Origin of the sequence: Streptomyces sp. SDr-06, assembly GCF_003324565.1 — a bacterium.
Lineage (GTDB): Bacteria > Actinomycetota > Actinomycetes > Streptomycetales > Streptomycetaceae > Streptomyces.
On sequence record NZ_QOLA01000007.1, the window covers coordinates 113,805 to 225,990 of the forward strand.

At 71.8% G+C, this 112,186-nt stretch carries 108 protein-coding genes and 4 pseudogenes (1 of these 112 running past the window's edge); 53 read left to right on the forward strand and 59 right to left on the reverse strand.

Annotated elements, in window-relative coordinates; genetic code table 11:
- Together DT019_RS17185 and DT019_RS17190 are read left to right on the forward strand one after the other, a co-directional pair.
- Window positions 1–929, forward strand: the end of a protein-coding gene (locus DT019_RS17185) for an RICIN domain-containing protein (RefSeq protein WP_317617769.1). 1,273 nt of this gene lie to the left of the window's left edge; 929 of the gene's 2,202 nt are visible here — the last part of the coding sequence; the start codon falls outside the window, past its left edge; it ends in the stop codon at window positions 927–929.
- Between the two features lie 140 nt (window positions 930–1,069).
- Complete coding sequence (locus DT019_RS17190) at window positions 1,070–2,515, forward strand: glyceraldehyde-3-phosphate dehydrogenase (protein ID WP_114037704.1); 1,446 nt, start codon at window positions 1,070–1,072, stop codon at window positions 2,513–2,515.
- Window positions 2,516–2,775: 260 nt separating this feature from the next.
- On the opposite strand, the gene DT019_RS39595 is transcribed toward DT019_RS17190, so the two are convergent.
- Both DT019_RS39595 and DT019_RS17195 read right to left on the reverse strand, forming a co-directional pair.
- Entirely contained in the window at window positions 2,776–2,931 is a 156-nt protein-coding gene (locus tag DT019_RS39595; RefSeq protein WP_189389669.1) for a DUF6131 family protein, read from the reverse strand.
- A 92-nt stretch (window positions 2,932–3,023) separates the two neighbouring features.
- Entirely contained in the window at window positions 3,024–3,419 is a 396-nt protein-coding gene (locus DT019_RS17195; protein ID WP_223279616.1) for a hypothetical protein, read from the reverse strand.
- 262 nt (window positions 3,420–3,681) lie between these two features.
- Here DT019_RS17195 and DT019_RS17200 point away from each other — a divergent pair, with 262 nt between their 5' ends.
- Complete coding sequence (locus tag DT019_RS17200) at window positions 3,682–3,888, forward strand: hypothetical protein (RefSeq protein WP_114037705.1); 207 nt, start codon at window positions 3,682–3,684, stop codon at window positions 3,886–3,888.
- Window positions 3,889–3,989: 101 nt separating this feature from the next.
- Complete coding sequence (locus DT019_RS17205) at window positions 3,990–4,658, forward strand: HAD family hydrolase (RefSeq protein ID WP_114037706.1); 669 nt, start codon at window positions 3,990–3,992, stop codon at window positions 4,656–4,658.
- A gap of 94 nt (window positions 4,659–4,752) precedes the next feature.
- On the opposite strand, the gene DT019_RS17210 is transcribed toward DT019_RS17205, so the two are convergent.
- Together DT019_RS17210 and DT019_RS17215 are read right to left on the reverse strand one after the other, a co-directional pair.
- The gene (locus DT019_RS17210; RefSeq protein WP_114037707.1) at window positions 4,753–4,953 is read right to left on the reverse strand and encodes a hypothetical protein; all 201 of its coding nucleotides are present in this window, start codon (window positions 4,951–4,953) and stop codon (window positions 4,753–4,755) included.
- A 39-nt stretch (window positions 4,954–4,992) separates the two neighbouring features.
- Complete coding sequence (locus tag DT019_RS17215; protein WP_114037708.1) at window positions 4,993–5,946, reverse strand: LLM class F420-dependent oxidoreductase; 954 nt, start codon at window positions 5,944–5,946, stop codon at window positions 4,993–4,995.
- A 282-nt stretch (window positions 5,947–6,228) separates the two neighbouring features.
- Here DT019_RS17215 and DT019_RS17220 point away from each other — a divergent pair.
- From DT019_RS17220 to DT019_RS17235, 4 genes and pseudogenes are all read left to right on the forward strand, one after another.
- A pseudogene (locus DT019_RS17220) lies at window positions 6,229–9,326 on the forward strand (FAD-binding and (Fe-S)-binding domain-containing protein).
- A gap of 57 nt (window positions 9,327–9,383) precedes the next feature.
- A complete protein-coding gene (locus DT019_RS17225) occupies window positions 9,384–11,204 on the forward strand; it encodes a thiamine pyrophosphate-requiring protein (protein WP_114037709.1) in 1,821 nt (606 codons plus the stop codon).
- A complete protein-coding gene (locus DT019_RS17230) occupies window positions 11,201–12,340 on the forward strand; it encodes an enolase C-terminal domain-like protein (protein ID WP_114037710.1) in 1,140 nt (379 codons plus the stop codon). Before DT019_RS17225 ends, DT019_RS17230 begins: the two co-directional genes overlap by 4 nt.
- A 60-nt stretch (window positions 12,341–12,400) precedes the next feature.
- A complete protein-coding gene (locus DT019_RS17235; protein ID WP_114037711.1) occupies window positions 12,401–13,411 on the forward strand; it encodes an SDR family oxidoreductase in 1,011 nt (336 codons plus the stop codon).
- A 178-nt stretch (window positions 13,412–13,589) separates the two neighbouring features.
- On the opposite strand, the gene DT019_RS17240 is transcribed toward DT019_RS17235, so the two are convergent.
- Window positions 13,590–14,168 carry an ATP-binding protein gene (locus tag DT019_RS17240; protein ID WP_223279617.1) on the reverse strand — a complete coding sequence of 193 codons (579 nt, stop codon included), beginning with the start codon at window positions 14,166–14,168 and terminating at the stop codon, window positions 13,590–13,592.
- A 310-nt stretch (window positions 14,169–14,478) separates the two neighbouring features.
- Between DT019_RS17240 and DT019_RS17245 the strand changes: the two genes are divergently transcribed.
- Both DT019_RS17245 and DT019_RS17250 read left to right on the forward strand, forming a co-directional pair.
- Complete coding sequence (locus DT019_RS17245; RefSeq protein WP_189389671.1) at window positions 14,479–15,201, forward strand: VOC family protein; 723 nt, start codon at window positions 14,479–14,481, stop codon at window positions 15,199–15,201.
- Between the two features lie 86 nt (window positions 15,202–15,287).
- A complete protein-coding gene (locus DT019_RS17250; RefSeq protein ID WP_114037713.1) occupies window positions 15,288–16,160 on the forward strand; it encodes a class II glutamine amidotransferase in 873 nt (290 codons plus the stop codon).
- Between the two features lie 19 nt (window positions 16,161–16,179).
- Here the strand turns inward: DT019_RS17250 and DT019_RS17255 are convergent, their stop codons facing one another.
- Window positions 16,180–16,410: a DUF6479 family protein gene (locus DT019_RS17255; RefSeq protein WP_114037714.1), complete on the reverse strand. Its 231-nt coding sequence runs from the start codon at window positions 16,408–16,410 to the stop codon at window positions 16,180–16,182.
- Between the two features lie 169 nt (window positions 16,411–16,579).
- Here DT019_RS17255 and DT019_RS17260 point away from each other — a divergent pair, with 169 nt between their 5' ends.
- Window positions 16,580–16,762: a DUF6381 family protein gene (locus DT019_RS17260; protein ID WP_114037715.1), complete on the forward strand. Its 183-nt coding sequence runs from the start codon at window positions 16,580–16,582 to the stop codon at window positions 16,760–16,762.
- A 108-nt stretch (window positions 16,763–16,870) separates the two neighbouring features.
- Here DT019_RS17260 and DT019_RS17265 read toward each other — a convergent pair whose 3' ends face one another.
- Genes DT019_RS17265 through DT019_RS39600 form a run of 6 tightly spaced genes read right to left on the reverse strand, consistent with a single transcriptional unit; the run spans window position 16,871 to window position 20,625 of the window.
- Window positions 16,871–18,619, reverse strand: a complete 1,749-nt coding sequence (locus DT019_RS17265) for a complex I subunit 5 family protein (RefSeq protein ID WP_114037716.1) — start codon at window positions 18,617–18,619, stop codon at window positions 16,871–16,873.
- Window positions 18,616–18,963 (reverse strand): sodium:proton antiporter, encoded by a 348-nt coding sequence (locus DT019_RS17270; protein WP_114037717.1) that lies wholly within the window; start codon window positions 18,961–18,963, stop codon window positions 18,616–18,618. Before DT019_RS17270 ends, DT019_RS17265 begins: the two co-directional genes overlap by 4 nt.
- A gap of 22 nt (window positions 18,964–18,985) precedes the next feature.
- On the reverse strand, window positions 18,986–19,741 hold the full coding sequence (locus tag DT019_RS17275; protein ID WP_114037718.1) for an MnhB domain-containing protein: 756 nt from the start codon (window positions 19,739–19,741) through the stop codon (window positions 18,986–18,988).
- Window positions 19,738–19,998, reverse strand: coding sequence for a Na(+)/H(+) antiporter subunit B (locus DT019_RS17280; RefSeq protein WP_114037719.1), 261 nt, complete (start codon window positions 19,996–19,998; stop codon window positions 19,738–19,740). The genes DT019_RS17275 and DT019_RS17280 overlap by 4 nt, the downstream gene beginning before the upstream one ends.
- A complete protein-coding gene (locus tag DT019_RS17285; protein ID WP_114037720.1) occupies window positions 19,991–20,452 on the reverse strand; it encodes a monovalent cation/H+ antiporter complex subunit F in 462 nt (153 codons plus the stop codon). The genes DT019_RS17280 and DT019_RS17285 overlap by 8 nt, the downstream gene beginning before the upstream one ends.
- Window positions 20,449–20,625 carry a hypothetical protein gene (locus DT019_RS39600; RefSeq protein WP_189389673.1) on the reverse strand — a complete coding sequence of 59 codons (177 nt, stop codon included), beginning with the start codon at window positions 20,623–20,625 and terminating at the stop codon, window positions 20,449–20,451. The genes DT019_RS17285 and DT019_RS39600 overlap by 4 nt, the downstream gene beginning before the upstream one ends.
- A gap of 449 nt (window positions 20,626–21,074) precedes the next feature.
- On the opposite strand from DT019_RS39600, the gene DT019_RS17290 reads away from it, so the two are divergent.
- Window positions 21,075–22,202 carry an AI-2E family transporter gene (locus DT019_RS17290; protein ID WP_114037721.1) on the forward strand — a complete coding sequence of 376 codons (1,128 nt, stop codon included), beginning with the start codon at window positions 21,075–21,077 and terminating at the stop codon, window positions 22,200–22,202.
- A gap of 21 nt (window positions 22,203–22,223) precedes the next feature.
- On the opposite strand, the gene DT019_RS17295 is transcribed toward DT019_RS17290, so the two are convergent.
- Window positions 22,224–22,580, reverse strand: a complete 357-nt coding sequence (locus DT019_RS17295; protein WP_223279622.1) for a hypothetical protein — start codon at window positions 22,578–22,580, stop codon at window positions 22,224–22,226.
- Between the two features lie 118 nt (window positions 22,581–22,698).
- Window positions 22,699–24,198: a carboxylesterase/lipase family protein gene (locus tag DT019_RS17300; RefSeq protein WP_114037722.1), complete on the reverse strand. Its 1,500-nt coding sequence runs from the start codon at window positions 24,196–24,198 to the stop codon at window positions 22,699–22,701.
- A gap of 160 nt (window positions 24,199–24,358) precedes the next feature.
- Between DT019_RS17300 and DT019_RS17305 the strand changes: the two genes are divergently transcribed.
- Window positions 24,359–25,450, forward strand: coding sequence for a M20/M25/M40 family metallo-hydrolase (locus DT019_RS17305; RefSeq protein ID WP_114037723.1), 1,092 nt, complete (start codon window positions 24,359–24,361; stop codon window positions 25,448–25,450).
- Window positions 25,451–25,460: 10 nt separating this feature from the next.
- On the opposite strand, the gene DT019_RS17310 is transcribed toward DT019_RS17305, so the two are convergent.
- Both DT019_RS17310 and DT019_RS17315 read right to left on the reverse strand, forming a co-directional pair.
- Window positions 25,461–25,847: an STAS domain-containing protein gene (locus DT019_RS17310; RefSeq protein WP_189389675.1), complete on the reverse strand. Its 387-nt coding sequence runs from the start codon at window positions 25,845–25,847 to the stop codon at window positions 25,461–25,463.
- Window positions 25,848–26,245: 398 nt separating this feature from the next.
- Complete coding sequence (locus DT019_RS17315) at window positions 26,246–27,016, reverse strand: G1 family glutamic endopeptidase (protein WP_114037725.1); 771 nt, start codon at window positions 27,014–27,016, stop codon at window positions 26,246–26,248.
- Between the two features lie 219 nt (window positions 27,017–27,235).
- Between DT019_RS17315 and DT019_RS17320 the strand changes: the two genes are divergently transcribed.
- Window positions 27,236–28,246, forward strand: coding sequence for a helix-turn-helix domain-containing protein (locus tag DT019_RS17320; protein ID WP_223279623.1), 1,011 nt, complete (start codon window positions 27,236–27,238; stop codon window positions 28,244–28,246).
- Window positions 28,247–28,307: 61 nt separating this feature from the next.
- On the opposite strand, the gene DT019_RS17325 is transcribed toward DT019_RS17320, so the two are convergent.
- Window positions 28,308–29,171: a helix-turn-helix transcriptional regulator gene (locus DT019_RS17325; RefSeq protein WP_114037726.1), complete on the reverse strand. Its 864-nt coding sequence runs from the start codon at window positions 29,169–29,171 to the stop codon at window positions 28,308–28,310.
- A 109-nt stretch (window positions 29,172–29,280) separates the two neighbouring features.
- The gene (gene thpR / locus DT019_RS17330) at window positions 29,281–29,859 is read right to left on the reverse strand and encodes an RNA 2',3'-cyclic phosphodiesterase (RefSeq protein WP_114037727.1); all 579 of its coding nucleotides are present in this window, start codon (window positions 29,857–29,859) and stop codon (window positions 29,281–29,283) included.
- A 219-nt stretch (window positions 29,860–30,078) separates the two neighbouring features.
- Here thpR and DT019_RS17335 point away from each other — a divergent pair.
- A pseudogene (locus DT019_RS17335) lies at window positions 30,079–31,392 on the forward strand (alpha/beta fold hydrolase).
- Window positions 31,393–31,493: 101 nt separating this feature from the next.
- Here the strand turns inward: DT019_RS17335 and DT019_RS17340 are convergent.
- Window positions 31,494–32,447 (reverse strand): TauD/TfdA family dioxygenase, encoded by a 954-nt coding sequence (locus DT019_RS17340; protein ID WP_223279650.1) that lies wholly within the window; start codon window positions 32,445–32,447, stop codon window positions 31,494–31,496.
- On the opposite strand from DT019_RS17340, the gene DT019_RS41075 reads away from it, so the two are divergent.
- Together DT019_RS41075 and DT019_RS17350 are read left to right on the forward strand one after the other, a co-directional pair.
- Window positions 32,350–32,643 (forward strand): AMP-binding enzyme, encoded by a 294-nt coding sequence (locus DT019_RS41075; RefSeq protein WP_411292715.1) that lies wholly within the window; start codon window positions 32,350–32,352, stop codon window positions 32,641–32,643. The two genes, DT019_RS17340 and DT019_RS41075, sit on opposite strands and share 98 nt — an antisense overlap.
- Complete coding sequence (locus DT019_RS17350) at window positions 32,627–32,833, forward strand: (2Fe-2S)-binding protein (protein WP_114037728.1); 207 nt, start codon at window positions 32,627–32,629, stop codon at window positions 32,831–32,833. The genes DT019_RS41075 and DT019_RS17350 overlap by 17 nt, the downstream gene beginning before the upstream one ends.
- Window positions 32,834–32,916: 83 nt before the next feature.
- Here the strand turns inward: DT019_RS17350 and DT019_RS17355 are convergent, their stop codons facing one another.
- Together DT019_RS17355 and DT019_RS17360 are read right to left on the reverse strand one after the other, a co-directional pair.
- Window positions 32,917–33,519, reverse strand: coding sequence for a cupin domain-containing protein (locus DT019_RS17355; RefSeq protein WP_114037729.1), 603 nt, complete (start codon window positions 33,517–33,519; stop codon window positions 32,917–32,919).
- Between the two features lie 19 nt (window positions 33,520–33,538).
- Complete coding sequence (locus DT019_RS17360; protein ID WP_114037730.1) at window positions 33,539–34,594, reverse strand: helix-turn-helix transcriptional regulator; 1,056 nt, start codon at window positions 34,592–34,594, stop codon at window positions 33,539–33,541.
- Between the two features lie 333 nt (window positions 34,595–34,927).
- On the opposite strand from DT019_RS17360, the gene DT019_RS17365 reads away from it, so the two are divergent.
- The 5 genes from DT019_RS17365 to DT019_RS17385 all read left to right on the forward strand — a co-directional run bounded on the left by DT019_RS17365 (window position 34,928) and on the right by DT019_RS17385 (window position 39,871).
- The gene (locus tag DT019_RS17365; protein ID WP_114037731.1) at window positions 34,928–35,506 is read left to right on the forward strand and encodes an Asd/ArgC dimerization domain-containing protein; all 579 of its coding nucleotides are present in this window, start codon (window positions 34,928–34,930) and stop codon (window positions 35,504–35,506) included.
- Window positions 35,503–36,594 carry an aspartate kinase gene (locus DT019_RS17370; protein ID WP_223279625.1) on the forward strand — a complete coding sequence of 364 codons (1,092 nt, stop codon included), beginning with the start codon at window positions 35,503–35,505 and terminating at the stop codon, window positions 36,592–36,594. The genes DT019_RS17365 and DT019_RS17370 overlap by 4 nt, the downstream gene beginning before the upstream one ends.
- A 64-nt stretch (window positions 36,595–36,658) precedes the next feature.
- Window positions 36,659–37,678 carry a TauD/TfdA family dioxygenase gene (locus tag DT019_RS17375; RefSeq protein ID WP_114037733.1) on the forward strand — a complete coding sequence of 340 codons (1,020 nt, stop codon included), beginning with the start codon at window positions 36,659–36,661 and terminating at the stop codon, window positions 37,676–37,678.
- Window positions 37,679–37,733: 55 nt separating this feature from the next.
- Entirely contained in the window at window positions 37,734–38,822 is a 1,089-nt protein-coding gene (locus DT019_RS17380) for an acetyl-CoA carboxylase biotin carboxylase subunit family protein (RefSeq protein ID WP_114037734.1), read from the forward strand.
- A 20-nt stretch (window positions 38,823–38,842) separates the two neighbouring features.
- A complete protein-coding gene (locus tag DT019_RS17385) occupies window positions 38,843–39,871 on the forward strand; it encodes a RimK family alpha-L-glutamate ligase (protein ID WP_223279626.1) in 1,029 nt (342 codons plus the stop codon).
- A gap of 21 nt (window positions 39,872–39,892) precedes the next feature.
- On the opposite strand, the gene DT019_RS17390 is transcribed toward DT019_RS17385, so the two are convergent.
- Window positions 39,893–40,198, reverse strand: a complete 306-nt coding sequence (locus tag DT019_RS17390) for a hypothetical protein (protein ID WP_147267322.1) — start codon at window positions 40,196–40,198, stop codon at window positions 39,893–39,895.
- A 115-nt stretch (window positions 40,199–40,313) separates the two neighbouring features.
- A complete protein-coding gene (locus DT019_RS17395) occupies window positions 40,314–41,243 on the reverse strand; it encodes an RNA polymerase sigma-70 factor (RefSeq protein WP_114037737.1) in 930 nt (309 codons plus the stop codon).
- Between the two features lie 181 nt (window positions 41,244–41,424).
- Here DT019_RS17395 and DT019_RS17400 point away from each other — a divergent pair, with 181 nt between their 5' ends.
- The 4 genes from DT019_RS17400 (at window position 41,425) to DT019_RS17415 (ending at window position 47,459) form a co-directional block, all read left to right on the forward strand.
- Complete coding sequence (locus DT019_RS17400; protein ID WP_114037738.1) at window positions 41,425–41,919, forward strand: carboxymuconolactone decarboxylase family protein; 495 nt, start codon at window positions 41,425–41,427, stop codon at window positions 41,917–41,919.
- 228 nt (window positions 41,920–42,147) lie between these two features.
- Window positions 42,148–43,197, forward strand: a complete 1,050-nt coding sequence (locus tag DT019_RS17405) for a hypothetical protein (RefSeq protein ID WP_114037739.1) — start codon at window positions 42,148–42,150, stop codon at window positions 43,195–43,197.
- Window positions 43,198–43,693: 496 nt separating this feature from the next.
- Window positions 43,694–46,291, forward strand: coding sequence for a rifamycin-inactivating phosphotransferase (gene rph, locus DT019_RS17410; RefSeq protein WP_114037740.1), 2,598 nt, complete (start codon window positions 43,694–43,696; stop codon window positions 46,289–46,291).
- 418 nt (window positions 46,292–46,709) lie between these two features.
- Window positions 46,710–47,459, forward strand: a complete 750-nt coding sequence (locus DT019_RS17415; RefSeq protein WP_223279627.1) for a maleylpyruvate isomerase family mycothiol-dependent enzyme — start codon at window positions 46,710–46,712, stop codon at window positions 47,457–47,459.
- Between the two features lie 47 nt (window positions 47,460–47,506).
- On the opposite strand, the gene DT019_RS17420 is transcribed toward DT019_RS17415, so the two are convergent.
- On the reverse strand, window positions 47,507–48,409 hold the full coding sequence (locus DT019_RS17420; protein ID WP_114037741.1) for a LysR family transcriptional regulator: 903 nt from the start codon (window positions 48,407–48,409) through the stop codon (window positions 47,507–47,509).
- Window positions 48,410–48,620: 211 nt separating this feature from the next.
- Here DT019_RS17420 and DT019_RS17425 point away from each other — a divergent pair, with 211 nt between their 5' ends.
- Together DT019_RS17425 and DT019_RS39605 are read left to right on the forward strand one after the other, a co-directional pair.
- Window positions 48,621–49,514: a ketopantoate reductase family protein gene (locus tag DT019_RS17425; RefSeq protein WP_223279628.1), complete on the forward strand. Its 894-nt coding sequence runs from the start codon at window positions 48,621–48,623 to the stop codon at window positions 49,512–49,514.
- Entirely contained in the window at window positions 49,514–50,530 is a 1,017-nt protein-coding gene (locus DT019_RS39605; protein WP_189389682.1) for a VOC family protein, read from the forward strand. The genes DT019_RS17425 and DT019_RS39605 overlap by 1 nt, the downstream gene beginning before the upstream one ends.
- 15 nt (window positions 50,531–50,545) lie before the next feature.
- Here the strand turns inward: DT019_RS39605 and DT019_RS17440 are convergent, their stop codons facing one another.
- Entirely contained in the window at window positions 50,546–51,868 is a 1,323-nt protein-coding gene (locus DT019_RS17440) for a cytochrome P450 (RefSeq protein WP_114037742.1), read from the reverse strand.
- Between the two features lie 377 nt (window positions 51,869–52,245).
- Between DT019_RS17440 and DT019_RS17445 the strand changes: the two genes are divergently transcribed.
- From DT019_RS17445 to DT019_RS17465, 5 genes are all read left to right on the forward strand, one after another.
- Window positions 52,246–53,052, forward strand: a complete 807-nt coding sequence (locus DT019_RS17445; RefSeq protein WP_189389685.1) for a serine/threonine protein kinase — start codon at window positions 52,246–52,248, stop codon at window positions 53,050–53,052.
- 111 nt (window positions 53,053–53,163) lie between these two features.
- A complete protein-coding gene (locus DT019_RS17450; RefSeq protein WP_114037893.1) occupies window positions 53,164–54,540 on the forward strand; it encodes a serine/threonine-protein kinase in 1,377 nt (458 codons plus the stop codon).
- Between the two features lie 273 nt (window positions 54,541–54,813).
- The gene (locus DT019_RS17455; RefSeq protein ID WP_317617770.1) at window positions 54,814–55,809 is read left to right on the forward strand and encodes an esterase family protein; all 996 of its coding nucleotides are present in this window, start codon (window positions 54,814–54,816) and stop codon (window positions 55,807–55,809) included.
- Window positions 55,810–55,981: 172 nt separating this feature from the next.
- Window positions 55,982–56,536 (forward strand): PadR family transcriptional regulator, encoded by a 555-nt coding sequence (locus DT019_RS17460; RefSeq protein ID WP_114037744.1) that lies wholly within the window; start codon window positions 55,982–55,984, stop codon window positions 56,534–56,536.
- A 103-nt stretch (window positions 56,537–56,639) separates the two neighbouring features.
- On the forward strand, window positions 56,640–58,364 hold the full coding sequence (locus tag DT019_RS17465) for an acyl-CoA dehydrogenase family protein (protein WP_114037894.1): 1,725 nt from the start codon (window positions 56,640–56,642) through the stop codon (window positions 58,362–58,364).
- 92 nt (window positions 58,365–58,456) lie between these two features.
- Here the strand turns inward: DT019_RS17465 and DT019_RS17470 are convergent, their stop codons facing one another.
- The 3 genes from DT019_RS17470 to DT019_RS17480 are packed head-to-tail and all read right to left on the reverse strand — an operon-like array spanning window position 58,457 to window position 60,520.
- Entirely contained in the window at window positions 58,457–59,563 is a 1,107-nt protein-coding gene (locus DT019_RS17470; protein ID WP_114037745.1) for an MAB_1171c family putative transporter, read from the reverse strand.
- Complete coding sequence (locus DT019_RS17475) at window positions 59,556–60,068, reverse strand: ParH-like protein (RefSeq protein ID WP_189389687.1); 513 nt, start codon at window positions 60,066–60,068, stop codon at window positions 59,556–59,558. The genes DT019_RS17470 and DT019_RS17475 overlap by 8 nt, the downstream gene beginning before the upstream one ends.
- On the reverse strand, window positions 60,065–60,520 hold the full coding sequence (locus DT019_RS17480) for an XRE family transcriptional regulator (RefSeq protein ID WP_114037895.1): 456 nt from the start codon (window positions 60,518–60,520) through the stop codon (window positions 60,065–60,067). Before DT019_RS17480 ends, DT019_RS17475 begins: the two co-directional genes overlap by 4 nt.
- Before the next feature lie 168 nt (window positions 60,521–60,688).
- Here DT019_RS17480 and DT019_RS17485 point away from each other — a divergent pair, with 168 nt between their 5' ends.
- Window positions 60,689–61,399, forward strand: coding sequence for an RICIN domain-containing protein (locus tag DT019_RS17485; RefSeq protein WP_114037746.1), 711 nt, complete (start codon window positions 60,689–60,691; stop codon window positions 61,397–61,399).
- Between the two features lie 141 nt (window positions 61,400–61,540).
- On the opposite strand, the gene DT019_RS17490 is transcribed toward DT019_RS17485, so the two are convergent.
- Window positions 61,541–63,001, reverse strand: coding sequence for an amidase (locus DT019_RS17490; RefSeq protein ID WP_114037747.1), 1,461 nt, complete (start codon window positions 62,999–63,001; stop codon window positions 61,541–61,543).
- Between the two features lie 125 nt (window positions 63,002–63,126).
- Between DT019_RS17490 and DT019_RS17495 the strand changes: the two genes are divergently transcribed.
- Window positions 63,127–63,735 carry a TetR/AcrR family transcriptional regulator gene (locus DT019_RS17495; protein ID WP_114037748.1) on the forward strand — a complete coding sequence of 203 codons (609 nt, stop codon included), beginning with the start codon at window positions 63,127–63,129 and terminating at the stop codon, window positions 63,733–63,735.
- A 252-nt stretch (window positions 63,736–63,987) separates the two neighbouring features.
- Here the strand turns inward: DT019_RS17495 and DT019_RS39610 are convergent, their stop codons facing one another.
- From DT019_RS39610 to DT019_RS17515, 5 genes are all read right to left on the reverse strand, one after another.
- Window positions 63,988–64,152, reverse strand: a complete 165-nt coding sequence (locus DT019_RS39610; RefSeq protein ID WP_189389709.1) for a hypothetical protein — start codon at window positions 64,150–64,152, stop codon at window positions 63,988–63,990.
- Window positions 64,153–64,276: 124 nt separating this feature from the next.
- Complete coding sequence (locus tag DT019_RS17500; protein WP_114037749.1) at window positions 64,277–65,278, reverse strand: MerR family transcriptional regulator; 1,002 nt, start codon at window positions 65,276–65,278, stop codon at window positions 64,277–64,279.
- Between the two features lie 5 nt (window positions 65,279–65,283).
- On the reverse strand, window positions 65,284–65,952 hold the full coding sequence (locus DT019_RS17505; RefSeq protein ID WP_114037750.1) for a HEAT repeat domain-containing protein: 669 nt from the start codon (window positions 65,950–65,952) through the stop codon (window positions 65,284–65,286).
- Between the two features lie 101 nt (window positions 65,953–66,053).
- Window positions 66,054–66,992: a GDSL-type esterase/lipase family protein gene (locus DT019_RS17510; protein ID WP_114037751.1), complete on the reverse strand. Its 939-nt coding sequence runs from the start codon at window positions 66,990–66,992 to the stop codon at window positions 66,054–66,056.
- A 199-nt stretch (window positions 66,993–67,191) separates the two neighbouring features.
- Window positions 67,192–68,838, reverse strand: coding sequence for an FAD-binding oxidoreductase (locus DT019_RS17515; protein ID WP_317617771.1), 1,647 nt, complete (start codon window positions 68,836–68,838; stop codon window positions 67,192–67,194).
- Between the two features lie 358 nt (window positions 68,839–69,196).
- On the opposite strand from DT019_RS17515, the gene DT019_RS17520 reads away from it, so the two are divergent.
- Window positions 69,197–69,610 (forward strand): cytidine deaminase, encoded by a 414-nt coding sequence (locus tag DT019_RS17520; protein ID WP_114037753.1) that lies wholly within the window; start codon window positions 69,197–69,199, stop codon window positions 69,608–69,610.
- A 73-nt stretch (window positions 69,611–69,683) separates the two neighbouring features.
- Window positions 69,684–70,199 (forward strand): hypothetical protein, encoded by a 516-nt coding sequence (locus DT019_RS17525; protein WP_223279630.1) that lies wholly within the window; start codon window positions 69,684–69,686, stop codon window positions 70,197–70,199.
- A 74-nt stretch (window positions 70,200–70,273) separates the two neighbouring features.
- Here the strand turns inward: DT019_RS17525 and DT019_RS17530 are convergent, their stop codons facing one another.
- From DT019_RS17530 to DT019_RS17545, 4 genes are all read right to left on the reverse strand, one after another.
- Complete coding sequence (locus tag DT019_RS17530; protein WP_223279631.1) at window positions 70,274–71,203, reverse strand: metallophosphoesterase family protein; 930 nt, start codon at window positions 71,201–71,203, stop codon at window positions 70,274–70,276.
- Complete coding sequence (locus DT019_RS17535) at window positions 71,200–71,541, reverse strand: cupredoxin family copper-binding protein (protein ID WP_223279632.1); 342 nt, start codon at window positions 71,539–71,541, stop codon at window positions 71,200–71,202. Before DT019_RS17535 ends, DT019_RS17530 begins: the two co-directional genes overlap by 4 nt.
- Window positions 71,542–71,766: 225 nt before the next feature.
- Window positions 71,767–72,468 (reverse strand): Rieske (2Fe-2S) protein, encoded by a 702-nt coding sequence (locus DT019_RS17540; RefSeq protein ID WP_114037756.1) that lies wholly within the window; start codon window positions 72,466–72,468, stop codon window positions 71,767–71,769.
- A gap of 2 nt (window positions 72,469–72,470) precedes the next feature.
- The gene (locus tag DT019_RS17545; RefSeq protein ID WP_114037757.1) at window positions 72,471–73,058 is read right to left on the reverse strand and encodes an RNA polymerase sigma factor; all 588 of its coding nucleotides are present in this window, start codon (window positions 73,056–73,058) and stop codon (window positions 72,471–72,473) included.
- A 168-nt stretch (window positions 73,059–73,226) separates the two neighbouring features.
- Here DT019_RS17545 and DT019_RS17550 point away from each other — a divergent pair, with 168 nt between their 5' ends.
- The 4 genes from DT019_RS17550 to DT019_RS17565 all read left to right on the forward strand — a co-directional run bounded on the left by DT019_RS17550 (window position 73,227) and on the right by DT019_RS17565 (window position 76,498).
- The gene (locus DT019_RS17550; RefSeq protein ID WP_114037758.1) at window positions 73,227–74,063 is read left to right on the forward strand and encodes an MOSC domain-containing protein; all 837 of its coding nucleotides are present in this window, start codon (window positions 73,227–73,229) and stop codon (window positions 74,061–74,063) included.
- 57 nt (window positions 74,064–74,120) lie between these two features.
- Window positions 74,121–75,023 carry an NADP-dependent oxidoreductase gene (locus DT019_RS17555; RefSeq protein ID WP_114037759.1) on the forward strand — a complete coding sequence of 301 codons (903 nt, stop codon included), beginning with the start codon at window positions 74,121–74,123 and terminating at the stop codon, window positions 75,021–75,023.
- Between the two features lie 316 nt (window positions 75,024–75,339).
- Window positions 75,340–75,966, forward strand: a complete 627-nt coding sequence (locus DT019_RS17560) for a class I SAM-dependent methyltransferase (protein WP_114037760.1) — start codon at window positions 75,340–75,342, stop codon at window positions 75,964–75,966.
- Window positions 75,967–75,997: 31 nt separating this feature from the next.
- Entirely contained in the window at window positions 75,998–76,498 is a 501-nt protein-coding gene (locus DT019_RS17565; RefSeq protein ID WP_114037761.1) for a DinB family protein, read from the forward strand.
- A 120-nt stretch (window positions 76,499–76,618) separates the two neighbouring features.
- Here DT019_RS17565 and DT019_RS17570 read toward each other — a convergent pair whose 3' ends face one another.
- From DT019_RS17570 to DT019_RS17600, 7 genes are all read right to left on the reverse strand, one after another.
- Complete coding sequence (locus DT019_RS17570) at window positions 76,619–77,593, reverse strand: pyridoxal-phosphate dependent enzyme (RefSeq protein WP_114037762.1); 975 nt, start codon at window positions 77,591–77,593, stop codon at window positions 76,619–76,621.
- Window positions 77,594–77,746: 153 nt separating this feature from the next.
- A complete protein-coding gene (locus DT019_RS17575; RefSeq protein ID WP_223279633.1) occupies window positions 77,747–79,288 on the reverse strand; it encodes a M23 family peptidase in 1,542 nt (513 codons plus the stop codon).
- A 159-nt stretch (window positions 79,289–79,447) separates the two neighbouring features.
- Complete coding sequence (locus DT019_RS17580) at window positions 79,448–82,102, reverse strand: glycosyl hydrolase (protein ID WP_114037763.1); 2,655 nt, start codon at window positions 82,100–82,102, stop codon at window positions 79,448–79,450.
- A gap of 173 nt (window positions 82,103–82,275) precedes the next feature.
- On the reverse strand, window positions 82,276–82,755 hold the full coding sequence (locus tag DT019_RS17585; protein ID WP_147267323.1) for a hypothetical protein: 480 nt from the start codon (window positions 82,753–82,755) through the stop codon (window positions 82,276–82,278).
- Between the two features lie 81 nt (window positions 82,756–82,836).
- On the reverse strand, window positions 82,837–84,729 hold the full coding sequence (locus tag DT019_RS17590; protein ID WP_114037765.1) for an Ig domain-containing protein: 1,893 nt from the start codon (window positions 84,727–84,729) through the stop codon (window positions 82,837–82,839).
- Window positions 84,730–85,243: 514 nt separating this feature from the next.
- A complete protein-coding gene (locus DT019_RS17595; protein ID WP_223279651.1) occupies window positions 85,244–85,942 on the reverse strand; it encodes a response regulator transcription factor in 699 nt (232 codons plus the stop codon).
- A 71-nt stretch (window positions 85,943–86,013) separates the two neighbouring features.
- On the reverse strand, window positions 86,014–86,877 hold the full coding sequence (locus tag DT019_RS17600; protein ID WP_223279634.1) for a sensor histidine kinase: 864 nt from the start codon (window positions 86,875–86,877) through the stop codon (window positions 86,014–86,016).
- A 138-nt stretch (window positions 86,878–87,015) separates the two neighbouring features.
- Here DT019_RS17600 and DT019_RS17605 point away from each other — a divergent pair, with 138 nt between their 5' ends.
- The 4 genes from DT019_RS17605 to DT019_RS17620 all read left to right on the forward strand — a co-directional run bounded on the left by DT019_RS17605 (window position 87,016) and on the right by DT019_RS17620 (window position 91,279).
- Window positions 87,016–87,756, forward strand: coding sequence for an ABC transporter ATP-binding protein (locus DT019_RS17605; protein ID WP_114037767.1), 741 nt, complete (start codon window positions 87,016–87,018; stop codon window positions 87,754–87,756).
- Window positions 87,753–90,098, forward strand: a complete 2,346-nt coding sequence (locus DT019_RS17610; protein WP_114037768.1) for an ABC transporter permease — start codon at window positions 87,753–87,755, stop codon at window positions 90,096–90,098. The genes DT019_RS17605 and DT019_RS17610 overlap by 4 nt, the downstream gene beginning before the upstream one ends.
- Before the next feature lie 295 nt (window positions 90,099–90,393).
- Entirely contained in the window at window positions 90,394–90,939 is a 546-nt protein-coding gene (locus DT019_RS17615) for a hypothetical protein (RefSeq protein ID WP_147267324.1), read from the forward strand.
- A gap of 58 nt (window positions 90,940–90,997) precedes the next feature.
- Window positions 90,998–91,279, forward strand: a complete 282-nt coding sequence (locus tag DT019_RS17620) for a hypothetical protein (protein WP_147267325.1) — start codon at window positions 90,998–91,000, stop codon at window positions 91,277–91,279.
- A gap of 28 nt (window positions 91,280–91,307) precedes the next feature.
- Here the strand turns inward: DT019_RS17620 and DT019_RS17625 are convergent, their stop codons facing one another.
- Complete coding sequence (locus tag DT019_RS17625) at window positions 91,308–91,760, reverse strand: winged helix-turn-helix transcriptional regulator (protein ID WP_114037771.1); 453 nt, start codon at window positions 91,758–91,760, stop codon at window positions 91,308–91,310.
- 104 nt (window positions 91,761–91,864) lie between these two features.
- Between DT019_RS17625 and DT019_RS17630 the strand changes: the two genes are divergently transcribed.
- Window positions 91,865–93,130 (forward strand): MFS transporter, encoded by a 1,266-nt coding sequence (locus tag DT019_RS17630; RefSeq protein WP_114037772.1) that lies wholly within the window; start codon window positions 91,865–91,867, stop codon window positions 93,128–93,130.
- Window positions 93,131–93,177: 47 nt separating this feature from the next.
- On the opposite strand, the gene DT019_RS17635 is transcribed toward DT019_RS17630, so the two are convergent.
- Both DT019_RS17635 and DT019_RS17640 read right to left on the reverse strand, forming a co-directional pair.
- Window positions 93,178–94,161, reverse strand: a complete 984-nt coding sequence (locus DT019_RS17635) for a DNA-3-methyladenine glycosylase family protein (protein ID WP_114037773.1) — start codon at window positions 94,159–94,161, stop codon at window positions 93,178–93,180.
- A gap of 2 nt (window positions 94,162–94,163) precedes the next feature.
- Window positions 94,164–94,535 carry a VOC family protein gene (locus DT019_RS17640; RefSeq protein WP_114037774.1) on the reverse strand — a complete coding sequence of 124 codons (372 nt, stop codon included), beginning with the start codon at window positions 94,533–94,535 and terminating at the stop codon, window positions 94,164–94,166.
- 80 nt (window positions 94,536–94,615) lie between these two features.
- Between DT019_RS17640 and DT019_RS17645 the strand changes: the two genes are divergently transcribed.
- Complete coding sequence (locus tag DT019_RS17645; protein ID WP_114037775.1) at window positions 94,616–95,077, forward strand: MarR family winged helix-turn-helix transcriptional regulator; 462 nt, start codon at window positions 94,616–94,618, stop codon at window positions 95,075–95,077.
- Between the two features lie 84 nt (window positions 95,078–95,161).
- Here DT019_RS17645 and DT019_RS17650 read toward each other — a convergent pair whose 3' ends face one another.
- The 5 genes from DT019_RS17650 to DT019_RS17670 form a co-directional block, all read right to left on the reverse strand.
- The gene (locus DT019_RS17650; protein ID WP_114037776.1) at window positions 95,162–95,428 is read right to left on the reverse strand and encodes a DUF4235 domain-containing protein; all 267 of its coding nucleotides are present in this window, start codon (window positions 95,426–95,428) and stop codon (window positions 95,162–95,164) included.
- Window positions 95,429–95,432: 4 nt separating this feature from the next.
- On the reverse strand, window positions 95,433–95,882 hold the full coding sequence (locus DT019_RS17655) for a DUF3618 domain-containing protein (RefSeq protein WP_114037777.1): 450 nt from the start codon (window positions 95,880–95,882) through the stop codon (window positions 95,433–95,435).
- Entirely contained in the window at window positions 95,879–96,250 is a 372-nt protein-coding gene (locus DT019_RS17660) for a phage holin family protein (protein WP_114037899.1), read from the reverse strand. The genes DT019_RS17655 and DT019_RS17660 overlap by 4 nt, the downstream gene beginning before the upstream one ends.
- Before the next feature lie 203 nt (window positions 96,251–96,453).
- On the reverse strand, window positions 96,454–97,512 hold the full coding sequence (locus tag DT019_RS17665) for a YihY/virulence factor BrkB family protein (protein WP_114037778.1): 1,059 nt from the start codon (window positions 97,510–97,512) through the stop codon (window positions 96,454–96,456).
- Between the two features lie 54 nt (window positions 97,513–97,566).
- Window positions 97,567–99,186 carry an ATP-binding cassette domain-containing protein gene (locus tag DT019_RS17670; protein ID WP_114037779.1) on the reverse strand — a complete coding sequence of 540 codons (1,620 nt, stop codon included), beginning with the start codon at window positions 99,184–99,186 and terminating at the stop codon, window positions 97,567–97,569.
- A gap of 265 nt (window positions 99,187–99,451) precedes the next feature.
- On the opposite strand from DT019_RS17670, the gene DT019_RS17675 reads away from it, so the two are divergent.
- Window positions 99,452–101,056 carry an ABC-F family ATP-binding cassette domain-containing protein gene (locus tag DT019_RS17675; protein WP_189389689.1) on the forward strand — a complete coding sequence of 535 codons (1,605 nt, stop codon included), beginning with the start codon at window positions 99,452–99,454 and terminating at the stop codon, window positions 101,054–101,056.
- A gap of 210 nt (window positions 101,057–101,266) precedes the next feature.
- Window positions 101,267–102,106, forward strand: coding sequence for a class I SAM-dependent methyltransferase (locus DT019_RS17680; RefSeq protein ID WP_114037780.1), 840 nt, complete (start codon window positions 101,267–101,269; stop codon window positions 102,104–102,106).
- Between the two features lie 34 nt (window positions 102,107–102,140).
- On the opposite strand, the gene DT019_RS17685 is transcribed toward DT019_RS17680, so the two are convergent.
- Window positions 102,141–103,181, reverse strand: a complete 1,041-nt coding sequence (locus DT019_RS17685; RefSeq protein ID WP_114037781.1) for a vWA domain-containing protein — start codon at window positions 103,179–103,181, stop codon at window positions 102,141–102,143.
- A gap of 438 nt (window positions 103,182–103,619) precedes the next feature.
- Here DT019_RS17685 and DT019_RS40740 point away from each other — a divergent pair.
- Window positions 103,620–103,889: pseudogene (locus DT019_RS40740) on the forward strand (DUF4253 domain-containing protein); the annotation flags it as partial.
- A gap of 43 nt (window positions 103,890–103,932) precedes the next feature.
- Window positions 103,933–104,130, forward strand: coding sequence for a DUF4253 domain-containing protein (locus tag DT019_RS40745; protein WP_262985329.1), 198 nt, complete (start codon window positions 103,933–103,935; stop codon window positions 104,128–104,130).
- A 15-nt stretch (window positions 104,131–104,145) separates the two neighbouring features.
- Here the strand turns inward: DT019_RS40745 and DT019_RS17695 are convergent.
- The 4 genes and pseudogenes from DT019_RS17695 to DT019_RS17710 form a co-directional block, all read right to left on the reverse strand.
- Window positions 104,146–105,420: pseudogene (locus DT019_RS17695) on the reverse strand (MFS transporter).
- A gap of 459 nt (window positions 105,421–105,879) precedes the next feature.
- Window positions 105,880–106,551: a response regulator transcription factor gene (locus tag DT019_RS17700; protein WP_114037782.1), complete on the reverse strand. Its 672-nt coding sequence runs from the start codon at window positions 106,549–106,551 to the stop codon at window positions 105,880–105,882.
- Window positions 106,548–107,759, reverse strand: coding sequence for a sensor histidine kinase (locus tag DT019_RS17705; protein ID WP_114037783.1), 1,212 nt, complete (start codon window positions 107,757–107,759; stop codon window positions 106,548–106,550). Before DT019_RS17705 ends, DT019_RS17700 begins: the two co-directional genes overlap by 4 nt.
- A gap of 2 nt (window positions 107,760–107,761) precedes the next feature.
- Window positions 107,762–108,286, reverse strand: coding sequence for a hypothetical protein (locus DT019_RS17710; protein WP_114037784.1), 525 nt, complete (start codon window positions 108,284–108,286; stop codon window positions 107,762–107,764).
- A gap of 278 nt (window positions 108,287–108,564) precedes the next feature.
- Here DT019_RS17710 and DT019_RS17715 point away from each other — a divergent pair, with 278 nt between their 5' ends.
- Window positions 108,565–108,963 (forward strand): hypothetical protein, encoded by a 399-nt coding sequence (locus DT019_RS17715; protein WP_114037785.1) that lies wholly within the window; start codon window positions 108,565–108,567, stop codon window positions 108,961–108,963.
- 86 nt (window positions 108,964–109,049) lie between these two features.
- Window positions 109,050–110,243, forward strand: coding sequence for an MFS transporter (locus tag DT019_RS17720; RefSeq protein ID WP_114037786.1), 1,194 nt, complete (start codon window positions 109,050–109,052; stop codon window positions 110,241–110,243).
- 67 nt (window positions 110,244–110,310) lie between these two features.
- On the opposite strand, the gene DT019_RS17725 is transcribed toward DT019_RS17720, so the two are convergent.
- Entirely contained in the window at window positions 110,311–111,855 is a 1,545-nt protein-coding gene (locus tag DT019_RS17725; protein WP_114037787.1) for an AMP-binding protein, read from the reverse strand.
- Window positions 111,856–112,186: the final 331 nt, after the last annotated feature.

Genomic DNA, 112,186 nt, shown 5'->3' on the forward strand with positions numbered 1-112,186 from the left:
CGGTGGGCTCCTCCGCTCCGGCCGCGCCCCCCGTCGACGTCACCAAGTCCTACCGGATCGCCAGCGCGCAGGGCCGGGTGCTGGCGCAGGTCGCCGGAGGATCGTCGACGACCTCGGGCGCGGCGACCGGATCCGCCCTGGAATCCTGGGTGTTCACCGGCAACGGCGACGGCTCCTACCGCATCGCCAACGCCTCCACCGGCCAGCTCCTGGGTGTGCCCGCGACCTCCAGGGCGGGCCGCGCCTGGGGCGCGAAGCCGACGCTGAGCGCCGTTGGTGCCGGCGGGGCCACGGTCGGCCAGCAGTGGTTCGTCGTGCCGGTGGCCGCCACCGGATCCTTCCGTCTGGTCAACCGCTACAGCGGCCTGGTAATCGGCCTGTCCGCGCGGTCCGACCGGTTCGCCGAGACCACCCCGACCCGCACCTGGACGGACACCACCGGCAGCACGGTCGGCGGATCCCGCAGCGCAGCCGAGCAGACCCTGACCCTCACCCCCACCGGCTCCGCGAGCGGCGGCTCCCTCGACGGCACCCACACGCTGGTGGCCTCGGGCCAGGCCTTCGACGATCCCGGCCACTCGACGGCCCAGGGCACCCAGCTCATCACCTGGAGCCCCAACGGGGGCGGCAACCAGAACTGGGTCTTCACCCGCCAGCCCGACGGCGCCTACCAGATCGTGAACGGCGAGTCGAAGCTGTGCGTCGACGTCAGCGACGGCTCCACCGCGGCCGGGGCCAAGGTGATCCAGTGGGCCTGCACCGGCGGCGCCAACCAGCGCTGGACGGTCACCGCCCTGCCCCAGGGCGGCTACACGATCGCGTCCCGGGCCGGCGGGCTGCTGCTCACGGCGGCCTCCGCGGCCGACGGAGCGCTCGTCACCGAGCAGCCCGACACCGGCTCCGCGCTCCAGCACTGGGCCATCGGCTGAAGGAGGCCGGAGCCGGTCGTCACCCCAGCGGGGTGCGGCGACCGGCCCCGGCCCCGCCGGGCAGGGGGAGGACACCACGTGAATGATCAAAATCGAGGGGGGTTAGCATATGAGCGCCGCCTAGCTCGAAAGATGAACCTGTGACTGTCAATGACGACTCGTTCACCAACTGGAAGAACCGCGAGGAGATCGCGGAGTCGATGATCCCCCTCATCGGGAAGCTGCACCGCGAGCGGGACGTCACGGTCCTGCTGCACAGCCGCTCCTTGGTGAACAAGTCGGTGGTCAGCCTTCTGAAGACCCACCGATTCGCCCGCCAGATAGCCGGCGAGGAGCTCTCGGTCACCGAGACGCTGCCCTTCCTTCAGGCTCTGACCACCCTCGATCTCGGCCCCTCCCAGATCGACATCGGCATGCTCGCCGCGACGTACAAGGCGGACGACCGCGGCCTGTCGGTGGAGGAGTTCACCGCCGGCGCCGTCGTCGGCGCCACCGGGGCGAACAAGATCGAGCGCCGTGAGGGCCGCGACGTCGTCCTGTACGGCTTCGGCCGCATCGGCCGGCTCGTCGCCCGCCTCCTCATCGAGAAGGCCGGCTCCGGCAACGGCCTGCGTCTTCGCGCCATCGTCGTGCGCGGCGGCGGCGAGGCCGACCTCGTCAAGCGCGCCTCGCTGCTGCGGCGCGACTCCATCCACGGCCAGTTCCAGGGCACCATCACGGTGGACGAGGCGACGAGCACGATCGTCGCCAACGGCAACACCATCAAGGTGATCTACGCGAACGACCCGTCCGAGGTCGACTACACGGCGTACGGCATCAAGGACGCCATCCTCATCGACAACACCGGCAAGTGGCGCGACCGCGAGGGGCTGTCGAAGCACCTGCGCCCCGGCATCGACAAGGTCGTCCTGACCGCTCCGGGCAAGGGCGACGTCCCCAACATCGTCCACGGCGTCAACCACGACACCATCAAGCCGGACGAGCAGATCCTGTCCTGCGCCTCGTGCACCACCAACGCGATCGTCCCGCCGCTGAAGGCCATGGACGACGAGTACGGGGTGCTGCGCGGTCACGTGGAGACCGTCCACTCGTTCACCAACGACCAGAACCTGCTGGACAACTACCACAAGGCCGACCGCCGCGGCCGCTCCGCGCCGCTGAACATGGTCATCACCGAGACCGGTGCCGCCTCCGCCGTCGCCAAGGCGCTGCCGGACCTCAAGGCCCCGATCACCGGCAGCTCGATCCGTGTTCCGGTCCCGGACGTCTCGATCGCCATCCTCAGCCTGCGCCTGGGCCGCGAGACCACCCGCGAGGAGGTCCTCGACTACCTCCGCGACGTCTCGCTGCACTCGCCGCTCAAGCGCCAGATCGACTTCACCACCGCGCCCGACGCCGTCTCGATGGACTTCGTCGGCTCGCGCCACTCCTCGATCGTCGACGCCGGCGCGACGAAGGTCGACGGCGACAACGCGATCCTCTACCTCTGGTACGACAACGAGTTCGGCTACTCCTGCCAGGTCATCCGCGTCGTCCAGCACGTGTCCGGGGTCGAGTACCCCACGTACCCGGTGCCGGTGCTCTGACCAGGCCGACCCACTGACCTGGAGGGCGACCGGATGTGAGGGCATCCGGTCGCCCTCCGGCCGTCCCGGGGCCCGGCCCGCGCGGCGGGCTTCATGCCCCGATGAATCCCGGCAACCCGGCCGCGAGGCCTTGATGGTCCTCGCCCTCCTGTGAGGCTGGGGCCGGGGCGGTGGCACAGGCGTACGGCCCGGCGCAGGGCGTGCGGGGGCCGGGGCCGGACTCCGACGGTCCCGGGCTGACGGGTCGTCAGGCGGCCCCGTTACCAGTAGTGCCGCCGTCCGCCCACGGCGTGCCCGACCGACCCCAGGAGCCACAGGATGGCGCCGATGACCAGCAGGATGATGCCGATGGTCCACAGGATGGAAATACCGGCCACGTAGCCGACGACGAGCAGGATGATTCCGAGGACGATCATGATGTCCTCCGATCTCGCGAAGGGTCCAGCTCCTGGTTCAAGAGTAGATCCGTGTTCCTCCCGGTGGACCGCCGAGCCCGGCCGGGTCCCCGTCAGGCGCTGGTCGTCAACCTGAGCTGGACGTCGACTTCCTGGTCGCCGGCGACGCGGCCCGCGGTCTCGACGGCGAAGGCCTCCGCCAGGGCCCGGCGCAGCCGGTCCACCGCGACCGGCCCGCCCTGCAGCTCGGCCGTGACGGGCCCGGCCAGCAGCACCCCGGGCACCTGGTCCGGGGCGTGGTCGGCGACGAAGCTACCGGTCCAGGCGTCGGGCCGCGGCCCTCCGCGCCGGCCGGGCACGGCGTCGGCGCGGTCGGAGGCGAAGCACGTGGCCAGCACCCCGAAGACCGCGTCCGCGTCGGCCGCGGAGCACTCGCCGAGCATGACCTGCACCAGATCCGGGGAGTCGGCGCCGCTGCCCGGGGTGGCGGAGGGGGAGGAGTCGTTCACGGTGTTCTCCGTACGTCGGTGGGAAGGGCTCTGCCCGGAAGGGCGCGCGCCCGCCTGGTCGGCTCGGCGGTAGGCAGCACCGCCGACGAAGCCGCCCGGGCGCGCGGCCGATGGCTTCCCCCAGGTACCCGCCATCGGAGCGGACACGCAACCAGGGACCGCCCGATGGAGGACAGGAACGTCCGGCCTCGGCCCGGAAGGTTTCGGGTGCCGGGGGCAGGCAACCCGGCCCCGCAGGCACGTCATCCCGCAAGGAGTCGTCGTGGTCTTCGTAGCCGTTCTGCTGCCCAACCTGATGCTGGTGGCCGTGCTCGCCCTCGGCCGGTACGAGGAGTTCATGCTGGGCCGCGGCGATCCGGCCGCGGAACCGGGCGAGCGCCATCTGACGGCCGTACCGGATCTGCCGTCCGGCGAGGCCGCGCGGACCCCGCGCAAGAGGCCCGCCGTCCGGCGCCGGCACGCCGCGTGACCGGTCGGCGCGGGCCCGCGAGATGTCGTGAGCACCGGATGGCGGCATGATCGGCAGAGGGCGGCAGGCCCCTGGCACGGCGGAACGAGAGGCGTGGACCCATGGCACGTGCGGCACTGTTCGACGTCGACGGCACACTCGTCGACACCAACCACCTGCATGTGGTCACGTGGTGGGAGGCCCTGCGCCAGGCGGGGCACGACGTGGCGATGCACGACATCCACCGCGCCATCGGGCTCGGCTCCGAGGATCTGCTGGCGCACCTGCTCGGCGAGGACCGCGACCCCGACCAGGACGGCGACCTCAGCGCCGCCCACACCGCCTTGTACGGGGCCTATTTCGAGCGACTGCCCGCGCTGGACGGTGCCCGCAAGCTGCTGCACGTGCTGGCCGCCCGCAACTGGCGCATCGTGCTGGCCACTTCGGCGGGCGGACCGGAGCTCAAGGCGCTGCGTCGCGCCATCGACGCCGACGACGTCATCGCGGGCGTGGCCAGCGCGGACGACGTACCCGCGGGCAAGCCCGCCCCCGATCCGGTCCGCCGGGCGCTGGAACTGGCCGAGGCCGAGGCCGCGGAGGCGGTGTTCGTCGGCGACACCGTCTGGGACATGAAGGCGGCGCGGGCGGCGGACGTACGCGCCGTCGCGCTGCTCTCCGGCGGAATCGCCCGCGCCGACCTCGAAGAGGCCGGCGCCCTGGCCGTCTACGACGACGCCGCCGATCTGCTCTCCCGCCTGGACACCAGCATCTTCGCCCAGTTGAACCGCTGACCGCCGCTGAGGGGCCTGGGCCGGGGAGAGCGAGACACAGGGGGCCGCCGCCTTCGGGTGACCGGGTCGGCGGCCCCCACGGCGCCCGCCCCGGTCAGTCGTGCGCCGTCTCTTCCTGTGCTTCCTCGTTCGGCGTGAGGGCGTCTCCCGCCTCGCCGTCGTGGGCGTCCTCGCGGTCGGGCTTCTTGGTGCCGCGTGTCTCCGCCTCCTCGAACTCCTTGAGCACTTCGTCGAGGGCCGTGTCGGGGTGCGCCTCGGACGGGCTGCCGGGGTCCTGCTGGTGCGGGTGGGTCATGTCTCTCCTTCGGTCGGTGGGGCGGGGCGGCGGTCGTGTTCAGCCGAGGCGCGGCAGCACCTTGGTGCGGTAGAAGTCGAAGAACTCCTGCTGGTCCTTGCCGATCTGGTTGATGTAGACGGTGTCGAAGCCCGCGTCCACGTACTCCTTGACCGCCGCCACATGGGCGTCCGGATCGGGCCCGCAGGTCACGTTCGCGCGGACGCGGTCGGGCGTGACGAGCTCGGAGGCCTGCTCGAAGTGGTTGGGCGTGGGCAGGATCTGCGCGAGCTCACCGGGCAGCTGCTCGTTGGCCCAGAGCCGGTGCGCGGTGCGCACCGCTTCCTCCTCGTCGGCGGCCCAGCAGACCTTGAGTCCGGCGAACACCGGCTTGGTTCCCCCTCCGCTGCGCCGGAACCGTTCGATGGAGGAGGCGTCGGGCGCCATGGTGATGAAGCCGTCCCCGACCCGTCCGGCGGCCTCGGCGGCCAGTGGCCCGAAGGCGGACACGTCGATGGGCACGGGCTCGTCGGGAACGGTGTAGAGGCGGGCGTTCTCCACGGTGTAGTGCTTTCCGTGGTGGCTGACCTGCTCGCCGGTGAAGAGCTGACGCATCACACGGACGGCTTCCTCCAGCATCTCCAGGCGTACGGCGGCCTCCGGCCAGGGGTCGCCCAGGATGTGTTCGTTCAGCGCCTCCCCGCTGCCGATGCCGAGCCGGAAGCGCCCGCCGAGCTGCACCGCGCTGGTGGCCGCGGCCTGGGCGACCACGGCGGGGTGCATCCGCAGCGTGGGGCAGGTCACCGCGGTCTCCACGGGGAGCGAGACGGCCTGGGACAGCGCTCCGATCACCGACCAGACGAACGGGGACTGGCCCTGCTGGTCGTTCCACGGGTGGTAGTGGTCGGAGATCCACAGCGAGGTGAATCCGGCCTGCTCCGCCATCCTGGCCTGTTCCACCAGCTCGGCGGGGGTGTGTTCCTCGCTGGACAGGAAATAGCCGTATTCCGTCATGGGGACTCCTCACAGGCGGTGAAACCGTGCTCCCACCCGGGTGGCCGAAGAACGGACGGGGAAACTGCCCCGGGGCCACGAGTTCGACGGCGCACACCGGCGCCCTCACCCGTCACCCTAGGCGCGCCGCCCCCCTCCCGCCTGCGGGAGCGGCAGGAGCGGACGGTGGACGGCCGACTGGCGGGAGCCCCCGGGGCCGGGTAGCCCTGGACGAGTGTGGGCACCCGGCCCAGGGGTACTGGCGCAGCGCGGACGGGGAGCGACATCCGACGAGGAGGAACGATGGATCTGCCCGACAACGCTGCCTCGCCCGGGCGCGGGGCAGACACGGGCACCGCGGGCCTGGACACTGCCGCGCTGGAGCGCACGTTGCGCGCGCGGGTCGACGGTGAGGTGCGGTTCGACGCCGGCAGCCGCGGCGCCTACAGCACCGACGGATCCAACTACCGCCAGGTCCCGATCGGAGTGGTCGTGCCGCGCTCGGTGGACGCCGGCGCCGAGGCGGTCGCGGTGTGCGCCGAGTTCGGCGCACCGGTCCTCTCGCGGGGAGGAGGGACCAGCCTGGCGGGCCAGTGCACCAACACGGCCGTCGTCATCGACTGGACCAAACACTGCCACGCGCTCGTCTCGGTCGACCCCGCGCGGCGCACCTGCGTGGTCGAGCCGGGCCTCGTACTGGACGAGATCAACCGCCAACTCGCCCCGCACGAGCTGAAGTTCGGGCCGAAGCCCTCCACCCACAGCCACTGCGCGCTCGGCGGCATGATCGGAAACAACTCCTGCGGCGCCTCCGCCCAGGCCTACGGCAAGACCGTCGACAACGTACGGCGGCTCGAGGTGCTGACCTACGACGGGACACGGATGTGGGTCGGCGCCACCCCCGACGAGGAGTTCGCGGACATCGTCGCCGCGGGCGGGCGCCGGGGCGAGCTCTACCAAGGGCTGCGCGACCTCATCGACCGCCATCTCGCCGAGGTCAGGCGCGGCTTCCCGAAGATCCCCCGCAGGGTGTCCGGCTACAACCTCGACTCGCTGCTCCCGGAGAACGGCTTCGACGTGGCCCGCGCCCTGGTGGGCAGCGAAGGCACGCTCGTGACCGTGCTGCACGCGGAGCTCGACCTCGTACCCGTGCCGCCCCACGAGGCCATGCTGGTGCTCGGCTACCCCGACATCTGCGCCGCCGCCGACGACGTGCCCCGCCTCCTCGAACACTGTTCCCCTTCCCAACTGGAGGCGCTGGACGGGCGGATGGCGCAGCTCATGCGCGAGGAGCACGCCTACCTCGAATCCCTCGACCGGTTCCCGGAGGGCGAGAGCTGGCTGCTCGTGCAGTTCACCGGCGACAGCCAGGACGACGTCGACGGTCAGGCCCACGCCCTGCTGCGGGCGCTGGGGCGGGAGGAGAAGGACGCCTCGGTGGCGTTCTCCGACGACCCGGCGCGCGAACAGCAGCTCCTCAAGGCCCGCGAGGCCGGGCTCGGTGTGACCGCGCGGCCGCCCGACGAGCGCGAGACGTGGGAGGGCTGGGAGGACTCGGCCGTCCCGCCGGAGCGCCTGGGCGACTACCTGCGCGCCCTCAGGGAGCTGTTCGAGGAATTCGGCTACGACCATCCCTCGCTGTACGGGCACTTCGGCCAGGGGTGCGTGCACACGCGTATCCCCTTCGGCCTGAAGACGGCCGAGGGGGTGGCCTCCTTCCGCCGGTTCCTGTTCCGGGCGGCCGATCTGGTCGCGTCCTTCGGCGGGTCGCTGTCGGGCGAACACGGCGACGGGCAGGCCCGTGGTGAGCTCCTGGTCCGCATGTTCGGCGAGCCGCTCGTGGGGGCGTTCGGCGAGCTGAAGGCGCTGTTCGACCCGGACGACCGGATGAACCCGGGGAAGATCGTCAGCCCCTGCCGCGCGGACGAGAACCTGCGGCTCGGCGCCCGCTGGCGGCCGCGGGAGTTCGACACCCACTTCGGCTACCCCGACGACGAGGGCTCCTTCACCCGGGCGGTGCTGCGCTGCGTCGGCATCGGGAACTGCCGCACCCACTCCGGCGGCGTCATGTGCCCCTCCTACCGGGCGACGGGGGAGGAGGAGCACTCCACCCGGGGCCGGGCCCGGCTGCTGTTCGAGATGCTGGACGGCCACGCCGATTCGCCGGTGACCGGGGGCTGGCGCTCCAGTGAGGTCAACGACGCGCTCGACCTCTGCCTGGCCTGCAAGGGCTGCAAGTCCGACTGCCCGACCGGCGTCGACATGGCCACCTACAAGGCCGAGTTCCTCTCCCACCACTACACGCGCCGCCTGCGCCCGGCCGCGCACTACTCCCTGGGCTGGCTGCCGCTGTGGGCCCGTCTGTCCCGGCTGGCCCCCAGGGCCACCAACGCGCCCTCCTGCGCGCCCCCGGCATCGCCCGGCTCGGCAAACGGGCCGCGGGCGTGGCGCCCCAGCGCGAGGCACCCGCCTTCGCCGAGGAGTCGTTCGTGCGCTGGTGGGCGGCGCGCGGCAGGTCCGAGCCCGATCCGGCCGACGCGCACACCGTCGTCCTGTGGCCCGACACGTTCTCCACGTACTTCCACCCCGGCGTCGCCAAGTCCGCGGTACGGGTCCTGGAGAGCGCCGGGTTCCATGTGGCGGTGCCCACGCAGGCCGTGTGCTGCGGCCTGACCTGGGTCTCCACCGGTCAACTCACCACCGCCCGGCGGGTGTTGCGCCGCACCCTCGACGTGCTGCGGCCATGGCTGGAGGCGGGCACCCCGATCGTGGGCCTCGAGCCGTCGTGCACCGCCGTCTTCCGCGCGGACGCGCCCGAACTGATGCCGGACGACCAGGACGTACAGCGCCTGGCTCAGCAGACCCGGACCCTCGCCGAGTTCCTGCTCGAGCGGGCGCCGCACGAGTGGCGGCCGCCGCGGCTCTCCCGGCAGGCCGTCGTCCAGCCGCACTGCCACCAGCACGCGGTACTCAAGGACGACGCCGACCGTGAACTGATGCGCCGCACGGGCCTGGACGCCGAGGTCCTGGACGAGGGCTGCTGCGGCCTGGCCGGCAACTTCGGCTTCGAGCAGGGCCATTACGACCTGTCCATGAAGATCGGCGAGCAGGGCGTCCTGCCCGCGGTCCGCGACGCCTCGCCGGGCTCCCTGGTCATCGCCGACGGGTTCAGCTGCCGCACCCAGATCGAGCAGGGCGACACCGGCCGCCGGGCCGTGCACCTCGCCGAGGTGCTGGCGCTCGGGCTCGACGGGCCGCTGCCCGCCAGCCATCCGGAGAAGCTCGCCGCCCGCCCCGAGCCGTCGCCCAAGGACGCGCGGCTGGCCACCGGCGCGGCCTGCCTGGCCCTGGGCGGCGCAGCGGCCGCCCTCTACGCCTGGACCCGCCGGCGCCGCGGCTGACCGAAGGGTTCACCCCCACCCCCGATCCAGCGAAACGCACCAGCGAAAGGCTGTCCCGTGTCCCTCAAAGTCTCCGACCACGTTCTCCAGCGGCTGCGCGAGTGGGAGGTCGAGAACGTCTTCGCCTACCCGGGCGACGGCATCAACGGCCTGCTCGCCGCGTGGGGGCGCGCCGAGAACAAGCCCCGGTTCATCCAGGCCCGGCACGAGGAGATGGCCGCCTTCGAAGCCGTCGGCTACGCCAAGTTCTCCGGCCGGGTCGGCGTGTGCGCGGCCACGTCGGGCCCGGGCGCCATCCACCTCCTCAACGGCCTGTACGACGCGAAGCTGGACCACGTGCCGGTCGTCGCGATCGTGGGCCAGACCAACCGCAGCGCCATGGGCGGCTCCTACCAGCAGGAAGTCGACCTGCTGAGCCTCTACAAGGACGTGGCCGGCGACTACTGCGAGATGGTCACCGTGCCCGAGCAGCTGCCCAACGTCCTCGACCGCGCGATGCGCGTCGCCCGTGCCCGGCGCACGGTGACCGCGATCATCATCCCGGCCGACGTGCAGGAGCTGGACTACTCGCCGCCGCAGCACGCCTTCAAGATGGTGCCCTCGAGCCTCGGCATGGCCGCCTACGCGCCGGTCCCGGCCGACGACGACATCGCCCGGGCCGCGGAGGTGCTCAACGCGGGGGAGAAGGTGGCCATCCTCATCGGACAGGGCGCCCGGGGCGCCCAGCCCGAGGTGCGCGAGGCCGCCGACGTGCTCGGCGCGGGCGTGGCCAAGGCCCTGCTCGGCAAGGACGCGCTGCCCGACGACCTGCCGTACGTGACCGGCTCGATCGGCCTGCTCGGCACGCGGCCCAGCTACGAGCTGATGCAGGGCTGCGACACGCTGCTCGTCATCGGATCGAGCTTCCCCTACACCCAGTTCATGCCCGGTCTCGACCAGGCGCGCGCGGTGCAGATCGACATCGATCCGCACATGGTCGGGCTGCGCTACCCCTTCGAGGTCAATCTGGTCGGTGACGCGCGCGAGACCCTCAAGCGGCTCCTTCCGCAACTGCGGCGCAAGGGCCACGGCAAGTGGCGCAAGAAGATCGAGAAGGACACCGCACGCTGGTGGGAGGTGATGGAGCGGCGCGCCGCGGTGGAGGCCGATCCGATCAACCCCGAGTACGTGGTGCACGCGCTCGACGCGCTCCTGCCCGACAACGTGATCCTGGCCGCCGACTCGGGCTCCGCCGCCAACTGGTACGCCCGCCACCTGCGCATGCGCGGTTCGATGCGCGGCTCGCTGTCGGGCACCCTGGCCACCATGGGCCCCGGCGTCCCCTATGTGATCGGCGCCAAGTTCGCTCACCCCGACCGCCCGGCCGTCGCGATCGTGGGCGACGGGGCGATGCAGATGAACGGGCTCGCCGAGCTGATCACCGCGGGCAAGTACTACCAGGACTGGAGCGACCCCCGGCTCGTCGTCGCCGTGCTCAACAACCAGGACCTCAACCAGGTCACCTGGGAGATGCGCGCCATGTCCGGCGCCCCCCAGTTCCTGCCCTCGCAGTCCCTGCCCGACGTGCCGTACGCCGACTTCGCCCGCTCGATCGGCCTCGGCGGCGTACGCGTGGAGAAGCCGGGCGACGTCGAAGGGGCCTGGCGGCAGGCGCTGGCGGCCGACCGGCCGTTCGTCATCGACTTCCGCACCGACCCCGCGGTGCCGCCGATCCCGCCCCACGCCTCGCTGGACCAGATCGAGGCCGCGGCCGCGTCGGTCCTCAAGGGCGACAGCGACCGCGCCGGGATGATCAAGCAGGGCCTCAAGGCCAAGGTGCAGGAGATGCTCCCGGGCACCCGTCACCGCCACCCGGACGGAGGGGACGACGCGCGATGACGTCCGTGCCCTCCGGCGGTGCCCACGCGGGCGGTGATCTGCTCGTCGAGGAGGTCGAAGCGGCCGCGTACACGCTGCCCACCGACGCCCCGGAGGCCGACGGCACGCTGGAGTGGGACAGGACGACCCTGGTGGTGGTCCATGTCCGCTCCGGCGCAGCCGTGGGGCTCGGCTACACCTACGGAGCGCCCGAGACGGCGGCCTACGTCCGCGGGCACCTGGCGTCCGTGGTGAAGGGGCGCCTGGTGTGGGACGTGCCGGGCGTGAACGAGGCGATGACCCGGTCGGTGCGCAACGACGGCCGCCCGGGCCTGGTCTCGGGTGCGATCTCCGCCGTCGACATCGCCCTGTGGGACCTCAAGGCCAGGGCCCTCGGCGTACCGCTGACCCACCTGCTCGGGCGGGCCCACCCGAGGGTGCCGGTGTACGGGAGCGGCGGTTTCACCACCTACGACGCCCGGCGCCAGGACGAGCAACTGCGGCACTGGGTCGAGGACCAGGGCATCCCCCGCGTCAAGATCAAGATCGGTGAGTCGTGGGGGAGGAGCGAGCGGCGCGACCGGGAGCGCGTCGCCGAGGCCCGCGCCTCCATCGGTGACAGCACCGCCCTGTACGTCGACGCCAACGGCGCCTACACCGTCAAACAGGCCGTGCGGATGGGGAGTTGTCTCGACGGCCACGGCGTCACGTGGTTCGAGGAACCCGTCTCGTCGGACGACCTCGAAGGCCTCGCCCGGATCCGGTCGGCCGTCACCGTGGACGTGGCGGCCGGCGAATACGGTTACACGCTGGCCTACTTCGGGCACATGCTGAGGGCCGGCGCGGTGGACTGCCTCCAGGCGGACGCGACCCGCTGCGGTGGGCTCACCGTGTGGCTGCGCGCCGCGGCCCTCGCCCAGGCGTTCGGGGTGCAGATCTCCGGACACTGCGCCCCGCACGCGCACGCTGCCGCCGCGGCGGCAGCGCCCAACCTGCGCCACCTGGAGTGGTTCCACGACCACGTCCGGCTGGAGTCGCTGCTGTTCGACGGCGTCCTGGACCCGAAGGGCGGACACATCACCCCGGGCGCCGACGGCTCGCCGGGCCATGGACTGACGCTGAGGACCGCCCATGCCGAGCCCTACCGCACCGGCTGACCCGGCAGCCACACCGCCGCCGTCAGCGGCGGCCCCCCGTCGCACGCGAAAGGCAGGGCCATGCCCGAGACCGTAGTCATCACCGGAGCGAGCGCTGGCATCGGCCGTGCCACCGCCCGGCTCTTCGCCCGGCGCGGAGCCAATGTCGCGCTCCTGGCCCGGGGGGAGGCGGGCCTGGAGGCGGCCGCGGCGGAGGTCGACGAGCTGGGCGGGCACGCTCTGGCGATCCCCGTCGACGTCGCCGACCACGATCAGGTCGAGAAGGCCGCGGACAGTGCCGAGGCCGCCTTCGGACCCATCGACGTGTGGATCAACGTGGCCTTCACCTCGGTGTTCGCTCCCTTCACCGAGATCACCGCGGACGAGTTCCGGCGCGTCACGGAGGTGACCTATCTCGGCTTCGTGCACGGCACGCGCACCGCGCTGGCCCGGATGGTCCCCCGCGACCGGGGCACCATCGTGCAGGTCGGCTCGGCGCTCGGCGAGCGCTCCATCCCGTTGCAGTCGGCGTACTGCGGAGCCAAGCACGCCGTGAACGGGTTCACCTCGTCGGTGCGTACCGAGCTCCTCCACACCAAGAGCCGGGTGCGCGTCACCGTGGTGCAGATGCCGGCCGTGAACACGCCCCAGTTCTCCTGGGTGCGCTCGCGCCTGTCCGGGCATCCACAGCCGGTTCCGCCGATCTACCAGCCCGAAGTCGCCGCGCGTGCCGTCCTGTTCGCGGCCGACCACCCGGGCCGCAAGCAGTACTACGTCGGCGCGTCCACGCTCGCGACCGTCTGGGCCAACCGGTTCGTGCCCGCCCTCCTGGACCGCTACCTCGCCCGCACCGGCTACGCGTCCCAGCAGCGCGAGGACCTGCCGCCGGAGACGGTTCGCGGCAATCTGTGGCGGCCTCTCGACCAGGCACCGGGCGACGACCACGGAGCCCACGGCATCTTCGACGACAGCGCCCACGCCCGCTCCTACCAGGTGGCGCCGGCCCGCCATCCCCTGCTCACCACGGGCGCCGGTCTGGGCGCGCTCGGCGTGGCGGGATGGGTCCTGCGCCGCTGTCGCGGCCGGGTGTGAACCCATGACCGCGACCAGCGTGGCGCACCTGCCGATACGAGGTTTTCTCCTGCCGTCCCGTGGTATTCCGGCTAGTGCATTCCTTGCGTACGAAGGAATGAAGGCGCCGGACGGGTTGGGACCATCAGCCGCCGGCGCCGCCCTTGTCCGGGTGCGGCGGCGGCCGGACCCCGCCGCCTCAGGCGTCGCTGAGGCAGGGCGCGTCGGCTCGCTCCACGTGCGGCCGGGTCTCGAAGCGCGGCACCGTCGCCGTCGTGGCGAGGGTGGGCGTAGGGGGCAGCGGACGCAGGGGGCGGAGCGCCTGCGGCTGGGCGGCGAGGGTGAACCAGACGACCTTGCCGTCGGGAATGGTGTGGGTGCCCCAGCTGTCGCTGAGGTGCGCGATCAGGGCGAGTCCGCGGCCCCGTTCGGCGAAGGGCCGGGGGCCCTGGAGGCGGGGCAGACGGGGGTCGTTGTCCGCGACGGACGCGGTGAGCTGTCCACGGGCCCAGCGCAGCTCAAGGACGCACCTCTGGTCGCCCTTGGTGTGGCGGTGGACATTGGTGAGGAGTTCGCACACGCCGAGGCTGACGGGCTGGATGATTCCCTCCAGGCGCCAGTGCCGCAGATGTGCGGCGACGATGCGGCGGACCTGCGGTACGCGGGCCGGTGTCGCCTGCAGACTCAGCGTGTACTCCCGGGGACTGTCGATGGTGACCACTGCGACTCCCTTGTCCGGCGGAAGCGGCTCGACGGCCTCTTCCACGTCCGCAGCCACGCGAGGGCTACCAAAAGTAGCCGGATGGGCACAGCGCGGATTCCTCCAGCATGACCCGTACGGCGGCATCCGCAACACGAGGCGCGGGGGCCGCGGCAGTACGGCCCGGGCGCCCGGCGCCGCGTCGCTGACAGGCGGCGACACGTCGGCGGCGGGATAGTGGGACCGTCTATGGCCGGTGCGTCGGAAGGTGAACGGTGCGTCGGAACTCCTGGAAGCGAGGGCCTTCGTGACGCGCACACCGACAGACTCCACGGCTCGTCTCGGCTCCGGCGCCCCGGTGTTCGGGGCGCCGTGCTGGGTGAGCCTGATGGCTCGCGACCTGACCGCCGCGACGGACTTCTACGGCCGGGTGATGGGCTGGACGTTCGTGCCCGCCGGGCTGGGGGACGAGTTCCGGATCGCGTTGGCGGACGGACTTCCGGTGGCCGGAATCGGGGCGCTCGCCCAGGCTTTTCAGGTCGCGGTGGCGTGGACGCCGTACTTCGCGGTGGAGGACGCGGATGTCACCGCGGCCCGGATCCGCGAGCGCGGCGCGACGGTCGCGGTCGGACCGGTCGCGCTCCAGGCCGGGCGGGGCGCGTTGGCCGCCGACCGGGACGGGGCCGTCTTCGGGATCTGGCAGGGCCCCCTGGTCTCCAACTGGGAATCCTGGCGCGACGCCGCACCGGCCTGGACCCGGCTGCACACCCGAAACGCCTTCGAGGCGGCGATCTTCTACGGCGAGGTCCTCGACTGGGCCTGCGACCGCCCCGGCTGCTGCGACGTCCAGTACGAACACGACGAGGTCGTGCTGCGCCACGCCGGGCACATCGTGGCCCGCCTGACCTCCGGCGCCGTCGAGGCCGCCCCCGACCCCAGCCTGCGGCCCCACTGGCACACCCACTTCGCGGTCAAGGATCCCCATCACCACGCCGAGAAGGCCCTCGACCACGGCGCGACCGTGCTCGCCGACGGCACCTCGCCCACCGGCCCCTGGGTCCGCCTCGGCGACCCCGACGGCGCCACCTTCACCCTCAGCGGCACCGGATAGGCCCGTACCCGCATGGTGTTCATCCGCCGCGCCGGGGAAGATGCCCGGGCGGGGGCCAGGACCGTAGCGAGCTGGAGGTGGCGTCCATGTGCCGTCTGTTCGGACTGAGCAGTGCCCCGCGCCGCAGCCGGGCCACCTTCTGGCTGCTCGACGCGCCGGACAGCCTCATGGCGCAGAGCCACCGGGACCCGGACGGGACGGGCCTTGGATACTTCGACAGCGACGGCACGCCCCAGGTGCGCAAGGCGCCGGACGCGGCGTACGAGGACCGCGCGTTCGCGCGGGAGGCCCGGCAGGTCTGCTCGGCCACCTTCCTCGCCCACATCCGCCTGGCCTCGACCGGCAGTCTCACCGCCCCCAACACCCACCCCTTCCAGCAGGACGGGCGGCTGTTCGCGCACAACGGCGTCGTCGAGGATCTGGCGGCCCTGGAGGCCGAGTTGGGGGAGGACCTGTCCCTGGTGGCGGGGGACACGGATTCCGAGCGGGTCTTCGCGCTGATCACCCGGGAGGTCCGCCGCGCGCGGGGCGACATCGGCGCCGGCATCGAGCGGGCCACCCGCTGGATCGCCGGGCAGCTGCCCGTCTACTCGCTCAACCTGATCCTGACCACCCCGGACGAACTGTGGGCCCTGCGCTATCCGGCGACGCACGAGCTGTACGTACTGGAGCGTGAGGCGGGCGGCCCGCACGGGGCGCGGCACCTGGACCACAGCGGCAGCGCCGGGCGCATGCGCGTCCACTCCGGAGATCTCGCCGACGCCCCCGCGGTCGTGGTGGCGAGCGAGCGGATGGACGAGCACCCCGCCTGGCGTCTGATGGAGCCGGGGGAGCTGTTCCACGTCACGCCCGAGGGCGACGCGGAACGGAGGATCGTCCTGCCGGACGCACCGGCCCACCCGCTCCAGCTCGCTGATCTGTCCGAGCGGGCGGCCCACTCGCAGAAGTCGGGCGGGTGAGCCGGCAGCGTCCTAGCGGCTACCGGCGGGTGTCGGGGTCCGAGGCGTCCGGCGTCTGCGAGGCCTCGGGCGGCTGCCAGGAGTCCGAGCGCGGCTGAGGCTCCTGCGGAGGCATGGGCTTGCGGGCGGCCCGACGGCTGCCGAACCAGAAGGCCCCGATCAGCACGGCGACGATGATGATGCCCACGATGGTGAACAGCCAGGACGTCGAGCTGGCGGCGAGTGTCTGCGAAGCAGCGAAAGTGGTCATGGAAAACGCCTACCCCCGATGAGGCCGACCTGACACGGCGTACCCGGCGCGCGTGGCATCCGGCCCCATCGGCCCCTTTTGGTGACCGTGCGTGACCGTTCGGGATGCGGGGGTCGCGGGTCGCTGTTTGGCTGGAGGCATCTGCATCCCCCCGAGTTCAGGAGTGATCATGAGCGTTGCGGACGAGTTCGGTGCCCGTGCCCAGCAGATGCGCCAGAAGGCGGAGGAGCTGGAGCAGGCCGCGGAGCGCGCCGCCGACCCGGCGGAGCGTCAGCGGCTGAAGGACAAGGCCCGCCGTCTCCAGGAGCAGAGCAAGATGCAGGGCGACAGCGGTGGCATCGACCCCATGTGAATGAGCCCGCACAGCGCCGCGGCGGCCCCTCGCAGGCGATGAGGGGCCGCCGAGTGGCGCTCCGGTACGCCGTGAACCTGCCTGCCCGGCAGGTGAGTTGACGACCCGTCACCCGGTCAGGATGCCCGGCAGGGCGAGCCCGCCGAGCAGGGCCGTGCCCACCAGGAGCCAGGCGACGTAGTCGCCGATGTGGCCCGAGTGCAGCCGGCGCAGCGGCGCCGTCCAGGCCTGGGGTTCCCGGGTTGCCGGGCCGCGGACCGCCATCCCCGCGAGCCCCGCGGCCAGCGCGGCCGACGCGAGGCCCCACAGGACGCCGGTGAGCGTCCAGTGCGGCGCGTGGGGAGCGGTCGAGTCGAAGGTGCGGCCGACCGCCGCGGCCAGGCCCGGGATCACGCCCGCCGCCAGTGCTCCGGCGAGGAGCACGGCCGGGACCGCGATCATGGTGGCCGGCACCCGGCCGATCTTTCCCTCGGTCTCGGGTTCCTCGTCCCCTCCGCTGGTTCCGTACCCCGGGTTGCCCAGCGGGCGCGGCCCGAGCCCGAGGAACACCCGCGCCGCGATGCGCAGCACGGCGCCCGCGGTGACCGCGGAGACGGCCACGAACAGGACGGTGAAGCCGCCACCCGCCGCCTCCTCGGTGAGGGACTTCCCGAGCCCCGTGCCGAACGGCGGAAACCCGGCCAGGGCCAGGCCGCCCACCGTGAACAGGGCGGCCACCCCCGGCAACTCCCGCGCCCGGCCGTGCAGTTCGTGCTCGTCCACGCTGCCGTACCGGTCGAGCAGGATTCCCGCGCAGGCGAACAGGGCCGCCTTGACGCCCGCGTGGCCCAGGACGTAGAGGGCCACACCGCCCGTCGCCTCCGGCTTCAGCAGGCCGACGCCGACCAGGAAGAGCCCGGTGTGCGCGACGGTCGAGTACGCCAGGAGGCGTTTGATGTGGCGCTGCTGCCAGCACATCAGCGCGCCGACCAGGGAGGTCAGCACGCCGAGCACCACTAGGGCGCGTTCGGCGTCCGGGGCCGGCACCCCGCCCGGCCCGGCGAACACCGTCGAGTAGACCCGCCAGGTGCCGTACAGGCCGAGCTCGACCATGACCCCGGACAGCAGCATGCACACCGGGGTGGGCGCCACCGCGTGGGCGTCGGGCAGCCAGAAGTGGAACGGCAGGGCGGCGGCCTTGACCAGGAGGCCGGTCAGTACGAGGGCGAAGGCGGCCAGGACCAGCGCGTCGGGTCCTCCCTGGGCGTCGAGGTGGCTGCCGATCTGCCGCATGCCGAGCTCGCCGGTGCGTGCGTAGAGCAGCACGATCCCGGTCAGGGAGGCGTACGCGCCCAGGGAGTTGATCACCCCGAAGGTGAGCGCGCCCTGGACGGCCTTCGCCTCCTCGACGCGGTAGCCGGTCAGGGCGTACGCCACGACACTCATCAGCTCGAAGAAGACGAAGGCGTTGAACAGGTCGCCGGTCAGGGCGAATCCGCACATGCCTGCCTGGAAGAGCAGCACCAGGGCGGGGAAGGAACCCGCGTGGCGGCGCGGCGGCTCGTCGAAGTAGTGCCAGGAGTAGGCGAGAACGGCGACGACCAGGACCGAGACCAGGGCGGCGAGGCCGGTGCCGGTCGCGTCGCCGATCAGGACGATGCCCACGCCCTCACCGTCGCGGGGGCGCCAGCCGCCGACCCATTCGACGGCGTCGGGGGAGGAGTGGAGCAGCAGGACGATCGCGAGCCCGGCCGTGGCCGCCGCGACGGCGCATCCGACCGACTCGGCCACGACGCGGGGCAGCTTGCGGCCGACCGCGACCAGGGCGGCGGCGCCGAGCATCGGAACGGCCACGACCAGGGGCAGCAGGTGGTTCATCCGCGCAGCTCGAAGAGTTCGTCGGGGTCGACCGTTCCGTGCCGTTTGGCGACCTGTATGACCAGGGCGAGCAGGAGGGCGGTGACCGTGGCGCCGACCACGACGTCGGTGAGCGCGAGGGCCTGGACGACCGGGTCCACCAGCGGGCGTGCACCGGGCGGCACGTCGGAGAAGACGGGGGCCGTCGCGCCGTCGCGGTACCCGACCGCGAGCAGCAGGACATACGTGGATGACTGACACACCGTCAGGCAGCCCACGGCGTGCACCAGATGACGGCTCGTGGCCAGGCCGTAGCAGCCGACCAGGAAGATCCATCCGGCGACGAGATACGGCACCGAGTTCATCACGGCCGGACCACACCCCCGCTCATCGTGTGCTCCCTTCCGTCGGTCCGTTCGCGTCCTCGATCTCGACGGCCTGGTCGAGGAAGCGGGCGAGCAGGACGACCACGGCGCAGGCCACCTCCATGCCGACCGCCGCGTTGAGCAGCGGCACGGTGCCGCCGGACGCGAGCGTGTTGAACGTGCCGTAAGGAAGGGTGTTGGCGAGGAACGCCGATCCCGTCAGCAGCCCCGCCACGCCGAGCACGAGATAGGCCGCCTCGCCGGCCGCGTCCCCCACCTCGTACAGGCCGACCGGCCGGATCCGTTCCAGGGCGTGGTAGTCCGCGCCGATGTACAGCAGATGCAGCGAGGTCGCCACGACCACCCCGCCCTGGAAGCCGCCGCCGGGGCTGAGCTGTCCGTGCGCGATGACGTACAGGCCGCACAGCAGGGCGACGGGCAGCATGATCTGCGCGTAGCGGCGTACGGCCGGGGCGACCTCGGCCGGGGCGGGCGGCACCTCGCGTTCGTCGCGGGTCTGGCGCAGCAGGATCACGGTCCCGAGCACTGCCCCGAACAGGATGCTCTCCTCGCCCAGCGTGTCGAAGGCCCGCAGGTCGAAGTTGACGGAGGAGATGACGTTGGCGGTGTGCCGGGCGAGAGATGCTGCGACGGCTCGGTCGCCGTAGGGGTGGCGCGCGCCACCGAAGTGGGGCAGGCGCAGGTAGCCGGCGACGAGCAGTGCGGCGACGGCGAGCCCGCCGGTGGCGAGGACCCACAGGCGCATCCGCCGGCTCATCGTCGACCGCCCTTGCGCTGTCCGCGGCGGCGTACCTTGCGGACGGACAGCAGGATGAGCAGTGGGGTCAGTGCCGAGCCGACGGCGAGCTGCGACAGGCCCACGTCGGGTGCCTGGAAGACCGTGAAGAGCACCGCGAGCGCGAACCCGAGCACCGCGAGCACCAGGGCCTGGCGGGCCGGGTCGCGCACCGCGACGGCGGCGGTCGCCGCGGCGGCGACGAGCAGCAGCGAGACCAGGGTGAGCGCGTCAGTCACGGTCCGCCGCCCCCGCCCCGGGAAAGCCGCCCGCCAGCGACCGGGAAGCGATCACGTTGCCCGCCACCAGCAGCACTCCGATCAGTACGAGCTTCACCATGGCCCGCCCGGGGCCCGTGGCCACGCACATCGCCACCACGATCACGGTCGCCGCCACGGCCACCACCGCCGTCAGCAGGTTGGCGTGCGGGGGATGGTCATCGAGGTCCTCGGCGAGCAGCCGGGCGTACACCAGCGTGCCCGCCGGGCCGAGGACGGCGATCACCAGCGCGAGGTCCCCGTAGGCGGGCCGGGCATAGGCCTGGCTGAGCAGCAGCATGACCAGGGACACCACCGAGGTGCCGAAGTTCTGCGCGAGGACGCGGCGCTCCAGTGGGCCGGTCGCCACGCCCCACACCACCGGGCCGAACCCGAGGGCGAGCAGGGCGGTCGCGGAGACGAGCCAGCCGTTCACCGGCCGCTCATCGCTCGGCGCGCCGCCCACGCGGCGATCGCCGCCAGCAGCGCGGCCGACCCTCCGACGAGGCACTCCAGGGGGTCGACCGTGCTGATGAGCACGAGCCATCCGCCCGCCAGGAGCACCCACCAGGCGAGGACTTCGGCGCCGACGGCCGCCGCTCGACCCATCTGTACATCACCTCGCACCCGACCCGGAATCAGCTGTTCGGCCCGATTTCATGGGCTTCCTCATGAAAGCACCGGCGCCCCGCGCGCCCCCGGCGGCGCGCTGTGCCGATGCCTTCGAGCGCGTCCCTGGAAACCGCGCCTGCCGGGCCACCCAGTACCCGGCGGGCCCGCGGTCAATCACCCGGCCCGGCAGCGGGACACATCCGCCGCCGGGCGCGCGACGCTCGCCGCATCAGCCGGATGGCGGGCGTCAGGAGCCGCATACAAGGCCTGCGGCGGGATACCTGGCTAGGGTCGGAGCTGGAAGAGGCCCGCTCCGGCTGCCGCCGTTCTGCCGCGCCGAGCGGACCGGCGCCCGGAGATCCCGTCCGGCCTCGAAGAGAGGTACTGGCAGATGCACCCGTCGCTCGCCTGTCCCTCACCCGCGCCGGACGGACGGGAGGGCCGCGATGGCGACCGCCGGTCCTGAGGGCCTCGGCCGCGACCCCGCCCGGAAGCCCTCCGTGGGACCGGCGTCCGCCGGAAGACGCGGGCGCAGAACGAGGATCGTGGTGGGCGGCCGGTCCTGGGTCGCCATCGGTTTCTCCCTCGGCCTGGGCGCGACGCTGGCGTGGCTGACCGTGCAGACGGTCCTCGAGGTCGGCAGCCTGCTCACGCTGCTGCTCCTGTCCGTCTTCGTCGCGCTCGCCCTGGAGCCCGTGGTCGCCTGGCTCACCCGGCACCGGATGCGGCGCGGCTGGGCGGTGCTGGTGGTCCTGATCGTCCTGCTCGCGTTCTTCGCGGGCTTTTTGGCGCTGGTCGTGCCCCCGGTCACGGACGAGGTCAACGCGCTGGTCAAGGCGGTGCCCGGCTGGCTGAAGCAACTCCACGACCACAACTCGACCCTCGGCAAGTTCGAGGACCGCTACCACGTCCTCGCCAAGGCCAAGGAGCAGTTCTCCTCGGGTGGCGCGGCGGGCCTCGCGGGGGGTCTGCTGGGCGCGGGCCGGGTGGTGGTCGGGGCGGTGACCTCGGCGGTCGTCGTCATCGTGGTGACGGTGTACGTGATGGCGTTCCTGCCCTCCCTGAAGCGGTTCTTCCTACGCTTCGTCGCCGCGAGCAAACGCCCGCGCGCCCGGGACGTCACGGAGGAGATCCTGAACCGGGTGGGGCGCTACATGCTCGGCAACGTGCTCACCTCGGTGATCGCGGGTCTCGCCACGTTCATCTGGTGTGTGGTCACCGATGTCCCCTACCCCGCGGCGCTCGGCGTCTTCATCGCGCTCATGGACCTGATCCCGATCGTCGGCACCACGATCGGCGGTCTCGTCGTCAGCCTCGTGGCGCTGTCGATGTCGCTGCCCGTGGCCCTGGCGACAGCGGGGTTCTACGTCGCCTTCCGCGTGGCCGAGGACTATCTGATCGTGCCGCGGGTGATGCGGTTCGCCGTCGACGTCCATCCCCTGGTCACCGTCGTGGGCGTGCTCCTGGGCGGAGCCCTGCTCGGCATCGTCGGAGCCCTGGTCGCCATTCCGGTGGCCGTGGCCATCGGCCTGATCCTGGACGAGCACGTCTTCTCCCGGACCGACGCGTCCTGAGCCGCCCCGGCGGCCGGGACGTCAGATCCGCTGGTCGCTGTAGCCGCACACCCAGGACAGGGCGTCGTGCACACCGCGCGTGAAGCCACGCACGCTCGCCGGGGTGGTGACGTCGTCGAGCTGGACGACGGCCGCGTCCACCTCGGCGGTCAGCAGCCGCAGATCCGGCTGGTGCCGGGGTGCCGTGCCCGTGACCGGAGCCTGGGCGGCGCGGCCCATGGCCCAGCGGTAGGCGGCGGCCACGCCGAGGGCGTACTGCGCGGGCGCGTCGGACCGGGCGGTCAGGTACTTCAGCGCCAGGTCGACGTCGGTGCGGGGCCGGACGCCGACCAAGGGCGCTCCGCCCTCGCGCGTGGCCCGGTCCTGGGATGCGGTCACTTCGCTCACCTCTGCATGCCGTGGATCGTCGCTTCAGGGGGTCTGCCAAGACGGGTACCCAGCGTGCGGCGTTATTGGCATGCCATTCCGGCGCCGTCCCACCGGACGGCGCCGGAACTCAGCGCGGACGCGGGCCGAAGCGCATGACGCACGGGTCCGGGCCGCCGCCGTAGGGGTGCCAGGCGGCCAGGCCCTCGCCGTTGGGGGAGCCGGTGGCGGTGAACGCGGCGAGCGCTCCGCCGAAGGCGCGGCCCAGTGCCCGGTCCTCGTCGTCGACGGCGCCCAGCATCGGGGCGTCGGGGTAGGCGTCGAAGGTGTTGAAGAGGAAGGGGAGTTCGGCGCAGTGCGGGCAGCCGAGGCCGAGGTCGTCGGGGTCGGGGCGGCGGGTGAAGCGATAGACGTACGCCGGGGTGCCGTGGGCCGCCCGATGCGCGGCGAGCTTGGTCGTCCCGTCGCCGAAGAACAGATCACCGACCCGCTCGACGAAGGCCTGGCCGGGGGAGACATCGCGGTCAAGGGGCTCGACGCGCGCGGGGGCACCGGTGGTGAGGCGGCTCAGCGCGTCCCGCGCCTCGTCGAAGGTGAACGCCCTCATGCGCGGATCCAGTGCCAGGAACGCCGTCATCTCGGTGTCGACGGTTCCGATCAGTACGTCCTTGCCGTCCAGCATGCCGTCGGCCAGCGCCCGCTGCCAGGTGCCGGGCTGGCCGGGGCCGCCGAGCACCGGCCGCATCACCGGCGTCACATCCCCGGGGCTCCGGGTGAGGCCCGCCATCAACTGACCGAAACCCTCCAGGAGTTGCTCGACCGGAAGGGCGCGCAGCGCCTTGCCCACATCGGCGGCGCCCGCCAGGCCGAGAAGGCGCACATAGGCGGCGGCCGTCGCCGCGGCGTCGTCCGACTCCTGCGGCGCGAGGCCCAGGGGAGCGCTCTGGAGGATCACCCGTCGTACGAGTGCGGCGGTGTCCGGGTCGGTGGCGAGCGCGAGGGCGGAGTGGGCGCCCGCCGACTGGCCGCCGACGGTGACGAGCCCGGGGTCGCCGCCGAACGCGGAGATGTTCTCCCGCACCCACCGAAGCGCGGCCCCCTGGTCCTGGGCGCCCAGGTTGACCGCACCCACGGCGGGAAGGTGGAGGTAACCCAGCGGCCCGACACGGTAGTTGATGGTCACCACCGTCAGGTCACCGAGCGCCGCGAGCCGGGCGCCGTCGTACCAGTCCCAGCCGCCGGAGCCGCTGGAGAACCCGCCGCCGTGGATCCAGACCAGCACCGGCCGGGGTGTCGACCCGGCGCCGAGAGCGTCGGCCGGGGTCCAGACGTTGAGGTTCAGGCACCCTTCCTCGTCCCAGTCCGGAACCCGGTGCCCCATGACCGCGTTGAGGCGCGAGGCGTTCTGTGGGACCGCCGGCCCCGAATGGGCGGCATCCCGTACGTCGTGCCACACCGGATGCTCCCGGGGCGCCGCGAAGCGCAGCTCTCCCACCGGGGACGCCGCGTAGGGAATCCCCCGGAAGGCCGCCACCGCGCCTCCGGGGCCGAAACCCGCCGGGGCGGGTGTGACGACGCCCCGCACCCGTCCCCGTCCGGTGGCGACCACCGGCCCTTCCCGCTCTGTCATCGCTTCCGCCTCTCCGTTGCGCGTGCCGACCGCCAACCCTGGTGTACGACACGGCGGTTGTCAGCAGGGCGGACCGGACCGGGCCGCACCCGGCTGCGCGCGGCGCGGACAGGCGCGCCCTGCCCGGAGGGGGCCGACCGGGCCCCACTACCCTGACGGCATGACGACGCACCCGGTGAGTGTTGACGCGATGATCGAGGACCTGAGGACGCTCGTCGAGGTCGAGTCCCCCTCGCGCGACCTCGACGCCCTGGCGGCCTCGGCCAAAGCGGTCGCGGGTGTCATCGAGAACCGCCTCGGCGGCCATGCCGTCCTCGTGGAGAGCGAGGCCGGTCCGCACGTCCACTGGTCCGGCGGGGGCGACCCCAAGGTGCTGATCCTCGGCCACCACGACACGGTGTTCCCGCTGGGCACCCTGGAGCGCCGCCCGTTCAAGGTCGAGGACGGACACGCGACCGGCCCCGGGGTCTTCGACATGCTGGGAGGCCTGGTGCAGGCCGTCCACGGCCTGGCGGCGCTCGAGGACCGCTCGGGCGTGGAGATCCTGGTGACGGCCGACGAAGAGGTGGGCTCGCGTTCCTCCCGCGCCCTCATCGAGGAACGGGCCCTGGCCTGCGGTGCGGTGCTCGTCTTCGAGGGGGCCGCCGACGGAGGCGGTCTGAAGACCGGCCGCAAGGGCTGCGGCACCTTCCAGGTCTCCATCGCGGGCCGCGCCTCGCACGCCGGCCTCGAACCCGCGGCCGGGGTCAACGCCCTGATCGAGGCGGCTCATCAGGTCCTGGACATCGCGGCACTGGCCCGTCCCGAGATCGGCACCACGGTCACCCCGTCCGTCGCGGCCGCGGGCACCCTCGACAACGTCGTCCCCGCGGCGGCGACCGTCGTCGTCGACGTCCGGGTCGAGAGCGCCGAGGAGAAGGAGCGGATCGAAGCGGCCTTCGCCGCGCTCGCCCCCCATCTCGACGAGGCGCGGGTCACGGTGGAGGGGTCCATCGGCCGACCCCCCATGCCCGAGTCGGCGTCGGTCGAGCTCTTCGCGGTGGCGCGGCGGCTGATGCCCGGCATCGAGGGCAAGGCGGTGGGCGGCGGGAGCGACGGCAACTTCACGGCCGCGCTGGGGGTGGCGACCCTCGACGGCCTCGGAGCGGTCGGTGGCGGCGCGCACGCCGACCACGAGTATCTGGTGGTCGACGCCATGCCCGAACGGGCCGATCTGGTGGCCGGATTGGTGAGGTTCATCCAGAGCAGGTAGCCCGGCGGCGTTACGTGACGGCCCGTCTGCCTCCCTCGGGGGCGGCGCCTTCGGCCAAGGCGCGGGGAAGCGCGTCGAGCAGGGTGAAGGAGCCGTCGAGGCGGACGAGCGTCAGTATCCGGGACACGCGGGGCGTGCCGCGTATCAGGCGCAGGACCCCGCCCCTCCAGGCCACGTGTTCGCGTACGGCCAGGAGCAGGCGGATGCCTCCCGCGTCGAGGAAGGTCACTGCCCGCAGATCCAGGACCACATCGGCGGCGCCTCGGCAGACCAACGCGTGGATGCGCGGCCCGAGTTCGCGATGGGCGAGCATGTCCAGCTCACCGTGCAGTTCGATGATGATGGTGCCGCCCACGGTGCGAGTCCGCAGCCAGAAGGCGAGTTCGTCAGCGCTCACGTCGCGCCTGCCTGTCTCTTGTGTTCCCGGTGCCCGAATGACGCACCGATGCCCGGCGTTTATCACTCTCTGTGACCTCTCGATGAGGTCGAAGCGAGGCCGTATGGCAAAGCCCCTGGTAGTGCTCATGCCCCGATGATCTGAGAATCTCACACGTGTGACGTTCTGTAATGGTGCGAGTTTCGGACAAGATTGCCCGCGGGGTGTCCGGCTGTGCGGGAGCGCCGCGCGGCGGGTCACAGCCGTACCTCGTGGCTCAACCGGGAGGGCCGGCTCGCTGACGGGAGCAGCCGGGGCCGGGAGGGGACTGGGTGGGGCGGGCGGCGCGCCGGGCCGCGCGCTGAACGCCGACGCCCCACGCGGTGATCCGCGTGGGGCGGGCTTGCCGGGGGGTGGCGTCAGTAGCGAACGGTGCTCGGGCGGCTCGCGGGGTGCGAGCGGTGCGGTGAGCTGCCGCCGGGACTCATGGAGAAGGCGCCGTTCTGGAGCGGGCCCGGGCTGTAGCCGCCGCTGGTCAGCGGCTGCGGGTTGAAGGCGTCGAAGACCTGGCCGTCGATGGTGATGCCGGAGAAGTCGAGGCGGTCGAAGGACGGGTAACTCTGGGTCGGCGATTCGATGATGGCCTCGGCGCTGACGTTCTGGGCGCCGAGGTACTGGGTGGTGTGCTCGGTCCAGCCGCGGGTGTTGTCCGTGAGAGTGAGGGTGTAGCTGCCGCCGCCGTCGGAGACCACGCTGCCGGTCATGCTGTCGCCCTCGAAGACGGGGTCGTCCCAGTAGACGGGCTCCGCCGGGTACATCTCGTACCAGGCGGAGAGCCGCGGGCTGCCGCTGGAGCAGTCGGTCTGCACACCGGTCTGCTCCACCGTCTGCGAGCCGTACCCGTCGATGCCGACCCAGGGGGCGAACAGGTCGTTGGCGGAGGTGCAGGTGGCGTGCGGTTCCACCCAGGAGCCGGTGATGCGGCCGAACGATCCCTGGGCGACGTAGCCGCCCCAGACGCTGTCCTTGATCTGTGCGCCGTGCGAGGTGTTCGGGCCGAAGGCGGAGGCGGTGGACGTACCGGCGCCGAGCGGCGTGACGACGGCCGCGGCGAGCAGCAGACAGGCGGCGGCCGATCTGGTCCGGTTGGTTCCGCGGAACTGCCGCGGGAGGCGTGGGCGGGTACCCATGGGCCGGTCTCCTCGGGATGGGGGAGTGGGGGAAGGCGGCGGGTGGGCCGGGCTCATGGTGAGGGCGGGCGGCCCCAACTCTCCAGGGGAGGACGGGATCCGGAACCTGTCATGGCGGGAACATGACATGATGCTCGGCTGGGGGTGGACAGAGCGGGCCCGCGGACAGTAGGCGCTCGCGCCGCACGCCCGGGCGCGACCGAGGAAGAGGCGGTCAGGATGGACCCCAACGCGCTCTCCATGAACGGGACTTCACCCGCCCCGGCCGGACCCGCCCCCGACGGCCCGCTCGCGGCGCTCGGCGTGCCGGAACCGGAGGAGCGCCTCTACCTCCACGTTCTCGCGAGACCCGGGCGCACCACGGAACGGATCGCCGCCGAGCTCGCGCTGCGCGACGAACAGGCGGCGGACCTCCTCGACTCGCTCGCCGCGCGAGGACTCCTGAGGTGGCGCGGCATACCGCCGTCGTGGTCGGCGGTGGCGCCGGACGTGGCCGTCGCGGCGCTCCTGCTGCGCCGCGAGGAGGAACTGTGCCGGGCCCGGGGGCGCGTCGGCGAGCTGATGCGGACCTACCAGCGGGCGCGGCGGCCGTCCGCCGAGGGGCTCGTGGAGATGGTGACCGGACGCGCCGCCATCGCGGACCGCTGGCGCGGGATGCAGGCGGGCGCCCGCCGCGACGTCCTCCTCTTCGACAAGGCGCCGCACATCATGCGGGCCGACCCCGGCGCCGAACTGCCCCTGCTGGCCAGGGGAGTCCGGATGCGGGTGCTCTACGAGGCGAACGCGGTGCGGGACCCGGGCCGGCTGGCCGAGCTCAGGGAGTTCGTCGAGGCCGGGGAAGAGGCTCGGGTGCTGCCCGAACTGCCCTGCAAACTGGCCGTGGTGGACGACCGGTGGGCCATGCTCCCCGTCTCCAGCGGCGCGGAACTGCGCGGCGCGCTCTTCGTGCGTTCCTCCTCGCTCCTCGACGCGCTGGTGGCGATGTTCGAGGTGTACTGGGACCGGGCGCCCCGCGTCCCCGACGCCGACGACCCCGGCCGCGCCGCCGGTGACCGCCGGCGTGAGCTGCTGACCCTGCTCTCGGCAGGCCTCACCGACGACAGCATCGCCCGCCACCTCGGGGTCTCTCCCCGGACCGTGCAGCGCTGGGTGCACGAGCTGATGGACGTGCTGGGCGCCCGCACCCGCTTCCAGGCGGGAATCCAGGCGGCACGGGCCGGACTGCTGTGAGGCGCGGCCGCGGGTGCCCATGGGTCCGCCGCGGCGCTGGAGGCGGCGACGGCGCGGTCGTTCACCCCCGCCGGTCGCCGGCCACCACCGGGCGGGCGGAGAGTCCGTCGCGCGTGGCCCGCAACGAGCCGAGGAGGCTGAGCGCGTGGGCGCTCGGGCTGCCCGGTTCGGCGTGGTAGATGACGAGCTGCTGACCGGGCGCGTCACGGACGTCGAACGCGTGGTAGGTCAGGCTCAACGGCCCCACCTGGGGGTGGAGGAACTGTTTCGCGTCGCTGGTCTTGCCGCGCACCGCATGGGAGTTCCACATGCGGGCGAAGACATCGCTGTGCTCGCTGAGGACTCCGACGAGCTCGCGCAGTGCCGGACTGTCCGGCTCGAAGCCGGCGGCCTCGCGCAGGTTGGCCACGGTGGCCTGGGCGGTCCGGTCCCAGCGCGTGAAGAAGTGCCGGGCGGCGGGGTCGAGGAAGGCCATGCGCGCCAGGTTGTCCGCGGGCTCGAAGGGGGAGTACAGCGCATCGGTCAGGGCGTTGGCGGCCAGGAGATCGAGCGTGCGGTTGATCACGAACGCGGGGGTGTGCGGATAGCCGTCCATGAGTTGGCGCAGCGACGCGCCGACCGACTCCGCGGTGCGTACGACAGGGGCGTCGGGGGCGGCGCCGGCCAGCCGGAACAGATGGGACCTGGCCGCCTCGTCCAGGCACAGCGCGCGGCTGAGGGCGTCCAGGACCTGGGGTGAGGGGTGGCGTTCGCGGCCCTGTTCCAGGCGGGTGTAGTAGTCCGCGTTCACCCCGGCCAGGACGGCGACCTCCTCCCGGCGCAGCCCGCTGACCCTGCGCACCCCATGGCTCGCCATCCCGACGTCCCGCGGCCGCACACCCGCCCGGCGCGCCCGCAGAAACTCCCCCAGGCCGTTGTCATTCATGCGCCCCAGGCTAGGTGGCGATGCCGCGGGCCGCCTGGGTGTGCGACACCCAGGCTGGGAGGGGACGCGTCCGACCCCGGCGCCCGGCCGGAACGTGTCCGTGGGGGGCTCAGTGCCCGCCGCCGAACCTCCATGCCGCGATGTCGCGGTAGTGGATCGGCCCCGGGCCGCGCCCGATGTTGCTCGCCACCAGGTGGAGACGCTCGGCCTGCCAGGTCCGGCCGGTGAAGTCCGAGAGTTCCCCGGCCAGGTCCAGCACGCTGGACAGGTCGTCGCGGCGGGCCCTGGCCAGCGTCAGATGCGGGCGCAGCGGGCGGTCCTCGAAGGCGATGCCGCACGCCTTGACCACGCCGCGGACCTCGGCGGTGAGCTGGTGCAGTCCGTCGAGCTCGCCGTCGATCCCGCTCCACAGCACCCGCTCGTCGAAGTGCCCGCCGCCGCGCAGCGCCAGTCGCAGAGGCCGGTGCGCGGCCGCGAGCTCCGCGAGGGGTTCCTGCAGCAGCGGGGCCGCCGTGACCGGAAGCTCACCGAGGAAGGCCAGGGTGATGTGCCAGTCCTCGATGCGGTTCCACCGCAGGCGCGGGTAGGCCGCGTAGGGCAGCACGCGGGCCAGCTCGTCCTTCGCCTCGTCGGGCGGGGCGAGTGCTATGAACACGCGGACGGTGGCGGGCTGGATCTCTTCGTTCACGTAGCACTTCGTACACCACGGAGGGACGCGTGCGTCGCAGGCCCCCACCCCGGTCCAGCCGGGAGGACCCCTCCCGGATGCGTCCCGGCGGGCGCGCGGAGCCATGTGGCAGGGTGGCGACCGTGTTCGTGGCGGCCCGCGCCGAGATCCCCGGAGGCGGGCCGCCCACGCGCGCACACGGGCACCCACCCCCGCCCCTCCCGCAGACGAAGGAGTCTCATGTCCGTCGTGATCCGACAGCCGGGCGTCGTCCTGACCGACCACCTCTTCCAGGTGCCGCTGGACCACGACGCGCCGCGCGGCGAGCAGACCGAGGTGTACGCCCGTGAGGTGGTCGCGGCCGGCAGGGAGCGGGACAACCTTCCGTGGCTGCTCTTCCTCCAGGGTGGCCCCGGCGGGCGGGCGGCCCGCCCGGTGGGACGGGACAGCTGGCTGGACCGGGCCCTGGACGACTACCGGGTGCTGCTCCTGGACCAGCGCGGCACGGGGCGGTCGACCCCGGCGACCCGGCAGACCCTGCCGCTGCGGGGCGGCCCGGCCGAACAGGCCGCGTACCTCTCGCACTTCCGCGCCGACTCGATCGTCCGCGACGCCGAGCTGATCCGGCGCCGCCTGCTGGGCGAGCAGGGCCGGTGGAGTCTGCTGGGGCAGAGCTTCGGCGGCTTCTGCACCCTCACCTATCTGTCGCTGGCCCCCGAAGGGCTGCGCGAGGCGATGGTCACCGGCGGCCTGGCGGGGCTGCGCAGCAGCGCGGCGGATGTGTACCGGGCGGCCTATCCGCGCGTCGCCCGCAAGAACGCCGCCCACTACGCGCGCTACCCGCAGGACGTCGAGGCGGTCCGCCGGATCGCCGAGCACCTGCTGGCGGCCCCCGCCGAACTGCCGGGCGGCGGGAGGCTGACCGTGGAGGCGTTCTAGTCACTCGGCCTGATGCTGGGTGCCGGCAACGGCTCCGACCTCCTGCACTATCTGGTCGAGGACGCCTGGGCGCACGGCAGCACCGGGCCCGAACTGCAGGACACCTTCCTGGCCGGGGTGCAGTCGAAGCTCTCCTTCGCCGACGGCCCGCTCTACGCCGTGCTGCACGAGTCCATCTACGGCCAGCGCTCCGTGGACCCGGGCCCGACCGGCTGGGCCGCCGCCCAAGTACGCCCGGAATTCCCCGAGTTCGATGCCGCGAAGGCCCTGGCGGGCGATGCTCCCGTGCGGTTCACGGGGGAGATGATCTACCCGTGGATGTTCGAGACCGACCCGGCCCTGCGCCCCCTGCGGGAGGTGGCGGACCTGCTGGCGCGGCGCACCGACTGGCCCGATCTGTACGCCCCGGACGTTCTGGCGGCCAACGAGGTCCCGGTGGTCGCCGCCGTGTACCACGACGACATGTACGTCGACATGGCGGACTCGCTGGCCACCGCCGACGCGGTGCGCGGGCTGCGGACATGGGTCACCAACGAGTGGGAGCACGACGGACTGCGGGTCAGCGGCGGGCAGGTCCTGGACCGCCTGATCCGCATGGTGCGCGGCCGGTTGTAGGCCATCGGACGCGGGGCATGGACGCGCGCCGGCCCTCATGCGGCGGGGGCGTGAGGCTCTCCTGCCGGGGGCCCGTCCGGGAGTCCGGGCCCGGGACCGGGTCAGTGGATCCGCCGGGTCCCCGGCACCGCCCGGTAGCGGATCTGCCACTGGCTGCGGCGTACGTAGGTGCGCTGGAGCCAGCGGTCCTGGCCGTCGTAGTGCCCGATGAAGCGGGAGCGCGCGTGCAGCCCCTTGCGGTTGTTGATCAGCAGCGCGTGGCCGGGGCGCAGCCGGAACTCGTGGGCCACCGCGCGGCACGCCGTCTGCAGCAGGGCCAGGGCCGTCTCGGCGACCGGGCTCAGGGCGTGGACGCCGTTGGCGGCGCTGGAGATCTCGGGGAATCCGACCGGCCCCTTGATCATCGGAGCCGGGTCGGAGAGGACGTCCTCGTCGCCGGCCACGTCGCGGATGTAACTGCCGGGGGCGTTCATCCTGAACAGGGGGCTGCGCAGCACACGGTTGGCGTCCGGGCCGACCATGCGGCAGATGTCGCGTGCGTCGGCGTAGTACGTGGTGGCTGCCTGCGCGCGGTCGGCGCGCAGGCAGATGAGCACCAGGAAATCGGGGTTGGCGATGTCGTAGTAGCCGGTGCGGTCATGGACGATGTCGTTGTGGAAGTTGAGGAAGACGGCCGAGCCCTGGTTGGTCTGGGTCGTCGCTCCTTCCTTGACGGGCACGATGTCGTGCACGACCTGGCCGTTCTTCTCCGTGAGGAAGCCGACCGGTTCACCGAGGAGCCCGCTCAGGCCGAGCAGGGTGCGCTCCGAGATGAAGGTGGACTTGCGGCGGCTGGGAAATCCGTCCCGCGGCGTCGGGGGGAGGTGGGCGTCCTGGGGGAGGTTGCGGATGTACAGGGCGCCACCGCTGGAGCTCGAACGGTCCCTGCTGGGCAGCGAGTTGGTGGCGGAGGCGGCGGTGATCGCGGTCCCGCACCCGGTCGGGCTGTGGGAGCCGAAGGCCTTCGTCGTTCCCGCGCGCGGCCAGGCGCCGAACGCCCGGACGGCGGCCGAGATCCACCGGTTCCAGGCGGGCGCGCTGCCGCGCGAGAAGTGGGTGAAGGTCGTGGAGTTCATCGACCGGCTGCCCGTGACCGCCTCCGGCAAGATCCGCAGAGCCGCCCTGCGCGAACGCCCGCAGACGGGCGGGATGGTGCACCGGCTGGTCACGGCCGACGAAGCGGAAGGAGTGCTCCATGGCAACCCGGGCTGACACCTCGGACACCCTGCTGTGCCTGTGCGCGCGGATCACCGAGAGCGAGGTGGTCAGCGCGATCGACGGGGGCGCGCACGACGTCCTGGCGGTGCGCGATCTGACGGAGGCGAGCAGCGGGTGTGGTGACTGTGCCGCGGACATAGAGGACCTGATCGCCGATCGCACGGGTGGCGCGCCGGGCGTCTGACGCGGGCGGTCACGTCTCCTGGGGTGCCGGGTGTTTTACGCCGGGCACCCCCTTGGCGTGTGCGCGCCCGCCTTGCCGTGCGGTCAGTACAGGCTGGAGAAGAGCACGGCCACGAACCGGGCCGGCTGGTCGGTGTCGTTGCGGAAGCTGTGCGGATATCCGGCCGACCACTGCGCGCAGTCCCCCGCCCGCAGTTCGTGGTCGCTGCCGTTGTAGCGGGCGATCACCGTGCCCTCGGTCATCACGATGAGGTCGGAGCCCTCGTGCTGGAGCTCCTCCAGCAGACCCGAGTGCGGCTGGAAGTCGGCCGTGAGGACCTGATAGCCGAGCTCGGGCACCCGCAGCACGCGGTAGCGCACGCCCGGGGCCCGGTCGAAGGACTCCTGGTCCTTCGCGGGAAAGACCGAGGGGATGGAACGTCCCCGCGAGAATCCCAGGAACGAGCCCACGTCGTGCCCGAAGACCTTGGCCAGGCGGCCGAGCCGCTCCAGCGCGATGTCGGTCTCGCCGCGCTCCAGCGCGGCGAGGAACGACACCGAGAGACCGCACTCGGCAGCGACCTGACGCAAGGACATCTCTTTGTGGGTACGCAGGCGGCGGAGCACCTCACCCGGGCGCGGAAAGCCCAGTTCGGGGTCGCGGGCTGCGGTGCCGGGGGAGACGTCCGACGGCGGGGGATTGCTCATGGGTGCATCCTAGAGAGCGTCAGGCTCTGACGAGCGTGGAGCGGGCGGCCTCGGTCTCGGTCGGGCCGAGGAGGCCGGAGCGGGCCACGAGGACGCCGAGCTGGAACCGGCTCTGGGCGCCGAGCTCCTGGTAGATCTTGGCGATGTGGTTGCGGCAGGTGCGCACGCTCACCCCGATGCGCCGCGCGATCATCGCGTCGGTCTGCCCCTCGGCGAGGAGCACGATGATGGTCCGCCGCATGCCGGAGAGCAACTCGTCGGCCTGGGCCACGCGGAGCTGGCCGTCGAAGGGTGTCGCCGCCATCCACGTCTGCTCGAACACGTCCGTGACGAACTGCACGATGCCGGGCTGGGTGACGGCCACGGCGCTCTCTCCGTCGTCGCCGGGAAGCAGCGCGGTCTCGCGGTCGAACACCACCATCTGGGAGAGGGGGCCGCTCGAGGTGCGGGCCTCGCCGCCGCCGTCGACGGCGTGCGCCACTCCTCTGCGGGTCGCCGTGTCGTAGCGCGCGGTGTGCTGGTGGATCGTGCGTACCTTGACGCCGCGCTCCAGGAGCGAGGCGAGCGGTTCCGTCATGTCCAGCAGGATGTTGTCCGCCCGCCAGCCGTCGCCGGACTGGGCGAGGAGGATCTCGTGGCGGCATCTCATCGCGGCGGTCAGGAGCCAGTCGCGCAGGGCGCTGGTGCCGACGACGGGGCGGGAGCCGTCGGAGGCGTCCGCCTTGCGCACGGCGCGCTCGAGGACGCGGTGGAAACCGGCGAGTTCGTCGCGGATCTGCTCCGAACGGCGCTCCATCCGCTCGATCTGCTGTTGCAGCGGGGCGAGCCGGCGCAGGGCCGCGGCCTTCGGCGCGACCGGCAGGAAGATGTCGGGCGCGCCCGAGGCGGGCTGCAATAGCCGTGCGTTGAGCAGGAGTTGGAGGGCGCGGGAGGCGCGGTCGGTGTCCCAGCCGAGCGCCTCGGCGGCGTGGGCCGGACTCAGCGCCTGAACGCTGACGGCGAGCTGATAGAGCTCTTCCTGATCTTGCGCTTCCGCTAACTGGTGCGCTTGCCGCGGATCAAGGTCTGCGTTCATTGGTCCCCCATGGAGTGTTCCCCCGCGGATGTGCGGGGTGGCGGTCCGGCACAGAGCAGGTGGGCGCGCTCGGCGACCCATGTGCAAAATACCGTACGGACGTGCTCGGGGCAACGCAAAAAAGAACGGCCTCTTTGGTTTTCCCCGCGGAGTGCAGCTTGATGCAGGAACGGCCGCGGCGCATGCGATGAACAGTATCTTGCAATAGCGTGCTTTTTAAAGCACACACGCCCCTGGCCCGGCGCACCGAACCGGGCGCCGGTCCGGGAGCGTCGGACAGCAGCCGGGAGTTGCCATGCGCGTGAACCTGACCGCGACGTCGGACGGGACCGGATGCGCGTCGTGGTGAGCACCTACCAGGCCGCCTCCGGCCGCGGGCACTCCGGGATCGCCGAGCTCGCCGAGGGCAGCCGCATCATCCTCGAAGACCCCCAGGCGCCGGTCCCCGCCGAGGAGTTCAGCCCCGGGCTCGCCTTCAACGTCATCCCCTTCATCGACGAACTCCTCGACACCGGGTTCACCCTGGAGGAGCTGAAGATGTTGCGGGAGTCCCGCAAGATCCTGGACATCCCGCACCTCGACGTCACCACCACCTGCGTCCGGGTGCCCGTCGTCAACGGCCACTCCGAAGCCGTGTGGATCGAGTGCGACAGCGACGTCGACCGGGCCGAACTGATCGCGGCGCTGGTCGCGTTGCCGGAGGTCGTCGTCCACGACCGGGACGTCGTCGGCGCCTTCCCGACGCCGCGCACCGCCGGGGCCGCCGACCACGTCCACGTCGGACGGATCCGCGTCACCCCGCACGACCCGCGCGGCCTGTGGCTGTGGGTGGTGGCCGACAACCTGCGGATCGGGGCGGCCCTGAACGCCATCCAGATCGCCGAGGCGCTGAACGACAGGGGAGTGCTGTGACCTCGCTCGCCCCCGCCGTGCTGAAGTTCGGCGGTTCCACCTTCGCCTCACCCGCCGCCTACGGCGAGTTGGCCGACGCGCTGTCCGCGAGGCTCGGCCGCGAGGGCCGTCCGCTGGCCGTCGTGGTGAGTGCCATGCCGGGCGAGACCGAGCGGCTGCGCGGCCGGCTGCACGCGGTCGCCCCCCACCCCGCCGACGAGTGCGCCGCGGGGCTGCTCACCCTCGCCGACACGGTCAGCGCCCACCTGCTGACGGCTGCCCTGCGCCACCTCGGCCGGCGCGCCACCGTGCTGGCCGGGCACCAGACGGGGTTCACCACCGCCGGCTCCTTCATGTGGGCGCGCCTGGACCGCGTCGATCCGGCCCCGCTGCGGGCCGCGTTCGCCGGACACGACGTGGTCGTCGTGCCGGGCGGCCAGGCCGTGGACGACCTCGGCCGGCCCACCTGGCTCGGCAAGAACAGCTCCGACCTGTCCGCGGTCGCCGCGGCCGTCGCCCTCGGCGCCGACACCTGCGAGATCCACTCCGACGTGGCGGGCATCCACAGCTGCGACCCGAACCGGGTCACCGGCACCCGGCTGCTCGACCAGGTGTCCTTCGCCGACGCCGCCACGATGTCCCGGCACGGCGCCAAGGTGCTGCACGACCGCTCCGTACGACTGGCCCGCGAGCACGGCGTCACCATCGTCTGCCGCCGCAACACGGCACCCTTCACCACGGGCACCGTGATCGGCCCCGAGGCCGCCCCGGCCGAGGCCGTGGTCCTCAACTCCCGCTCCGTGGTGCTGCGTTACCCCGACGGCGCCGCAGCGGACCGGGCCCACGACGCGTTCCGTTCGGACGGGGTGGCCGCGCTGCGCCTCGACGACCGCCCGGGCGTGGCGGTGATCGGCGGCTATGTGGACCACGAGGCGTGCGAGCGCCGCCACGGCCTGGCGCCCGGACGCGTCGTCGGCATCCCCGTGACCGTCCTCAGCGGGGGCCACGCCACCGTGCACGTCGCCCCCGACGAGGCCGACGCCGTGCGCCTGGCCCAGAACCTGCACGACCGGCTGCCCGCCCGCACCGGGCGGGCCCTGCCGGTCTGATCCCGTCGCCCGCGGCGGCGCCGGGCCGCCGTGCACCTGAACCGCTCCAGGAAGGAGTACGAAGATGACCGCCCTCGACCTCGCCGTCGCCCAGGACGCCACCCTCGCCGAGATCGACCTGCCGGACAGCGTCCGCGACGGGCTCGGCGCCCAACTGGCCGCCGTGCCCGACCCGGTGGCCGACATCGACTGGTCGATGTCCCGCTACCTCCAGATCTTCGCCCAGCTGCCCATCCGGACGCTCCAGCAGATCCAGGACTTCGGCCGGCACCCCGACACCCCGGGTGTCGGATACGTCCGCAACGCCCCCGTCGACACCCGGCTCCCCGGCACACCCACCGACGGCAGGCCGAGCCCCGACAAGGCCACCTTCGTGGCGGAAGGGGTGCTGCTCGGCCTGAGCGGACTGCTCGGCGAACCGGTCGGGTTCACCACCGAGAAGAACGGCCAACTGGTCCACGACGTCGTCCCCGTGCGGGGCGGCGCCACCACCCAGACCAACCAGGGCTCGTCCGTCTTCCTCAACTTCCACCACGACATCGTCCACGACGCGAGCGGCCGCTACGACCTGGCGAGCCCGGACTTCCTCGTCCTGAGCTGCCTGCGCGCCGACCCCGAGGGCCTGGCCGCCACCTACTACGCGGATGCCCGCGACATCTGCCGGGCCCTGGACACCCCCACCCTGGAGATCCTGCGCAGCCCCCGGTTCCGGATGAACGCGCCCGGCAGCTACGTACGGGACGTGGCGGGCGGCGTCGACGTGCTGTCCGACCCGGTGCCGATGATCAGCGGGCCCGGGCACTGCCCCGAGGTGTCGGCCGCCGCCAACGGCGTCCACCCGCTGGACGACGAGGCACGCGCGGCCCTCGACCGGCTCCAGAGTGCCTGCCGCGGGGTCGCCCACGAGGTGTTCCTGCGGCCGGGACAGGTCCTGCTCATCAACAACCGCAAGGGTCTGCACGCCCGTTCGCAGTTCACCGCGCGCTACGACGGCCGGGACCGCTGGCTCCAGCGCGCCTACGTGCGCCGCAACCAGTGGGACCTGCGCCACCGGGGCGTGCCCGGCGTGCGCCGCCTCCACTGACGCGGCCCGACCGCCCCCACCCCGCCCCATGCCCCACACCGGAGGACGACAGCTCATGAGCAATGTGGCCGTCATCAACTACGGACCCCAGCTCGACTACGCGGCCATGCTCCCCGAACTGGTCGACCGGCTCCAGGTGTTCAGCCACCACGAGCTGAAGAACACCGAGTCCTTCGCGCGCTACGAGTACGTCGAGAACTGCGAGGCCGTGCCGTACGCGGAACTCATGATCCGGCGCCTGGCCCGCGACGAGCCGTTCACGCACATCGTCACGGACAACGAGTACGACCTGGAACGGGCCGCGCGCCTGCGGGAAAGCCTCGGGATCCGGGGGCAGTCGGCGCGCAGCGCCCTCTCGTTCCGCGACAAGGTGGTGATGAAGGAGGTCGCGCGCCGCACCGTGCCCACGGCCGACTTCGCCCGCCTGGAGTCGATCGTCGATCTCACCGACTTCATCGCGGAGTCCGGCTACCCGGTCGTGGTCAAGCCGGTCAAGCAGGGCGGCTCCCGGGACATCTCCGTCCTGCGCGGCGAGGACGACCTCCTCGCCTTCAGCAGGACCGTGTGGCGCGAGGACCTCATGGTGGAGGACTTCGTCGACGGGCAGATGTACCACGTCGACGCGGTCATCGCCGACGGCTACCGGTTCGTCGCCTCCTCCCGCTATCTGCGCAGCTGCCTCGACGCCTTCGACGTGCCTCCCGCCGGCGCGTACCACCTGGAGGTGTTCCACACGCCGGGCGACCGCCTGGTGCTCTGTGAGGTCGCCTCACGCGTGGGCGGCGACCGCATTCCCGCGCTGACCCGGGCGACCTACGGGGTGGACCTGCACACCGCCTCGCTGCGGCTGTCCTGCGATCTGCCCATGGACCCGCCCGCGACGACGCCCCCCGCCGAGGTGCACGGGTCCGTCTCGATCCTGCCGCAGGGCCGCCCGGTGAACGTGCCCGGCAGACCCCCCTTCCCGTGGGTGACCCACTACGAGGTGAACGAGCGGATCGCACCCGACGCCGTGACCTTCTACAGCGCGTCCCACCTGTGCTTCGTCATCGTGCGGGGCGCCGACACGGCGGAAGTCGAACGGCGGCTCCTCGAGGCCGAGGCATGGCTCATGGCACGGCTCGACGAACAGCCGGCCCCGTGAATACGAGAGAGGCGAATCCGGTGTACAAGATCCTCGTCCTGGTGTCAGAGGCGTACAAGTTCAAGCTCGACAACCACTCGATCATTCCGAGTGCCCTGTACCGCGAGGGGCACGAGGTGTCCATCGGCGACATCGACTCGCTGTGCGTGCACGACTCCGTCGTCGTGTGCGACCAGGTCAAGCTGTCGCGCGAATTCGAGGCGGGCGGCGACTTCCCGACGCTGAGCGAGTCCTATGCGTCGGCGGAGGACTTCGACCTCGTGTGGGTCCTCGCGGGCACCCATCCCGAATCGAGCAAGGACTACTTCCAGTTGATCTGGCTCCTCAATCAGAGGGTGCCCTTCGTCAACGACGCCACCGCGCTGTTCTACCTGAACTCGAAGACCAACCTGGGCGCGGTGGTGCCGTCCGAGAACCTGCCGGTGTCCTACGTCTCGAACGACTTCGACTTCCTGAACGACCTGGTGGGCTCCGACAGCGAGCGCTCCTGGGTCATCAAGCCCACCAACGAGGGGTGCGGCGCCGACGTCTACGTGGTGAACGAGAAGGACCGCAACCGCTCGGCCCTGCTGAGCTCGGCCACGGGCAACGCCGCCTCGCGGTACATCAGTTACGGACGCGACATCATCGGCATGGCCAAGCGCCACACCGCGGTTCAGGAGTACATCCCCAATGTGCGGACCAACGAGAAGCGCGTGATCATCGCCGGTGACACGGCGGTCTCCGGATTCCTGCGCTTCCACCGCGACAACGACAACCGCGCCAATGCCTCGGTGGGGGCCCGTTTCGAGGGACTGCGGCTCACTCCCGAGGAGGAGGAGGACTTCGTCCGCGTCCTGGGAAAGCGGCTGATGGCGCACGGCATCTACTACGTGGGGATCGACCTCGCCCACCCGTATGTGATCGAGATCAACATGGAGAACCCGGGAGGCCTGAACTACCACCGCCGCGCCACCGGGGAGGACCAGTCCTCCCACGCCGTCAACACGGTCCTCGCCGCCCTGCGCGCCGGAGGGAAGCTCGGCCCGGAGCGGCCCCCGCTGGTATAGCGGAACCCCTCTCCTCCGGGGTCAGTTCAGGCGCTTGCCGCTCGATGCGTCGACCAGGGCCCGCGTCCCGACCGGCTGCCGCACGGTGGTGCTGACGGGGCGCAGGGCTATGAAGGCCGGACACATCTCGCCCTTCTCGCGGTGCGTCGCCACCCGCAGCGTCAGGGAGACGGTCTTCGCGGACTCGTCGGCCGTGAGCCGCGCCGACTGACAGCCGCCGACTTCCGTGGTGGCGGTGATGGTTCGGCCCTGGATGGTGACGGGCCGGCTGATGCTCCGCGTCACCAGCGGATCCGTGCCGCACCCGGACAGGGCGAGGCCTGCCACGAGAACCAGGAGACCCACCGACACGTACCCCCGTCGTCTGCCCATGCCCGTGGGACGCGGCGCCCCCGCTCCCGGTTCCTTCCGCTTGCGCCGCGCGGGTGCGCAACCCGCGGGCTCAGCGCCGCAGGAGGGTCTCCTTCTCCAGGCGCGACAGTTTCTCGGGATTGCGCACGGCGTAGAGGCCGGTGATGAGCCCCTCGTCGATGCGCACTGCCACGACCGTGTCGATCGCGTCGTCGAACCGGAGCAGCAGCGCCGGACAGCCGTTGACCTGTGCGGGCCGCAGCGTCGCCGCGGTGAGGTTGCCCAGTCCGGCGGCCAGCAGCCGGCCCACCTTGTCGGCCCCCAGGACGGGCCGCAGGACGGCCTGCTTGATCCCGCCACCGTCCCCCAGGAAGACGACGTCGGGCGCGAGGATGTCGAGCAGACCCCGCAAGTCGCCCGTCTCCACGGCCCGTTGGAAGGCTTCGAGCGCGTCCCGGGTCTCCCTGGCGGAGACGATTCCGCGCGGACGGCGCGCCGCGACATGGGCCCGCGCCCGGTGCGCGATCTGGCGGACCGCGGCCGGGCTCTTGTCGACGGCCTCGGCGATCTCGTCATACCCGAGGCCGAACACGTCCCGCAGCACGAACACCGCCCGCTCGGTGGGACTGAGCGTCTCCATCACCAGGAGCATCGCCATCGACACGCTGTCGGCCAGTTCGACGTCCTCGGCCACGTCGGGCGCGGTGAGCAGCGGCTCGGGCAGCCAGGTGCCGACGTACGACTCCTTGCGGCGGCCGAGCGTGCGCAGCCTGCTCAACGACTGGCGGGTGGTGATCCGGATCAGGTACGCACGCTCGTCACGCACCGCGCCGAGGTCGACCCCCGCCCACCGCAGCCAGGTCTCCTGCAGCACGTCCTCCGCGTCGGCGGCCGAGCCGAGCATCTCGTACGCGACGGTGAACAGCAGGTTGCGCTGGGCGACGAACACCTCGGTGGCGGCGTCGAGCCCCCCGGCCGTCCCCTGCGCGTGCTCGTGGTGCTCACTGCGTTCGCTGTTCACCGGCTGCTCCTGCCTGTTCGCCCCGGACGGTGCCACGCCCACAAGACGCTGGGCCCTGCCGCCTTGTGACACCGGCGATCCGTGGGCTACGTCACATCATCGTCCCGTCACAGCGAGCGGACGGCCGGCATCTCTTGTTCGTCCAGCGCACCACCACGACACAGCAAGTGAGGACGACGACATGGACGCCCGATTCAACATGTTCGAGAACGAGTTCGCCGTGAAGTTCGCCAAGCGGTTCGCCAATGCCGGCATGGTGATCCACCAGTCTGCGCTGCCGGAGTCCACCCGGGAGTTGGTGTCACTGCGCGCCAGCCAGATCAATGGCTGCGGCTGGTGCGTGGACGCGCACACCAAGGAGGCCGCGGCCGCGGGCGAGAGCGCCGTCCGGCTCCATCTGGTCGCCGCGTGGCGCGAGTCCACCGTGTTCACCGAGGCCGAGCGGGCCGCGCTGGCCCTGGCCGAGGAGGGCACCCGGATCGCCGATGCGCAGCAGGGCGTGTCCGACGAGACATGGGCCCTGGTTCGCAAGCACTACGACGACGATCAGATCGCGGCCCTTGTCGCGCTGGTCGCCCTGATCAACGCGGCCAACCGGCTGGCCGTGATCGTGCACCAGCGCGGCGGATCGTACGAGGTCGGGGCGTTCGCCGCCGCGCTCGACGGCCCGCACTGACCGGCAGCCCGCCCCGGCCCGGGATCACGAGATCCCGGACGGGGCGGCGCGGTCCCAGCGCCGGCGGCAGCGATCCGGGCCGCGTCCGCCGAGCGGCGGGGTGGGCAGCACCACCCCGCCGGGCACGTGGCCCCACCGGCGGCGCTGGGGGGACAGCCCGTCGGCGGGAGGGCGGCTGGCCCCATCGATCGGATGGGACGCATGGGCGAGGCTCGGAGCATGCCCCGAATGACTCCGACCCGCGGATTCCTGCGTACGGCGAGCGCCGCGGCGCACCTGCGGCTCTTCGTGCTCGTCGGTGTCGCCACCGTGCTGGTGACCCGCGCCTACCTGGCCCTCACCGGCTACCCGAAGCTCGGGGGCGGGGAGGGCCACGGTGGGCTGCACATCGCCCACATGCTGTGGGGCGGCCTGCTGATGCTGGCCGGGCTCCTGGTCATGCTCGTCCTCACGGGTGTCGCCTCGCGGCGGCGAGGGGCGCTGATCGGTGGCATCGGCTTCGGCCTGTTCATCGACGAGGTCGGCAAACTCGTCGCCGTCGACGGCTACTTCTACCCTCCGGCCGCAGGGCTCATCTACCTGTCGTTCGTCGCCCTCACCGGCCTCACCTGGCGGGTCACGCGGCGCGGGCGCACGGACGGCGAGGCCGCCACCGGCGCCGTTCGCTCGGCGGCGGCCGCGGACACCGCGCTGCACGGCGTCCTGACCGGTCTGACGCCGGGGGAGAGGGATGAGGCGCTGCGTCGTCTGCGCGGCTCGGGCGGTCCGGCCACCGCGCTGGACGCGGCTCTGGCGGCCGTGCTCGAAGCCGTGCCCGAGCGCCCTGCCGGGCGACCCGCCCCGCACCACGTGCTGGTCCGGCGGGCCCGCGCCTGGGTGGCGGCCCGGGTGTCCGGCACGCGGTCGCTCGTCCACGTCGCCGCGTGGGGCGCGACCCTTCAGTCAGCGCCCCTGTTGGCCGCCATCGCGGTCGACGGCCTCACGGGCGGCCTCGCCGACGAGACCCAGTGGACGGCCATCGCGGGAGCCCTCGCCTGCACCCTGGCGTCCCTGGCCCTCTCCGTGCGCGGGACGGTCCTGCTGCGCCGCGACCGTGGTGCCGCCCTGCGCACCCTGCGCGCCGCCCTCTTGGTGGACCTCCTGCTGGGCCAGGCCTTCAAGTTCACGATCAACCAGTTCTCCGCGGTGGCCGGTTGGCTGATCAGCCTGGCACTGCTCTACGTACTCTCGGCGCAGCCGGGACGCGGCCCGGCGCCGAGCGCACGGGCGAGCCACTGAGCCGGTGAACGGCCGCGACGGCTGCGGCTTCGACCTGCCATCGCCGCGGAGGACGCGCCGAGAGCGCTGCTCGCAGGGGGTGATGGGTTCGCCGCCAGGGGCATCCCGCCGGGGGCAAAAACAAAGGCAAGGAGAACTTGCTCTCCTTGCCACTCTCAACTTATAGCGCGTTGGGGGGCTTGCCGCAAGGCCCCGGTCAGGGCGCACAATCGTCGGCCGATGCCACAACCGGCCGAAATGAGGGGCGCGACTTGCGTGTGTTGTTGTTGCGGACGACCTACCGGGGATGCGGCGATGCCGGGCCCGCGGTGGGACCGGCACGCGGTGGGATGCGGGGGCGCGGTCCGTCCGGGAGGGTGGAGCGGGTGGCCGACGCGTCTGCGGGGGCTCCAGCGGGGATGAGGGCGCCCTCGACGGGTTCGACGGACGCGGGGACGCCGGTGGTTCGATCCGCCGGCGCTGTACGACGGAGCACGGCCGCCTCGGAGGTGTCGCAGTGAGTGAGCAGTACGTAGTGGATCTGAGGGACGTCGACGAGTCGCAGGCCGCGGTCGTCGGCGGCAAGGGCGCACACCTCGGGGCGCTGTCGCGGATCGAGGGCATTCGCGTGCCGGACGGCTTCTGCGTGACGACCGACGCCTTCCGCCGGGTCATGGCGCAAGCGCCGTCGGTCGAGGACCGGCTCGAGGAGCTGGCGCGCACGAACCCGGACGATCAGGAGACGGTCCGGACGCTGAGCGCGGAGATCCGCCGGATCATCGAGGACATCGCCCTGCCGGACGACCTGGTGGCGGCGATCACCGGCGCGCTCGCCCGGCTCGGTGAGGGGGCCGCGTGTGCCGTGCGGTCCAGCGCGACCGCGGAGGACCTGCCGACGGCTTCCTTCGCGGGCCAGCAGGACACCTACCTGAACGTGATGGGGCCGACGGAGATCCTCCGGCACATCAGCCGGTGCTGGGCCTCGCTGTTCACCGAGCGCGCCGTCACCTACCGCAGGCGCAACGGCATCGATCACCGTACGGTCCACATGGCCGTGGTCGTGCAGCGGATGGTCTTCCCGGACGCGGCCGGAATCCTGTTCACCGCCGACCCCGTGACGGGCAACCGGACGGTCGCCACCGTGGACGCGGGCTTCGGGCTCGGTGAGGCCCTGGTCTCCGGTCTGGTGAACCCGGATGTCTTCAAGGTGCGGGACGGCGAGGTCGTCGCCAGGACGATCTCCGCCAAGCGGCGTGCCGTGCACGCCCTGCCGACCGGCGGAACACGCGAAGTGGCGATCGAACCGGGGCAGCAGGAGCACCCGGCCCTGACGGACGAGCAGGCCCTGCGGCTGGTGCGGCTCGGACGACGGATCGAAGCGCACTTCGGCCGCCCGCAGGACATCGAATGGTGTCTGGTCGACGACGACTTCCGGATCGTCCAGAGCCGGCCGATCACCACGCTGTTCCCCGTCCCGGCCATCGGGGACGACGAGAACCACGTGTACGTCTCGGTCGGCCATCAGCAGATGATGACCGACGCCATGCGGCCCCTCGGGCTCTCGGTGTGGCTGCTGACGGCCATGGCACCGATGCACGAGGCGGGCGGCAGGCTCTTCGTCGACGTCACCGCGCGCCTGGCCGCGCCCGGCTCCCGCGCCGCCCTCCTGGAGCTCGTCGGGAGGGGCGATCCGCTGGTCCGGGACGCGCTGGAGACGGTCCTCGAACGCGAGGACTTCGTCCCGTCGCGCCCGGACGTTACCCCTGGCGGCCCGCCGGCCGCGGCCGCGGCCGCCCCGATCGAGACCGATCCGGCCATCGTCACCGAGCTGATCGAGCGCAGCGAGGCGTCCGTGGCGGCCCTGGAGCGCGAGATCCGGACCAGGTCAGGACCGGCGCTGTTCGACTTCCTGCTCGACGCCTTCCAGGAGCACAAGCGGGTGCTCGGCGACCCGTTGAGCATGCAGGTGATCATGGCCGGGATGGAGGCGACCTGGTGGCTCAACGACAAGCTGGAGGAGTGGCTGGGCGAGAAGAACGCGGCTGACACGCTCACGCTGTCCGCTCCCGACAACGTCACGTCGGAGATGGGACTGGCGCTGCTCGACGTCGCGGACGCGATCCGCCCGTGGCCTCAGGTGGTGGCGTTCCTGCAGGGCGTCCAGGGCGGGGATTTCCTGGACGAGCTGGCCGGACTCCCGGGCGGGATCCAAGCGCGCGATGCCATCACGGGCTACCTCCACCGGTACGGCATGCGGTGCGTCGGCGAGATCGACATCACGAGGCCGCGGTGGAGCGAGCGCCCCGCCACCCTGGTGCCCGTGATCCTCGACAACGTCAGGAACTTCGGGCCGGGCGCCGCCGAGCGGCGCTTCGAGCAGGGGCGGCAGACGGCGTGGGAGAAGGAGCAGGACGTGCTGGCGCGCCTGCGGGCGTTGCCCGACGGCGAGCGGAAGGCCGACGAGACCAAGCGGATGATCGACCGCGTCCGCACCTTCATCGGATACCGGGAGTATCCCAAGTACGGCATCATCAGCCGCTACTTCGTCTACAAGAAGGCACTGCTGGCGGAGGCCGAGGCCCTGGTCGCCGCGGGCGTGGCCGCCGAGAAGGAGGACGTCTTCTACCTCACGTTCCAGGAGTTCCACGAGGCCGTGCGCTCGGGCCGGCTGGATCAGCGGCTGGTACAGGAGCGCAGGGACGCGTTCCGGTCCTACCAGGCGCTCACGCCGCCCCGGGTGCTCACATCGGACGGCGAGGCCCTCACCGGGGCGTACCGGCGGGAGGACGCGCCGGCCGACGCCCTGATCGGCCTGGCCGTTTCGGGCGGGGCCGTCGAAGGCAGGGCGCGCGTCATCCTCGACATGTCGGAGGCGGATCTCGAAGCGGGCGACATCCTGGTCACGGCCTTCACGGACCCGAGCTGGTCGCCGCTGTTCGTCGGAATCGCGGGCCTGGTGACCGAGGTGGGCGGGCTGATGACCCATGGCGCGGTGATCGCCCGGGAGTACGGGCTGCCGGCCGTCGTGGGAGTGGAGGGCGCCACCCGGCGCATTCGGGACGGCCAGCGGATCCGCGTGCACGGTACCGACGGGTACGTCGAAATCCTGTCCTGACCGGTCACCCACCCAAAAGCCCCGCCCCGGGGCTTCCAACTCCCTTGTGGTGCACGACTATTGAGTGCCGGTAGTCCAGGACGCGGCCAGGTGAAGCAGGCCCGGGAGGCGGCGGTTCAGGGGGCGACGGCGAACCATGAAGGTCGCCCCCTGGGCCGTGCGAGGGCCCAGCGGCGGAAGGTGGCTCCTCCCACGGCGTGAAGGAGAGGCACCCACCTTCCGCCCCAGGCGCATCGGCCCCGGTCGGCCTCGTCGGCGCTTGCCTGGTGCTCGTATGCGGCGAGTACGCCGCCTCGCGCATCCGGCGCAACGCCCCTGAGTACCCCGCGTACTGGTGGTAGCCGGGCTCGGAGCGCGGCCGCGTCACGGTGGCGCCCGCCTCGGTCGGTCCCAGGCGAGGCGCGTACAGTACGCGCCTGTGTCCGACACCCTCGACATCACCGCCGCCGGGGCAGCGCGCCTCCTGGACCAAGTACGCGGTTCGGCCGCGCGTCTTGTCGCGGCGCTCGCCCCGCTGACCGACCTCCAGGCCCGCGAGGCTTCGGCGCTGGAAGGCTGGAGCCGGGGCCATGTCATCACCCATCTCGCGCGCAGTGCCGACGTCTATCGATGGCTGCTGGCCCTCGCCCGGACCGGCACCGAGCCCGGGCCGCGCGCCGACGCCGCCACGCTGGAGCGGGCGCTGCGCGAAGGCGCCGGGCGCGGCGCGTCCGAGCTTGTCGCCGATCTCGGCGTCAGCCTGGACCGGCTCCTCGACGAGGCGGCGTCCCTGCCCGTCGAACGCTGGGCCACCTTGGTCTCGGCGCTCGCGGGCTGGCGGCACCCGGCCTGGTTCACCCTGCACCGCTGCCTCCGGGAGCTCGAAACCCACCATGTCGACCTGAGCGTCGGCTACACCGCCGCCAACTGGCCTGTGGATTACGTCGGTTGGGAGCTCGACGGGGCCGTTTCTGCCCTCGCTGCCCGCCGCTTCCCGCTCGCCCGCATCCACGCCGAGGACCTCGGCCGGTCCTGGGTACTCTCCGCGAACGGGCCCACCGTTACGGGCCCGGGCCACGCCGTGCTCTCCTGGCTCGCCGGACGCGGCACGGACCCGCGGCTCCACTGGGACCTTCCCTTGCCCGCCCCGCCGAAGTGGCCGCTCCCACCAGTACCTGGCTGGAACTGACCGGTACGGAGGGGGCGTCGGGTTCGCCAGGCAGGGGGTCGCCGCGCCTAACCCAGGACGGTCTGCGCGCCGCAGTGGTGGGCGACCATCTCGGCGAAGGCGTGGGCCAGGGGGGAGAGGGCGTCCCAGCGGCGCACCGCCCAGCCCGCGGTGAGCGCCGGGAGCGCGGGGATCGGGATCAGCCGCAGGTTGGGGTGGCCGGGGCCGGTCCAGGCGGGCAGGGCCGGGACGACTGCGTGCCCCAGGCCCAGTTCGGCCAGCAGGATCGCGGTGTCCCAATCGGTGACGCTGGTGTCGAACACCGGCCGGATGCCGGATTCGGCCAGCCAGGAGCCGAGTTGCAGGCGGGAGGTCGAGTTCTCCGGAAGGCCGATCAGCCGGGCATCCTGCAGATCGGCCGGTGCCAGGGACGTCCTGGCGGCCAGCGGGTCGGACGAGGAGACGGCGAGCGCCCAGGGCAGCTCGACCACGGGGTGCTGCTCGATGGCGCGCGTCGTGGGCCGCAGGGTGATCCAGGCGAGGTCGACACGGCCCGCGGCGAGCGCGTCGAAGCAGCCGCGACTGGAGGTTTCGGTCTGGAATTCGAGGCTCGCCCGGGGAAAGCGGCGCCGGAAGTCGGCCACGGCCGCGGCCATGAAGTGCCGGACGGTCGTGGCCCCCGTCGTGACCCGCACCGAACCGCCGTCCGCCCGTGCCGTCTCCTCCATGCGGCGCAGGGCGTCGTCGATGCATCCCAAGCCCTCGGTGACCGCAGCGTTCAGCACGCGTCCGGCCGGTGTCGGCACCACGCCGCGGGTGTGCCGTTCGAGCAGGCTCAGGCCCACCTCTCGTTCGAGCCGCTTCACATGCTGGCTGACCGCGGACTGCGTACAGGACAGCTCGCGGGCTGCCGCGCTCAGGGAGCCCGCCCGGCAGACCGCGGTGAAGACGCGGAGATCGTCAAGAGTCATGGTGGCCCAAGGTATCGCTTGGGTATTTGCCAGCAAACCCATGGATTGACTTGGGTTTCCGGCGTACGTGACCATCGGTGCGGGGCCCAGGGCGGCAACCCGCCGGCTGTTTCACGCGATCCGGACGCGGAGAACGGCCGGCGGGTGCCGACCCGCCTCATGGGGCTTGCCGGCCCCCTCGCCCAGGTCTTCCCGAACGACAGGAGCGCACGTGTCCACAACCAAGCTGACGGTGGCCATCCTCGGACCGGGCGGCGTCGGAGGCCTGATCGGCGCGCTGCTCGCCCGTGCCGGGCACCGTGTCATCTGCCTGGCCGGGGAGGAGACCGCCGGCACGCTGAGCCGGGACGGTCTGCACGTCGAGAGCACGCTGTACGGGAACTTCACCGCGGCCGTGAACGCCGACACGGAGCTGCGGGAGCCGGTGGACGCCGTCGTCGTCGCCGTCAAGCAGACCGCTCTGGACCAGGCGCTCGACCGCGTCCCGGCCGCCGTACTCGGTGGCGCGATCGTGATCCCGATGCTCAACGGGCTCGACCATCTCGCCGTACTGCGTGAGCGCTACCCGTCGGCCCAGGTCGTCGCCGGCACGATCAAGGTCGAGGCCACGCGTACCGCCCCCGGCCGCATCAGCCACACCAGCCCCTTCGCCAACATCGAACTGGCCGCCCCACTGGAGGAGTTCGCGGACGAGCTGCGCGGGGCCGGGCTCGGTGTGGTCCTGCGCGGCGACGAGAGCGCGATGCTCTGGGACAAGCTCGCCTTCCTCGCCCCGTTCGCCCTGCTGACCACGCGCCACCGGACCGATGTCGCAACCGTGCGCGGCGACCGGCGCCCCGAACTCCTCACCGTGGTCGACGAGATCACCACCGTGGCGCGTGCCGCGGGCACGTCGGTGACGTCCGACGCCGTGCTCAGGCTCTTCGACGGGGCGCCGCCCGCCATGAAGTCCTCGATGCAGCGCGACGCCGTGGCCGGGCGCCCGCTCGAACTCGATGCCATCGGCGGCGCGGTGCTGCGCGCGGGCGCCACCCACGGGGTCGAGACCCCGGCCACGGCGCGGCTGGTGGCCGAGATCGCCCGCGAGTTCCCCCAGGGGGCCTGATGCGGCCGAGCGCCCCGCCCGAGGACGGCCCTCCGCGAGACGGCTCCGATGCCACGACAGCATGGCCCGCGGCGGAGGAGTTCCTGCGCTCCCGGGGCGCGGGCGGGACGGCCCACCCCGGCGGCACCCTCCTCGATCACCTGATCAGGGTGGCGAACCTCCTCGACGCCTGGGGAGCGGACCCGGATGTGCGAGCCGCGGGCCTGTGCCACGCGGTGTACGGGACCGACGGATTCGCCCAGGCCCTCGCGGAGACCACCGAGCGCGCGCTCATCGCGGACCTGATCGGCGAACGCGCCGAAGCCCTGGTCCACCTCTACGCCAGCTGCGACCGGGACGCCGTGTATCCGCGCCTGGCGAACGGCGGCCCCGTGCTCTTCCGTGACCGCTTCACGGGCCGTGAACACACCCCGCCGGAGGCGGACGTCCGCGCCTTCCTCGACCTCACGGCCGCCAACGAACTCGACGTGCTGGCCCACAACACCGAACTCGCCGACCGGTACGGACCCGGCCTGTACGGGCTGTTCACCCGCGCACAAGCCCGGCTCTCCCCAGCGGCGCGGGACGCCTGCGTCGAGCAGCTCGGCCGGTACGCGCCCGACGCCGGGGCGGCGATCGGTATCACCTCTCTGGACCACCTGGTCCTGACCGTGGCCGACATCGAGCGGAGCGTCGGCTTCTACGAACGCGTCCTCGGCATGCGCGCGGTCACCTTCGGCGACGGACGCCGCGCCCTGGCCTTCGGCAACAGCAAGATCAACCTGCACGCGGCCGGCCACGAACTCCTCCCGCACGCCGCACGCCCGACCCCCGGCAGCGCCGACCTGTGCCTGCTGGCCGACGCCCCGCACCACACGATCTCGGCCGCTCTCGCCGCCCAGGGCGTCCCCGTGGAGGAAGGCCCCGTACCCCGGACCGGCGCCCTGGGGCCGATCACCAGCACCTACGTGCGCGACCCGGACGGCAACCTGATCGAGATCAGCACCTACGACTCCGGGCCGCCGGCCGACGGGTGAGGGGCCCAGGGCGGATCACCGGGCGCGCCGCGGGGTCACGGTCATGCGGATGTCGTCGGCGGCCCACAGGACGAACCGTTCGACGGGAGTCACCTCATGACCGGGCACCGGCCGGAAACGGAAGCGCTTGAGCAGGACGGCAAGGACCAGTTGGGCCTCGACCGTGGCCAGGGCCGCGCCCTCGCAGCCGCGCGGCCCGAACCCGAAGGGGACGTAGGCCAGCCTCGGCCGCTTGGCCACCTCCTGCGGGGTGAAGCGCTCGGGCCGGAACCTCTCGGGCTCGGGCCAGTGGAGCGGGTTCATGTGTATGGCCCAGAACGGATAGAAGACCGTCGCACCGGCCGGGATTTCGTAGTCGCCCAGGTCGATGGCCTCGTCGGTCTCCCGCGCACCGTAGGGGCCCGGCGGACGGAGCCGCATCGACTCCTTCAGGACCATGTCCAGCTGGGTCAGCCGGCGCAGGTCGGCGTAGGCGGGCGCCGTGCGGTCACCGAGTACGTCGTCGAGCTCGTCGGCGACGCGCTCGGCCACGTCCGGGTGGTCGCCGAGCAGGTGCAGGGTCCAGGAGATGGCCACGCCGGTGGTGTGGTGTGCGGCGAGGAGCGACATCATGACCGTGTCGCGGATCCGTGCGGGCCGCTCGCCCGCCGACACGAGCGCCCCGATCAGATCGCTCCGGTCGGCGCCACCGCCCGAGCGGTGTGCCGCGACGATCCGGTCAACCGCCGTGCGCAGATGGGTGAGCGCCTCCGCCGCCCGCTCGGCGCGCTCCTCCCCGGGGTCCGGGCCGGCCACCTCGTAGAGCCGTCCCAGGTACTCGGTGAGCACCACCTCGAAGGCGTCGATGACACTGTCCGGTGCCGCGTCGTCCCCGCCCAGCGCGTACGCGCAGATCATGCGCAGGGCCAGCGCGGTGAGGTCCTTCTGCAGGGCCACGGGCTCGTGCCCGGCCTTCCCGGCCCACTGGTCCGCGAGCGCGGTCGTCAGCGCGGTGAAGCGGGCGAAGTGGCGCTCGTGGGAGGGGCGTCCGGCGAGCACGGACAACAGCAGGCGCCGCCACGGGGTGTGCTCGTCGGCGGGCAGCACTTGGAGGTTGCCCGCCTCGAAAAGCGGGGTCAGGAAGTCGAAGAGTCGCTCCGGGCGTTGGTCGAGGTGAGCGGTCGCCTCCAGGAGGACGGGGTCGGCGATGGACACGGCCGTATCCGCGCCCGGCAGCTGGAACCGTACGACGGGGCCGTACTGGGCGTGCAGCCACCGCTGGTAGTGGTGCAGGCCCCCCGCTGCCGCGATGGCGCCGACCCCGCCGTCCGTCCGGGGGTCGGGACCGGGGATGTCCATGGCGGCTCCTCATGGCCGAAGGGACGAATGTGGGGACGGGCCCGCTCGTCCGCCTCCGCGCGCTGCGGAACAGCCAACTTCAAGGAGCCGTACGGGACAAGAGCGCGACCTTGCGCCTTGCCCCCGAAGCACCGGGAACGTTCCGGACCGGCGCCGGAGCCGTCGGACGGGCGGTGAACGGACGACGTTGCGCCGGAAATGGGCGGTGGCCCCCGCGGCAGCGTCACCGGAAGACCCGCCCGGAACTGGGCCGGAGCGCAGGGGACCGCCCCTGACTCGGGGTGGGAATTCGGCCAGATAACAGGAGTTGACCAATGGTCAGGATGTGTAACGTTCGAAGCGAGTGAGCAACGGTGACACGCGGCAAGGAGGGGGCAGTGAGCGGGGTAGTGATCTATCTGCCGCAGGCGACGGGGGAGTCGGCGGGTGAGCCGTCGGGCGACGCGGTGACGCTGCGCCTGGGACCCGGCGAGGTGGCACGGTTCGGGCGGGGCTCCGCGTCGACCCCCGTCGAACTCCGCCTCGACGACGAGGCGATCTCCCGGCTCGCCGGGGAGATCCGGGTGACCGACGACCACTGGCAGCTCAGCAACCTCAGCGCGACGCAGAGCTATCTGGTGGAGAACCCGGAGGGCGCGGGGGAGTATCTGCGGGTTCCGCCCCGGCGGGCCGGGGCGCCCATCCCCTTCGAGTTCTCGCGGGTCGTGCTGCCCACCCGCCGCAACGCCACGGTCTCCTTCCAGGTGTTCGCCCCCGACCACGTCTATCTGGATCCGGACAGCCTGGGCGGCCAGTGGGGGAGCCGCACCCTCACGGCGTACTCCCTGGACGAGACGGCCCTGTACTTCCTCATCCTTGTCGCGCTCTGCGAGCCCCGGCTGCGGGACGAGTCGCCCGTCGCGGTGCCGACCACGCCGCAGATCGTCGAGCGGCTCAAGGGGCACCCCGCGTGCGCCCGGCTCACAGCGCGTGCGGTCAGCTCGCACATCGACTACCTGGCCGACGAGAAGATGCGGATCAGCGCGCCCGCCGAGTCCGGTCCCCGAAGGGAGGCCCGCCGCAACGGCAAACGCGAGGCGATCGTCGGTCTGGTGCTGCGGTTCGGTCTCGTACGGGAGGAACACCTCGCGCTGCTGCCGTCCCGGACCGGGGCGACGGCGCAGGAACGGGGGGCCGCGGGATGAGGCGCGAAGGCGCGCACGGGGGCGGCCGGAGGACCGGAGGGGGACACGGTGCACGGTCCGGCCGACACTTCGGGAAGTGACCGCACGGAGCTCCTTCCGGGCGGGTACCGCGTGGGGCGCTGGGAGGTCACCGAGCCGATCGGCACGGGCGGCTGGGCAACGGTCTACGCCGGGCGCGCGGTCGAGGACGGCGAGGACGGCTCCGGGGCGGCCGGGGAAGCCGTCGCGCTCAAGGTGCTGCCGACCGCCGACCTGGCCCCGAGCCAGGCCCGTAGGGTCGCCGAGTCCGCCCGGCGGGAGGTCGAGTTCGGCCGCAGGTCCTCCCACCCGAGCCTGATCCGCCTGCTGGACACGGTGGTGCTCGGCGAACCCGACCACCCGTCCCTGGACGGCGCCATCGTGCTGGTCATGGAGCGGGCCGAACACAGCCTGCGCGACCTGCTCACCGCCGGTGTGTCCGGGGCCGAGGCCGGCCGGCTGGTCACCGGGATCTGCGAGGGGCTCGCCCATCTGCACCGCAGCGGATGGGTGCACGGCGACCTCAAGCCGGACAACATCCTGCTCATGGCGGACGGTTCGGTGAAGCTCTCCGACTTCGGGCTCGTCACGCGGCTGACCGGCACCCACGGCACCCACGGGTACGCGCCGCCGATGGGCACCTTCGACTACCTTCCGCCCGAGCGCTGGAAGGCGCCGCTCGGCGAGCACGGCGTCGAAGTCCGGCCGAGCGCCGACATCTGGGCGCTGGGCATCACCCTGCACGAGCTGTTCGCGTCCGGCGCCTCGCCGTTTCCCGGCGCCACCCCCATGGCCCGCGGCGCCGCGGCCCAGGAGTACGCCGACGGCCGGGCGCCGCTGCGCCTGGACGGCGCGGTGCCGCCGTTCTGGCGGACGCTGGCCGCCGACTGCCTGGCCCCGACGCATGCCGCACGTGCCGAGCACACCGCCGAGAGCCTGCTGGCGCGGATCGCCGCCGCGCCGCCCGACGCAACGGACAACGCGCGGCGCTCCCCGCGGCCGATGCCCCACCGGCGCAGAGCGACCCGCGCCGCGCTCGTCACCCTCGCGGTGTGCGCGGTGGGCGCGACGGTCTGGCCGCACCTCATGGGCGACGGCCCCTCCGGCGGGCCGGGTGCGCGGGCCGGATCCGGCGGCCGGATCCGGGTGTTCAACGCCGAGCAGAGCTGCCGCGGTCGCGACGACCGAGAACCGCAGTGCAGCCTCGGCCTTGCCATCGATCCCACGCGCCCCTACACCATCGACAACGTCGTACCGACCCGGGTGTGGGACGGCGACGAGCTCGCCGTCGACTGCCGCTTCAGCCGCGGCATGGTGATCATCGACGAGTCGGACATGAAGTCCGCCGACTGGTACCAGGTCCGGTTGCCGCAGGGCTCCGCACGCCCCACCGCCTGGCTGCCCGCCGTGCGCACGAAGGACCGTCCGCCGGTCCCCGACTGCGGGCCTCCCGCCCCCTCCGCACGGTGAGGGGCCCCGGCCCACCGGGGACCCCCACCGCTCCGGGGTGTCCGAGGCCCTCCCCCGTAACGCCGCAGTCAACTGCCGTACCCAGCAAGGGGAATGGGCCACGGCGGCGGAGCATCGGCGCCTCCGCAGTCCATCGCGGATGCCTCCGCTCGTCACTCCGGATCGTTCCGGATACCGGACCCGACGGCCCGCGACTACCGTGCGGACCGTCCGCCCCCGGACCGCACCCACCTCTCACCCGGCCCATGAGCCGCACACCACCAGGAGGTTCTGTTGAGCGAGCACCGCCCCTCCCGCAGGAATGTTCTGAAGGCCGTCGGCGGAGCCTCCGCCGCGTTCGCCCTCGGTGCCGGAACCGTCCTTTCGACGGCGTCCGCGGCCAGCGCGGCCGACGACGGCTTCGGGCTGCGCATCGTCGACCGCGGCGAGGGTGACCCCCGTATGTGGTACTACCGCTTCCAGACCGCCGAGATCGGCTGGCAGCCCGCCGTCAACGTGCTGCTCCCCGACGACTACCACACCAGCGGTCGCACCTACCCCGTCCTGTACCTGCTGCACGGTGGCGGCAACGACCAGGACTTCATCACCTTCGACCGCCTCCACATCCGCGACTGGACGGCGGGCAAGCCGCTGATCGTGGTGATGCCCGACGGCGGCCACGCGGGCTGGTACTCCAACCCCGTCACCTCCCTCGCCGGCCCGCGGAACTGGGAGAGCTTCCACATCAACCAGCTCATCCCCTGGATCGACGCGAACTTCAGGACCTACGGCGAGTACGAGGGCCGCGCCGTCTCCGGGTTCTCGATGGGCGGCTTCGGCGCGCTGAAGTACGCGGCCAAGTACTGGGGCCACTTCGCCTCGGTGAGCTCCCACTCCGGCCCGGCCAGCCTGCGCGGCAACGCAGGCGGCATCGCGGGCGGCGTCGTGCACTGGGCGAACGCCTCCTCCGCCGCGATCGAACTGAACGGCGGCACCGTCTACGGCGTTCCCTGGGATCAGAACCGGGTCAGCATGGACAACCCCTGCGAGCGGGTCGAGAGCTACCGCAACAAGCGGATCTTCATGGTCGCGGGCACCAGTCCCGAGCCCACCTTCTGGGACACCTTCAACGAGACCGCCGTCCTGGAGACCCAGCGGGAGTGGCGCGGCTACCTCGACCGGGCGGGCATCCCGCACGAGTGGTACGAGGTGCCCGGCGGCCACTTCGTCCGCCCTGACCTGTTCATCCGCGACCTCGACGGCATCGTCGGCCGGCTCCGCAAGGCGTAGCGCGGGCGACCGGATACGGGCCGGCGGGCCGGGATCGGTCGGACTCCGGGGGAAACCCGGAGCCCGGCCCGGTCCCGGCCCGCCGCCATGTCCGGGTGAACTCCGGGTGAGCCGCGTCTCACCTGCACGGCTCCGCTTGTCTATGCAACGAGTTGCATAGAAGGATTCGGGCATGGCGCTTGAGCACGCGATCCTCGTCTCGCTGTTGGAGAAGCCGGGCTCCGGCTACGAGCTGGCCCGGCGCTTCGACCGCTCCATCGGCTATTTCTGGGCCGCCACGCACCAGCAGATCTACCGCATCCTCAAGCGCATGGAGAACGACGGCTGGATCGACGCCCGCGAGGTGGCGCAGCAGAACCGGCCGGACAAGAAGGAGTACTCCGTCTCCGCACCCGGCCGGGCCGCGCTCTCGCAGTGGCTGCACGAGCCGATCGAACCGGAGAGCGTCCGGCACGAACTCGCCGTGAAGATCCGCGGCGCGGCCTTCGACGACCCGGCCGCGCTGCTCCACGAGGTGGAGCGGCACCGCCAGGTACACGCCGACCGGCTCGCGCACTACCTGGCGGGGGAGCGGCGTGACTTCACGGGCCCCGAGGCCCCCGAGACCGACGCCGGACGAGAGCTCCAGCACGTCGTGCTGCGCGGCGGCATCGCCTACGAGCGGATGACCCTCGCCTGGCTCGACGACGTGATCGCCACCCTCCACCGGCTCGGTTCCGGGCACTGAACCGCGCCGGCGGGCACGCGCGGTTCTGCCCGTCCTCCTCCCGCACGCATCCGACGACCTCCCGCACCCCTCCCCACCTCCCGAGCCGGAAAGGCGAATGGCCATGGCCGACGCGCTGCTGTTCAACCCGCACACCTACGACCCGACCCACTTCGACCCCGAGACCCGCAGGCTGCTGCGCGCCACCGTCGACTGGTTCGAGCAGCGCGGCAAGCGCCGGCTGATCGAGGACTACCGCTCCCGCGCCTGGCTGGCGGACTTCCTCGCCTTCTCCGCCAAGGAAGGGCTCTTCGCGACCTTCCTCACCCCGGCCTCGGCCGCCGCTCCGGACCAGGCGGACAAGCGCTGGGACACCGCCCGGATCGCCGCGCTCAATGAGATCTTCGGCTTCTACGGGCTCGACTACTGGTACGCCTGGCAGGTGACCATCCTGGGCCTCGGTCCGGTCTGGCAGAGCGACAACGCCGCCGCCCGCACCCGTGCGGCCGAACTCCTCGACCAGGGCGAGGTGTTCGCCTTCGGCCTGTCCGAGAAGAGCCACGGCGCGGACATCTACTCCACCGACATGCTCCTGGAGCCGAACGGCGACGGCGGGTTCCGGGCCACCGGCAGCAAGTACTACATCGGCAACGGCAACGCCGCCGGTCTCGTCTCCGTCTTCGGGCGCCGCACCGACGTCGAGGGCCCCGACGGCTACGTCTTCTTCGCCGCCGACAGCCGCCATGAGGCGTACCACCTGGTGAAGAACGTCGTGGACTCCTCGAAGTACGTCAGCGAGTTCCGCCTGGAGAACTACCCGGTCGGTGCCGAGGACGTCCTGCACACCGGCCGCGCCGCGTTCGACGCCGCGCTCAACACCGTCAACGTGGGCAAGTTCAACCTCTGCACCGCCTCCATCGGCATCTGCGAGCACGCGATGTACGAGGCGGTCACCCACGCGCACCACCGCGTCCTCTACGGCCGCCCGGTCACCGCCTTCCCGCATGTGCGCCGGGAGCTGACCGACGCGTACGTGCGCCTCGTCGGCATGAAGCTGTTCAGCGACCGCGCCGTGGACTACTTCCGCTCCGCCGGGCCCGACGACCGCCGCTACCTCCTCTTTAACCCCATGACGAAGATGAAGGTGACCACGGAGGGCGAGAAGGTCATCGACCTGATGTGGGACGTCATCGCCGCCAAGGGCTTCGAGAAGGACAACTACTTCGCGCAGGCGGCCGTCGAGATCCGCGGTCTGCCCAAGCTGGAGGGCACGGTCCACGTCAACCTCGCCCTGATCCTCAAGTTCATGGGCAACCACCTGCTGAACCCCGCCGAGTACGCCCCCGTACCGACCCGGCTCGACGCGGCCGACGACGCGTTCCTCTTCGAGCAGGGACCGGCGCGCGGCCTGGGCGCCATCCGCTTCCACGACTGGCGCACCGCGTTCGACGCGTACGCGGAGGTCCCCAACGTGGGCCGCTTCCGCGAACAGGCCGACGCGCTCTGCGAGTTCGTCGCCACGGCCGCCCCGGACGAGGAGCAGAGCCGCGACCTCGACCTGCTGCTCGCCGTGGGCCAGCTGTTCGCCCTGGTCGTGCACGGGCAGCTGATCCTGGAGCAGGCGCGCCTGACCGGCCTGGAGCAGGACGTGCTCGACGAGCTCTTCGCCGTTCTCGTCCGCGACTTCTCGGCGCACGCCGTCGAGCTGCACGGCAAGGACTCCGCGACCGAGGCGCAGCAGAGCTGGGCGCTGGGCGCGGTCCGGCGCCCGATCGTGGACGAGGCCCGCTCGGCCCGCGTGTGGGACCGCGTCGAGGCGCTGGCCGGGGCGTACGAGATGGCGCCGTAGCCCTCCCCGGACCTGGCCGCGCGCCCCAAGTCCCCGGCCATCACTCCGGGGACCTGGGGCGCGTCTCAACGGTCCCGGGCGAGCTGCCTCCCTCACACGGAGGCGGGGCTTCGGCCAGCCGCGGTCAGCTGTGCCAACGCGCGTGAGACCGCGGCCAGTTGACCTGCTTCCGCGTCCGTACCGATGCCGTTGCCCGGAGTGATGGAGGGAAGCCCGATGTCCGGGTCGTGGGCGGGCTGCCCCAGTGCCGTCCGGTCCAGGGCGGCCAGGATGGACGCAGCCCGCGTGGTGGCCGTGATGTCGGGGTCTGCCGCTTCCGGGCCCGCCAGGTGGGGGCGGAGGAGCAGCAGGCCGTCGTGGATTTCGATGACCCGGCGGTAGAGGGCCAACCCCAATGCGCCAGGGGCGAGTTCACCCGGGCCCCGGCGGGGCTGGAGCAGGGCGATCTCCGGGAAGGCGTGGTGCAGGGCGGACCACAGCGGCCCCAGGGCGCGGTAGGTGCGGTACGACCACCACCAGTGCCGCAGCGCGACCCACGCCGCGGTGCTGCCGCCCGCGATGAGCAGTCCCGCACAGAGCATGCCCAGGATGGAGGAGACGGCGTCCTCGCCGTCCGTCTGGCGGCCGGTGAGGAGGGCGAGCCGGATGTCGTCGACCCCCCAGGCGGTCCACACCAGGCCCGCGGCAGCGCCGCAGCAGAGCAGTCGGAGCCCCACGCGCAGGGCTCCCGTGGCGCGCCGGGACCTGTGCAGCGCCGCCCGGCACAGGACCGCCGCGTGCCACGCCGGGTAGAGCGTGATCGCCGTGTTGTAGGCCGCCAGGTACGGCCGGTGGCGGGCGTCGACGAAGAGCTCTCCGGCAGCGTGCTGGATGTCGGCGGCCGAGAACAGCAGCACCAGCGCGACCAGCGTCAACCCGGCCGCGATCAGCTGGCGTTGGGCCGATCTGCCGGTCATCAGGCCGATGCAGGCGACCGCCGCCATGCGCAGGAGGTCGCCCGCGAGCGTGGGCAGGCCCGGCAGCCCGACCACCTCCTCGACGGCCAGGGCCGCGGCAGGGGTGAGAACGATGAGGGCCGCGCCCAGACAGAAAGCGAAACGGTGGACGTGCGGCTGGGCGGTGTTCTGGCGGCCGCCCCACCGGTACAGGCCGAACGCGCACAGCGCGAGAGCGGCGAGACACTGAAGGACGTCAGCCACGGCCGTCCGGCCACAGCGCGGAGTCGGCGAAGGGGTCGGCCGCCGGCCGGGTCGGCAGGGCCCAGACGGCGCGCTGAAGGATCAGTGAGGCCAGTAACTCGGCTTCCTGTTCCTGTGGATCGCTGTAGACGGTCCGGCCGAGCACGCTCCGCACCAGCCCCGCGGAGAGGTGCGGGGTGAGCTCCGGCGAGAGCGTGCCGTCGTGTCCGCACAGGAGGTGGGACAGCTCGTGGACGAGGATGTGCTGGCGGTGCAGCGGGGCCGTGTCCGCCGCGTACGCGATGTAGTCGGCCTGCTCGGCGCTGACGAGCAGACCGCACGGCACGCCTGGCTGCCACCGCGTCGGCATGAGCTCGATCGGTCTGCCCCGCTGCTCCGCCATGGTGGCGATGAGCTGGGCCGCGTCGAAGGGAACGGGCAGGTCCAGGGCGTTCGCGATGGAGCGGCAGCGCCGCAGCCGGTCCCGGGCCGCGCGGCCCGTCGTGCCCCAACGGCCGTATTTCATCGGCCGGTTGATCTGCGTCGGTCGGCCTCTCGGCGGGCGATGGAATCGATCAGATCGCGTACGGTCCCCAGGCCGTCGGGGGAGAGGTGGACCGCGCGCAGCGCGACATCGCGTACGCCCGCGTCGCGCATGGCGGAGAGCAGGGCGACCTCCTCGCCGACCCGGGCGCCCTCCGCGTCGTCGAAGAAGTAGGCGACGGGCACCTGGAAGAACGTGGCCAGCGCTTCCAGATGGCGCTTGGTGGGGTTGTCGCGGCGGCCGGTGCGCAACTGCCAGAGATAGGTGGCCGAAAACGTCTCTCCGCTCGACTCGCGGCAGGCTCTGGCCACTTCCTCGTTGCTGTAGGGCGAGCGGTCCGGGCGGCGTACCGCCTGGAAGAGGGCCTCTATTCGCTCCGCCAATGACTGGGCCCCGGCCTCCGACACCGTCCCACCTCCGTTCTGTAACGGCATAGTAAACGACCCGCCGAAGGGCGGTGCGGGCAACGTCGGATCTCAGCTGAGATGAATGAACGGCTCAATGCCTTCACGCCAGTTGACACTTCGTGGCCCCCTCGATCAAGCTTCGGACGGAGGGGAAAGCCCGTCCGAACAGCCTTGGCCGAACGAAGGAGCACACCCATGAGACGCACTGCCGCCGCGTTATTGACGGCGCTGCTGGCGATCTGCGCCGCCATCGCGCTGCCCGCCACGGCGCATGCCGAGAGCCCCGGTTCCTGCACCACCCGTTACGAGGGGCCCTATGGCAGCGCCTCGTGCTCGGGCGTCGCCCCGGGCACGCAGTGGCGCGCCGTGGTCGGCTGCTTCTACCTCGTGAGCGGCCAGCCGGTCCCGTTCCAGGTGGTCGGCAACGTCGTCACCGGCGACGGCACTTCGGTCGGCGGGTGCACGGGCGCCTCCTGGGCGACCAAGCACATCGAGGCCGTCGTCGTCGGCATCACCGGCAGCCAGGGGCGGCTCGTCGGCTACGGCGGCAAGTGCGTGGACATCCGTAGTGGCAAAACGACCGTCGCCACCCCCGTGCAGATCTACGACTGCAACGGCACCGGCGCCCAGTGGTGGACCCTGGGTACGGACCACACCGTGCGTGCGCTCGGCATGTGTCTGAACGTGGTGTGGGGACGCAGCGAGAACGGCACCAACGTCGAGATCTACGACTGCCTGCCGGGCGCCCAGGGCGAGCAGTGGATCCCCCAGCCGGACGGTTCGCTCAAGAACGTCCTCACCGGCAAGTGCCTCGACGACCTCGGCTTCAACACGGCCAACGGGACCCAGCTGGGCATCTGGGACTGCAACGGAGCGGCCAACCAGAAGTGGACCCTGACCCCCTGACGGGGCACCGCACGAGCCGTCCCGGGACCGCGTCGTGACCACGCGGACGGCCTGAGCGGGCACAGCTTCGGGGGACGCCCGAACCCTGGTCCCCACGGAGGGGAGTGGCGGGGCCCGGCCAGAGGGGGGCGGGTCCCGCCACTACATGTGGGGCGAACCAGGTGTGTGGCCGGCCCACACCGGGGGAGTGCGGCCCGACCACGGCTGGGCGCGTTCGAGTTGGCCCGCCAGGCGGAAGAGGCGGCCCTCCAGGCCGTAGCCCGCGGCGAACTGCATGCCGATCGGGAGCCCCGTCCCGGCGTCGACCGCCACCGGCACGGACATGGCGGGGGTGCCCGACACATTGAACGCGGCGGTGAACGGGGACATGTCGAACAGGCGCCGCAGCCAGCCGAGTCCGTCCAGCCTCTCGGCGCCCGCGCCGTGCGTGCCCAGAGGCACCGGGAGCTCCGGAAGGGTCGGGGTGAGCAGCAGGTCGTAGGCATCGAAGTACCGTGCCAGGCTTCGCGCGACGCGGTTGCGCAGGCCGAGAGCGGTGACGAACTCGGGGCCGCTGACCCGCTGCCCGTAGTGGTAACTGGCGAGGGTGGGCGGCTCAAGGGTCGAGGAGTCGATCGGGCGACCGGTGGCGGCCGCCAGCGCGTCGAGCGAGGCCGCGAGGTTCGCCGACCACTGGCGGGCGTTGGCCAGCACGAACTCCTCCCACTCCGCGCCGAGTCCGACCGTGGTCTCCTCCACCCGGTGACCGAGCGATTCGAGCAGGCGCACCGTGCGCGCGAGTGCCTCGGCCACGGGCCTGGCGGTACGGCGCCCTCCCCACGCCTCGGCGAGAACGCCGATCCTCAGCGTGCCGGGATCGCGAGCGACCTCCTGCGCGTACGGCCGGGGCGGCTCCGGGGCGAAGTAGGGGTCGCCCGGTTCCGGCCCGCGGATCGCGTCGAGCAAGGCCGCGCTGTCACGCACGGTGCGGCTCACGCTGCCCTGCACGGCGAGGCCGTTGAAGATCTCGTCCAGGTCCGGCCCCATGGAGACCCGGCCGCGCGTCGGCTTCAGCCCGAACAGGCCGTTGTAGGCGGCCGGGATGCGGATCGATCCGGCGGCGTCGGTGGCGTGGGCGAGCGGGACGATCCCGGCGGCGACCGCCGCTCCCGCACCCCCGCTGGAACCGCCCGCGCTCCGCTCCAGGTCCCACGGGTTGCGGGTGGCGCCGTACAGCACGGGTTCCGTCGTGGTGCTGTACGCCATCTCCGGTGTCGCGGTGCGCCCGAACGTCATGAGGCCTGCGCGGCGCAGGCGCCGCATGAGGAAGGAGTCGGCGGGCGCGACGTTGCCCGCGGCGAGACGGCTGCCGAGCTCCGACCGCCTTCCGGCCATCGAGACGCCGAGGTCCTTGATCAGGAACGGGACTCCGGCCAGCGGGGCGCTGCCGGGAGCGGGCCCGTCATCCGTCGGCCATGTCTCCACGACGGCGTTGACCAGCGGGTTGACCGCCCGCGTGGCCTCCCGTGCCGCCGCTTCCAGTTCGGCGGCACTCACCTCGCCACGCGCCACCAGCTGCGCCAGTCCGACCGCGTCGAAGGTCACGTACTCCTCGACTTTCACTGCTGCTCCCAGGAAAAAGATACCGTTGAGACCCGGACGATACCGAGCGGTATCGCGTGGGACGGACTGGTACCGTAGCAGTGGATGTAGGACCCCACAACGAACCAGGACGTCACGGAGCAGGCATGGCATCGACCGTCAGCAGGCCGGACCGGGTGGCCCAACTGCCCCCTCGTGAGCGCATCCTGGACGCGGCGGAAGAGCTCTTCCAGAGCGAGGGCATCCAGGGTGTGGGTGTCCAGGCCATCGCCGATCGGGCCCGCACCACCAAGATGGCGATCTACCGGCACTTCGAGACCAAGGACGCCCTGGTGGCGGAGTGGCTGCGGATCGTCGCGGCCGACTACCAGGCCGCTTTCGACCGGGTCGAGGCAGAACACCCCGACCGCCCCCGGGAGCAGATCCTGGGCCTGGCCCGCTTCATCGCCGAGGGGCTCCCGACGATCTCGCACCGGGGCTGCCCGTTCATCAACTCCCTCGCCGAACTGCCCGACCGTTCGCACCCCGCACGGCAGGTGATCGAGCAGCACAAGGCGCTCCAGCTGCGCAGGCTGGTCGCCCTGTGCGCCGGGGCCGGGCTGCCCGACCCCGAACAGGCGGCGGCCGAGATCACCTTCGTACTCGAAGGGGCTCAGGTCAGTACGCAGAACGGAAGTGTCGACCAGATCGGGGAGCGGCTGATGCGGATCGTCGAGGGGATCGTGGACCGGCACCACCGGGCGGCCGGTGCGTAGCACCGCCGCCGGAACGCCGAACTGGCCGCGTTGAACGGCTTGTTCTGCCGCCCGAGGTGGTCGCCCTCCTGGACCGGATGAGCGCCTTCGGGGAGGACAGCGTCCGGCGGCGGTCGGTGCCGCTGGTCTCCTCCCAGATCTCCGACGCGTCACCGGCCTGGCACCGCATCATCGACGCCCTCGCCCACCGGGCCCGGCACCGCCGAGCCACCGAGCGGACGGCTGAGGCCGGCACGACGTGGGCCGCCTGGTTCAGAGGGCCCCGAGAAAGCCCGGATCAGCACCGTCGAACTGCCGCCCCGTATCCCGGGCGACGCCCAGCAGTTCCGCCACGGGTACGATCCCGGCGCCGAGTGTCTCCCTGAGCTCCGGCCAAGCGGGCTCCTCGACATCGATCAGCTGACTCACCTCACGCATGCCGGAATCGTCGCACCCCCGCCGCGCACCACGGCAGGTAGGGGCCGCGGCGAGCCCTCCGAGGCCCCGAGGGGCGGCGTCGGGGCGCGGGGCCGGTGGCCGCACGGCGTTCGGGACGGATGGGCTACCGCGTCTCGCGCAGCCCGAGAATGTAGGTCGCGGTCAGTGCGACGCCGCGGTCGGCGTCGTCCGACAGAGCCGCCAAGGCCTGCGACACCGTGTCACCCGGGATGTCCGCGAGGGCCTGTGTCAGGTGTCGACGGGTCGCCGAATCAAGCGAGTCGCGGGTGAGGCGGTCGATGAGCTGGGTGGCGATCTCGTCCGCCAAGACTGGATCACGCGCCAGCGTCCCCAGCGCGTCGGCCGCGTCGACGTCGTTCGTCTCGCCGACGATCATGTCGATGAGCGTCGGGACCGCCTCGGCTCCGCCACGCGCCCCGACCGCCAGTGCCGCGTACCCGCGGACCACGAGGTCGGGGTGTGTGAGGGCTTCTCGCAACAGAGCGGTCGCCGCCTCGTCCGGGATCTCCGCGATCGACTGGACGGCACGCTTGCCGACCTCGGCCGCGGGGGAGGCGAGCCCCTCCGCCAGGAGCGGCAGCCCGCCGCCCGAGCGGGCCAGAGCCCATCGAAGGGCTCCGGCGACGTGTGGGTCCGCCTCGCTCAACACCGCGTCCACCAGGGCCTCCACCGGCACCGGGGCGTCCTGCACCGAGGCCAGTGCCGCGCGCTGACGCCGTCCCGCGCTCTCCGACCCCAACGCGTGCAGAAGCGCGACGATGTGGAGGACGTCCTCCCAGTCGGCCGGTTCCGCGGCATTGATCCGCCGGAGCCGCGTGAGCAGCGCCCTCTCGCCCGCGATCCGCTCGCGCGTCTGGCGAATGAGGTCGTCCACGAGCTCGGCGGGCTCGAAGCCGGGGTCGTCCAGGGCGGACCCGACCTCGCGCAGCGACAGCCCCAACGACCGCAGGCTCTCGATGTGGAAGATGCGCCGGATGTCCTCGCCGGAGTACTCCCGGTAGCCACCTTCTGTACGGCCCGTGGGCCGCACCAGGCCGAGCGTGTCGTAATGCCTGAGCATGCGGGCGCTCACACCGGACCGTCGCGCCACATCACCGATCAACACTGCCCTCACCCGTCCTGGCTGCTCGCACCGAGAGCCATGATGCGCTTCGCCTCCTCGATGGCGAACTCGAACCCGGCCTCCGGGTCGCTCAGCACATGTTCGGTGGCGATCGCGTGGGTACGCACGCGGGCGTCGGGATGTGCGGCCGCGGCGCGCAGGGTGGGCACGATCGCCTCGCCGAGCGCGATGAGCGCCCGGCTCAGACTCCGCTGGGTCTCGCGCCCGCCCCGCCCGAGCTGGGCCCCCAAATTCCGTGCCAGCTGGGGGACTTCATCCTCGGGTACGAGAACGACCGCGGCCCGCCATGCGCTCCGTGCCACCTCCTCGTCGGTGTCGGCCAGCAGCGCGGGTGTGATCGCGGGCCACGCCCGCCGGTCGCCGATCTTGGACAGGGTGTGCAACGCCTGGCTTCGTGCCTGTGCTCGCTGCGAGCGGAGTTCGCCGACGAGCCCGGGGAGCGTGGTCGATGCGGGGTGCCGGGTGAGCGCCCACGTCAGCATTTCCCGCACGTAGAACTCGGGCTCGACCGCGCACCGCTCGATGAGCGTGGGGACGAACCGGGGGGCGGTGGCCGTGCCGACCGCCAGCGCCGCCCGCAGCCGCACCGAGGGATCGCGGTGCTCCAGCCCTGGGAGGGCTCGCGTCGCGTCCGCTTCCTGCTTCGTCATGGTCATCGGGACCACCTCCTCGGCCCCAGTGAATGGCTTGTCACCGTGTCAAGGTCAAGCACGGCCAGCGCATAGCCGCCGCGCCCACCCCGCTCAGGGTGCCGGGGTCAGCGCCGCAGGGCGCTGATGTGTGCATGGATCAGCCGGTGTCCCTCGGGAGTGGGGTGCAGGCCGTCGACGAGCAGGTCGGCACGCTTGTGCAGGGGCTGCCACAGGTCGAGGTGGTCGACATGGTTCTCCTCGCACCATGACCGCGTCGTCTCGCGCAGGGCTCGTGCGCGGGCCTCCGTGAAGCACAGGCCCTCGTAGTCGTCGGTGCGTGCTTCATCGAGCCAGATCGGGCCCACGACCACGAGCCGGGCGTTGTGCGCCAGGGCGGTGGCGGCCAGGGAGGCGAGGCATTCCGTGAGCCTCGCCAAGGAGTCGGTGCCGTCCTGAGGGGCCGTCACCGGCACGGCGGAGTCGTTGATCCCGGCGGCCACCAGGACGGTGTCCGGCAGGCGAGGAGGCAGTACGCCGGGAGTCTGCTCACTCACGTCGAGCAGGGTGCTGCCCGGGATGGCCAGGTTGAAGACCCGGTGCTCCGTCTCGTTCTCCGCGATGTGCTCCGCCGCCAGGTGCGCGGCCCATCCGCCCCGCGGGTCGCAGCGGCCGTACGCGATGCTGTCGCCGACGATCACGATGCGTGCCGCCGAGCGCAGCGGGTTCGCGTCCAGGTAGGCCCAGGCGCTCGTCCCGCAGGAGAGCCGCACCCGGCGGCGGGCGTAGTCGTCGACCTCGTAGGCGTCGGCCGCGGCGAGTTCCTCGTCGGTGAGGTGCAGGACGCCGCCCTCGACGACGGCGCCGTGCCGGCGGCGCAGGGTCAGGTGCACGTCGAGGCCGCTGGTGGCGATGACGGCCGGATCGGTGATGGGCAGCGGGCTCGTCGCGTACCCGGTCAGCGACGCGGGAGAGCAGGGCACGGGCCGGCCGAAGAGTGCGATCTGCACCTGCTCGTCCAGCAACGTGCCGAAGGAGAACAGGGTGTGCGGGCGTGACTCGGACACTGGGGGTACGCGGCCTCTCTTGCAGGGTCTGTCGCCTCACCCTAGCGGCTGACCTGGGCCGATGCCCCGGCCGTCCCTGGCCGCGGGGCGTTCACGACGGCACGGCGTGCCGGCGGTCGGCCCGATCACGGCAACCACCCAGCTGGCCTGCGTTGAGATGATGGTCGGCTTCCAGGTCCCCTCGACCCCGGTGTCGTGGTCAGCCGGACGGGCGGATCGACAGGGCGTGGTGGAAGACGTCGCGCGGGTCCCACCGGGCCTTGACCCGTTGGAGGCGCGGGTAGTTGTCCTTGTAGTACAGGGTGTGCCACGGGACGCCGGAGGTGTTCCACTCGGGGTCGGCGAGGTCGGTGTCGGGGTAGTTGATGTAGGAGCCGTCGCTGACCGCGCCGGGGACCGGGACCCCGCCCGTGTCGGCGTACACATCGCGGTAGAACTTCCGGACCCAGTCGAGGTGGGTGGCGTCGTCGGCCTCGTAGGTCCAGATCGACTGGTAGACGGCCTTCATGATCACGTCGCGTTGGGCGACGGCGGTGGCGCCCGGTGGCACCGACCTGACCTCGCCGCCGTAGCCGATGAGCAGCATGCCGCCGCTGGGCGTGCCTGTGTCATTGGTCAAGTTGCGGTGTACGGCCGCGAGTTGGGTGTCGGTGAGGGAGCGGTGCAGGTAACCGGCCTTGATCTTGTAGCGGCGGGTGCCGACATCGCCGGGCTCGCCGGTGCCGGGCCAGGTCGTCGAATGCAGCCAGGGCAGCGTCAGCCAGGTCTCGGCGCCTTTGACGCTGTCCGCGTACACCGCGTCCAGGAACTCCCGCACCAGACCCCGGGCGTTGGGGATGCCCGCGTCGATCTGAACGGTCATCAGGAAGCCCTGGGCCTTGCGGTGCATCGGGATGAGGATCGCGTACAGCCCCGCGTACTTGGATCCGGGCGCGCTGTTGCGTTCGTGCCACGTTCCGAAGTTGCGCAGCAGCGCGGTGAACGCCTGGGGCGTCATCCTGTCGTCCCAGGCCCAGGTGACCAGGCAGCCCAGCTGATCGCTCGGTGCGGCGGGCAGCAGCTTGGAGGGGTCGCTCCCGCTCGCCCCGGGGGAGCGCAGCCAGTACCGGGTGACCACCCCGAAGTTCCCGCCGCCCGCGCCGGTGTGCGCCCAGAACAGATCCCGGTGCGGATCGTCCGGCTCCCGCGTGGCCACCACCGCGCGAGCGGTGCCCTCCCGGTCGACCACCACCACCTCCACGCCGTACAGGTGGTCCACCACCGAGCCGTACCGGCGCGACAGCGGTCCGTACCCGCCACCCGCGAAGTGACCGCCCGCTCCCACCTCCGGGCAGCCGCCCGCGGGAACGGTCACTCCCCAGCCCTTGAACAGCGTCCGGTACACGTGCCCGAGCGTGGCTCCCGGCTGCACCGTGAACGCACCGCGCGCCGCGTCGTAGCCCACCGCGTCCATGGGGGACACGTCCAGGAGCATGCGCACGCCAGGGTCGGCGGTGAAGTTCTCGAAACAGTGGCCGCCACTGCGGACGGCGACCCTGCGCCCGGACCGTACGGCGTCCGCGACCGCCCGGACCACCTGGTCGGTCGAGCCGACCACCCGGATCTCGTCGGGCCGCCCGACGAAGCGGAAGTTGTTGCCCCGCAACAGGCTGTCGTACCGGGCGTCGCCGGGCCGGACCGTCACCGGACCGAACCGCGTCGCTTCCGGTGCCGTCGTGTCGTTCTCCGCCGCGGCCGCCGAAGCCGCGGGTCCGACCAGGCCGGCCGCCGCACCGCTCGCGGCCGCCGCGCCCGCCGCCGCCAGCAGCCCACGCCGGTTCATCGGGCTGGGATCCGATCTGTTCAACACGACCTCCTGTCCGGTGCCGGTCACCACGACCGGGCCCCTGTGCGAGTCGTCGACGCTTCAGGAACGGGGCACGGGGGGACCGTCCCCCGGCATCCACCCCGAGCGCCCCGGGGGCGGAGTGCGTGCGGTCTCATGTTGTTCTGCATGACGCATGACAACCCCCGTGTAACTAGCCGTTCCTGACGGTTCATCATGCCGTAGCGCGTGCCTCGACCCAACCCGCGGGGAGCCACATTTCACGCCTCAGGGAGGGGAACGCGGGGCGGGTCGGCAGCCTCTCTCGCCCGGGAATTGCGCTTGCGGAGTCCCCGTCACACCGGTCAGAGTCACCTGACCCCACGCGAAGGCAGAGAAGATGACCACCCAGCCCCATCCCGTCGACCACGAACTCATCCGGGCCGCGGCCGAGGTCGCGCGTACGCGCTGCCAGGGCGACAACCACACCATGGCGGCCGCCGCTCGTTCTCGGGACGGACGGATCGTCACCGCGGTGAACGCTTACCACTTCACCGGAGGGCCCTGCGCCGAGCTGGTCGTCATCGGCACGGCAGCCGCCCAGGGCGCCTACGACCTGGAGACGATGGTCGCCGTCGGCGACCGTGACCGGGGGGTCGTCCCGCCGTGCGGCCGCTGCCGCCAGGTTCTTCTCGACTACTTTCCCGCCCTCGAGGTCATCGTCGGTGCGGGTGACCGGCTGCGCAGCGTCCCCGTCGCGGAGCTGCTGCCGGAGTCCTATGTGTGGGCCGATCACCAGCTCGACGCCGACTAGTCCACGCCACTCGGCACGCTCCCGATGGTGTCGGGACGAGCGGGCTCACAGGCTTATCGGCCATACTGCGCCCGTGGAGCAGCGAACAGAACACCAGTACATGCCCCTGGCCGGTGCTGCGACGGACCCCGCCTACATCCCCGGCCTGGTACCGCCGCGCGTGGATCCGCCGGCGGCGGAGCCGTCGGCGGCCGAGGCCCCGGAGCCGGACGCCGTCCTTGAAGAGGGCGAGGAGGCTGCCGGGACCGGGATCGTCGAGGACGCGGAAGCCTCCGAGTCCGATGCCCAGGACGCGGAATCCGGGGCGGAGGACGGGCCCGTGTGCGAGATGTCCGACCGTCAGGGGTCGATCCGTCTCGACCGCCGGGGAGTCAGGCTGCGGCTGGCCGACGAAGAGGCCGACTTCCGCTGGGACGAGGTGAGCGCGGTCGAGTACCGCACGCCGCGGTGGACGCGCCGGTTCGAGATCGTGGTGTACACGTCGAACCAACGGTGGTTCTCCCACGATGTGACGGCCGCCGACCGGGCGGATCTCACGGTGTGGAGCGAGCAGCTGGACGCGGTGCTGGACGCCTACTTCGAGGACTGACACGACGGGTCGGCCGGGGAACGAGCTGCCCCGGCCGAGCCGTTCGGTGTGCCGGGCGCCGACGGATGCCCGTCTCAGGTCAGCGGGCGGTCCAGCACGGCCGGCGCCTTGTCCCCCCGGTGGTATCGCACCTCGCGGATGCCGAGCGCCTGGCGCAGTTTCCCGGCGGGCAGCGTGACGGGAGCGGGAGCCGGTCCGTCGCCGGGATGGGGCAGCGGGTAGGCCGTGGTCGTGGCGCTGTGGAAGGTCACCTGGCCCTCGACCCTGCTGAACAGCTGGTGCACATGGCCGTTCAGACAGGTCACGGACGAGAAGCGACGCAGATGCGACAGTGCCTGCACGGCGTCGTCGGTCCCCCAGCCCCAGGCCGGGTACATCGCGAACAGCGGGATGTGGCTGAAGACCACGATCGGGGTGTCACTGGACAGTCCGGCCACGTCCTGGCGCACGAAGTCGAGCTGCTCCGTGCCGAGATGGCCGAGGTTCTTCAGATTGAGCGAGTTGACCAGGGCGATGACGTGCACGCCCTTGATGTCGAAGCTGTACCAGCCGTCGCCCCGGCTGCCCGCTCCGAAGGCGGCGCGGTATTTCTGCCCCGAGTCGTCGAGGGCGTCGTGCTCCCCGGGCACGGTGTGCGTGCCCCCGCTGTGCAGGCCCTTCATCATCTGCTTGACCTGGTCGAACTGGCCGGGTGTGGCCAGGTGGGTCAGGTCTCCGGTGTGCATCACGAAGTCGGGCCGCGTGGGCAGGGAGTTCACATGGTCGATGGCGCGGGCGAAGGAGCCCGTGACGTCGGTGTTGGCCGTGCCGCGGAAGCCGAGATGGCTGTCGCTGAGCTGGACGAACGTCAGAGTGTCCGGGCCGTTCTTCGACTGTCCGCCGGACCCGGCCAGGTGGCTGTACACCTCGCCGCCCGCAACGCTGAGCACGACGGCGGAGCCGAACCAGGCGGAGTGACGCATTAGTTGACGTCGCGTCATGTGCGGTCCGAGCCGGGCGGTCATGGCCGCACCACCACGGTGCCGTGCATGAAGGGGTGAATGGTGCAGTAGTACGTGTAGGTCCCCGGCTTGGCGAAGGTGTAGCGGAAGACCCCGCCCGTGTCGAGGGGCGAGGAGTGGAAGGGGCCGCCGTTGTCGGCGGAGACGGTGTGCGGTTCCTCGTCGGCGTTGGTCCAGGTGACCGTGGTGCCCGCCGGGACGGTGAGGGTGCCCGGGGTGAACGCCAGGTTCTTGATGGCGACGGACGTGCCCGTCGAGGACGGTGCGGGAGCGGCGGGGGAGGGCATGCCCCCGCCGCTCCCGGCCGTGAGGGAACCGTCGTGGGCCGTCGACGCGGGCATACCGGGCATGTTGGTGCCCCCGTTCCCGGTACCCGTCGACGCCCCGCAGGCGGCCAGCAGCGCCAGTGCTGCCACCGCGGCGGCCAACCCACCACCCCGCCGCGCGACCCTGCGCCGGACCCCAACTGCTCGCATCGGTTCCCCCGTCCGCCCGCCGGTGAGGCGGGCCTTCGTTCCGGCCCGCCTCCGGTGCGGGCCGTCTGCCGGCCCCGCTGCTCGCGGGGCTCACTCAGGGATAGCCGGCGGGGTTACACCGCCGGCGGCCGGTACGTACACCTGCACCGCGTTCTCCGTCTCCCGCACGGCGATCCGGGGCAGCGGCGGCAGCGGCCGGTCGAACTGGTGGCGCACCACCTCCCCGGAGAGCGCGAACACCGAGTTGTGGCACGGGCAGTCCAGCTGTCCGGCCGGCCGGTCCAGTACGAGGCGGCAGCCCTGGTGGGTGCAGACTCCCGAGACCGCGCGCAGCCTGCCGTCGTGCCGCGTGACGAAGCCGGTCACGGTTCCGGTGTCGAAGGCCCGCACCGCGCCGTGCGGCAGCTCGGAACTCGCGGCCACGGTGTGCCAACTCCCGTGCTGGGGCTGGAGCGTCGACGCCTGTGGTGGCGACGGGGCCGGGTGGTCCCGGAGCATGGTGTGGTCGGCGAGGACCCCGGCCGCGGCGGCCGCGGCGGCGATCGACGCTCCCCGCACGAACCGTCTGCGCGTCCCGCCCGCCGAGGCGCCGGGCGGCTCGTCCAGTTCCGCGGCCAGCCGTTCGCGCAGGGAGGTCACGAACTCCTCGCTCGGGGCACCGGCACCGGGCCGGGCCGCCCGCAGGGTGATCGCCGTGGCGAGTTCCTCGGCGTCCTCGGGGCGCGCCCGGAACGGTTTGGGGCGCCGTGAGCGCAGCAGTGCCTCGACGTACCGCTCGGCCTCTTCGTCCACGGTCAGCCCTCCTTCTCCGCCAGCCGGGCCGCCACCACGGCGGCATGCCGCAGGGCGCGGTGCTGGAGCACCTTCGCGTTGCCGACGGTCACGCCCAGTTCGGCGGCCGCCTCCTTGAGCGAACTGGCGCCCAGGAAGCGCAGTTCGAGGATGCGTCGGTAGCGGTCGGGCAGCCCATCGAGGATGGCGCGGGCCCGGCGCGGCGCGTCGGAGGGCACCTCCTCGGCGTCCGCCTCGTGCTGCGGCAGCTCCTCGGGCAGGCGGGTGACCTCCAGGCCGAGCACCCGGCGCCAGTGCGTGGCGAGCACGGTGCGCGCGGTGGCCAGCAGGTAGGCGCGGACCTCGGGCACGCTCGCCGAGGTGCGCAGCGGCCGCAGGGCGGCGAGAAAGACCTCGGTGGTGAGGTCCTCGGCGTCCGCGCGGTTGCCCACCTTGGCGTACATCACGCGGTAGATCCGGTCCACGTTGTCCCGGTAGATCGCCTCCCAGTCGGCGTACACCTCGTCGCCGACCAGGCGGAGCCGGGACGCGCCCGGCTCTCCGCGCGCACCCGGCCCACGCCCGGGCTGTTTCGACCGGCGCACTCTCATGTCCCCCCGCTCCGGCTCACTCGCCGACGGGCCGAGGCCCCCATCACCTACCAGTAGGGGCCCGGGTTACAGGGTTGGGGAGGGCCCGCGCGGGAACTCCCGCCACGGGCCGGATGCGGTCCTCCCGTCGGCCGCGAAAGAGGGGAGTGGGCCCCATACTTGATCGTCATGGGGACTGTGACGGCGTTGTGGCGGTATCCGGTGAAGTCCATGCTCGGCGAGGCCCTGGAGTCCGTGGGGGTCACTCACGCGGGACTGTCCGGGGACCGCACGCACGCGGTGCTCGACGAGACCGGCGCGATCGGCAGTGCCAAGCATCCGCGCAAGTGGGGGCGCCTGCTGGACTGCCGCAGCCGGGTGAGCGGCGGCCGCGTCGAGGTGGAACTGCCCGATGGCGTGGCTCTCGCGGCCGGGGACCATGAACTGGACGTCCAGCTCACCAAGTTGTTGGGCCGTCAGGTCCGTCTCACGGACAGCGCTCCGGCGGACAGTGCGCTGGAGCGCGCGGTACCCGAGTACGAAGGCGGCGTACCGGACGCGCTGCGCGCGACGGCGTCCGTGGACGGGACGGGCGAGGAGATCACCACGGGCAGGGTCGCGGCGGGAACGTTCTTCGACTTCGGCCGGGTCCACCTCCTCACCACGTCCTCACTGGCCCGGCTGCGGAGCGTCTGTCCGGACGGGGACTTCGATCCACGTCGCTTCCGTCCCAACGTCGTCGTCGACACCGGTGACGAACCGGCCTTCGCCGAGGACGGCTGGCAGGGCAATCGGCTGCGGGTCGGAGAGGCGCTGTTCAGCGTGCTCGTCCCCACGCCCCGCTGTGTGGTCCCCACGCTGCGCCATGACGAGCTGCCACCCGACCCCCGCATCATGCGCGCGACAGCCCGCGAACACCGCGTACCCGTCTTGGACCTGGGTCGGCTCGCCTGCCTCGGGGTGTACCTGGAGGTGCTCGAACCCGGCACGGTCCGGGTGGGTGATCCGATGACGCGAGAGGACTGATACAGACTGTCGCATGCACAGGCCGCGGGGCGTCTGTCGTCGAGATCGGAGTACGTGGTGAAGGCAGTTGGTTTCCACCGGTTTGGGGGCCCGGAGGTCCTGGAGATGATCGAACTTCCCGACCCGCGTCCGGGGCCCGGCCAGGTACGGATCGCCGTGCGGGCCGCGGGCGTCAACGCGAGCGACTGGAAGAAGCGCCAGGGCCTGATGGATCGGGAGCTTCCGCAGACCATGGGCTACGAGGCGGCGGGCGTCATCGACGGGCTCGGCGAGGGTGTCGACGACGTCGCCATGGGCGATCGTGTTTTCGGCTTCTGCGCGGAGGGAGCCGCCCAGGCGGAAAGGGCGGTGCTCTCCCACTACGCGCCGATCCCGCCCTCGCTCGACTTCGCCGATGTCGCCGCACTGCCGGCCGCGATCGAGACGGCCACGCGCGCGCTGGACCAGCTCGGCGTCTCGAACGGCGACACCCTGCTCATCAACGGCGCCTCCGGAAGCGTCGGCAGCGCCGCGGCGCAGTTCGCGGTGGTACGAGGTGCTCGCGTGATCGGCACCGCCGGTCCTGCGAACCACGACTACCTCCGCTCCCTGGGTGCCGAGCCGGTGACCTACGGTGAGGGCCTCGTCGAGCGGGTCCGGGCGCTGGCACCCGGCGGCGTCGACCTGGCGCTCGACGTCGCGGGGAGCGGGGTGCTGCCCGAGCTGGTCGAGCTCGCCGGCGGTGCCGGACACGTCATCACCGTGGCCGACTTCGGCGGCGCGCGGGAGCACGGGGTGAGGTTCAGCCGTGGGGATTCAGGGCGGGCGGTTCATGTGATCGCCGAGATCGGCGCATTGATCGAGTCGGGCCGGTTCTCCCTCCCGGACACGCGGACCTTCCCGCTCGACGAGGTGGCCGAGGCCCACCGGCTGAGCGAGCAGGGCCATGCGCGCGGGAAGATCGTCCTGCTGATCGGCTGAGGTGGCGTCGGGCAGGTGCTCCGGCCGAACACCCGGACCCCGGTGACGAGTTGGCGTCCGTGGCCCCGGCGGTGCCGGGTCCACGGGCGCCCCTGGCCACGTTCGACGCCGCAGGGCGGGTGCCGTTGCGGCCCGGCGTGCAGGGCCCTCAGCCGGGCAGTGCGCATCGCTGCTCCCGGCGTGAGGCGGCGTCGTCGGACGCGGGCGTACGCCTGCGTTAGGGCAGCGAGCCCCACCTTGCCGGAACCGCAAGTTTTCGTGCCACCAGGCGGTGGCCTCGCGACACTGGGCGCACATTCCGACTTGAGGAGTCCCGATGAGCGCCACTGCTGCGGACACGTACTGGGAAGAGATCTACGCGGGGCGGCCGGCGGCCACCGACCCGCGCCCCAACCACCGTCTCGCCGAGATCGTCACGGGCATGCCGCCCGGCGACGCGCTCGACCTGGGGTGCGGCGAGGGCGGTGACGCGCTGTGGCTCGCCCGGCAGGGCTGGCGGGTGACCGCCGTCGACATCTCGGCGGTCGCGGTGGCGCGGCTCGCCGGGCTCGCCCGTTCACGTGACCTGGAAGGGCGCGTGCTCACCGAGCGGCGCGACCTGCACGAGTCCTTCCCCCGGGGCGCGTTCGACCTGATCTGTGCCCACTATCTGCACACCCCCTTCGACCTGGACCGGGCAGGGGTCCTGCGGGCCGCGGCCCATGCGCTGCGCGTGGGCGGGCGGCTGCTGGTCGTCGACCACGGTTCGACCGCGCCCTGGTCGTGGAACCAGGGCCAGGGCGTGCACCACCCGACGCCCCACGAAGTCGCCGCCGGCATCGATCTGGATCCGGCGATGTGGACGGTCGAGCGGGCCGACATGCCTCGTCGGCTCGCGACCGGGCCGGGCGGGCAGACGGCCGAGGTGACCGACCACGTCCTGCTCGTCCGCCGCACCGCCTGACCGTGCTGCTCTCCCACAACGGAGCCCCCTCATGCCCACCCCCTTCCGTCGCGACCGCCGTTCCGACAGCCCGCCACCGCGCACCGGAACCAGCGAGATGGAGGTCCTGCGAGGCTTCCTCGACTACCTGCGGTCGTCGATCGCCGCGAAGGTCGACGGCGCGCCCGAACCCGAGGTGCGCACCGCCAAGGTGCCGTCGGGTACGAACCTCCTCGGCCTGCTCCATCACCTGACGTTCGTCGAGAGCGCGACGTTTCTCGGGGAGCAGGTCAGGGACTGGCCGTCGACGTTCCACGCCGCGGCGGGGGACGACGTGGACGACGTGGTCGCCCGCTACCGACGGACCGTGGCGCGCGCGAACGAAGTCCTCGACGGATGCGCCGACCTGGGCGCCCCCGTGCCCCGGCCGCGTCCCGCGGGTCCCGCCCCCAGTGTCCGCTGGGCCCTGACGCACATGATCGAGGAGACCGGCCGCCACGCGGGCCACGCGGACATCCTGCGCGAACTGATCGACGGTGCTACGGGTCGCTGACCCCGGGGCCGTCGGGTTCCCGTCGCCTGCGGGGCGAGCGACAGATGGCGGTGGTCGGTCCCGAGGACCGGCCACAACCCCGGCCCGGCAAGGCCGTGACGGCATCACTTGGGCGTGCGATCAGGGCCCCGTGCGCAGCGCCTGGCCCGCGCGATGTGCCGTCTCGGCGTGGCCGAACAAGCCCGGGAGGCCGCCGGTGTGGAGCAGGACGGTGCGTTCCCCTGGGCGGATGTCGCCGTCACGCACAGCGGCGAGCAGTCCGGCGGCCGCGCGGCCGGTGTACACCGGGTCCAGCAGCACGCCCTCGGTGCGGGCGACGGTGTTGATGGCGTCGAGGACGGGTTGGTGCAGCACGGCGTAGGCCTCGCCGACCTGGTCGGCACGGACCCGCAGTGCCTCCGCGGGCTGTTCGCGGCCGGTCAGCTCGCTGACGAACGCGGCGGCCGTGCGGGCGGGCTCGGGCAGGGCGCCGACGTCGACGCCCAGGACGCGGGCCGGGCCGAGGGCGGCGACCAGTCCGGCCATGGTGGCGCCGGAACCGAGCGCGGTGACGACGTGGCGAAGGTCGGGCTGCTGGGCCAGGATCTCGCGGCCCGCCTCCAGGTAGCCGCGCGCACCGAGCGGGCTGGAACCGCCGAACGGTACGAGGTAGGGGCGGGCGCCCCGGTCGCGCAGGACGGAGCACGCCTTCTGTGCCTCCGCGGTGAGCGCGGCGGCGCCGGAAGCGCCTTCGGCCCATACGATGCGGGCACCCAGGAGGGCGTCGAGCAGCAGATTGCCGCCGACCGGGGGCGGGCTCGCCGGGCCCGGCATGACCAGGACCACGGCGAGGCCCGCGCGCGCGGCGGCGGCAGCGGTGAGCCGGGCGTGGTTGCTCTGCGGGCCACCGGAGGTGACCAGGGTGTCCGCACCCTGCTCCAGAGCGTCGGCGACCAGCCACTCCAGCTTGCGTACCTTGTTGCCTCCAGCGCCGAGCCCGGTCAGGTCGTCGCGCTTGATCCACAGGTCGTCCGCGCGCAGCCCGATGGCCTCGGCCAGGCGCGGCGCGCGCTCCATGGGTGTGGGCCACGCCGCCAGCGTCACCTTCTCGGGCATTCCACAGCTCCTCGTCCAGGTCGGGGGCGGGCGGCACCGGCTCTCGCTCGGACGGCCACCTCCAGCTGCCTCACCCTTTCACACCGGGACAGGCGACTTCCGTGGCCCTCGGCGGCTCGTGCCGACGGCCACGGAAGTCCCGCACTGGTGGCGTTAGTTGACCGCGGGGCCGGAATCGTTGAGGTAGGTCCACTCGGACCAGGTGTTGAAACCGGTCTGCCAGCGGTGGTGGACGCCCGCCTGGCTGGTGCCGAACACCTCGATGCGGCCGTCGGCGTTGTTGGCCGCGCCGATGTCGCTACCGCCCCCGCCGAAGGTCTCCCACGGTGCGTACGGAGCGTTGGCGCTGGTCTGCCAGGTGTGGCTCGCGGTGCTGGCGTTGATCGCGAACACCTCGACCCGTCCGTCGACCGACGGCGAGGCCGTCAGCTCGGCGTTGGTGATCCCCCCGGTGCCCGCCCACTCCGACCACGAGGTCGGGCTGGTCTGCCAGCGGTGGAAGACGCCGGTGGCGTTGGAGGCGAAGACCTCTATCCGGCCGTCCTGGTTGTGGCTGACGGCCACGTCGTGCCCGCCGCCGCCGAAGTTCTCCCACGTCGACCAGGTGCCGTTGACACCGGTCTGCCAGAGGTGCCCGAACGTCGCGTCCGACAGGGCGAACACTTCGAGACGGCCGTCGGGCGCGGTCTCCATGGCGAGCCGGGAGTTGGCCGGTCCGCCGGTGCCCTCCCAGGTGGCCCAGCCGCCGCTGGGCGCGGTCTGCCAGCGGTGGAAGACGCCGGTGGCGTTGGAGGCGAACACCTCGATGCGGCCGTCCGCGTTGTTGCCCGCGGCGAGGCGGTATCCGCCGGTGCCGAAGTTCTCCCAGCCGGACCAGCCCGCGCTGGGCCCGGTCTGCCACATGTGGTCCAGCGTGGAGTCCGACAGGGCGAAGAGTTCCAGCCGGCCGTCGGCGTTGGAGGCCACCGCCAACTGCGCGTTGCGCGGGCCGCCTTCGAACCGCCACGGCGACCAGGCGCCGTTCACCGTGGTCTGCCACGCGTGGTACACCCCGTCGGCACCGGCCGCGAAGCTCTCCAGGCGCCCGTCCGCGGACCGCCCGGCCACCACCCGGCCCGGGGCGTACGGGTGCGGCCGGGGCCCGGAGTCCTCGATGATGTTGTTGTAGCGGAGCGCCTTGTAGTCGCCGTTGGGGTGGCCGTCGAGCGTGGCGTTGTTGATGTTCGCGTGGAAGTGTCCTGGCGGCGCGACGCCGCTGCTGCCGCCGCCGAAGCTGTAGTAGGAGAAGCCGCCCTGGTCGTCCTCCCACTGGTGGAAGATCAGCACATGGTCGCGGAACGAGTTGAGGACGTCCCCCGCCCGCAGCTCGTCCCGTCCGATCTCGTGCGAGAACGACGGTATTCCCTGCGTGTTCGGATTGGCGTTGAGATGCCAGGCCATGGAGACATAGCCGGAGCAGTCGGTGCGGTAGTCGAAATCGCCGCCGGGGCCCGGGGCCGAGCCCTGCTGGTTGTACGGAGGGTGTTGGTCCACCCAGTACTGGGCCCGCCAGATCACCTCGCCGCGGGTGATCGGGCCACCGCGGTCGGACGAGGCGGTCGGCTGCGCACTGGCGGGCGTGACCATGCCAAGCGTGAGCACGCCCGCCAGTAGCGGCAGGATCAGTCGTGTGAACAGTGATCTGTAGGGCTTCACGGGGGCTTCTCCGTTCGTCGGCGACCGACGGTAGAGAGCAGCGATGAAATGCCGATGGAATCCCGTGCCGTCGCCCCGGCGTGACGGGGCGTGCCCCGGGACGGCCGGTGCGGGTCCCCTCTCGGGACCCGCACCGGCCGCGCCCTTGGTGCGGTTGCCTCACTGCAGGCGTCGGGTGTCGAACGCCCAGATGCCGCGGCCGTGCGTGGCGGCGTACAGCTTGTTGTCCGGTCCGAGCTTCAGTTGGAGGACCGCCGTGGTGGGCAGGTTGCCGCCGAGCACCTTCCACTCGCTCGTCCCGGCGGGGCGGTAGAAGGTGGCCAGGTCGGTACCGAGGGCGAGGCCGCCGCCCGGAACCAGCTTCACCGTGTTGGCGGGCACGTCCGGCAGGTTCGCCGAGATGTCCGTCCAGGTGGTTCCGCCGTTGGTCGACTCGAAGACGTGACCCACGCCGGCGCCCGGGCCCTCGGTCCACTTGCGGGAGAAGCCGTTGACGGCGACGTACACGTGCTGGGCGTTCGCCGGGTCGACCTCGAAACCGGAGATGTAGCGGTTGGGGATGGTGCCGTCGACCGGCAAGTTCAGCTGGTGCCAGTCGGTGCCGTCGGCGTTGCCGACCGCGATCCCGCGCGAGAAGCCCTGGTTGTTGCAGGGCCCGCACCATCCCACGTACACGGTGCCGCCCGAGGAGGCCACGGCGGTGGCGACATGGCCCGCGCCGAGGTCGTAGGCGTTGCTCCACTCGGCTCCCGAGCGGATCGCGAAGCCCTTGTGCTGCACCCACACATGGCGACCGCCGGCCACCCAGGTGTTGATGTCCTTGGCGTCGGAGGTGATGGGCGCGATGAAGCGGGCCCCGCTGCCCCCGAGGTCCTTGTCCGGCGGCGCGACCTCGTACTCGGTCGCCTTGCTGGGGTCGGTCGTCCAACTGCCATTGTTCACACCGCAGTTCTGGGTGACCCACATGTCGAGGTACACGTACTCCTCGGCGGAGTTGCAGCCGTTGTTCGGGTCGGTGATGGTGTCACCGCCGTCGCCGCCGAAGTTGGAGCCCATGACCTTGTCGCGGCCGCGCAGGATGGACTGGCCGTTGTCCTGGAGACCGCCGGTCACCGAGACCCCGCCGTAGGCGAGGTCCTTGCCGACGCCCACCGAGTAGTACTGGAGCGTGTCGAGGGTGCCGTCGGCCAGGGACGTCCAGTCCTTGGCGTGGCCGCCCGAGTCGACGGCGCCGTTGAGCGGGCGCCGGTAGATGCCGCCGTCGTTGCCGACGTAGGCATATGTCTTGCCCTTGTACGTGCCGACGGCGACGGCGTGCTGGTCGGAGTGGGTGGTCTGCGAGCAGTCGCCGGTCTGCTTCGCGGGGTCGATGCTCCAGCAGGGGAACGGGAAGTTCCAGTACGGGCCGGGGGTGATCCAGCTCGTGCCGCCGTTCTTCGTCTCGAAGACCTCTTCCAGGCCCAGGTAGACGTGGTCGGCGTTGGCCGGGTCGACCTGGAGGAACTCGTTGTACCAGGACTGGATGCCCGGCATGTAACCCGCGCCCTGGAGGGCCGAACCCGAGTTGCGCAACTTGTTGTAGTCGGCGATCTGCGTCCAGGGGCCCAGCGGGGAGCCGGACTTGGAGACGTAGACGCCCTTCAGGCCGCTGTCGGGATTGCTGTTGGTCTGGGCCGGCGACTGGTCGACGGCGTACAGGCGCGAGCCGTCGGCGGAGGCCGCGAACGTCATGTTGCCGACGTCGTCGCTGTTGGTCGGCAGGTCGCCGATGCCGGTGACCGGCTTCCACGTACCGCCCTGCGCGCTGTAGAGCCCGTTGTAGGTGTCACCGCCGCGCCAGCCGACGGCCAGCAGGACCTTGCTCGGGTCCTTCGGGTCCACCGCGATGTCGTTGGCGATGTTCTTGTACGGGGCCGAGGGGTCGGACGCCTTCGGGCCGCCGGGCAGGTAGTCGGGGTTGGGGGCGAACTCCAGCTTCCACGGGCCGGACAGTGTGGTGGTGGAGTGCGACCACACACCCCGGCTGGTGGCCGCCCACACGGTGGTCCCGGCGAACCTGAGGGCGTGGATGGTGGTGCTCTCCAGCTCGGCCCCGCCCACCCGGCCGCCGGGCTGGAACTGGCCGTGCTGGGGATCGGCGAGTACGTAGACCCCCGTGCCCACGTAGGAGGTTGCCCCGGTGTTGGACTCGCCGGTGGCATACCAGAGCCGCTTCGTGCCGTCGAGGGCGAGGGTGCCGGTCGACAGGGAAGGCAGTTTGTCGGCGATGGGCTGCCAGTCGCCGCCGCCGGTCCGGGACCGGAACACGCCGCCGTTGGCGCCGCCCGCGTACACATAGCCCTGGTCGTCGGCCGCGATGCCGGTGATCCGGCCGGTCACGTTCCCGGAGCCGCCGCTGGAGTTGGAGTTGATGTCGCGGTAACGCGGATCGTCGGAGTTGTACGTCTTCTTCGTGATGTGGTTCCAGTCACCGCCGGTGTGCTTCATCGACTGCAGCTGGGCCCAGGCCGCTCCGTACGCGCCCGGCGCTACCACGCCCGGGGCGGTGCGGGCCTCGGTGTACTGCGCGGTGGACTCCGCGGAGTTCTCCGCCTCGTCGCCTCCGTCGCCCTCCGTGGCGGTGAGGGCGGACCGTCCCTTGCCCGCCTGTATCGCCTTGGTGTGCTGGCGGCCGATGTCGGCCTGGTGGCGGGCGTTCCACGGGCGGGGTCTTGTGTCCCCGGACGTGGCGAACGCCTGGGTGCTCACCAGTCCGAACGCGGCGGCCGCGACGGTGCAGACCATGAGCCGCCGCCGGTGCCGTTGGCGCATCATGCGCTCTCCTTTCCGCGCCCGCCAGGGAATGGGCCGGGCGCGGAGGAGAGCTTGGCGTGCTCGCGACATTATTGGAGGGGTATCGGCCAAACATGGCGGAGAGTTTGCCGTTGCCGGGTCCGGCGGCCTCCCCGGCGGTGGCCGCCGCGTCGCTGTCCGGCGCCGTACCCGCGTCAGGCGACCTTGATCGTGACCGCGTAATCGCCCTGGCCGGGCGGACACCGCATCGCCTCACCGCAGGAGTCGCGGTGCGACACGATCCGCGCCGTGCCCGCCCCGCGGGCGGTGAAGTCGGCGGCCACCGAGCCGCAGCCCGCGCCCGGTTCGCAGTTCCCGGCGGGCGTTCCGCGGCTTGTGCCGACGGGGGCCAGGGTCCCGGTGTCCGAGCTGGTGGGCGCGGACCAGTACGTGCTGTGCAGCCGGACCAGGACCCGCGCGCCCGCACGCACCGGGACGACCCTGCCCCGGTCGTGCTCGTCCAGGGTCACAGTGCTGGCCGAGAGCGAGGAGGCCGCGGGCGGCGCGGCGCCCGAGGGCCCCGGTGTTCGCGAACCACCCTTCGCGGCACACCCGTTGACGGTGAGGACCGTCGTGACGGCGAGCGCCGCACCGACAGCCCGTGCGGTGCGGAGTCGAAGCGGTCGAGGGGCCACGGCGGTCTCCAACCGCGTGACCGCCGGGTGCCGACGATCGCGGGGGCGAGCCGGACGGTTCTCCCCCGCGCTTGTGAGGGGTCAGGACACGGTCACGTCGTCGTAGTAGGTGTAGGTGGCGTCACCGGCGTAGTTGTCGTCCTTGCTGGTGAGGGTGAGCGTGTAGCTGTGGCCCGCGGTCAGGGACCCGGAGGCCTGCTTCCAGCCTGCGCCCTGGGTGCAGGTCTTGGCCAGCACGGTGGTGGTCGTGCCGGTGGTGTTGTCCTTGAGCGTCGCCGTCGCCCAGTCGTACGTCACAGTGTCGGGGCAGGTGACGTTGTACGAGAAGGAGACCTTGGAGCTGCCGCTCGGCGCCGTGAATGTCTGGGCGATCGAGGACGTGTTGGTCGGGTTGGCCGAGCCGATCAGCGCGCCGTAGCTGCCGCTGTGTGCGGCCGAGGTGCTGGCGGCGGCGCTGCCGCTCGTGGTCCAGCCGGACAGGCTGCCGCTCTCGAAGCCGCCGTTGGTGACGCCCCCTCCGCCGGCGGCGGTGACGGTCCAGCCGAACGAGGTGCTGCCGGAGGCGCCGGTGGAGTCCTTGGCCGTCACGCTCACCGTCGAGGTGCCGACGGTGGTGACCGTGCCGCTGATCAGTCCGGTGGCGGAGTTGATCGACAGTCCGGCCGGCAGACCGGTGGCCGAGTAGGTCAGGGTCTGTCCGCTCGCGGAGTCGGACGCGCTGACGTTCAGCGAGACGGCGGTGTTGACCGTGGTGCTCTGGGCGCCCGGGTTGGTGACCGTCACGGTGTTGCCGGTCGAGCCGCCCCCGACGATGGGGTGCGAGATGGCGCAGGCGTTGGTGTCGTTGGACCAGCTGGCCTGCTCGGCGAAGGTGCCGGTGCCCATGGTGACGTTGGCCGCGCCACCCGCGGTTCCGGGGTTGAGCCAGGCGCACTCGTCGGAGTTCTCCTGGCCGTTGTAGGAGCTGCCGGTCTGGTTGGTCCAGCCGCCCGCCGGGTTCTGGTCCGACATCATCTCGTGCCACTCGTGGCCGAGCGTCATGGTCCAGCCGTCGAGGGTGCCGGGCGAGTTGACGAAGCCGACGCCGCAGCCGGAGCCGGAGTCGATGTTGTACGGCTGGTTGCTGAACGCGACGTCGCCGTAGGGCGAGCTGACCGCGCCGCCGGTCAGGGTGCTGTCACCGTTGTAGTCGTGCCAGGCGCAGTACTGGCCCTGGTAGTTGTCCGGGTTGGTGCCGTGCGGCGAGAGGATCACGTAGTAGGCGTCGCGGTTCGCGGCGGCCGACGTGTTGCCGAAGTGGGCGGCGGCGTTGACGGCCTCCTGGCCCAGCTGGTGCCCGGAGGCGGCGCTGGGGGAGGCGGCCGCGTTGTCGTACCAGACGCCGGAGAGCACACCACCGCTCTGGTACGGGATGAAGTTGGCGTTCGAGGGGCAACTGGTCGCGCCGGCGGCCACGTTGGGGCCGTCGCACCACTGGGTCAGGTCGGCGGACCACAGCTCGTTGCCGGTGCCGATGCCCTTGAACATCTGCTGGGCGGCGCCCGCGGCTCCGGCCGAGTCGCCCGAGAACTTGGCGTTCCCGTTGGCGTCCGTGCTCTGCGTGCCCCACTGGTTTCCGTAGAAGACCAGGTAGACCTTCGAGTGTCCGCTCTGGACGCCGATGCCGTCGATTCCGCCGCCGTAGGACAGCGTCTCGGGGCCGGTGGCCACGTTCGGCGAGGCGTGGGTGGCCTGCCACGACTTCATCTTGGCGTTCTGCTGCGCGGTCGGCACGACACCGTGGCGGTAGGCGTGCTGGTAGGCGGGGCTGTACGGGTTGGTGACCGCGTGGCCGTTCGCCGCGTCCGGGGCGGGGGCGGGGGCGGCGCCTGCCTGGGGTGCTGCGACGGCGATCATGGCGCCGGTGACGAGGGACAGCGACGCGAGACCAGTGAGGGCTCTTCGTGCCGTGCCGCGTATGTAGGGGGTACCCATGTGTAGGGGGATCCTCTCTCCAACGGATCGCGTGACGCCGGTCGGCGGGCGGTCCGTTCCTGAATGCGGGCAGCGAGGCGCAACAAAGGAGCGGTGTTCCAGGTCGTACGGGATGCCAGCGGCGCGTTGCTGGACGGGAGGGGGGATGTACGCGCGGCTCTGAACCCCCGTGCGGACGACGCGAGGTGAGACGTCCCGCCCGGTGCGCAGACTTGGCGCGCATCCTCCCGGCCGGCTCCGGCGGGAAGGTGTGACCAACCGTGGTGTGACACGGCGTGTGACGGTGGTGCGGTGTGTTGAGCGTGGTGCGCCGATCGCTGGGCGGAAGCCAAGCAGCGATGACCGGACACGGTCAATTGGCTGACGGAGGCTTTCCCGTCTCTTGGAAGACATCGATGCCAACTTGACCGCGCCGGGCAGGAATCTCTACTGGCCCATGGGTGGATGTTCGCGGCCTTGGAGGGGCCGGTGGCCTTCGCGACCTCATCCCGCAGCCCTCACAGGCGGAGCCGGGTCAGCCGGAGGGCGAGCCGCCCGGGGTGACGAGGCCCGTTTCGTAGGCGAGGACGACGGCCTGGGCGCGGTCGCGCAGGGAGAGTTTGGTGAAGATGCGGGTGACATGGGTCTTGATGGTGGCCTCGCTGAGGGTGAGGGCTTCGGCGAGGTCGGTGTTGGACAGGCCGCGGCCCATCAGCGCCAGCACCTGGAGTTCACGCGGGGTCAGCGCGGCCAGGTCACGGTGGACGGCGGGCACGGCGGGCACGGCGGGCACGGCGGCACCGGCCGGGCCGGGGGTCTGGTCGCCGCGCCGGGTGGTGGCGTAGCGCTCGACCAGCCGTCGGGTGATGGAGGGGGCGAGCAGCGCGTCGCCGGTGTTCACCAGCCGTACGGATGCGGCGAGATGAGCCGCGGTGACGTCCTTGAGGAGGAACCCGCTGGCTCCGGCGGCCAGGGCCGCGTACACGTAGCTGTCCAGGTCGAAGGTGGTGAGCATGAGGACCCGGCAGTCCGGGAGCAGGCGCAGGACCTGCTGGGCGGCGTCCAGCCCGTTCAGGTGCGGCATGCGGATGTCCATCAGGACGACGTCCGGGCGCAGCCGTTGGGCTTGTGCGACGGCCTGCACGCCGTCCGCGGCCTCGCCGACGACGTCGATGCCGCGCGAGATGAGGATGAGGCGGAAGCCGGTGCGGATGAGCTCTTCGTCGTCGGCGATGAGGACGCGGGGCTCGCGGGGGAGGCCGGTCTCCGCGAGCCGGGGGACGCTGAAGTCGGGGGCGGGCTCGGTCACGGGCGCTCCAGGGGGATGCGGGCGCGGACGCGGTAGCCTCCGCCGATGCGGCGCCGGGCGTCGAACTGGCCGTCGTAGACGGCGACGCGCTCACGCAGGCCGATCAGGCCGCGTCCCGCTCCGTCGTTGCGGTGCTTGCGGTCGTCCGGTGCGGCGGCCGGGTTCGTGGGGGCGGCGGACAGCACGCTCGGCCCGCTGTTGAGGACCTCGACCCGCAGGCTGTGATCGGCGTAGCGCACGGTGACCGTCGCCCCGCCGCCGTCGCCGTACTTGAGCGCGTTGGTGAGCGCCTCCTGGATGATCCGGTAGGCGGTGACGTCGATTCCCGGTGCGAGCGGGCGCGGTTCGCCGGAGATGCGGACCTCGACCGGGAGCCCGGCGAAGGCGATGCGGTCGACGAGGGTGCCCAGTTGGCGCAGGGTGGGCTGGGGGGCGAGGGCGGAGAGGTCGCCGGGCTCCTCCTTCTCGTCGTCGCCGTCGGGAGAGGGCGCCAACAGGCCGAGCAGATGGCGCAGTTCGGTCATCGCGTCGCGGCCGGCGCCCTCGACGGCCCGCAGCGCGGTCTCCGCTTCGGCGGGCAGGGTGGTCAGCACCTCGCGTGCGGCGCTCGCCTGGACCACCATCAGGCTGACCTTGTGGCTGACGACGTCGTGCAACTCGCGCGCGATGCGGGCGCGTTCCGCCGCCACCGCGGTGCGGGCTGCCGTCTCCCGTTCGCGTTCGAGCAGCCAGCCGCGGTCCTCCAGGGCCTTGCGGTAGCGGCGGCGGGCGCGCGCCAGCAGCACGGTGGCACAGCCGGCCGCGGCCAGGCTCCCCGTCACAAGGGCGATCAGCAGTCGGCCCGTCCCCGATATGAACACGGCGCCATCCTGCCAGGCCCGTTGAAGCGCGGGCGTCCACCCCCGGGACCAGGCCGTACATCGCCAGGATGACGGCCGCCGCGGAATACCTCCGGGGGCTGACGCACCGCTCCCGTCACGCCGCTTAACGTCCCTGTCATGACCACCGAAGACATCAGGGGCACGGCCCCGGGCACGAGCCAGGCCGTGCGTGAGCAGGCCGTCGTCCAAGTGAGCGGCCTGCGCAGGGAGTACGGCGACACCGCCGCGCTGGCCGGAGTGTCGCTGGAGATCGGCGCCGGAGAGGCGGTCGCGGTAATGGGGCCGTCCGGCTGCGGAAAGTCGACCCTGTTGAACATGATCGCGGGCCTCGACCGGCCCACCGGGGGCTCGGTGCGCGTGCACGGGGAAGACCTCGGCAGCATCAACGAGACCGGCCTCGCGCTCTTCCGGCGCCGCCGGATCGGCATGATCTTCCAGTTCTTCAACCTGATCGACGACCTGCCCGCGATCGACAACATCGCCCTGGCCGCCCAGCTCACCGGAACCCCCGCCCGCCAGGCCCGGCGCAGAGCCCTCGAACTGCTCGACGAACTCGGCATCGCCGACCGCAGGAACGTCTACCCTGCCGCCCTCAGCGGCGGCGAGCGCCAGCGTGTAGCGGTGGCCCGGGCATTGATGAACCGGCCCGCGCTGCTGCTCGCCGACGAGCCGACCGGCGCGCTGGACAGCCACGCGGGTGAGCAGGTGATGGACCTGCTCATCGACCTCAACCAGCTGGGCCAGACCTTGATGCTGGTGACGCACGACGAGCGCCTCGCCACGCGCTGCGCCAGTCGTCTGGTGACGATGGCGGACGGCCGGATCACGGGCGAGCGGACCCTGGAGCGTTCGGCATGAGCGCGGTGTGGCGGGCCTCGCGCGCGGCGGTACGCCGGCGCCGGCTGCAGACCTCTGTCATCGCCCTGGTGGTCCTCGTCTCCAGCATGGCCCTGGTGGTCGCCCTGGGGCTGCTGGACGTCGCGTCCAGCCCCTTCGACCGTCTCTTCGGCGCGGCGAGGGGCGCGCACGTCGTCGCCATGTTCGACGCGGCGAAGACCTCGGCCGATCAGGTGGCACGGACCGCGCACCGTCCGGGAGTCGAGGCCGCGGCAGGTCCCTTCCCGCAGGCCGTGGTGGACCTGCCGCGGAGTGTGGCCGAGGAGATGCCGGGGATGGGCAGCGGCTCGCTGAGTGTGGTGGGGCGGGCGGACCCCGGGGGGTCGGTCGACCGCCTCGACCTGTTCGCCGGGCACTGGGCCACCGGCCCCGGTGAGCTCGTCCTCGCGCTGCCGGACGCGCCCGGGATGGGGAACGGGCCGCACTCCCCGCTCGGCAAACGGGTCCAACTGCCCGGTCTCGCACCGCTGACCGTCGTCGGCCTCGCCTCCAGTGTGAGCGGAACCGCACAGGCCTGGGTCTCCCCTCAGCAGATCGAAGCCCTGCACCCCACGACGTACCAGATGCTGTACCGCTTCGACCGGGCCGCGACGTCCGGCCAGATCACGACCGGCACCACCTCGGTGACGTCCGGGCTGCCGTCCGGATCCCTGGTCGCCCACCAGTCGTACCTGACGCTGAAGGCGCAGGTCGCCTCGCAGCCCAACGCGTTCGTGCCGTTCCTGATGGCCTTCGGGATCCTCGGTCTGCTGGTGGCCGTCCTGATCGTGGGCAATGTGGTGAGTGGTGCGGTGGTCTCCGGCTTCCGGCACATCGGCGTGCTCAAGTCCCTCGGATTCACGCCCAACCAGGTGGTCGCGGTCTATCTGGTGATGGTCTGCGTCCCGGCCGCCGTGGGCGCCGCGATCGGGACAGCCCTCGGCGGAGTGGTCGCGAAGCCGCTGCTGCACCAGGTCTTCCAGGGCGCGAGCCTCGGCCAGGTGAACGTCACCGCGTCGGTCAGCTCCTGGGTGTACGTGGTGACGGCGCTCGGCATGCCCGCGGTCGTCGTGCTGGCCGCGCTGATCCCGGCCCTGCGTTCGCACCGGCTCTCCGCTGCACGGGCGATCAGCGCGGGCAGCGCTCCCAGCGGCGGCAGGGCGCTGAAGGTGCAGCGCCGGCTGGCCGGAGCGCGGCTGCCGCGCTCGGTGAGCCTGGGACTCGGGCTCCCCTTCGCCCGGCCCGGACGATCCCTGCTCACCATCTCCGCGGTCCTGCTCGGGGTGGCGACGGTGACCTTCGCGACGGGGCTGTCGACCACGATGGTCTCGTACGGCGACGCCGTCGAGAGCTCGGGCAGACTGCAGGTCGTCGTCTGGCGCGGTGAGGCCAGGTTCGGGCAGACCGTCCCGCACCACGACGACGCGTCGGCACAGGCGCTGTTGCGCGGACTGCCGCAGGCAGCGGACGTGTCGGCCGTGGGCTTCGCCGATGTGCGGCTGCTCGGGCAGAGCGAGGGCGTGACGATTCAGGGAGCGCGCGAGGGCCGGTCGGTGCTCCAGGACGACCTCGCCCGAGGGCGGTGGATGAAGGCTCCGGGAGAGGTCGTGGCCTCCGGCAGGTTCCTGGCCAAGCACGGTCTGCACGTGGGTGACTCGTTCGCGCTGGGCGCGGCGGACGGGCGCACCGAGCGGGTGACCCTGGTCGGCGAGGTCATGTCCGGCCCGGCCGACATGATGCGGGCCGACTGGTCGACCCTGACCGCCCTGGCACCGAACACCGAGGCCAACCAGTACTGGGTGCGGCTCGCGCCGCACGCCGATACCGCCGCCTACATGAAGGCCGTCCGCGCCGCCGATCCCGGGCTCTCTCCGAGTGAGCAGACCTCGGTGAACGCCGGGGCCATGACGGTGATCAGCTCCGCTTCCGCGCTGACCGTGATGCTGGCGTTGGTCGCCGCGATGGGGGTGTTCAACACCGTGGTCCTGAGCAGCCGCGAGCGTCGGCGTGACCTCGGCATGCTGAAGTCGATCGGCATGACCCCGCGTCAGGTCACCATGATGCTGGTGGTGTCCATGGCAGGGCTCGGCCTGGTCGGCGGAATCCTCGGGCTGCCGTTGGGAGTGGCGGCCTACCAGGTGGTGATCCCGCTGACCGAGAGCAGCGCCCACATCGCCCTCGCGGACTGGATGCTGGACGTCTGGCATCCCGGGACCATGGCGCTGCTCGCCCTTGCCGGAGTGGCGATCGCGGCGCTGGGCGCGGTGATACCGGCACGCGCCGCGGCCCGTCAGACCATCGCCCGGGTTCTGCACACCGAGTGAAGGCCGCAGCCGTGTCGCCGGGGTGACGGGGCGGGTATCCCGTCACCTCCCGGGACAACAAGTGCCGCGCCAGCATGGCGGGTTGGGGGAAGCAGGCAAGCCCGGAGGTGGTGTCGACCCGCCGCCTCCGGGCGGTCGGCATCCGCCAGTTCTTCCTCGCCGGACCTGGGCCGCAGGGGCGGGAGTTGGACAGGGGACCGGTACGGAAACCGCCGGGGCGAGGCGGGCGTCCAAGCTGTCGAGGTGTTCATGCAGAGCGGGGGCCCAGGTGCGGTGGCTTGCCCCGGTGGTACCCGTGGCCGCTGCGGCGGCCGCGTACGCGTGGGCCCGTTGGTGCTTCGCGAGTGCCTCGCCACCGTCCGGGACGGTGGCGTTGGTGGGCGGAGCCGCCCTGATCGTCCTCACCTGCGTCGTGTACTTCGTACTCGTCGAGGGCAGTGGCGCATTCTTCGGGGTGCTTCTGATGGCGTTGGGGTTGTTCCTGACCCTGGAGGCGGTGGAAGAGGGAACGGCCCGCGGCCAGACCGTCATCTGCGACGTCCGCGAGGTCACCAGCAGGGTCCTGCAGTCCTCCGGTGAGGGCAGCATCTCGACGACCGTGTACCACTTCACGCTGAGCTGTCCCGGCGGATACCCGACCGAGATCACCGAGCGCCGTCCGGTCACCTCGGCGGGGAAGCGGCTCCCGATCGCCTACGATCCCCAGCGCCGGGTGTCCCCGTCCATCGAGGGCGACGCCTCGCCGTGGCGCTCGGCTCTGACCGCTCTGGTCCTCCTCGCGGCGGCCACGGCGCTGGCCGCGAGGAGGCGCGCCCCGGACGGCGAGGAGTTCCGCCCGTGATCCGGGAGTGGGGGAGGCGCTGTCATGTCCCGCGCACCGGGTCGGTAGCGTCGGGGGCATGGTTTCACCGCTCACGGGGCTCATGGGGCTTGTGGTGCTCGCCGTATTCGCGCTGGCCGCGTTTTTCACCGGGCGGGGCGCGGTACAGGTGATGCGCCGGGCCGGGCGGTTCTGGTACGTGCTGGTGCCGCCGCTCGTGACCGCCGTGTCCGGCTACGGCGTGGCCTGGCTGCTGTGGCCTTCGTACTTCGCCGGGCTCGCCCTGCTCCTGTGGTGGGTCTGCGCGTTCTTCGGGAACATCGCCGGGTGGTTCCGCGCGGCCGACGGGCAGCACGCCTGACGGTTCGGCGGGAGGTTCCCCGCCCGGGTCACTCGGTGGGGACCTTGTGCACGACGGTGTCCTCGGGGCCCAGTCGACGGCCATCGGCGGACAGCACCTCCAGCGGGCGAAGACCACGTCCGTGCCGACGGTCGACCAGTTCCGAGTGCGCCTCGCCGGGGGTGAAGAAGTTCCCCTCTCCCCACTGGCGCAGCGCCACGATGACAGGGAAGAGCGCTGTGCCCTTCGAGGTCAGTACGTACTCGCGGTAGGCGCTCCCGTCCGACGCGGGAACGGATTCCAGGACGCCGCCCGCCACCAGGCTCCGCAGTCGCGCGGTGAGAATGTTCTTGGCCACGCCGAGACTGCGCTGGAACTCGCCGAAGCGCCTGCTTCCGTCGAAGGCGTCCCGCACGATCAGCAGGGACCACCAGTCGCCGATCGCGTCCACCGACCGGGCGACGGGACATTCACTGTCGTCGAAGCGCGTCCTGGTCACCATGGTGTCCCTCTCCCTTTCAGTGCTCCGCATCCGGCATGGTTGCAACATGCTACCAAGCTGGCTAGCGTCATGGATGGTAGCAAGATGGAACCAAAGGGGTGCGGATGTCGAACAGCAGCGAGGCCGTGTCAGGACGGACTCAGGAGCGGACCGAGGAGGGCGCCGCCTTCACGCTGTCCCGTGGAGTCGTCCTGCTCTTCGCCGTGGCCTGCGGTGCGGCGGTGGCCAACGTCTACTTCTCCCAGCCACTTCTGGTGACCATGGGCCACGACCTCGGCATGGGCCCGGCCCTCGTCGGCAGCGTGGTCACGCTCACGCAGGTGGGGTACGCGCTGGGCCTCGTCTTCCTCGTGCCGCTGGGCGACGTGACCGATCGCAGACGCCTCGTCGTGGTCCAGTTGCTGCTCCTCGTGGCGGCGCTGGCCGCGACGGCGGCCGCCCGTACGGCGGTGCTGCTGCTCGCGGGCATGGCCGCGACGGGGCTGCTCGCGGTCGTCACGCAGACCTTGGTGGCCTTCGCGGCCTCGCTGGCGACTCCGGACGGCCGGGGGCGGGTCGTCGGCCTTGTCACCAGCGGCGTGGTCATCGGCATCCTGCTCGCCCGCACCGTGTCCGGCGCCCTGGCCGACCTCGCGGGCTGGCGCGCCGTGTACCTCGCCTCCGCGTTACTCACCGCTGTGCTCGCCCTGGTCCTTCACCGAGTGCTGCCGCGCCCGGGTGCCGCTGTGCCGCCCGCACCGCGTTACGGACAACTCCTGCGCTCCACGGTCACCTTGTTCGCGCGGGAGCCGCTGCTGCGGCTGAGGGCCCTGTTCGGGCTGCTGATCTTCGCCGCGTTCAGCACCCTGTGGAGCAGCGTCGCGCTGCCGCTCAGCCAGGCCCCGTACTTCCTGTCGCACAGCGGGATCGGGGCGCTCGGGCTGATCGGGGTCGTCGGGGCCCTGGCCGCCGGCGTCGCGGGCCGCTTGAACGACCGCGGGCTCTCGGGACGGACCACCGGAATCGCCCTGTCGCTGCTCGTCGCGTCGTGGCTGCCGCTGGCCTTCACCCGTAGCTCCCTGGGAGCCCTGCTCATCGGGGTGGTCCTTCTCGACCTCGCGGTGCAGGCCGTGCACGTCACCAACCAGACCCTGATCTACGCACTGCACCCGGACGCCGGCAGTCGCCTCATCGGCGGCTACATGGTCTTCTACTCGATCGGCAGCGCCACCGGCGCCATCGCCGCGACCTCCCTCTACGCGGCGGCCGGCTGGGGCGCCGTATGCGCGCTGGGGGCCGCGTTCAGCTGCGCAGGGCTGGTGCTGTGGACGTGCACCCGGCACAGCGAGCCGGGTCGCGCCGCCAAGTCATGCTCCTTCAGCGGTAGTTGAGCGCACAGGCAGGTTCTGTGCCGGGGTGAGCACGTCACGTCGTGCGCTTACGCCGGGTGCCGCGCGCGGGCCTCTCGCGCGGCGGCGTGGGCCCGCAGCAGGAGGGAGACCCAGCTGCGGTAGGGCCGCCAGCGTGCGGCGATCTCCTCCAGCGCCGGGACGTCGGCCGCCCGGCCTTCCAGGGCGTAAGCATCGGCCATGGCGGCGTGCAGCCGGGGTTCGTGGCGAGGGAAGAGGTCGGGGTGGCCGGCCCCTCGGATGAGGATGAGCTCGGCGGAGAAGGGCCCGACCCCGGGGAGCTCGCGCAGCGCGGCGAGGGCTTCGTCGGCGGGCCGGGCCCGCAGCGAGGCGGCGTCGAGTTCACCGGCGGAGGCTGCTTCGGCCACGGCGTGCAGACGGCTGAGCTTCACCGCGGTGAGGCCGGGGAAACTCGTGACCGTCCGCAGGGCGGCGGGGGAGGGGAAGGCGTACAGCTCCTGCCCCGCCACCTCGACGCGCCGGCCATGACGCTGCCCGAGGAGCGACTTGACGGCGGCGGCGTGGCTCTTGCGCACCCGTTGGCCGATCACGGCCCAGGCCGCCGCCTCGTAGGGGGAGTTGAAGCAGACCGGCCGCAGGCCCGGGAACTCCCGCAGGAGCCCGGCCACCATGGGGTCGACGGACGCCAGCCGCGCGAAGCGGCCGCCGTCGACGTCGAGCGAGAGGATGCGGGCCACGCTCTCGGCCGCCCGAACCGCGTCCGCTGTCCCGGCGGCGGGCGCGGCTGCACAACCCTCGGAACCGGAACCGGAGCCGGAGCCGGAGCCGGCCGGGTGGAGGGTGATGTCGGCGCGCACCGGCCCGTCGTCCGAAGGAGTCCTCTCCTGCCGAACGACGGCGGTGACGGTGGAGCGGTCGTCGTCCGAGGGGAAGGCCAGCCGGAGCGGCCCATCGAACTCTCCCTGATAGGCGGCAGGAACGAACCCCTTCAGGAAGCGCACGGCGGCCGCGAGGGAGAAGGGGCCGCGGGGAGCAAGGACGACGGTGCTCATGGTCAGCCTCCGTGCACGGTGAGCCGGTAGCCCTCCGGGCCGCTGAAGGAGAACATCGGGCCGAACGGGCTGTCCTGCAGCGGGCCGACGTCCCGCGTGTCCGACTTCAGCAGCTGCTCGCGCAGCGCGCTCGCGTCCGAGGTGCGCAGCCACAGAGCCACACCGAGGCCGGGACGCGCGGCACCGTCCAGATCGACGCCGGGAAGCGGCTCGCGCACGGCGAACGCGATCGGGCTGGTGGCGAACACCACGGCGCCGGGCGGCGAGGCGGGCGCACGGCGCAGTCCGAGGCGCTCCTCGAAGAAGGCGGCCGCGGCGGGGACGTCCTTCACCTGCAGAGCGATGAAATCGGGGCCTTCGACGGTGGCGGGCATGGATCCTCCAGGGCTCGTATGTCAGGACTTTGACATACGAGACTGTAGGCAGCCGGTTCTCCGCATGTCAAAATGTTGACATGGAAGATCGTTCGCCCGTTCCCCCGCCTCATCCGGCCAAGGACGTGACGGAACACGTCGGATACCGCCTCAAGCGCGCCTCGGCCGCCCTGCGCGGCGCCATGGACAAAGCCCTGCGCGCGCACGACCTCACGGTCCCGCAGTACTCGTGTCTCGAAATCCTCGACGAGCAGCCCGGCCTCTCCAACGCCGACCTGGCCCGCGGCACCTTCGTCACCCGGCAGTCGGCCAACGTCGTCCTGCGCGGCCTGAAGGAGGCCGGCCTCATCACCCGGGCCGCCACCACCGACCACGGCCGCGCCCTGCCCGTGCACCTCACACCGGCCGGGCAGCAGCGCCTGCACGCCGCCCGCCAGGCCGTCTACGCCATCGAACAACGCATGATCGAATCCGTCCCGGGAGGGCGGCTCGCGGCGCTGCTCGCCGATCTCGACGCGATGGCCGAGGCCCTCGACGAATGACCACCGCCCGCGGCCCGTCGGCCAGGGTCCGGTGACGCCGGGCCGACGGGGCCGGTCCCTCGCGGGGCGCGGCGGGGCACGGCGTCAGCCGGGCCAGGTGCCTGTCAGGCGCCGGGTCGCGGTCGCGCCGGCCCGGTCGACGGTGGCCTTGACCGCGGCGTAGATCGCGCCTTGCAACGTGGCCGCGAGCAGCACTTCGCGCCAGGTGCGGTCCTCGTCGGTGGCGTCCGGGGCGTCCCCTTCGTGAGCGATTCCCTTCCACGCCTGCCGGAACACCAGTCCGGCGAGCATGCCGCTGACGGCTCCCAGAACGAGCCCGACCGGCTTGTAGGCGATCTTCGACGCCTTCATCGGCTCATCCCTTCCCGCGTCGGCAGGCCAGCCACACCAGGGCGGCCGCGCCCCCGGCCGCCAGCAGCGCGGTGCGGTGGTTCGCCACCGCCTGTACGGCCAGGGCCGCCTTCCGCCGTGCTTCCTCGGGGGTCTTCTCCTCCCACACGCGTCCGGCCTGGACGGCCTTGGTGCGGGCCTGCTCCGCGGCCTGGGCCGCCTTGTCCTTGACCGGGTCGGGCACCTTGTCCCGCACCTGGTGGGCGATCTCGGTGGTCTTGGCCTTGAGCTCCTGGGCCCCGGCCGCGGCTCGTTGCTGAACCTCGGCGGCCTTCTCCTGGGCGCGGGCCTTGACGTCGGCCTTGGCCGTCAACGCCTCGACCGTTCGCCCGAGTTCCTCCCGGGTGTGCTCCACCTGTTCGCGCAGCTCCTCGGAGCCGGCGGCGGTTCGGTCATCACGGTGCGGCTCGGTCATCGGTGTGCACTCCCTTTGATCTTGGCCACGTCGGCCTTCACGTTCCCGATCGTCTGCGCGGGCACCGGCGGCGCCGCCCGGCCGATCTGCTTCTTCCCGGTCAGGGCCATGGCCCCGGCGATCCCACCGAGCACCGCCGCGACGATCAGCGCGGCGGCCCACACCGGCAAGGGCAGCGCGAGAGCGGCGATCGCGGCTGCCACCAGGGCCTGCAAGGTCAGGAAGCCCGCGAGTCCGGCGCCGCCGAACAGTCCTCCGCCCCTGCCGTAGCGTTTGCCCTTCTCGGCCATCTCCGCCTGTGCCAGCCTCAGCTCGCCCCGCACCAGCTCCGTCAGCTGGTGCGAGGCCCGCTGCACCAGCTCGCTCACCGGCTCCTCACCCGCCCCGCGCGCACCGCGGCCGGGCCCGGCTTCCTGCGACTGCGTACTCGACACCACGCCCACCTCCCGTCTTCCTCGACCTCCACCGGCCGGCGAGCACCAGCGCTGCCGACCGCCTGCCCGGACGCGAGTACCCCCAATGGGACGATTCAGGGCTCCGTCGGGGCACCGTGTTGGGGAAGGGGCAGAGGTCAGAGGTCCGGGAGGCGGCGCCGGTCCCGCTCGTCCCACGCCCGCGTGTCACGCGGCTCTGTGTACGGTTCCTCTTCCGGCGGCATGCCGCCCGCTATCGCCCGCTGCCGTACGACCTCGGCGTCGAACTCCAACCCGAGAAGGATCGCCAGATTGGTGATCCACAGCCACACCAGGAAGACGATGACCCCGGCCATGGTGCCGTAGATCTTGTTGTACGAAGCGAAGTTGGCGACGTAGTACGAGAAGGCGGCGGAGGCGAGCATCCAGATCAGCAGGGCCAGGAAGCTGCCCGGCGTGATCCACCGGAAGCCCCTCACCTTCGCGTTCGGGCTCGCCCAGTACAGGAGCGCGATCATGACGATGACCAGCACCAGCAGCACCGGCCACTTGGCGAACGACCACACCGTCAACGCCGCGTCCCCCATCCCGAGCGCGGCACCGGCCTGCTGGGCGAGGCCGCCGGTGAAGACCACGATCAGCGCGCTCATCGCCGCCAGGACCATCAGGACGACCGTCAGCCCCACCCGGACGGGAAGGAGCTTCCAGATCGGCCGCCCCTCCGGCATCTCGTAGACCGCGTTGGCCGCCCGCATGAAGGCCGCCACATACCCCGACGCCGACCACACCGCAAGGACCAGGCCCACCCCCGCCACCGCCGAGCCGAGCCCCACGCCGCCCTGCAACTGCTTCACGGCGCCCGTGATGATGTCCCGGGCCTTGCCGGGCGCGAGCTGCTGCAGGTTCTGCAGAAGCTTGTCGGTGGTCGACCTGCCGGTGATGCCGAGCAACGACACGAGCACCAGCAGCGCCGGGAACATCGACAGCACCCCGTAGTAAGTGAGGCCCGCTGCCCGGTCGGTGAGCTCGTCGTCCCTGAACTCCCGCAGACTGCCCTTGAGTACCGCGCCCCACGATGCCTTCGGCAGGTCCGTCGGAGCATCCGGCGCGGCCCGCTCCACCTCGGGCCCGGGACCGACGGCCTGATCCCTGGGGCCCGTGCCGCCAACGACCCGTGATCGACCGCGCTTTTGTCGTGGGAGATGCGATTTCGTCATGCGCCGCGAGTACCCCGGGTGTCGGCCCTCTCACCGGCGGGGGTCACCGGCGGCTCAGCGCGACCGCACGACCCGGCGCTCGTCCCACACCGGCTCCGTGGTCTCGCGCACCACACCGTCCGAGCCGAACACCAGATAGCGGTCGAAGGACCGGGCGAACCAACGGTCGTGGGTGACCGCCAGGACCGTGCCGTCGTATGCCTCCAGGCCGTCCTGCAACGCCTCCGCCGACTCCAGGTCGAGGTTGTCGGTCGGCTCGTCCAGGAGCAGGGCGGTCGTTCCGGCCAGCTCCAGGAGGAGGATCTGAAAGCGCGCCTGCTGACCGCCGGACAGCTTGTCGAAGGCCTGGTCGCCCTGACGTTCCAGCTCGTACCGGCGCAGGGCCGACATCGCACCGCCCCGGTCCTTGGCGTGCTCGGTCCACAGGATGTCGACCAGGGTGCGCCCCAGGAGTTCGGGATGTGCGTGGGTCTGGGCGAAGTGGCCCGCCACCACGCGTGCCCCCAGCTTCCAGCGGCCCGTGTGCCTCACGTCCTCACCGGCCAGCAGCCGCAGGAAGTGCGACTTTCCCGAACCGTTCGAGCCGAGCACCGCGACGCGTTCCCCGTAGAAGACTTCGAGGGAGAACGGCTTCATCAGTCCGGTGAGCTCCAACTCCTCGCACACCACGGCCCGTACGCCGGTCCGGCCGCCCTGCAGACGCATCCGGATGTCCTGCTTGCGCGGGGGTTCCGGCGGCGGGCCGGCCTCCTCGAACTTCCGCAACCGGGTCTTGGCCGCCTGATAGCGCGAAGCCATTTCATCACTGCGCGCGGCGTACTGCTGAAGGTCCTGAACCAGCCGCTTCAGCTGCGCCCGCTTCTCGTCCCAGCGTCGGCGCAGTTCGTCGAAGCGTGCGAAACGCTCCTCCCGCGCCTCGTGGAACGTACCGAAGCCCCCGCCGTGCACCCACACGTCGGAGCCCGCCGGTCCCGGCTCGACCGCGACGATCCGCTGCGCCGCCCGGGCCAGCAGCTCCCGGTCGTGGGAGATGAACAGGACCGTCTTACGCGTCTCCGCGAGACGCTCCTCGAGCCAGCGCTTGCCCGGCACGTCCAGGTAGTTGTCCGGCTCGTCCAGGAGCAGCACCTCGTCGGGCCCGCGCAGCAGCGCTTCGAGTACGAGTCGCTTCTGTTCGCCGCCCGACAGCGTCCGTACCTCGCGGAACCGGGCCCGGTCGTACGGCATCCCGAGCGCGGCCGTGGTGCACATGTCCCACACGGTCTCGGCCTCGTACCCGCGCGCCTCGGCCCAATCGCTCAGCGCTTGCGCGTACTCCATCTGCGCGGCCTCGTCGTCCACGGTCATGATCAGGTGCTCGGCCGCGTCAACGGCCGCCGCGGCTTCCCTGATCCTCGGCTGTGAGACAGACACCAGCAGGTCACGCACCGTGCGGTCATCGCGCACCGAGCCGACGAACTGATGCATGACACCGACACCCCCGCTGGAGCTGACGCTGCCACCATGGGGCCGCAACTCGCCGGAGATCAGCCGCAACAGGGTGGTCTTTCCTGCCCCGTTGGCACCGACCAGGGCGGCGATCGACCCCTCACCCACCCGGAACGAGGCATCCCCGAGCAGCACCCGCCCATCGGGCAGGTAGTACTCCAGGTGCGATGCTTCGAGATGTCCCATGGTTCACCATCCTTACGGGCCGCCGAAGGAGCACACAACGCGTTTTCGGGAGGCCCGGCACAAGCGGAGCTCTGGCCGCGACAGGGATGGGCGTGCGCAACGCCCGCAAGGCCGCCGCCCGCTCGACGATCCGGCACAAAAAGAAGAGGCGCGGCACAAGGCGCGTCCGTTAGCGTGGCAACCATGTCTACGCCCCGAATTTCCTAGCTGAGGACCCGCTTCCACGCCAGAAGTGTGTCCCTTTGCTTTCTCGGAGCGTTTTCCCATGATTACCGTTCGTGGTGTTGAGCTGCGCGCGGGCGCCCGCCTGCTGCTCTCCGACCTCTCTTTCACCGTGTCTCCCGGCGACCGCATCGGCCTCGTCGGCCGCAACGGCGCGGGCAAGACCACCCTGATGACCGCGCTGGCCGGACAGACGCGTCCCACCGCGGGAACGATCACGCGGACCCGGCCGGTGGGTTTCCTGGCGCAGGACTCCCGCGCCGCGGAACCCGCCATGACGGTCACGGATCGCATCCTGTCCGCCCGGGGTCTCGACACCGCGCTGTGCGCGCTGCGCGAGGCCGGGACGGCGATGGCCGACGCGGGCTCGCCCGCCGCGCTGAAGCGGGCGATGGACGCCTACGCGCGGGCCGAATCCGCCTTCCAGGCGGGCGGCGGATACGGCGCCGAGGCCGAAGCCGCCCGCGTCGCGGCCGGGCTCGGGCTGCCGGACCGGGTGCTGGGCGAGCCGGTCGGCGCGCTGTCGGGCGGACAGAAGCGCCGGGTGGAGCTGGCACGCATCCTGTTCGCCGGACACGACGGCACGCTGCTCCTCGACGAGCCCACCAACCACCTGGACGCGGACTCGGTCGCCTGGCTGCGTGCCTTCCTCCAGGCACACCGGGGCGGCCTCGTCGTGATCAGCCACGACACGTCCCTGCTGGCCGACACGGTCAACCGCGTGTTCCATCTGGACGCGACCCGGGCGACGATCGACTTCCACAACACCGGATGGGCCGCCTACTTGACCCAGCGGACGGCCGACGAGCGGCGCAGGGAACGGGAGCGGGCCAACGGCGAACGCAAGGCCGCCAGCCTGCACGCCCAGGCGGACAGGATGAAGGCGCGCTCCGCCACCGCGGTGACCGCCAGGAGTATGGCGCGACGAGCCGACCGGATGCTCGCCGAACTGGAACCGGCCCGGCGCACGGAGAAGGTCGCCAGGATCCGGCTGCCCGAACCGGCTGCCTGCGGAAGGATGCCGCTGGGCGCGGTCAGCCTGGGCAAGTCCTACCACGGGCACCAGGTCCTGGACGGTGTGGACCTGGCCGTGGACCGCGGCGCCCGCCTGCTGATCCTCGGGTTCAACGGCGCCGGGAAGACCACGCTGCTGCGTCTGCTCGCCGGGCGGGAGCGGCCCGATGCCGGCCGGGTGGTCCACGGACACGGGCTGCGTCTGGGCTACTTCGCCCAGGAGCACGACACCCTCGACCCCGCTCGCACGGTTCGGGAGAACCTGTCCGCGGCCGCCCCGCACCTGACCGAGGGCGAGGTGCGGCGGGTACTCGGAGCGTTTCTGTTCGGCGGGGACGACGCCGACAAACAGGCCGGGATCCTCTCCGGCGGGGAGAAGACCCGCCTGGCCCTGGCCGGTCTGGTCCACTCCGGGGCCAACGTGCTGCTCCTGGACGAGCCGACCAACAACCTCGACCCGGCCTCCCGGGACGAGGTCTTGGACGCCGTGGACGCCTACCCGGGGGCGATCGTGATGGTCACCCACGACGAGGGGGCCATCGACGCCCTGCGTCCCGATCGGGTCCTGCTGCTGCCGGACGCGTACGAGGACCTGTGGAGCGCGGACTACCGGGACCTGGTGGCCCTGGCCTGACAACTCCCGCGGCGACGCGCCGCAGCGGCTCCACGTCCTGGAACCAGCCCGTGGAGGAAGACCGCGGCGAGGGCTTTCTGCACGCGTGACGTCGCCGATGTCGGGAAAGGGGGCGGCACGTCTGCTCGGACCGGCAAACTGGCCACAGGCCGAAGGACGTTGAGGTCGGCGCGGGCCTTCATCCCGCCCGGCTGGGATGAAGGAGCGCAGATGTCCGAGTCTTCCGGGGTGGCGCAGCCGCCGGTGCCGCCCGAGGTGCAGAAGGCGTACGGTCCGGCCGACCTCGGTTCCCAACCGCTCTTCGGCGGCGGGTTCATCAACTTCGGCTACTGGCAGGACATCGATCTGGACCGGCCCCTGACCGAGAGCGACCGGATTCGCAGCCAGCAGGCGATGTACCGCCATGTACTCACCTCCTTGGCGCCGACCGAGGGAGCGCGGGCGCTGGAGGTCGGCTGCGGTCTCGGGGCCGGTGCGGCCGTGGCGGTCGAGGAATGCGGTTTCGCCCATGTCACCGGTATGGACATCCATCCCGAGCAGCTCGGGCGGGCCGAGGCGCGGAACGCGGAGCTGCTGGGCAGCCGTCCCGCCCGGCTGTGCTTCACCCGCGGCGCGGCCGAGTCCATGCCGTTCGCTGACGCGGAGTTCGACTGCGTGTACAGCATCGAGGCGGCTCAGCACTTTCGTGACCTCGGGGCGTTCGCCCGGGAGACCGCACGGGTGTTGCGCCCCGGCGGCCGCGCGGTCGTCGCGAGCTTCTTCGTGCCCGGCGACGGTGGCGGCCGGGAGGCACAACTGGCCGAGCTGCTCGACACTTTCGCGCGTGGCCTCGATGTCGCGCACACCGTCCCTCGATTGGTCAGCCGTCTTAGGGAGGCCGGTCTGACCCGGGTTCGAGCGACGTCGATCGGCGCATCGGTATGGCCGGGCTGGGACCGCTGGCTGGCGACGATGTGGAAGCCCGGCACATGGCCCCGCAACTTCCTGCGCGCCTTCCACGAAGGCCTCCTCGACTACTACGCGGTGACGGCGGAACGCCCCGAGGGATGACCGGCATCGCGAGATGACGTCCGGTTCCAGGGCGTCAGAGCATCAGCAGGAGCCGCGTGTGGGCCACGAGCTTCCGGTTCACGCTGGTGCTCTGCACGAAGATGGTGAAGTCGTCGTTGTGGTCCGGCTTGACGCGTGCTTCAGTGTCCGGCAGGCCGAGCAGGGCCCGGGCTTCGGGGCCCGTGTACACCCGGTCCGTTTTCTTCTCCAGCACCGCGATCTGCTTCCGTGCCTGGATCTTCTCCGGCTTGCTCAGCTGGTAGAAGGCACATCCCGTGCGGTAGGTGTGCCCGCATTCGACGACCCACTCCCGGATTCCCGCGTCCCGAGCCACCGGTATCAATTGGTACGCCGACGGGTCCACGGGGGTGAGACCGGCCGCCTTGATGGTGTCCTTGTTGACCGCGTCCGCGCCCGTGGAGAACACTGCTCGCGATCCCCGGATGCCCTGGGCGCGGCCCATCATGAAGTTCTCGGTGGCCTGCTGGATGACCTGCCCGGCTTCCTCCAGGCCCCGTGTGCTCGTGGCGTCCCAGATGGCGATGTTGTCCTTCGGGAACCCGCACTGCATGGCCTCGCGCTTACCCATCTGGTCCGGCACGAGGACGGCCAGCGTCCAGTTGTCGTGCTGCGTCGCGATCATCTGCGACACGGCCTTGACCAGCTCACGGGGGTCCTGGGTCGGGGCGTCCGCGCAGCGGTGGCTCGCGTTCTCCTGCCCGTCGGTCAGGACGAACGTCAGGAAGCTGTGGTCTCCGTACAGTTGGGCCGTCTGCGCCAGTTCCCCCTGCGACTTCAGCGCGGCCGCCAGCAACGCCGTCATCCCACCGACCTGGTACAACTGCTTCAACGACGGCATGCGCAGCACGTCCTTGTCGTAGATGACGCACTCCACCTTGTCCGCGAAGACGTACACCGTCACGCGGGTCTCCTGGTCGAGCTCCCTGGAGCGGCGGGCAAGGTACTCGATCTGCTGGTCGGCGACTTCGACGACCTTGCCGCTCAGGTGCGACATGGACGAACTGGCATCCAGCACAAGAGCGACGTGGTTGATGTAGTTCTGGCTACCCGACATGGCAACTCCCCCTCGTTCCGAACTCGATGGCTCCACCGTCTCACCCACCACTGACAATCGACCTCGACCACCGGACCGGAGGCAGAGCCCGCCTTGCAGGCCTTGCGGCTGGCTGGACCGGCGTTGTCAGAGGCGGGTCCTAATCTCGGGTGCATGACTTCGCGACTACCTGATGGGCTTCCCACCGACCCGGTGATGCCGAGGGAGTCTTCCGTGCTGTGGGTCTCCGCTGCCCCGATATCCGATCCTGTCGCCACGTGGACGGGCTATCAGCGGCGACAGTCGGTCACAGGATTGCGTCCCGTTCTTTGCTACCCGGATCTCGGGGTCAGTCCTGTTGCGCTGGCGCTCGTCGACGCCGTGGACCTGGAGCACGTGCTGGAGCAAGCCTGGCTCCTGTACCGCGAGGCGCAGTTGGCATGGCTCGCGGCTCCGCCGATGGAAGCGTCGGTGCCTCCGGAGGTGGCCCGCTTCATCGAGCCGTTCGAGGACGATCCTGGCGCTCCGTTCGACGAGTGGCCAGGGTTGGCTCCCGCCGCGGAGAAGACCGCGGACCACCCGGACGAGGTGGCTCGGCGGGTGTTCGCGCACTGGGTGGCCGACAACCCCTACCCAGTGGAACACTGCCACCTGGCTTTGGTGGCGGCGGCTCGCAGCGCCGACATACCGGCAGTGCTCGGGTGGGATGCGGATGCTCCGATCCCCTTGTTGTGTGCCTTGCTGAGGAGTTGGGAAGACCGGTTCGGAGCGCGTGTCATCGCTGTTGTGGGGCAGCACCGTCCATGTCTCGGTCGCCCACCCGCAGCGCACCGAGGAGCAAGCCCTGCACCTCGCTCTCGAACACGTCCTGACCACCGCTGACAGCGTCATCAAGGATCCGCCCGTGCCCTACGAGGACTATGCGGCCTCACTGATCGGCAACCACCTGTGGTCGTTCTGGTGGGACTGATGGTCTGCTGAGTTATTACCGCGTTCCCCGCGCAACAGGCGGCGACAGTAGGTCGCTTGCGGTCGAGGCCGGCGCGGTCTCATGGCTGGGAAGCCCCTTGGTCTGCGGGTGGCGTTGCGCCCAGCGGACGGTGAGGGGGGCGGCCAGGCCCGTCAGGAGGAAGAGGGCCCCCGCGACGTACCAGCCCGGTCGGCCCCACGTGATGCACAGGGCGATGAGCAAGGTGGGACCGACGGTTTCGGCGAGGCCTGCGCCGAGTCCGAACACGCCGAGGTACTGACCGGTGGCGTGGCGGGGAGCCAGGGCGAAGGAGACTTCGAAGCCTGCGGCGGAGTGCCACAGCTCGCCGACCGTGTGCACAACCACCGCTGTGAGAAGGAGGGTTGCCGCCACCCAGGCCGGCGTACCCGCAGAGAGTGAGATCAGCGCGCACGCGGCCAGGAAGGCGATTCCCGCACGGCGGTACGCGACGGCGCCCGCCGCCGGGCTGTCGACGTGGCGGCTCGCACGGACCTGGAAGACGATGACGATCAGCGTGTTGAGCAGCATGGTGGCGGAGATGAGCCAGTGCGGGGCCGAGGTGGCGGCGACCACCCAGAGGGGGATGGCGACCGTGAGCACCTTGAACTGGATGGCCATGACCCCCTCGAGGAGGGTCAGCGCCAGGTAGGGGCGGTCCCGTAAGGCGGTCCAGCGAAGGCCGTCGGTGGTGGGATCGGGGGCGACGGGCGGCAGCAGGAGCAGGACGGCCGCGGAGGCCACGAACGTGAGCGCGTTGCCCAGGACGAGGACTTGGTAGGCATGGTGGGTGCCCACTTGCACGACCCAGCCCGCCAGCACCGCGCCCAGTGAGATGCCGATGTTCGTCACGGCGCGCAGGTACGCGCGGAAGGCCTGCGGACGGTCTCCGCCGTGATGGCGGATGAGCGGGCTTCACGCGGCAATCCCTGCCCCTTTCGCCCCGGTTGCCACCGTGACGGCGATGACGAACGGCCAGAAGTCGTCGACGAGGAGGAAGGCGGCCGTAGCCAGCGCCTGCGCGACGAGGGTGGCGAGATACACCCCCCGGGCTCCGTGCCGGTCGGCCAGGTGGCCCACGGCGATGCCCACGGCGAGTGAGACGAGGCCCGCTATGCCGAGTCCGAAGCCGACTTGCGCCGCGGAGAAGTGGCGATCCTGGGTGAAGTAGAGAACTCCGGCGGTGAGGTAGAGGCCGCTGCCGACGGTGTAGACGAAGTTCGAGGCGGCGAGGGTGCGTTGAGGTCCTGGTTGCGGCAGCAGGTGGGCCATCAGGGCTCCGGTTCCTGGACGGCGAGTAAGGACTGGATTAGCTTGGTGTGTATTACCTGCCCAAGGCAAGAGGGTGTGCGTCGTCGAACGCTCGGCGGCGGATCGCGTGCCCTCGGCGAGAGGAACTGTGGTCTGGCCAACAGCGCGCGGCGGTAGACGTGGTGGGGAAGCGTCATGCACGCCGGAGCACCCCGGTGGCGGCGCCCCACACTGCTCGCGCAGCGAGCGTGACAGCAGCGGGGCCGGACGTCTCGTCCGCGCCCCGGCCCGGACCTCTGGCGGCGTCGGGGTGCCGTCCCGTGCCGGGCCAGGTGCCCCGGCAAGGGGGAGGGGGGTGGGGTACCTCAGGGGCGGCGGGTCGACCGGGCGGGGCTATGCGGCGCGCCCGGACTGTTCTGCCGGGACGTCAGGGCCCCCTGCGCGATGCAGAGGGCCCAGGGCCATCGGACTGGCGGGCGGTCAGGCCAGGCCCGCCTCGATGGCGCGGCGTACGGCGTCGGCCCGGTCGCGGAGTCCCGCCTTGGCGAACAGGTTGTTGATGTGGGTCTTGACGGTGGCCTCGCTGATGAAGAGCTTCTCGGCGATGGCACGGTTGGGCAGGCCCTGACCGATCAGGGTGAGGACTTCGCGTTCGCGGGGCGTGAGGTCCTCCGGCAGGGCATGTCCGGGCACGGGCGTCGGCGTCTTGGCCCTGACGGTGGCGAGCAGCCGGTCCTGAACCTCACGGTCGAGTACGGACTGGCCGGCGGCAGCGGCGCGGATGGCCCGGATGATGTCCTGGCGCCCCGCGTTCTTGGTCAGGTATCCGCGGGCTCCCGCGCCGAGGGCGCCCAGGATCGAGTCGTCGTCCGCGAACGTGGTCAGCACGACCACGGCCACCTGCGGGTACTCCTCGCTCAACCGGCGGGTGGTCTCCATCCCGTCCAGCACGGGCATTCTGAGGTCCATCAGCACCACGTCCACCGGCCCCGCGGCGACAGCCGTGAGCACCTCGCTTCCGTCCGCGGCGGCCGCGACGACCTCGATGTCCTCGGACAGTCCGAGCACCGCGGCGAGGGGCTCCCGTACGGCGGCCTGATCGTCGGCGACGACGACCCTCAACCGGCTCTGCTTCTCGGTCGGTTCACTCATTGCGGGATCACTGCCTCCACTTGCCAACCACCCTGATCCGGTCCCTCGGTGACGGGGCCCGCGGTGACGCTGCCACCCAGCAACGCGACTCGTTCGCGCATTCCGATCAGCCCCATCCCGCTGCCGACACCCGGGCTCACCTCACGCGTCGCGGCGCCGTTGCGGACCCTCAGTGTCGTCGATGCGGTGGCGAACGTCAGCTCCACCTCGACATCTCCGCCCGGAGCGTGGCGAGCGGCGTTCGTCAGCGCCTCCTGAGCGATCCGCAGAAGGTTCTGGGTCACTTGGGCCGGTACCTCACGAACCGCCCCGGTCACGGTCAGAACGCCGCGATGGCCGGACGATTCGAGCATCGCGGTCAGGCTCTCCAGCAGCGGAAGCGAGTCCTCACGCAGCGCGTGCACGGTCCACTGAGCCTGCTTCAGGCTCTCCTTGACCAGGCTGTGCGCCTTGTTGTTGGCCTCGCGGACCTTGTCCAGGTCGCCGGTGTCGAGCAGGGCGTCGGCCAGTTCCAACTGCATGTTGATTCCGGCCAGGGAGTGCGCCAGCACGTCGTGCACGTCCCGCGCGATCCGGCTGCGTTCGGTCAGTACGGCGGTCTGGGCCTCCGCCCGGGCGGCGCGCTCGGCCGACTGGGCCGCCGAGATCGCCGCCCGCACGGCCTCGCTCCGGCTGCGGTTGACGATGCCGACCAGGACGGGGGTGCCGGTGGTGAGACCGAACTGCCAGGGCAGCGCGTGGTGCCCAGGCCCGAGCCGGAAGAACAGAACACCGCTGCAGAGCAGAGAGCAGGCTCCCGCGAGAACGAGCGCCTGCTTGGCCGGGAGCCGGTATCCGAGGTGGCCGGCGAGGAAGAAGGCGAACAGGTAGCCGGTTCCGCTACGGGCGGCGCCCATCAGGGCGGCCGCCGCGATGACGCCGAAGGTCAGCCATGCGAGAGTCCAGTGCTGAGAGAGCTTGTTCTCGGGCAGCCCCCGCAGCAGCAGGGCCGCAGAGTTGATCACGAAGAGGACGGCGACCGCCAGACCGTCCCCGGTGACGCCCAGGGGCCGGATCGTCAGGATTCCGACGACGATGACCGCGAGGGTCAGCACCCACTGCGTACGCGGGTCGTGTCCGGGAAACGCCCGCGGCCCCGTCACGGGGGCCGCGGACTTCCTGGGGGACGGGGCACTCTCGCTGGGCGACACGGGCAGAACATAGCGCACGGTCAGGCCGCGCGGTCGAAGACGGGAGAGGCATGGGTCACCGACCGGGCCCTGCTCCGTATGAAGATCGTCGCCACTCGCGTGGCGACCTCGGTGACCGCCATCAGCACGAACGCGGCCACCCAGGCCTGGTCGCTGGTGATGTGGTGAGTGAGGCTGAACCGGGCCACGTCACCGGCGCCGCCGCCGTGCTCGACCCACATCTGGAAGGCCATCCGCGCGCCCATGCCCACCACCCACAAGATGGCGGAGACCGCGCCCGCCTTGATCAGGGTGTGCCCGTCGAGCGTCCTGATCCGGGTGTAGACGCCGCCGGCGATCCCCAGCGCGGCGCCGACGCCCATCAGGGCCGCCACCAGCACCAGGTCATTGCCCGCGGTGGGGATCGTGTCGAGGTACGAGTACGCCACATAGGCCACGATCCCCAGCGGGATCAGGAAGGTCTTGAGGTCGAGCCGGTCTTCCCGCAGTTGCCGGAAGACGACGAGGATGAGGGCGATGTCGGTGATCCACTCGGTCGTTGTCATGCCTCAAGACTGCTGCGATGAGGCTCACGGCGCCTGGACCCACGGGTGGAATCGAGGGTGGAGAACGCCGGTCTTTTCGATCTCCACCCTCCCCGTCGTGGCCACCGCCTCCTCACGGCCGGGCACGCAACTCGGAACGGAGTCGCGGCTGTTGCAGGACGGTGACACGGGCGGGGCAACGCGTCGGGGACGGGAGCCTTCTTGTCAGGCAAGAAGCGTGCAAGTGGCACCGACTCGGCTGACCGCGAGTCGGTCCCGTGTGGATGAGAGGCACATTCATGACCGTCATCAAGCGTTACTCCCTGCGCATCGCCGCCGTGGGCGTCATCAGCGCCGTGTCCGTCGGTCTGATGGGGACGGTCGCCTCGGCGGCCACGCCCGCGCCTTCGAGCGCCGCCGCCGTCAAGGCCAGTGTCACGGCGAAGCCGTCGGCGACCTCGGTGCAGGCATGGCAGCTCTTCCGGGTCACCGGAAGCGCGACCGGCCTGAAAGCGGGCAGCAAGCTGGTCCTGCAGCAGAAGCAGGGCGCCAAGTGGGTCAGCCTGCCCGCCGTGACCACGCTCAACGCCAAGGGCACGTACTCGCTGGGCGTGAAGCTCGGCATCAAGGGCAAGAACGACCTGCGCATCGTGAGTGGGAACACCGCCTCACCCGTCTTCAGCGTGACCGTTCGCTGACCCGTCGGCCGCGCGGATCCGCACCCGCCCGGCGCGCCGGTCGCGCCGGGCCGGGCGGGTGTGGACGGCGGAGTTACCGTCGGGGGATGGACGGTGATCTCCGAGGAGGATGGCGGCAGTGTCTGCTCGCCGGGGCGGTGTTCGCCGTGTGCATGGCCGGCACCACGCTGCCGACTCCGCTCTACGGCCTCTACCAGGAGAAATTCGGCTTCTCCGAGCTGACCGTGACCGTCGTGTACGCGGCGTATGCCTTCGGTGTCATCGGTGCGCTCCTGCTGGTGGGCAACGTGTCGGACACGGTGGGCAGGCGACCCGTGCTGCTGGGCGGTCTGGCCTTCGCCGCGGTGAGCGCGGTCTGCTTCCTCTGCGCGACCGGGCTGGGCTGGCTCTATGCGGGACGGCTGCTGTCGGGGCCGTCCGTCGGGCTGTTCACCGGGGCGGCCACGGCGTACGTCATGGACCTCGCACCCCGCGGCGGCGCCTCCCGCGCCACGTTCGTGGCGACGGCGGCCAACATGGGCGGACTCGGCTGCGGCCCGCTGGTCGCCGGCCTCCTCGCGCAGTACACAGCCTGGCCGCTGACCTTGCCGTTCGTCGTGCACCTGGCGCTGGTGGCCGGCTCGGCCGCCGTCCTGTGGCGACTTCCGGAGACGGTACGCGAGCCCCGGCCGTTGCGCAGCGCACGGCCGCAGCGTCCGGGCCTGCCCGCGCGGGTGCGTACGGTGTTCGTGCCGGCCGGGATCGCGTCGTTCGTGGGGTTCGCGCTGTTCGGGGTGTTCACCTCGGTGGCCCCCGCCTTCCTGGCACAGTCCCTGGACGTGCATGACCACGCCCTGATCGGGTTGGTCGTGGCGCTCGCCTTCTTCGCCTCGACTGGCGGCCAGTTGGCCGTCGGCCGGGTCGGCCTCGCACGGTCGTTGCCGCTGGGCTGCGCCGCCCTGCTGGCCGGCCTGGCGCTGCTGGCGGCCGCGCTCCGCTGGGAGTTGCTGCCGCTGATGGTGTTGAGCGCGCTGGTCGGCGGGGGCGGGCAGGGTCTGGCGTTTCGCGCGGCCCTCTCGGCGGTCGCCGAGGCAGCTCCGGCGGACCGCCGCGCGGCGGTGATCTCCGCCCTGTTCGTGGTGGCGTACGCGGGTATCTCGATCCCGGTGATCGGCGTGGGCGTACTGGTCGAACCGCTCGGCCTGGAAGGGGCGGGGCTGGTGTTCATCGGGTGCATGGCGGTCCTGGCCTGCGGCGCGGGGGTCTACCTGCTGCGACGTCCGGCACGGGCACGGGCGTGACGCGGGGCGCGGCGCGCTGACCGGGGGCCGGGAAGCCCGAGTCGGCCCCCGGCGCGTCGCTGGCCCGTCAGACGGCTTCGAGTGCGCCCTCGGCCCGCTGCCGCAGCCGCTTCTTGTCCGGCTTGCCCGCGTCGGTCAGGGGCAGGGCCTCGACGAAGGTGATGGCGGCCGGCTCGTACATCGCGCCGCGTTCCTCGCGGACCAGGTCACGCAGCTGCCGTGCGTCGATGCCGCTGCCCGGCACGGTGACCACGGCCGCGTGCACCCGCTCCATGCGGTCGGCGTCACGGACACCGAACACGGCGCTCTGCTGGACCTCGGGGTGGGAGTTGAGCAGGTCCTCCAGCTCGGTCGTGTACACGTGACCGCCGACCACCACGATCATGTCCTTGAGCCGGTCGACGACCGTCAGATAGCCCTCGCTGTCGAGGAACCCGATGTCGCCGGTGTGCAGCCAGCCGTCGCGCAGCACCTCGGCGGTCAGCCCGGGCTGCTTCCAGTACCCCTTCATGAGCGAGGCGGAGCGCACGCAGATCTCGCCGTGTTCGCCCGTCGGCAGGTCGCGGCCGGTCTCGTCGCGGATCGCCACTTCGACCCCGGGCAGTACCTTTCCGGCCGAGCGCAGCCGGTCGGGCCGCCGCGGATCATGGTCCTCGGGCGGCAGCACACTGATTCCGCCCGCCTCGTTCTGTCCGTAGAACTGGAGCAGGACCGGGCCGAAGCGCCGTATGGCGTCCGCTATGCGGGCGGGCGAGGACTGGCAGCCCCCGTAGGCGATGCTGCGGAGCGAGGTGGTGTCGCGGGTGGCTGAGTCCGGGTGGTCCATCAACTGGTAGAGCAGCGGCGGCAGAAGGAAGAGGTGGCTGATGCGCTGCCGCTCGATGGTGCGGAGGACCTCGGCGGGGTCGAAGTCGTCGAGCAGGACGACACGGCCGCCGTCGTGAAGTACGGCGTCGGTGAGCATTCCGGCCGCGTGCGCGAGCGTGGTGCACACCAGCAGCCGGGGCGGTTCCCCTTCGGGGGCGGCCGTCATCGCCCGAAAGGGCCGCACCTGCGCGAAGGTGGTGCAGATGCCCTTGGGGTGGCCGGTGGTGCCGCCCGTGTGGCGAATGGTGCACACGTCCTCCGGCCGCGCACCGCTCCGCAGAGGCTCGGCGGACTGCTCGGCCGCCAGCTCCAGCAGGTCCGTGCCCACCTTGGCGGGGCCGAGCACGAGGACGGTCGGCACCGGGGCCGACTCGGTGATCTCTACGGCCCGTTGCGCGTAGGCGGGGTCGACGATCAGGGCCCGCGTCTCGACATCGCGGACGATGGCGGCCTGCGACTCGGCGGAGAGCTTGTTGTACAGGTGGTTGACCCGGCAGCCGATCAGGTTGGCGGCGTAGCGCGCGACGATCGTCTCGGGCAGGTTCCCGCACAGCAGGGTGACGGTGTCCCCGCGGCCGACGCCCTCGGCCCGCAGCGCCCGCGCCATCCGGTGGACGAGATCACGGAACTCGCCCGCGGTGACCCAACGCTCCTGGTGTGAAAGGACTTCGCGGCCCGGGTCGCGCTCTAATGCGGCCAGATTCTCCTCGACATACGTGCGGAAGGCCGGGGTGCCGGTTGACATGCTGCATTCCTCCTGGGGTGGCGCACGGTCCAGCGGGGCCGCCTCGCCCTCGACTTGGTTGCTACAGGCAACCAAAAGCAGCGTAGCGTTTTTCGATCAACATCTCCAAGCGGGGCTGGGAGCCTGGCTGCTGTTCGTCCGGTTCTCGCCGATGACCGCTCGTGGGGCGAAGCGGATCCGGTGCGGCATCGCGCGCTGGCCGGGCCGGACCGCCGCCGCCCGCGACACCGACGGCCGCGATGCGAGAAGGCCGAGTACCGGTGGGTGAGTTGAGGGACGTCCCGGATTCGGCGGGATCGCCGGTCAGGGCCGCAGGCAGGAGGGCGGGACG

Excerpts from the sequence above, each read along its gene's own strand:
- DT019_RS17725 (WP_114037787.1), bottom strand. The coding sequence starts at position 111,855 with ATGTCAACCGGCACCCCGGCCTTCCGCACGTATGTCGAGGAGAATCTG.
- DT019_RS17675 (WP_189389689.1), top strand. The coding sequence starts at position 99,452 with ATGATTACCGTTCGTGGTGTTGAGCTGCGCGCGGGCGCCCGCCTGCTG.
- DT019_RS17250 (WP_114037713.1), top strand. The coding sequence starts at position 15,288 with ATGTGCCGTCTGTTCGGACTGAGCAGTGCCCCGCGCCGCAGCCGGGCC.
- DT019_RS17215 (WP_114037708.1), bottom strand. The coding sequence starts at position 5,946 with ATGACGGAATACGGCTATTTCCTGTCCAGCGAGGAACACACCCCCGCC.
- DT019_RS17550 (WP_114037758.1), top strand. The coding sequence starts at position 73,227 with ATGGGGACTGTGACGGCGTTGTGGCGGTATCCGGTGAAGTCCATGCTC.
- DT019_RS17625 (WP_114037771.1), bottom strand. The coding sequence starts at position 91,760 with ATGGTGACCAGGACGCGCTTCGACGACAGTGAATGTCCCGTCGCCCGG.
- DT019_RS17535 (WP_223279632.1), bottom strand. The coding sequence starts at position 71,541 with ATGCCCGCGTCGACGGCCCACGACGGTTCCCTCACGGCCGGGAGCGGC.
- DT019_RS17315 (WP_114037725.1), bottom strand. The coding sequence starts at position 27,016 with ATGGGTACCCGCCCACGCCTCCCGCGGCAGTTCCGCGGAACCAACCGG.
- DT019_RS17465 (WP_114037894.1), top strand. The coding sequence starts at position 56,640 with ATGGCCGACGCGCTGCTGTTCAACCCGCACACCTACGACCCGACCCAC.
- DT019_RS17460 (WP_114037744.1), top strand. The coding sequence starts at position 55,982 with ATGGCGCTTGAGCACGCGATCCTCGTCTCGCTGTTGGAGAAGCCGGGC.
- DT019_RS17365 (WP_114037731.1), top strand. The coding sequence starts at position 34,928 with ATGCGCGTCGTGGTGAGCACCTACCAGGCCGCCTCCGGCCGCGGGCAC.
- DT019_RS17320 (WP_223279623.1), top strand. The coding sequence starts at position 27,236 with ATGGACCCCAACGCGCTCTCCATGAACGGGACTTCACCCGCCCCGGCC.
- DT019_RS17545 (WP_114037757.1), bottom strand. The coding sequence starts at position 73,058 with ATGAGAGTGCGCCGGTCGAAACAGCCCGGGCGTGGGCCGGGTGCGCGC.
- DT019_RS17210 (WP_114037707.1), bottom strand. The coding sequence starts at position 4,953 with ATGACCCACCCGCACCAGCAGGACCCCGGCAGCCCGTCCGAGGCGCAC.
- DT019_RS17650 (WP_114037776.1), bottom strand. The coding sequence starts at position 95,428 with ATGAAGGCGTCGAAGATCGCCTACAAGCCGGTCGGGCTCGTTCTGGGA.
- DT019_RS17715 (WP_114037785.1), top strand. The coding sequence starts at position 108,565 with ATGACCGTCATCAAGCGTTACTCCCTGCGCATCGCCGCCGTGGGCGTC.
- DT019_RS39600 (WP_189389673.1), bottom strand. The coding sequence starts at position 20,625 with ATGGGTCGAGCGGCGGCCGTCGGCGCCGAAGTCCTCGCCTGGTGGGTG.
- DT019_RS17640 (WP_114037774.1), bottom strand. The coding sequence starts at position 94,535 with ATGCCCGCCACCGTCGAAGGCCCCGATTTCATCGCTCTGCAGGTGAAG.
- DT019_RS39610 (WP_189389709.1), bottom strand. The coding sequence starts at position 64,152 with ATGCGTGAGGTGAGTCAGCTGATCGATGTCGAGGAGCCCGCTTGGCCG.
- DT019_RS17375 (WP_114037733.1), top strand. The coding sequence starts at position 36,659 with ATGACCGCCCTCGACCTCGCCGTCGCCCAGGACGCCACCCTCGCCGAG.
- DT019_RS17420 (WP_114037741.1), bottom strand. The coding sequence starts at position 48,409 with ATGACTCTTGACGATCTCCGCGTCTTCACCGCGGTCTGCCGGGCGGGC.
- DT019_RS17710 (WP_114037784.1), bottom strand. The coding sequence starts at position 108,286 with ATGACAACGACCGAGTGGATCACCGACATCGCCCTCATCCTCGTCGTC.
- DT019_RS17245 (WP_189389671.1), top strand. The coding sequence starts at position 14,479 with ATGGCTCGCGACCTGACCGCCGCGACGGACTTCTACGGCCGGGTGATG.
- DT019_RS17680 (WP_114037780.1), top strand. The coding sequence starts at position 101,267 with ATGTCCGAGTCTTCCGGGGTGGCGCAGCCGCCGGTGCCGCCCGAGGTG.
- DT019_RS17475 (WP_189389687.1), bottom strand. The coding sequence starts at position 60,068 with ATGAAATACGGCCGTTGGGGCACGACGGGCCGCGCGGCCCGGGACCGG.
- DT019_RS17645 (WP_114037775.1), top strand. The coding sequence starts at position 94,616 with ATGGAAGATCGTTCGCCCGTTCCCCCGCCTCATCCGGCCAAGGACGTG.
- DT019_RS17480 (WP_114037895.1), bottom strand. The coding sequence starts at position 60,520 with ATGCCGTTACAGAACGGAGGTGGGACGGTGTCGGAGGCCGGGGCCCAG.
- DT019_RS17350 (WP_114037728.1), top strand. The coding sequence starts at position 32,627 with ATGGCAACCCGGGCTGACACCTCGGACACCCTGCTGTGCCTGTGCGCG.
- DT019_RS17495 (WP_114037748.1), top strand. The coding sequence starts at position 63,127 with ATGGCATCGACCGTCAGCAGGCCGGACCGGGTGGCCCAACTGCCCCCT.
- DT019_RS17235 (WP_114037711.1), top strand. The coding sequence starts at position 12,401 with ATGCCCGAGACCGTAGTCATCACCGGAGCGAGCGCTGGCATCGGCCGT.
- DT019_RS17685 (WP_114037781.1), bottom strand. The coding sequence starts at position 103,181 with ATGTCGGGTAGCCAGAACTACATCAACCACGTCGCTCTTGTGCTGGAT.
- DT019_RS17665 (WP_114037778.1), bottom strand. The coding sequence starts at position 97,512 with ATGACGAAATCGCATCTCCCACGACAAAAGCGCGGTCGATCACGGGTC.
- DT019_RS17405 (WP_114037739.1), top strand. The coding sequence starts at position 42,148 with ATGACTCCGACCCGCGGATTCCTGCGTACGGCGAGCGCCGCGGCGCAC.
- DT019_RS17655 (WP_114037777.1), bottom strand. The coding sequence starts at position 95,882 with ATGACCGAGCCGCACCGTGATGACCGAACCGCCGCCGGCTCCGAGGAG.
- DT019_RS17485 (WP_114037746.1), top strand. The coding sequence starts at position 60,689 with ATGAGACGCACTGCCGCCGCGTTATTGACGGCGCTGCTGGCGATCTGC.
- DT019_RS17290 (WP_114037721.1), top strand. The coding sequence starts at position 21,075 with ATGGCGACCGCCGGTCCTGAGGGCCTCGGCCGCGACCCCGCCCGGAAG.
- DT019_RS17440 (WP_114037742.1), bottom strand. The coding sequence starts at position 51,868 with ATGGACATCCCCGGTCCCGACCCCCGGACGGACGGCGGGGTCGGCGCC.
- DT019_RS17325 (WP_114037726.1), bottom strand. The coding sequence starts at position 29,171 with ATGAATGACAACGGCCTGGGGGAGTTTCTGCGGGCGCGCCGGGCGGGT.
- DT019_RS17305 (WP_114037723.1), top strand. The coding sequence starts at position 24,359 with ATGACGACGCACCCGGTGAGTGTTGACGCGATGATCGAGGACCTGAGG.
- DT019_RS17380 (WP_114037734.1), top strand. The coding sequence starts at position 37,734 with ATGAGCAATGTGGCCGTCATCAACTACGGACCCCAGCTCGACTACGCG.
- DT019_RS17265 (WP_114037716.1), bottom strand. The coding sequence starts at position 18,619 with ATGAACCACCTGCTGCCCCTGGTCGTGGCCGTTCCGATGCTCGGCGCC.
- DT019_RS17520 (WP_114037753.1), top strand. The coding sequence starts at position 69,197 with ATGACCACCCAGCCCCATCCCGTCGACCACGAACTCATCCGGGCCGCG.
- DT019_RS17230 (WP_114037710.1), top strand. The coding sequence starts at position 11,201 with ATGACGTCCGTGCCCTCCGGCGGTGCCCACGCGGGCGGTGATCTGCTC.
- DT019_RS17570 (WP_114037762.1), bottom strand. The coding sequence starts at position 77,593 with ATGCCCGAGAAGGTGACGCTGGCGGCGTGGCCCACACCCATGGAGCGC.
- DT019_RS17590 (WP_114037765.1), bottom strand. The coding sequence starts at position 84,729 with ATGGGTACCCCCTACATACGCGGCACGGCACGAAGAGCCCTCACTGGT.
- DT019_RS17270 (WP_114037717.1), bottom strand. The coding sequence starts at position 18,963 with ATGAACTCGGTGCCGTATCTCGTCGCCGGATGGATCTTCCTGGTCGGC.
- DT019_RS17400 (WP_114037738.1), top strand. The coding sequence starts at position 41,425 with ATGGACGCCCGATTCAACATGTTCGAGAACGAGTTCGCCGTGAAGTTC.
- DT019_RS17360 (WP_114037730.1), bottom strand. The coding sequence starts at position 34,594 with ATGAACGCAGACCTTGATCCGCGGCAAGCGCACCAGTTAGCGGAAGCG.
- DT019_RS17700 (WP_114037782.1), bottom strand. The coding sequence starts at position 106,551 with ATGAGTGAACCGACCGAGAAGCAGAGCCGGTTGAGGGTCGTCGTCGCC.
- DT019_RS17620 (WP_147267325.1), top strand. The coding sequence starts at position 90,998 with ATGGTTTCACCGCTCACGGGGCTCATGGGGCTTGTGGTGCTCGCCGTA.
- DT019_RS17355 (WP_114037729.1), bottom strand. The coding sequence starts at position 33,519 with ATGAGCAATCCCCCGCCGTCGGACGTCTCCCCCGGCACCGCAGCCCGC.
- DT019_RS17580 (WP_114037763.1), bottom strand. The coding sequence starts at position 82,102 with ATGATGCGCCAACGGCACCGGCGGCGGCTCATGGTCTGCACCGTCGCG.
- DT019_RS17720 (WP_114037786.1), top strand. The coding sequence starts at position 109,050 with ATGGACGGTGATCTCCGAGGAGGATGGCGGCAGTGTCTGCTCGCCGGG.
- DT019_RS39605 (WP_189389682.1), top strand. The coding sequence starts at position 49,514 with ATGCGGCCGAGCGCCCCGCCCGAGGACGGCCCTCCGCGAGACGGCTCC.
- DT019_RS17565 (WP_114037761.1), top strand. The coding sequence starts at position 75,998 with ATGCCCACCCCCTTCCGTCGCGACCGCCGTTCCGACAGCCCGCCACCG.
- DT019_RS17630 (WP_114037772.1), top strand. The coding sequence starts at position 91,865 with ATGTCGAACAGCAGCGAGGCCGTGTCAGGACGGACTCAGGAGCGGACC.
- DT019_RS17505 (WP_114037750.1), bottom strand. The coding sequence starts at position 65,952 with ATGACCATGACGAAGCAGGAAGCGGACGCGACGCGAGCCCTCCCAGGG.
- DT019_RS17605 (WP_114037767.1), top strand. The coding sequence starts at position 87,016 with ATGACCACCGAAGACATCAGGGGCACGGCCCCGGGCACGAGCCAGGCC.
- DT019_RS17560 (WP_114037760.1), top strand. The coding sequence starts at position 75,340 with ATGAGCGCCACTGCTGCGGACACGTACTGGGAAGAGATCTACGCGGGG.
- DT019_RS17300 (WP_114037722.1), bottom strand. The coding sequence starts at position 24,198 with ATGACAGAGCGGGAAGGGCCGGTGGTCGCCACCGGACGGGGACGGGTG.
- DT019_RS17260 (WP_114037715.1), top strand. The coding sequence starts at position 16,580 with ATGAGCGTTGCGGACGAGTTCGGTGCCCGTGCCCAGCAGATGCGCCAG.
- DT019_RS17275 (WP_114037718.1), bottom strand. The coding sequence starts at position 19,741 with ATGAGCCGGCGGATGCGCCTGTGGGTCCTCGCCACCGGCGGGCTCGCC.
- DT019_RS17205 (WP_114037706.1), top strand. The coding sequence starts at position 3,990 with ATGGCACGTGCGGCACTGTTCGACGTCGACGGCACACTCGTCGACACC.
- DT019_RS17670 (WP_114037779.1), bottom strand. The coding sequence starts at position 99,186 with ATGGGACATCTCGAAGCATCGCACCTGGAGTACTACCTGCCCGATGGG.
- DT019_RS17610 (WP_114037768.1), top strand. The coding sequence starts at position 87,753 with ATGAGCGCGGTGTGGCGGGCCTCGCGCGCGGCGGTACGCCGGCGCCGG.
- DT019_RS17530 (WP_223279631.1), bottom strand. The coding sequence starts at position 71,203 with ATGACCGCCCGGCTCGGACCGCACATGACGCGACGTCAACTAATGCGT.
- DT019_RS17255 (WP_114037714.1), bottom strand. The coding sequence starts at position 16,410 with ATGACCACTTTCGCTGCTTCGCAGACACTCGCCGCCAGCTCGACGTCC.
- DT019_RS17635 (WP_114037773.1), bottom strand. The coding sequence starts at position 94,161 with ATGAGCACCGTCGTCCTTGCTCCCCGCGGCCCCTTCTCCCTCGCGGCC.
- DT019_RS39595 (WP_189389669.1), bottom strand. The coding sequence starts at position 2,931 with ATGATCGTCCTCGGAATCATCCTGCTCGTCGTCGGCTACGTGGCCGGT.